Annotated in this window: 115 protein-coding genes, 1 tRNA gene and 12 pseudogenes (2 of these 128 only partly in view); 67 read left to right on the top strand and 61 right to left on the bottom strand. The window is 47.1% G+C overall.

Annotated elements, in window-relative coordinates:
* Together QUE23_RS08455 and QUE23_RS08450 are read left to right on the top strand one after the other, a co-directional pair.
* Nucleotides 1-808: the final stretch of an AAA family ATPase gene (locus tag QUE23_RS08455; protein ID WP_286348588.1), read on the top strand. Its footprint begins 872 nt before the window's first position; 808 of the gene's 1680 nt are visible here — the last part of the coding sequence; the start codon falls outside the window, past its left edge; its stop codon occupies nt 806-808.
* Entirely contained in the window at nt 787-1029 is a 243-nt protein-coding gene (locus tag QUE23_RS08450) for a hypothetical protein (protein ID WP_286348587.1), read from the top strand. The genes QUE23_RS08455 and QUE23_RS08450 overlap by 22 nt, the downstream gene beginning before the upstream one ends.
* A gap of 167 nt (nt 1030-1196) precedes the next feature.
* Here QUE23_RS08450 and QUE23_RS08445 read toward each other — a convergent pair whose 3' ends face one another.
* Entirely contained in the window at nt 1197-2402 is a 1206-nt protein-coding gene (locus QUE23_RS08445; protein ID WP_286348022.1) for a DUF2130 domain-containing protein, read from the bottom strand.
* 60 nt (nt 2403-2462) lie between these two features.
* Between QUE23_RS08445 and QUE23_RS08440 the strand changes: the two genes are divergently transcribed.
* Together QUE23_RS08440 and QUE23_RS08435 are read left to right on the top strand one after the other, a co-directional pair.
* Nucleotides 2463-3119, top strand: coding sequence for an AAA family ATPase (locus QUE23_RS08440; RefSeq protein ID WP_286348586.1), 657 nt, complete (start codon nt 2463-2465; stop codon nt 3117-3119).
* Between the two features lie 8 nt (nt 3120-3127).
* On the top strand, nt 3128-3409 hold the full coding sequence (locus QUE23_RS08435) for a hypothetical protein (protein ID WP_286348585.1): 282 nt from the start codon (nt 3128-3130) through the stop codon (nt 3407-3409).
* A 23-nt stretch (nt 3410-3432) separates the two neighbouring features.
* Here the strand turns inward: QUE23_RS08435 and QUE23_RS08430 are convergent, their stop codons facing one another.
* From QUE23_RS08430 to QUE23_RS08410, 5 genes and pseudogenes are all read right to left on the bottom strand, one after another.
* Nucleotides 3433-3990: a hypothetical protein gene (locus QUE23_RS08430; RefSeq protein ID WP_286348584.1), complete on the bottom strand. Its 558-nt coding sequence runs from the start codon at nt 3988-3990 to the stop codon at nt 3433-3435.
* Between the two features lie 59 nt (nt 3991-4049).
* Entirely contained in the window at nt 4050-5078 is a 1029-nt protein-coding gene (locus QUE23_RS08425) for a hypothetical protein (protein WP_286348583.1), read from the bottom strand.
* A 17-nt stretch (nt 5079-5095) separates the two neighbouring features.
* Complete coding sequence (locus QUE23_RS08420) at nt 5096-5539, bottom strand: 23S rRNA (pseudouridine(1915)-N(3))-methyltransferase RlmH (protein ID WP_286348582.1); 444 nt, start codon at nt 5537-5539, stop codon at nt 5096-5098.
* A complete protein-coding gene (accD, locus tag QUE23_RS08415) occupies nt 5536-6387 on the bottom strand; it encodes an acetyl-CoA carboxylase, carboxyltransferase subunit beta (protein ID WP_286348581.1) in 852 nt (283 codons plus the stop codon). Before accD ends, QUE23_RS08420 begins: the two co-directional genes overlap by 4 nt.
* 44 nt (nt 6388-6431) lie before the next feature.
* Nucleotides 6432-7570 (bottom strand): annotated as a pseudogene (locus QUE23_RS08410) (YbfB/YjiJ family MFS transporter).
* A gap of 131 nt (nt 7571-7701) precedes the next feature.
* On the opposite strand from QUE23_RS08410, the gene QUE23_RS08405 reads away from it, so the two are divergent.
* The 6 genes from QUE23_RS08405 (at nt 7702) to QUE23_RS08380 (ending at nt 13520) form a co-directional block, all read left to right on the top strand.
* Nucleotides 7702-7935: a hypothetical protein gene (locus QUE23_RS08405; RefSeq protein WP_286348580.1), complete on the top strand. Its 234-nt coding sequence runs from the start codon at nt 7702-7704 to the stop codon at nt 7933-7935.
* On the top strand, nt 7928-9277 hold the full coding sequence (gene fliK, locus QUE23_RS08400) for a flagellar hook-length control protein FliK (protein WP_286348579.1): 1350 nt from the start codon (nt 7928-7930) through the stop codon (nt 9275-9277). The genes QUE23_RS08405 and fliK overlap by 8 nt, the downstream gene beginning before the upstream one ends.
* A gap of 550 nt (nt 9278-9827) precedes the next feature.
* Nucleotides 9828-10556 (top strand): MBL fold metallo-hydrolase, encoded by a 729-nt coding sequence (locus QUE23_RS08395; protein ID WP_286348578.1) that lies wholly within the window; start codon nt 9828-9830, stop codon nt 10554-10556.
* A gap of 72 nt (nt 10557-10628) precedes the next feature.
* Complete coding sequence (locus tag QUE23_RS08390) at nt 10629-11279, top strand: IS607 family transposase (protein WP_286348488.1); 651 nt, start codon at nt 10629-10631, stop codon at nt 11277-11279.
* Nucleotides 11254-12537 carry an RNA-guided endonuclease InsQ/TnpB family protein gene (locus tag QUE23_RS08385; protein WP_104707269.1) on the top strand — a complete coding sequence of 428 codons (1284 nt, stop codon included), beginning with the start codon at nt 11254-11256 and terminating at the stop codon, nt 12535-12537. Before QUE23_RS08390 ends, QUE23_RS08385 begins: the two co-directional genes overlap by 26 nt.
* Nucleotides 12538-13031: 494 nt before the next feature.
* Nucleotides 13032-13520 carry a hypothetical protein gene (locus tag QUE23_RS08380; protein ID WP_286348577.1) on the top strand — a complete coding sequence of 163 codons (489 nt, stop codon included), beginning with the start codon at nt 13032-13034 and terminating at the stop codon, nt 13518-13520.
* Between the two features lie 865 nt (nt 13521-14385).
* Here the strand turns inward: QUE23_RS08380 and QUE23_RS08375 are convergent.
* The 5 genes from QUE23_RS08375 to QUE23_RS08355 all read right to left on the bottom strand — a co-directional run bounded on the left by QUE23_RS08375 (nt 14386) and on the right by QUE23_RS08355 (nt 19374).
* On the bottom strand, nt 14386-15027 hold the full coding sequence (locus QUE23_RS08375; protein ID WP_286348576.1) for a hypothetical protein: 642 nt from the start codon (nt 15025-15027) through the stop codon (nt 14386-14388).
* Between the two features lie 9 nt (nt 15028-15036).
* Nucleotides 15037-16410, bottom strand: a complete 1374-nt coding sequence (locus QUE23_RS08370) for an AAA family ATPase (protein ID WP_286348575.1) — start codon at nt 16408-16410, stop codon at nt 15037-15039.
* Between the two features lie 648 nt (nt 16411-17058).
* The gene (locus QUE23_RS08365) at nt 17059-17820 is read right to left on the bottom strand and encodes an SEL1-like repeat protein (protein WP_286348574.1); all 762 of its coding nucleotides are present in this window, start codon (nt 17818-17820) and stop codon (nt 17059-17061) included.
* On the bottom strand, nt 17807-18760 hold the full coding sequence (locus tag QUE23_RS08360; RefSeq protein WP_286348573.1) for an SEL1-like repeat protein: 954 nt from the start codon (nt 18758-18760) through the stop codon (nt 17807-17809). Before QUE23_RS08360 ends, QUE23_RS08365 begins: the two co-directional genes overlap by 14 nt.
* Nucleotides 18761-18792: 32 nt before the next feature.
* On the bottom strand, nt 18793-19374 hold the full coding sequence (locus QUE23_RS08355; protein ID WP_286348572.1) for a hypothetical protein: 582 nt from the start codon (nt 19372-19374) through the stop codon (nt 18793-18795).
* 240 nt (nt 19375-19614) lie between these two features.
* Here QUE23_RS08355 and flgD point away from each other — a divergent pair, with 240 nt between their 5' ends.
* Genes flgD through QUE23_RS08310 form a run of 9 tightly spaced genes read left to right on the top strand, consistent with a single transcriptional unit; the run spans nt 19615 to nt 28973 of the window.
* A complete protein-coding gene (gene flgD, locus QUE23_RS08350; RefSeq protein ID WP_286348571.1) occupies nt 19615-20538 on the top strand; it encodes a flagellar hook assembly protein FlgD in 924 nt (307 codons plus the stop codon).
* 1 nt (nt 20539) lies between these two features.
* A complete protein-coding gene (locus QUE23_RS08345; RefSeq protein ID WP_286348570.1) occupies nt 20540-21061 on the top strand; it encodes a hypothetical protein in 522 nt (173 codons plus the stop codon).
* Nucleotides 21058-22866, top strand: a complete 1809-nt coding sequence (locus QUE23_RS08340) for a flagellar hook-basal body complex protein (protein WP_286348569.1) — start codon at nt 21058-21060, stop codon at nt 22864-22866. Before QUE23_RS08345 ends, QUE23_RS08340 begins: the two co-directional genes overlap by 4 nt.
* A 3-nt stretch (nt 22867-22869) precedes the next feature.
* Nucleotides 22870-24591, top strand: coding sequence for a GmrSD restriction endonuclease domain-containing protein (locus tag QUE23_RS08335; RefSeq protein WP_286348568.1), 1722 nt, complete (start codon nt 22870-22872; stop codon nt 24589-24591).
* A complete protein-coding gene (locus QUE23_RS08330) occupies nt 24591-26579 on the top strand; it encodes an ATP-dependent helicase (RefSeq protein WP_286348567.1) in 1989 nt (662 codons plus the stop codon). Before QUE23_RS08335 ends, QUE23_RS08330 begins: the two co-directional genes overlap by 1 nt.
* Nucleotides 26580-26620: 41 nt before the next feature.
* Nucleotides 26621-27112, top strand: a complete 492-nt coding sequence (locus tag QUE23_RS08325; protein ID WP_286348566.1) for a PAS domain-containing protein — start codon at nt 26621-26623, stop codon at nt 27110-27112.
* Between the two features lie 8 nt (nt 27113-27120).
* The gene (locus QUE23_RS08320; RefSeq protein WP_286348565.1) at nt 27121-27492 is read left to right on the top strand and encodes a hypothetical protein; all 372 of its coding nucleotides are present in this window, start codon (nt 27121-27123) and stop codon (nt 27490-27492) included.
* Between the two features lie 8 nt (nt 27493-27500).
* Nucleotides 27501-28262 carry a methyl-accepting chemotaxis protein gene (locus QUE23_RS08315; RefSeq protein ID WP_353622227.1) on the top strand — a complete coding sequence of 254 codons (762 nt, stop codon included), beginning with the start codon at nt 27501-27503 and terminating at the stop codon, nt 28260-28262.
* 9 nt (nt 28263-28271) lie between these two features.
* The gene (locus QUE23_RS08310) at nt 28272-28973 is read left to right on the top strand and encodes a hypothetical protein (protein ID WP_286348564.1); all 702 of its coding nucleotides are present in this window, start codon (nt 28272-28274) and stop codon (nt 28971-28973) included.
* Here the strand turns inward: QUE23_RS08310 and QUE23_RS08305 are convergent.
* The 8 genes and pseudogenes from QUE23_RS08305 to rsmA all read right to left on the bottom strand — a co-directional run bounded on the left by QUE23_RS08305 (nt 28970) and on the right by rsmA (nt 36756).
* On the bottom strand, nt 28970-29821 hold the full coding sequence (locus QUE23_RS08305) for a glycosyltransferase family 25 protein (RefSeq protein WP_286348563.1): 852 nt from the start codon (nt 29819-29821) through the stop codon (nt 28970-28972). The genes QUE23_RS08310 and QUE23_RS08305 overlap by 4 nt on opposite strands.
* Nucleotides 29814-31625 (bottom strand): annotated as a pseudogene (gene glmS / locus QUE23_RS08300) (glutamine--fructose-6-phosphate transaminase (isomerizing)). Before glmS ends, QUE23_RS08305 begins: the two are co-directional and overlap by 8 nt.
* 9 nt (nt 31626-31634) lie before the next feature.
* Nucleotides 31635-31874 (bottom strand): DUF2443 family protein, encoded by a 240-nt coding sequence (locus QUE23_RS08295; RefSeq protein ID WP_286348562.1) that lies wholly within the window; start codon nt 31872-31874, stop codon nt 31635-31637.
* A gap of 1 nt (nt 31875) precedes the next feature.
* A complete protein-coding gene (locus QUE23_RS08290) occupies nt 31876-32838 on the bottom strand; it encodes a KpsF/GutQ family sugar-phosphate isomerase (RefSeq protein ID WP_286348561.1) in 963 nt (320 codons plus the stop codon).
* The gene (gene msrB, locus QUE23_RS08285) at nt 32838-33863 is read right to left on the bottom strand and encodes a peptide-methionine (R)-S-oxide reductase MsrB (protein WP_286348560.1); all 1026 of its coding nucleotides are present in this window, start codon (nt 33861-33863) and stop codon (nt 32838-32840) included. The genes QUE23_RS08290 and msrB overlap by 1 nt, the downstream gene beginning before the upstream one ends.
* On the bottom strand, nt 33863-35668 hold the full coding sequence (locus QUE23_RS08280) for a ribonuclease J (RefSeq protein WP_286348559.1): 1806 nt from the start codon (nt 35666-35668) through the stop codon (nt 33863-33865). The genes msrB and QUE23_RS08280 overlap by 1 nt, the downstream gene beginning before the upstream one ends.
* A gap of 74 nt (nt 35669-35742) precedes the next feature.
* Nucleotides 35743-35892: a hypothetical protein gene (locus QUE23_RS08275; protein WP_286348558.1), complete on the bottom strand. Its 150-nt coding sequence runs from the start codon at nt 35890-35892 to the stop codon at nt 35743-35745.
* A pseudogene (rsmA, locus tag QUE23_RS08270) lies at nt 35873-36756 on the bottom strand (16S rRNA (adenine(1518)-N(6)/adenine(1519)-N(6))-dimethyltransferase RsmA). Before rsmA ends, QUE23_RS08275 begins: the two are co-directional and overlap by 20 nt.
* 75 nt (nt 36757-36831) lie before the next feature.
* On the opposite strand from rsmA, the gene QUE23_RS10060 reads away from it, so the two are divergent.
* The 4 genes from QUE23_RS10060 to QUE23_RS08255 are packed head-to-tail and all read left to right on the top strand — an operon-like array spanning nt 36832 to nt 38713.
* Nucleotides 36832-37071, top strand: a complete 240-nt coding sequence (locus QUE23_RS10060) for a nucleoside phosphorylase-I family protein (RefSeq protein ID WP_353622226.1) — start codon at nt 36832-36834, stop codon at nt 37069-37071.
* 8 nt (nt 37072-37079) lie between these two features.
* Nucleotides 37080-37382 (top strand): hypothetical protein, encoded by a 303-nt coding sequence (locus tag QUE23_RS10055; protein ID WP_353622225.1) that lies wholly within the window; start codon nt 37080-37082, stop codon nt 37380-37382.
* The gene (locus QUE23_RS08260; protein WP_286348557.1) at nt 37375-37971 is read left to right on the top strand and encodes a Na+/H+ antiporter NhaC family protein; all 597 of its coding nucleotides are present in this window, start codon (nt 37375-37377) and stop codon (nt 37969-37971) included. The genes QUE23_RS10055 and QUE23_RS08260 overlap by 8 nt, the downstream gene beginning before the upstream one ends.
* On the top strand, nt 37886-38713 hold the full coding sequence (locus QUE23_RS08255; RefSeq protein ID WP_286348556.1) for a Na+/H+ antiporter NhaC family protein: 828 nt from the start codon (nt 37886-37888) through the stop codon (nt 38711-38713). Before QUE23_RS08260 ends, QUE23_RS08255 begins: the two co-directional genes overlap by 86 nt.
* Before the next feature lies 1 nt (nt 38714).
* Here the strand turns inward: QUE23_RS08255 and QUE23_RS08250 are convergent, their stop codons facing one another.
* Entirely contained in the window at nt 38715-39476 is a 762-nt protein-coding gene (locus QUE23_RS08250; protein WP_286348555.1) for a DsbA family protein, read from the bottom strand.
* Between the two features lie 93 nt (nt 39477-39569).
* Between QUE23_RS08250 and fliR the strand changes: the two genes are divergently transcribed.
* Together fliR and QUE23_RS08240 are read left to right on the top strand one after the other, a co-directional pair.
* Entirely contained in the window at nt 39570-40337 is a 768-nt protein-coding gene (gene fliR, locus QUE23_RS08245) for a flagellar biosynthetic protein FliR (protein ID WP_286348554.1), read from the top strand.
* Nucleotides 40338-40346: 9 nt separating this feature from the next.
* Entirely contained in the window at nt 40347-41510 is a 1164-nt protein-coding gene (locus QUE23_RS08240) for a molybdopterin molybdotransferase MoeA (RefSeq protein WP_286348553.1), read from the top strand.
* Here the strand turns inward: QUE23_RS08240 and QUE23_RS08235 are convergent.
* The 6 genes and pseudogenes from QUE23_RS08235 to QUE23_RS08210 form a co-directional block, all read right to left on the bottom strand.
* Nucleotides 41507-42865 (bottom strand): outer membrane family protein, encoded by a 1359-nt coding sequence (locus tag QUE23_RS08235; RefSeq protein WP_286349450.1) that lies wholly within the window; start codon nt 42863-42865, stop codon nt 41507-41509. The genes QUE23_RS08240 and QUE23_RS08235 overlap by 4 nt on opposite strands.
* Nucleotides 42866-43010: 145 nt before the next feature.
* Nucleotides 43011-44675 carry an outer membrane family protein gene (locus QUE23_RS08230; RefSeq protein WP_434802016.1) on the bottom strand — a complete coding sequence of 555 codons (1665 nt, stop codon included), beginning with the start codon at nt 44673-44675 and terminating at the stop codon, nt 43011-43013.
* 256 nt (nt 44676-44931) lie between these two features.
* Nucleotides 44932-46410, bottom strand: coding sequence for an outer membrane family protein (locus QUE23_RS08225; protein WP_286348551.1), 1479 nt, complete (start codon nt 46408-46410; stop codon nt 44932-44934).
* A 110-nt stretch (nt 46411-46520) separates the two neighbouring features.
* A complete protein-coding gene (locus tag QUE23_RS08220) occupies nt 46521-47867 on the bottom strand; it encodes an outer membrane family protein (RefSeq protein WP_286348550.1) in 1347 nt (448 codons plus the stop codon).
* A gap of 88 nt (nt 47868-47955) precedes the next feature.
* Nucleotides 47956-49486 (bottom strand): annotated as a pseudogene (locus QUE23_RS08215) (outer membrane family protein).
* A 340-nt stretch (nt 49487-49826) separates the two neighbouring features.
* Entirely contained in the window at nt 49827-51209 is a 1383-nt protein-coding gene (locus tag QUE23_RS08210) for an outer membrane family protein (RefSeq protein WP_286349449.1), read from the bottom strand.
* Nucleotides 51210-51563: 354 nt separating this feature from the next.
* Between QUE23_RS08210 and QUE23_RS08205 the strand changes: the two genes are divergently transcribed.
* From QUE23_RS08205 to QUE23_RS08190, 4 genes are all read left to right on the top strand, one after another.
* The gene (locus QUE23_RS08205) at nt 51564-52943 is read left to right on the top strand and encodes a S41 family peptidase (protein WP_286348549.1); all 1380 of its coding nucleotides are present in this window, start codon (nt 51564-51566) and stop codon (nt 52941-52943) included.
* A gap of 72 nt (nt 52944-53015) precedes the next feature.
* Nucleotides 53016-54041, top strand: coding sequence for a hypothetical protein (locus QUE23_RS08200; RefSeq protein ID WP_286348548.1), 1026 nt, complete (start codon nt 53016-53018; stop codon nt 54039-54041).
* A complete protein-coding gene (locus QUE23_RS08195; protein WP_286348547.1) occupies nt 54031-54726 on the top strand; it encodes a lysophospholipid acyltransferase family protein in 696 nt (231 codons plus the stop codon). Before QUE23_RS08200 ends, QUE23_RS08195 begins: the two co-directional genes overlap by 11 nt.
* Nucleotides 54727-54767: 41 nt before the next feature.
* Nucleotides 54768-54843 (top strand) — tRNA-Ala (locus QUE23_RS08190).
* Between the two features lie 24 nt (nt 54844-54867).
* Here QUE23_RS08190 and metK read toward each other — a convergent pair.
* The 4 genes from metK to QUE23_RS08170 form a co-directional block, all read right to left on the bottom strand.
* The gene (metK, locus tag QUE23_RS08185; protein ID WP_286348546.1) at nt 54868-56016 is read right to left on the bottom strand and encodes a methionine adenosyltransferase; all 1149 of its coding nucleotides are present in this window, start codon (nt 56014-56016) and stop codon (nt 54868-54870) included.
* 36 nt (nt 56017-56052) lie between these two features.
* Nucleotides 56053-57114, bottom strand: a complete 1062-nt coding sequence (gene tsf, locus QUE23_RS08180; protein WP_286348545.1) for a translation elongation factor Ts — start codon at nt 57112-57114, stop codon at nt 56053-56055.
* Nucleotides 57107-57889: a 30S ribosomal protein S2 gene (gene rpsB / locus QUE23_RS08175; RefSeq protein ID WP_286348544.1), complete on the bottom strand. Its 783-nt coding sequence runs from the start codon at nt 57887-57889 to the stop codon at nt 57107-57109. The genes tsf and rpsB overlap by 8 nt, the downstream gene beginning before the upstream one ends.
* Before the next feature lie 167 nt (nt 57890-58056).
* Nucleotides 58057-58920 carry a HugZ family heme oxygenase gene (locus QUE23_RS08170; protein ID WP_286348543.1) on the bottom strand — a complete coding sequence of 288 codons (864 nt, stop codon included), beginning with the start codon at nt 58918-58920 and terminating at the stop codon, nt 58057-58059.
* A gap of 304 nt (nt 58921-59224) precedes the next feature.
* On the opposite strand from QUE23_RS08170, the gene QUE23_RS08165 reads away from it, so the two are divergent.
* The 6 genes from QUE23_RS08165 (at nt 59225) to QUE23_RS08140 (ending at nt 61041) form a co-directional block, all read left to right on the top strand.
* The gene (locus QUE23_RS08165; RefSeq protein ID WP_286348542.1) at nt 59225-59464 is read left to right on the top strand and encodes a hypothetical protein; all 240 of its coding nucleotides are present in this window, start codon (nt 59225-59227) and stop codon (nt 59462-59464) included.
* Between the two features lie 5 nt (nt 59465-59469).
* Entirely contained in the window at nt 59470-59700 is a 231-nt protein-coding gene (locus QUE23_RS08160) for a hypothetical protein (protein ID WP_286348541.1), read from the top strand.
* 165 nt (nt 59701-59865) lie between these two features.
* A complete protein-coding gene (locus QUE23_RS08155) occupies nt 59866-60240 on the top strand; it encodes a hypothetical protein (RefSeq protein ID WP_286348540.1) in 375 nt (124 codons plus the stop codon).
* Nucleotides 60241-60252: 12 nt separating this feature from the next.
* Nucleotides 60253-60468, top strand: coding sequence for a hypothetical protein (locus QUE23_RS08150; protein ID WP_286348539.1), 216 nt, complete (start codon nt 60253-60255; stop codon nt 60466-60468).
* Between the two features lie 31 nt (nt 60469-60499).
* Complete coding sequence (locus tag QUE23_RS08145; RefSeq protein WP_286348538.1) at nt 60500-60835, top strand: hypothetical protein; 336 nt, start codon at nt 60500-60502, stop codon at nt 60833-60835.
* The gene (locus tag QUE23_RS08140; RefSeq protein WP_286348537.1) at nt 60829-61041 is read left to right on the top strand and encodes a hypothetical protein; all 213 of its coding nucleotides are present in this window, start codon (nt 60829-60831) and stop codon (nt 61039-61041) included. Before QUE23_RS08145 ends, QUE23_RS08140 begins: the two co-directional genes overlap by 7 nt.
* Here the strand turns inward: QUE23_RS08140 and QUE23_RS08135 are convergent.
* The gene (locus QUE23_RS08135; RefSeq protein WP_286348536.1) at nt 61038-61664 is read right to left on the bottom strand and encodes an outer membrane protein; all 627 of its coding nucleotides are present in this window, start codon (nt 61662-61664) and stop codon (nt 61038-61040) included. The two genes, QUE23_RS08140 and QUE23_RS08135, sit on opposite strands and share 4 nt — an antisense overlap.
* Nucleotides 61665-61693: 29 nt before the next feature.
* Nucleotides 61694-62095, bottom strand: a complete 402-nt coding sequence (locus QUE23_RS08130) for a hypothetical protein (protein WP_286348535.1) — start codon at nt 62093-62095, stop codon at nt 61694-61696.
* Between the two features lie 60 nt (nt 62096-62155).
* Here QUE23_RS08130 and recG point away from each other — a divergent pair, with 60 nt between their 5' ends.
* From recG to QUE23_RS08085, 9 genes and pseudogenes are all read left to right on the top strand, one after another.
* Entirely contained in the window at nt 62156-64036 is a 1881-nt protein-coding gene (gene recG / locus QUE23_RS08125; protein WP_286348534.1) for an ATP-dependent DNA helicase RecG, read from the top strand.
* Nucleotides 64037-64245: 209 nt separating this feature from the next.
* On the top strand, nt 64246-65655 hold the full coding sequence (gene ccoN, locus QUE23_RS08120; protein ID WP_286349448.1) for a cytochrome-c oxidase, cbb3-type subunit I: 1410 nt from the start codon (nt 64246-64248) through the stop codon (nt 65653-65655).
* A 9-nt stretch (nt 65656-65664) separates the two neighbouring features.
* Nucleotides 65665-66370, top strand: a pseudogene (gene ccoO / locus QUE23_RS08115) (cytochrome-c oxidase, cbb3-type subunit II).
* The gene (locus tag QUE23_RS08110; protein ID WP_286348533.1) at nt 66371-66574 is read left to right on the top strand and encodes a cytochrome c oxidase, cbb3-type, CcoQ subunit; all 204 of its coding nucleotides are present in this window, start codon (nt 66371-66373) and stop codon (nt 66572-66574) included.
* Between the two features lie 5 nt (nt 66575-66579).
* Complete coding sequence (gene ccoP, locus QUE23_RS08105) at nt 66580-67446, top strand: cytochrome-c oxidase, cbb3-type subunit III (protein WP_286348532.1); 867 nt, start codon at nt 66580-66582, stop codon at nt 67444-67446.
* Nucleotides 67443-67643, top strand: coding sequence for a DUF4006 family protein (locus tag QUE23_RS08100; RefSeq protein WP_015106180.1), 201 nt, complete (start codon nt 67443-67445; stop codon nt 67641-67643). Before ccoP ends, QUE23_RS08100 begins: the two co-directional genes overlap by 4 nt.
* Before the next feature lie 158 nt (nt 67644-67801).
* Nucleotides 67802-68338, top strand: a complete 537-nt coding sequence (locus QUE23_RS08095; RefSeq protein WP_286348531.1) for a hypothetical protein — start codon at nt 67802-67804, stop codon at nt 68336-68338.
* Nucleotides 68328-68633, top strand: coding sequence for a hypothetical protein (locus QUE23_RS08090; protein WP_286348530.1), 306 nt, complete (start codon nt 68328-68330; stop codon nt 68631-68633). Before QUE23_RS08095 ends, QUE23_RS08090 begins: the two co-directional genes overlap by 11 nt.
* A gap of 8 nt (nt 68634-68641) precedes the next feature.
* Complete coding sequence (locus QUE23_RS08085) at nt 68642-68872, top strand: hypothetical protein (protein ID WP_286348529.1); 231 nt, start codon at nt 68642-68644, stop codon at nt 68870-68872.
* Here QUE23_RS08085 and QUE23_RS08080 read toward each other — a convergent pair.
* Complete coding sequence (locus tag QUE23_RS08080; RefSeq protein ID WP_286348528.1) at nt 68869-69696, bottom strand: outer membrane protein; 828 nt, start codon at nt 69694-69696, stop codon at nt 68869-68871. The genes QUE23_RS08085 and QUE23_RS08080 overlap by 4 nt on opposite strands.
* A 177-nt stretch (nt 69697-69873) precedes the next feature.
* Between QUE23_RS08080 and QUE23_RS08075 the strand changes: the two genes are divergently transcribed.
* The 7 genes and pseudogenes from QUE23_RS08075 to QUE23_RS08045 all read left to right on the top strand — a co-directional run bounded on the left by QUE23_RS08075 (nt 69874) and on the right by QUE23_RS08045 (nt 78961).
* Complete coding sequence (locus QUE23_RS08075; protein WP_286348527.1) at nt 69874-71631, top strand: BspA family leucine-rich repeat surface protein; 1758 nt, start codon at nt 69874-69876, stop codon at nt 71629-71631.
* Between the two features lie 144 nt (nt 71632-71775).
* Complete coding sequence (locus tag QUE23_RS08070; RefSeq protein WP_286348526.1) at nt 71776-72330, top strand: DUF1104 domain-containing protein; 555 nt, start codon at nt 71776-71778, stop codon at nt 72328-72330.
* A gap of 74 nt (nt 72331-72404) precedes the next feature.
* Entirely contained in the window at nt 72405-72845 is a 441-nt protein-coding gene (locus QUE23_RS08065) for a DUF1104 domain-containing protein (RefSeq protein ID WP_286348525.1), read from the top strand.
* Between the two features lie 115 nt (nt 72846-72960).
* Nucleotides 72961-74421, top strand: a complete 1461-nt coding sequence (locus QUE23_RS08060) for a catalase (protein ID WP_286349447.1) — start codon at nt 72961-72963, stop codon at nt 74419-74421.
* Between the two features lie 74 nt (nt 74422-74495).
* Nucleotides 74496-74699: a hypothetical protein gene (locus tag QUE23_RS08055; RefSeq protein ID WP_286348524.1), complete on the top strand. Its 204-nt coding sequence runs from the start codon at nt 74496-74498 to the stop codon at nt 74697-74699.
* 79 nt (nt 74700-74778) lie between these two features.
* Complete coding sequence (gene typA, locus QUE23_RS08050; protein ID WP_286348523.1) at nt 74779-76578, top strand: translational GTPase TypA; 1800 nt, start codon at nt 74779-74781, stop codon at nt 76576-76578.
* A gap of 17 nt (nt 76579-76595) precedes the next feature.
* A pseudogene (locus tag QUE23_RS08045) lies at nt 76596-78961 on the top strand (ribonucleoside-diphosphate reductase subunit alpha).
* A 189-nt stretch (nt 78962-79150) separates the two neighbouring features.
* Here the strand turns inward: QUE23_RS08045 and QUE23_RS08040 are convergent.
* The 3 genes from QUE23_RS08040 to QUE23_RS08030 form a co-directional block, all read right to left on the bottom strand.
* Nucleotides 79151-79426, bottom strand: a complete 276-nt coding sequence (locus tag QUE23_RS08040; RefSeq protein WP_286348522.1) for a hypothetical protein — start codon at nt 79424-79426, stop codon at nt 79151-79153.
* Nucleotides 79427-79478: 52 nt separating this feature from the next.
* Nucleotides 79479-79631 carry a hypothetical protein gene (locus QUE23_RS08035; protein ID WP_286348521.1) on the bottom strand — a complete coding sequence of 51 codons (153 nt, stop codon included), beginning with the start codon at nt 79629-79631 and terminating at the stop codon, nt 79479-79481.
* 88 nt (nt 79632-79719) lie between these two features.
* Complete coding sequence (locus QUE23_RS08030) at nt 79720-79902, bottom strand: hypothetical protein (protein ID WP_286348520.1); 183 nt, start codon at nt 79900-79902, stop codon at nt 79720-79722.
* Nucleotides 79903-80946: 1044 nt separating this feature from the next.
* On the opposite strand from QUE23_RS08030, the gene QUE23_RS08025 reads away from it, so the two are divergent.
* Nucleotides 80947-81120, top strand: a complete 174-nt coding sequence (locus QUE23_RS08025) for a hypothetical protein (protein ID WP_286348519.1) — start codon at nt 80947-80949, stop codon at nt 81118-81120.
* Nucleotides 81121-81172: 52 nt separating this feature from the next.
* Here QUE23_RS08025 and QUE23_RS08020 read toward each other — a convergent pair whose 3' ends face one another.
* Both QUE23_RS08020 and QUE23_RS08015 read right to left on the bottom strand, forming a co-directional pair.
* Nucleotides 81173-81562: a thiamine-phosphate pyrophosphorylase gene (locus tag QUE23_RS08020; RefSeq protein ID WP_286348518.1), complete on the bottom strand. Its 390-nt coding sequence runs from the start codon at nt 81560-81562 to the stop codon at nt 81173-81175.
* A gap of 49 nt (nt 81563-81611) precedes the next feature.
* On the bottom strand, nt 81612-82304 hold the full coding sequence (locus QUE23_RS08015; protein ID WP_286348517.1) for a Bax inhibitor-1/YccA family protein: 693 nt from the start codon (nt 82302-82304) through the stop codon (nt 81612-81614).
* A gap of 220 nt (nt 82305-82524) precedes the next feature.
* On the opposite strand from QUE23_RS08015, the gene QUE23_RS08010 reads away from it, so the two are divergent.
* Nucleotides 82525-83535, top strand: a complete 1011-nt coding sequence (locus tag QUE23_RS08010; RefSeq protein WP_286348516.1) for a type I glyceraldehyde-3-phosphate dehydrogenase — start codon at nt 82525-82527, stop codon at nt 83533-83535.
* Between the two features lie 16 nt (nt 83536-83551).
* On the opposite strand, the gene QUE23_RS08005 is transcribed toward QUE23_RS08010, so the two are convergent.
* From QUE23_RS08005 to QUE23_RS07990, 4 genes are all read right to left on the bottom strand, one after another.
* The gene (locus QUE23_RS08005) at nt 83552-83836 is read right to left on the bottom strand and encodes an oxidoreductase dimerization domain-containing protein (protein ID WP_286349446.1); all 285 of its coding nucleotides are present in this window, start codon (nt 83834-83836) and stop codon (nt 83552-83554) included.
* Nucleotides 83749-84891, bottom strand: a complete 1143-nt coding sequence (locus QUE23_RS08000) for an FAD-dependent oxidoreductase (RefSeq protein ID WP_286348515.1) — start codon at nt 84889-84891, stop codon at nt 83749-83751. Before QUE23_RS08000 ends, QUE23_RS08005 begins: the two co-directional genes overlap by 88 nt.
* An 86-nt stretch (nt 84892-84977) precedes the next feature.
* A complete protein-coding gene (locus QUE23_RS07995) occupies nt 84978-85376 on the bottom strand; it encodes a hypothetical protein (protein ID WP_286348514.1) in 399 nt (132 codons plus the stop codon).
* 65 nt (nt 85377-85441) lie between these two features.
* On the bottom strand, nt 85442-86680 hold the full coding sequence (locus tag QUE23_RS07990; RefSeq protein ID WP_286348513.1) for a hypothetical protein: 1239 nt from the start codon (nt 86678-86680) through the stop codon (nt 85442-85444).
* A 72-nt stretch (nt 86681-86752) separates the two neighbouring features.
* Here QUE23_RS07990 and QUE23_RS07985 point away from each other — a divergent pair, with 72 nt between their 5' ends.
* Nucleotides 86753-86968 carry an HP1242/YdcH family protein gene (locus tag QUE23_RS07985; RefSeq protein WP_286349445.1) on the top strand — a complete coding sequence of 72 codons (216 nt, stop codon included), beginning with the start codon at nt 86753-86755 and terminating at the stop codon, nt 86966-86968.
* Here QUE23_RS07985 and QUE23_RS07980 read toward each other — a convergent pair whose 3' ends face one another.
* From QUE23_RS07980 to ggt, 10 genes and pseudogenes are all read right to left on the bottom strand, one after another.
* Nucleotides 86969-87802, bottom strand: coding sequence for a J domain-containing protein (locus QUE23_RS07980; protein ID WP_286348512.1), 834 nt, complete (start codon nt 87800-87802; stop codon nt 86969-86971).
* Nucleotides 87803-87839: 37 nt separating this feature from the next.
* A pseudogene (locus tag QUE23_RS07975) lies at nt 87840-89174 on the bottom strand (MATE family efflux transporter); the annotation flags it as partial.
* Nucleotides 89175-89195: 21 nt separating this feature from the next.
* Nucleotides 89196-89585: a 30S ribosomal protein S9 gene (gene rpsI, locus QUE23_RS07970; protein WP_053941165.1), complete on the bottom strand. Its 390-nt coding sequence runs from the start codon at nt 89583-89585 to the stop codon at nt 89196-89198.
* A 4-nt stretch (nt 89586-89589) separates the two neighbouring features.
* Entirely contained in the window at nt 89590-90018 is a 429-nt protein-coding gene (gene rplM, locus QUE23_RS07965) for a 50S ribosomal protein L13 (RefSeq protein WP_286348511.1), read from the bottom strand.
* 57 nt (nt 90019-90075) lie between these two features.
* Entirely contained in the window at nt 90076-90264 is a 189-nt protein-coding gene (locus tag QUE23_RS07960) for a hypothetical protein (protein ID WP_286348510.1), read from the bottom strand.
* A 63-nt stretch (nt 90265-90327) separates the two neighbouring features.
* Nucleotides 90328-90426 (bottom strand): HNH endonuclease, encoded by a 99-nt coding sequence (locus QUE23_RS07955; protein ID WP_286348509.1) that lies wholly within the window; start codon nt 90424-90426, stop codon nt 90328-90330.
* Nucleotides 90427-90573: 147 nt separating this feature from the next.
* A pseudogene (locus QUE23_RS07950) lies at nt 90574-91330 on the bottom strand (DNA-methyltransferase).
* Entirely contained in the window at nt 91327-91914 is a 588-nt protein-coding gene (gene coaE / locus QUE23_RS07945) for a dephospho-CoA kinase (RefSeq protein ID WP_286348508.1), read from the bottom strand. Before coaE ends, QUE23_RS07950 begins: the two are co-directional and overlap by 4 nt.
* Nucleotides 91911-92663: a spermine/spermidine synthase domain-containing protein gene (locus tag QUE23_RS07940; RefSeq protein WP_286348507.1), complete on the bottom strand. Its 753-nt coding sequence runs from the start codon at nt 92661-92663 to the stop codon at nt 91911-91913. Before QUE23_RS07940 ends, coaE begins: the two co-directional genes overlap by 4 nt.
* Entirely contained in the window at nt 92663-94324 is a 1662-nt protein-coding gene (gene ggt, locus QUE23_RS07935) for a gamma-glutamyltransferase (protein WP_286348506.1), read from the bottom strand. The genes QUE23_RS07940 and ggt overlap by 1 nt, the downstream gene beginning before the upstream one ends.
* Before the next feature lie 120 nt (nt 94325-94444).
* On the opposite strand from ggt, the gene QUE23_RS07930 reads away from it, so the two are divergent.
* The 6 genes and pseudogenes from QUE23_RS07930 (at nt 94445) to QUE23_RS07905 (ending at nt 99190) form a co-directional block, all read left to right on the top strand.
* Nucleotides 94445-95902 (top strand): DNA polymerase III subunit gamma/tau, encoded by a 1458-nt coding sequence (locus tag QUE23_RS07930; RefSeq protein ID WP_286348505.1) that lies wholly within the window; start codon nt 94445-94447, stop codon nt 95900-95902.
* Between the two features lies 1 nt (nt 95903).
* Entirely contained in the window at nt 95904-96323 is a 420-nt protein-coding gene (gene tsaE / locus QUE23_RS07925; RefSeq protein ID WP_286348504.1) for a tRNA (adenosine(37)-N6)-threonylcarbamoyltransferase complex ATPase subunit type 1 TsaE, read from the top strand.
* Entirely contained in the window at nt 96316-97038 is a 723-nt protein-coding gene (lptB, locus tag QUE23_RS07920) for an LPS export ABC transporter ATP-binding protein (RefSeq protein ID WP_286349444.1), read from the top strand. Before tsaE ends, lptB begins: the two co-directional genes overlap by 8 nt.
* A 1-nt stretch (nt 97039) precedes the next feature.
* Nucleotides 97040-98298: pseudogene (locus QUE23_RS07915) on the top strand (RNA polymerase factor sigma-54).
* Nucleotides 98299-98331: 33 nt separating this feature from the next.
* A complete protein-coding gene (locus QUE23_RS07910; protein ID WP_285757908.1) occupies nt 98332-98826 on the top strand; it encodes an SEL1-like repeat protein in 495 nt (164 codons plus the stop codon).
* Between the two features lie 22 nt (nt 98827-98848).
* A complete protein-coding gene (locus QUE23_RS07905; protein WP_286348503.1) occupies nt 98849-99190 on the top strand; it encodes an SEL1-like repeat protein in 342 nt (113 codons plus the stop codon).
* Here the strand turns inward: QUE23_RS07905 and QUE23_RS07900 are convergent.
* From QUE23_RS07900 to mltG, 9 genes and pseudogenes are all read right to left on the bottom strand, one after another.
* Nucleotides 99187-99570: a hypothetical protein gene (locus QUE23_RS07900; RefSeq protein ID WP_286348502.1), complete on the bottom strand. Its 384-nt coding sequence runs from the start codon at nt 99568-99570 to the stop codon at nt 99187-99189. The genes QUE23_RS07905 and QUE23_RS07900 overlap by 4 nt on opposite strands.
* Nucleotides 99571-99643: 73 nt before the next feature.
* Nucleotides 99644-100531, bottom strand: a complete 888-nt coding sequence (locus QUE23_RS07895; protein ID WP_286348501.1) for a DUF2156 domain-containing protein — start codon at nt 100529-100531, stop codon at nt 99644-99646.
* On the bottom strand, nt 100521-101249 hold the full coding sequence (locus tag QUE23_RS07890; RefSeq protein WP_286349443.1) for a chorismate mutase: 729 nt from the start codon (nt 101247-101249) through the stop codon (nt 100521-100523). Before QUE23_RS07890 ends, QUE23_RS07895 begins: the two co-directional genes overlap by 11 nt.
* Nucleotides 101232-102428: pseudogene (gene lysA, locus QUE23_RS07885) on the bottom strand (diaminopimelate decarboxylase); the annotation flags it as partial. The pseudogene lysA and the gene QUE23_RS07890, both read right to left, overlap by 18 nt.
* A gap of 17 nt (nt 102429-102445) precedes the next feature.
* Complete coding sequence (locus QUE23_RS07880; RefSeq protein ID WP_286348500.1) at nt 102446-103012, bottom strand: 2-oxoacid:acceptor oxidoreductase family protein; 567 nt, start codon at nt 103010-103012, stop codon at nt 102446-102448.
* A gap of 13 nt (nt 103013-103025) precedes the next feature.
* Nucleotides 103026-103844, bottom strand: a pseudogene (locus QUE23_RS07875) (2-oxoglutarate ferredoxin oxidoreductase subunit beta); the annotation flags it as partial.
* The gene (locus QUE23_RS07870; RefSeq protein ID WP_286348499.1) at nt 103844-104968 is read right to left on the bottom strand and encodes a 2-oxoglutarate synthase subunit alpha; all 1125 of its coding nucleotides are present in this window, start codon (nt 104966-104968) and stop codon (nt 103844-103846) included. The gene QUE23_RS07870 and the pseudogene QUE23_RS07875, both read right to left, overlap by 1 nt.
* A complete protein-coding gene (locus tag QUE23_RS07865) occupies nt 104965-105306 on the bottom strand; it encodes a 4Fe-4S binding protein (RefSeq protein WP_286348498.1) in 342 nt (113 codons plus the stop codon). Before QUE23_RS07865 ends, QUE23_RS07870 begins: the two co-directional genes overlap by 4 nt.
* 68 nt (nt 105307-105374) lie before the next feature.
* Nucleotides 105375-106367 (bottom strand): endolytic transglycosylase MltG, encoded by a 993-nt coding sequence (gene mltG / locus QUE23_RS07860; RefSeq protein ID WP_434801985.1) that lies wholly within the window; start codon nt 106365-106367, stop codon nt 105375-105377.
* On the opposite strand from mltG, the gene QUE23_RS07855 reads away from it, so the two are divergent.
* The 7 genes and pseudogenes from QUE23_RS07855 to pyrC all read left to right on the top strand — a co-directional run.
* The gene (locus QUE23_RS07855) at nt 106294-109278 is read left to right on the top strand and encodes a YhdP family protein (protein WP_286348496.1); all 2985 of its coding nucleotides are present in this window, start codon (nt 106294-106296) and stop codon (nt 109276-109278) included. The two genes, mltG and QUE23_RS07855, sit on opposite strands and share 74 nt — an antisense overlap.
* Nucleotides 109232-109459: a FeoA family protein gene (locus tag QUE23_RS07850; protein ID WP_286348495.1), complete on the top strand. Its 228-nt coding sequence runs from the start codon at nt 109232-109234 to the stop codon at nt 109457-109459. The genes QUE23_RS07855 and QUE23_RS07850 overlap by 47 nt, the downstream gene beginning before the upstream one ends.
* On the top strand, nt 109456-110082 hold the full coding sequence (gene nth, locus QUE23_RS07845) for an endonuclease III (RefSeq protein ID WP_286348494.1): 627 nt from the start codon (nt 109456-109458) through the stop codon (nt 110080-110082). Before QUE23_RS07850 ends, nth begins: the two co-directional genes overlap by 4 nt.
* 70 nt (nt 110083-110152) lie before the next feature.
* The gene (gene fliN / locus QUE23_RS07840) at nt 110153-110590 is read left to right on the top strand and encodes a flagellar motor switch protein FliN (RefSeq protein ID WP_286348493.1); all 438 of its coding nucleotides are present in this window, start codon (nt 110153-110155) and stop codon (nt 110588-110590) included.
* A gap of 2 nt (nt 110591-110592) precedes the next feature.
* Complete coding sequence (locus QUE23_RS07835; protein WP_286348492.1) at nt 110593-111393, top strand: hypothetical protein; 801 nt, start codon at nt 110593-110595, stop codon at nt 111391-111393.
* A pseudogene (locus QUE23_RS10050) lies at nt 111386-112336 on the top strand (energy transducer TonB). Before QUE23_RS07835 ends, QUE23_RS10050 begins: the two are co-directional and overlap by 8 nt.
* Before the next feature lie 8 nt (nt 112337-112344).
* Nucleotides 112345-112757, top strand: partial view of a dihydroorotase gene (gene pyrC, locus QUE23_RS07820; protein WP_286348489.1) — the start only. Its footprint extends 595 nt past the window's final position; the window shows 413 of its 1008 coding nt (coding positions 1-413); the start codon lies at nt 112345-112347; its stop codon lies off the right edge, out of view.

Raw genomic sequence — 112757 nt, 5'->3', positions numbered from 1 at the left:
AATGACGGCTATGGTGCATGGCGGGGCAATTGACATGGATTGCCAAGAGGAAGTGCCAGACACACAACCCTTGCTCTACACCCCAGAAACCCTCATGGGCTTTTTAAATGAAGTGAGCGGACAAGAAAAGGCAAAACATGCCCTATGTATCGCCATCAGCGAACACCACGCCCGTTCTTTGGGGCAATCCAGCCTAGAGAAAACCAACTTGCTTTTAATCGGGCCCTCGGGCAGTGGCAAGACCTTTATGACAACCACACTCTTAAAAAACCTAGACATCCCCCACTACATCGCAGACGCTTCAAGCTTAACCCCCACAGGGTGGCGGGGCGAAGAGGTGCAAAGCATTTTCATTGGGCTTTACATCAATGCGGACAAAGACATAGAAAAAGCCCAAAAAGGGGTGATTTTCTTAGATGAAGTGGATAAGTTGGGCTTAGAGGTGACCGACCAGCAATTTAAAAGTTTGGTGCAAACCGAACTTCTAAAACTCATGGAGGGGCACACCATCACCTTTGAGCACAATAAACAGAGCATCACCATGAAAACCGATGGAATTTTGTTTGTCTTTGCCGGGCATTTTAAGGACTTGTATGCCAACAACACAGGCAAAAATGCAGAGCAATCCCAAAACCCCATCGGCTTTACACAAAACCCCGCTCCCACTATGCCCTACAATAAAGCCCTAGAAGAGGTGAATAGCAAGGATTTACAACGCTGTGGGCTGTTTAGAGAGTTTGTCGGACGGATTGGCTTAAGGGTGGTTTTAGAACCCATAAACCCCAAATGCTCGCCGATGCCATCATAAACGAGCTAAAGCCCTTTCGCAAACATTTCCAAAGACATGGCAGTGATTTAGAGATAGACAATGGGGCTAGAGAAACTCTCATCGTCCAGGCCATGCAAGAGGAAACGGGCATGCGTGCCATCAAAACCCTTCTAGCCCAAACCATCCACTACCTAAGATTTGACATGAAGGCGTGGGAGGGGTTTGTGTGTGTTGTCACGGAAGAAACTATAATAAAATAAAAAAGAGCCCGAGAAAACCCCCTTCTAATGCACCTTAAGAAACATGGTTGATGTCTAGGTGTGTCAAAAATGGTAGAACGGGAGTTTTACAACTTTGCTAGGCCAAAACAAGGGACAAAGGAAAAAGATAAGGCACTAAAGCCTAACACACTCCAAAAAAGCCTAGCCTAAGCATCCTTTTCTTCTGTTGTATCATCCTCATCTACACCTAATTCTAAAATTTTCAAGGGGGCGATGGCGTTGCCAGCAATACCTTCAATACAGCCACGTGTGCGCGCCACAATGAAATGCAAGCCCTCTATTTGTTTCTCCCTTTTCGCCCATTGCTTCTCAAGCTTACCCATGTATTTCTTTGCTTCTTTTTTCTCTTCATTGAGGCTAGCTTGCATGGCTTGAAAAATCACAATGGCATCGTGCACTTCTCTTGCAAACTCTGCCCCCACCAAGTAATTATAGAGCTCGTGGACTTTACCGCCCTTGTTTTCTTGGCTTCTTTGCGCTAAGGCGACATGCAAAATCATCTCCCTTAAAATCCCACAAAGCCCCTTAAATTCTTGAAAAGTGCAGACATACACACCTTTATAAAGCCCCATGCGCTCCATCGTTTTAGGCAGGGCTTGTGTCACAAGCACCCCCAAATGCGCCCCGCATTCCCGTTTGTTTTGTGTGAGTTTTTCAATCCATTCTTCTTTGAAATGTTGGGCGCGCTTGCTTTCATAACAAATCATGCCACAATCTTGCCCCCTATCGTCCCGCACGATTTGTAAACAATCCGCTCCCCTTGTTCCTTTGGGGACTTCTTGAATGCCATCTAGTGGGAAATTATGGCGTAAATATTCCTCAATCACCAACTCTTGGACTTCTCCTTGTAATTGTTGCGAAATTGTGGGTTGTGCTTTTTTATGGGCTTCTTCTAGGGCTTTTTCTAACCGCTCTTTTTGCACCCTTTCTTCTTTGATTTTGAGCTCGTATTCTTCTTGCAACTTGAGCCTTAAAGTTTTTTCTATTACTTCTTGCTGTGCCTGCAATTGCATGGCATTTTGGGCTTGCAAGCGGGCTTGCTCTTGCTGTATTTGGGCTTGCATTTGGGCGCGTTCTTTCTCGAGAGCCTGTGCTATACCCTGTTGTACTTGCTGTGCCATTACTTGCTTTTGGGCTTCTAGCTGTTTTAGGGCTTCTTGGGTTTCTTGCTTGTTTTTAGCCATTTGTGTGTTTAAGCGGGCTTGCTCTTGGGATAAACGGGTTTTCTCTTGCTCTAAATTAGCCTTCTCTTGAGCCATTTTGTGTTCTAACTCTTTGGCAACTTGCTCAGATAGAATCTCGCCCACATTAAAGGTGTGCTGACAATTAGGGCATGTGATGCTGTCGTTCATGGTTGTCCTTTGTGTTTAATATATGTTATTTTAAAGCATTTTACATAAAAGAGTTGTGCCATGATCATCACCATCGCCAATGAAAAAGGGGGGAGCGGTAAAAGCACTTTATGCATCAACCTAGCCTTGCAGTTTTTAAAAGAGCAAAAAGACATCGTGGTGTTAGACACCGACCCACAACAAAGCGTAGAAGTCTTTGTCAATATCAGGGGCGAAACTAATTTGCCCACCTTCCCCCTTTTTAACAGAACGGGCAACATCACAGACACGCTCAAACAAATGATAGGTAAGTACCACACCATTGTCATAGACACCAAGGGCGAGCATTCTAAAGAGAGCCAACGGGCGATTTTACTCAGCGATCTTGTGCTGATTCCCACCACCCCAAGCCAGCTAGACACCGCTGTTTTGTTGGAAATGTTTGAGCGCATTGAAAACCTTCAAGCTCTCAACGAGAAACTAAAAGCCTTGATTCTCATCAACCGCATGCCCCCCATCCCCATCCTCAAAGAAAAACAAGCGTTGGTAAGCTTCATCAAGCAACACAACACCAACGACCGAGTTTTTTTGTTAGACAGCAGCCTATGTGAGCGCATCGCCTTTAAGCGCAGCATCGCCGAGGGCTTAGGAGTGATGGAGTACAACGACCCTAAAGCTAAGGCTGAGTGGGAACAATTCTTTGATGAGTTGAGCACCCACTTCTCTATCCCACATTAGGAGCACCAATGCAATTTAAAAACACCAAGAGAGGCACCAACATGGACGCAAACGAACTAGAAGTTCTAGACTCCAAATTCACCAACGAGCCAAACAAGGACACCAAGAAATACTACACCTTGTTTTTGTCTCAAGCCACGATGGCGAAACTAGAGACCTACCTTAAAGAGTTTGGGCGTTTCAAAGAGAACAAGAGCACTTTTATCCAAGAAGCCCTAGAAGAGCATTTAAAACGCAAAAAAGAGCAGATCAAACAAGAGTTGTCTCACAAGTTGGATAAGTTAGACTAGATAAAACCCTTGTCTAGCTGGTCTTATTTGCTTTGTAACGCTCGCTCTACCACCCTTTTAGCATCTTTTGCCCTTTGACAAATCACTTGGCTTAGGGTAGCAAGAAAACTTGCGGATGGGGTGTATTGAGGGTGTGCGATGAAGGCAAAGTCTTTGAGTTTGTCTAAAATTGCCAAATGTTTAGGCATGGCGTGCATTTTTACGAGCTTGTCAAAGCGGTGATTAAAATAACTTTTAAAAAACGGGGTTTTGCGCCCTAGCTTGAAGTGGTGGATGATTTGGGAGCTCTGCCCCCCTTTAATGAAATTGATGAACGCCCGCCCATTGTCAAAGATAGGAGCAGGTTTCATGAGTGTATTTGTGTCGTTGTCAATCAGCATCCCAAAATTACCTAAATGCCGATCCACATTGCCAATGATGGCATCAAAGAGCATGAGATCGCTTAGAGCCTGTTTACCCATCACAGATTCTATTGCCTCTTGTGCCCTTGCATCATCAAAACTGGTCTCTGCCCTCAACTCTATTGCGGTGTTAATGAAGCCTGGGCTTTTAAGTAAGCCCTCGTTTTCAAACCAAACCATCGTTTAACCTCTTAACCCTTTGGTTCTAGTTCAGTGCTTATTAAACCCTCAGCTTCAAATTAAACCTTCGGTTTAATTCCAAAAAATATATTCAACGGGTAGTTTTTGTCGGATTTTTTGAGTTCTAGGTAGGCCTTGATGATTAAAAATTCGTCTTGGGGGTGATTGCTTAGGCGCTCTTTGGCTTGTTCGATCATCTCTAAATCTAAGAGCACATACAAAAATGCCTTTTCGGCTTGCTCGTCCTTTTCGGCTAAGAGCTCAAAGAATTTATACCAATCATCGGGGGACAAAAAGGTCTTGGCATCCACCGCCATCTGCAAATACTCCTGCTTATTGCACCCCACCTGTACGCATAAGTTGCCGATTTCAACAAGCTCCATGCCCACCTTCTTGTCCCAAAACGCTCTTAAGAGCACCGCTAGCACGGATTTATCCAAAAGTTCGTCCGCCCCTTTTAACGCCTTAGGGATTTCTTTGAACGAACCCCGTTGAATCAAGTCGATCAGGGCTTGGCGTTTTAAGGCGGGGCTGTAGCCCTCTTTTTTAAGGATTTGCTGGGCTTGCTTGAGATCGTGATGGATTTTATTTTGCAAATTTTGGATATAAAAGGGGTTGCTGGGGTCTAAATTGTACTTGCGCCACTCCACATCCTCAGCCTGCGACACCCTTGCATACAAACTAAAGAGTTGATCGACTTTCTCGCACCCGCTCTCTTGGCTGTTTAAATCTGCTTCTAATTTAAAACGGGCTAGGATTTTAGAGAGAGTGGTGAAGTGGGGGTTGTGGTATTTCTCTAGGATAAAGTGTTCTTTCGTATTTTGGCTCACAATCTGCTCGATGAGTTTCTCAAAGTCGCGCTTTTGCTTGTAGCGTTGCCATAAGTTTGCCACGCTCCCACTCAGTACAAACAGCAAAGTGAAGATAAAAAACAACAACAGCACGCCCACGACCCAAAGGGCAATGGGGAGATTTAGGGTGTGGTTTGCCACATTCACGGGGAGCTTTTGCGGGTCAACGTTGTAGACATACCAACCCACGACAATCATAAACAACAAGGTAAAAGAGCCATAATAGCGTAATTTCATAGTGCCTCCATGGTAACCTATCTGTGGTAAGGGTGGTTGTTTAAAAGACTTAAGCCTCTAAAAATCTGTTCGCATAAAATGAGTTTTGCCAACACGTGGCTAAAGGTGAGCGGGCTTAAAGAGAGCGGGATACATTGCTTTAAAAACTCTTTGGCAAAGCCATACGCCCCCGCAATGAAAAATTGCACATGGGCATGGGTGTTTAAAATTTGGCTAAACTCTTGGCTGTTACAAAGCTTGCCCGCCGGGTGCAGGGCGTAGGCGGGGATGCTTGGTTTTAAATAGGGGCTTAGGGCTTTGGTGTAAAAGCTTCGCGCCTCTGCATCGCTTATTAGGGTTTTGGGCGCAATGTCTATAATCTCAAGCGTGGCTTTGAATTGTTGGCACGCCCTTTGTTGTTGCGCCAACAAGGGGGCAAATTCGGGGGTTTTCTTAGAAATGGCGTAAATGCTGCAAGTCATCTGTTTTTTGTTAACATCCCCACTAGGTCGCTCAAGGTCTTTTTTAAATCCTTACGCTGCACGATCATGTCAATCAAGCCATGTTCTAGCAAAAACTCCGCACTTTGAAAGCCCTCGGGCAACTCCGCTCCGATGGTCTGCTTAATCACCCGCGCGCCCGCAAAGCCCACCATTGCCCCCGGCTCGGCAATGATCAAGTCGCCCAAAAACGCAAAAGACGCACTCACCCCTCCAAAGGTCGGATCTGTGAGCAGAGAAATAAAAGGCAGCCTTGCCTCTGTAAGCCGATTTAAGGCCGCGCTGGTCTTTGCCATTTGCATGAGCGCGTAAGTGGACTCTTGCATCCTTGCTCCCCCACTTGCCGACACAATCAACAACGCCTGCTCTTTTTCTACCGCCCGATTGATCGCCCGCACGATTTTCTCCCCCTCCACTGAGCCCAAAGAGCCACCCATGAAGGCGAAGTCAAACACGACTATTTGCAAGCCAATGCCATTGATTTGCCCCTCCCCGCTGATGACGGAGCTAGGGCGGCCTGTCTTTGCCTCGTATTTTTTAATGCGCTGCTTGTAGCTTTCCTTATCCACGAAATTTAAGGGGTCAATGGGGCGCAGCTCGTTGTCATGCTCTGTAAATGTGTCCTCATCACACAAGAAGGCGAGCCGCTCACTTGCCCCCATCCTAAAATGGTAGTGGCACTTCAAGCACACATGGTTTTTGGCAAAGACCTCTTTGTAATACATCAAAGCGGTGCACTTGGGGCATTTGATCCAATGGCTTGGCATGTCCTGTTCGCTTGATTGCACCCTTGTTTTCTTAAGATTTTTCAAAAAATCTGCAAAACCCATGGACTTTATCCTTGCAAAACAAATAGCCTCTATTCTAGCATGGCTTAAGTGTTTTTAAAAGTGCTTGCGGGCACGGGCAACAACACCACAAAACTTAAAAACAAGGCCACCCCGCACCAAAGGAACATATAAAAGAAACTCACATGCCCCAAAGCCCAAGTGAAAATAAAGGAAAACACTGCTTGAAAAATCCCAAAGGCTAGAGTTACCAGGCTGGAGGCTTGCACGAAATGCTCTTTACCCATGATATGGTACGCCATCGTGCTTGTGAGCGTGAGGTTGCCCGTGGTCCCAAAGCCCATTAAAAAAATGGATAGATTGAGCCACGCTATGTCTGTGCTAAACATGGCAATCACACAAGAGGCGGTCTTCATTAAAATCACAATGTTTGAGGCGTGTTTCAGTCCTAGGCTTTTGGCAAGGGTTGCGCTTAAGATTGTGCCACACGCCGCCCCAAAGCCAAAGAACGCCCACGAAGCCCCCGCCACCCCCTTACTGAAGTTAAGAGAGCGCACTAAATAATCCACCCAAAAGAGCGTGTGGGGCAAGTAGCCAATGGCATTGAGCACCACAGACACCAAGAGTAGGGCAAAAAGGTTGAGATTTTAAAGGAGGCTTTGGCATGGGTGGCATCTTTAGGCGGGTGCAACGTCTTTAAAAACAAACAAGAGAGCACAAACGCCACCGCCCCCACCGCCCCTAAGAAAATCCACGCCATGTCTATGTCTTTGGCAAAGTGGGGCAGAATAAAGCCACTACACACCACCCCCACCCCAATCCCACTAAAGACAAAGCCACTCACATAGGGGCGGTGTTGCTCTTTGACTAAGCTCAAACACAGAGGGGCAGAGAGCACCATTAAACAAGAGGCGGCCACGCCGGCTAAAAAGCGCCAAAACCACGCCCACGCAAAGGGCAGGCGATCGAAATAGCATGCAAAGAAACTAAGAGAAATGACTAAAAAGCTGATTTTGGCAATGCTCTCTAAAGACAAACGCCTTTGCAAGAGGCTCAAGATAGCACTCCCAAAGATATAACCGACCATGATCGCAATGGCAAGTTGGATGCTTTGGTGTTCGCTCATTTTGCCCGCTAAAATGAGTAGGGGGATCAACACCACATACCCAAAACGTGCCACGCCATTAGCCATGAAAGTCGCCAAAAAGCACACAAATACACGCATGAACATGCAAAATGCTCCATGTGGGAATTGTAAAAAAACCCCATATTAGCCCAAAATTAACAATCTTGCCTTAAAACTAGGGGAACTGAATTTGCTTAAGTTGGCCTGATAAACCATCGCAAAGGACTCTTGTGGCGACCCACATTAAAGGCTTAGAGGCCCTAGACCCCAAGGGCAACCCCAAAACCCACACCAAGAAGCACACGCCTAAAGAGGACAAAGATGCCTTTAAATCCCTACTAGACCAAAAGAAAGCCCACTTAAACAGCAAGGACACAAAAGCCAAAAAAGAGGACAAGGGGGTAGACCACTCTAAAAATCCCCCCACATCGCCCCGGGCAGCCCCTAGCCCAACTCATGGATAAAAAGCTCACCCCCAAACAAGAAAAAGAGCTCAAAAAGGAATGGAAGGCAGAGGCGAAAGCTCAAGCCAAGTTGCAACACTCTAAGGGCAAATTAGACCCCTTTAGCCAAGCCATGGCGTTAAAAGAGGCAAAGAACGCCAAAGGCACAAACCCCCGCGCCAAACTCGGCGATATTAAAAACCTAGAACACGCCAAGGCGTTAAATTTAAGCAAGTTGCAACACGAAAGCAAGGGGGGCAAGCTCACACCCACAGACCTGGCTAAAGGTGCAGAGTCCGCCAAGGGCACGGCTAAAGCAGCAGACTTAGCCACTAAAGCCACGCCGGGTGCACCCAACCTAACTAAATCCCCACAAGGTGCACATGGGGCTAAGGGTGCAACACCAACCCCACAAGGTGCACAAGCCCCTGCCAAAATGTCTACCGCCGACTTGCTCGCTTTAAAAAACTCCAAAACCCCACCCACCCACACCACAGAACACAAAGGGAGCAAAGACAGCACTAAAACCTTCCTAAATGCCAAAGCCAACACGCCCTTAAACCAGCTGTTAAACAAGCCTAAACCCTTGCCCCATGTCAAAGACAGCCACGACAACGATAAAGAGATCAAACAGGCCTTTCAAGAGGCCTTTGACGGACCGCTTAAACCTAAACCCACTTTTATCCCCCTATCCTTTGACCCTAGCCGCATCCCTTTGCAAGGACCAGCCAAGCCCCCAAGTGCCAGCAAGGACGAGGACAACACCCGCACCAGTGCCATAGAAAGCCCCACGCACACCGCCCACACCACACATACCGAGCAAAAAACCAGCGTAGAAGCCCCCCAAATCAAGGAAACGATCAAAAATTTAGCCATGAATTTACGCCAAGAACTGCTAGACTTCAAGCCCCCCATCACCAAGCTGTCCATGGAGCTCAACCCGGATAAACTTGGCAAAGTGGAGGTGGTGATCCAACAAGTGGGGCAGAATTTGCAAGTGAGTTTAGCCTCCGCTGCACCGGTCAGTGCCCTGCTTGTGGCGCACCAAAGTGAGTTGCGCCAACATTTATCCCAAATGGGCTTTAACAATGTGGATTTACGCTTCAATGCCCAAAACAGCGAGAACACCGCCTATCAAGGCGGGGGCAACCACAACTTCAACCAACAACAGCACAACCCCCAACAACAAGGCCAACAACAACCACACCCAAGCCCCCAAGTCCAAAGCACGCAGAGCACCACCGCCCAAGCCCCCAACCCACCACCTATGCAAACCCAAGCGCAGGCCTTTAACCCCCCCACCACCCCCATCGCCAAAACCTCCTACACCAGTAACCCCTCCGGCTTACCCGACTACGCTTAATTGCGCTACAATAGCCCCTTAAAGGACTTTAATGCAAGCTTGGGTGCGTTTTGGGTTTATAGTTGCTTAGGTTGCAAACCAGAAGGGCTGTTCCTCCCAACTAGTAGGGCATAAACTAATTTTTTGGGTCTTTACAAAATGATCTTTTTGCATTTCTAAATTCCATTCTAACACTCCACATAAGCCCCTTTTTGGTTTTTCTATTAGACTAAAGGAGAATTTGAGAATAAAAACATAGTTTTAATAGCTCCTTGATAGTTGGTTTTGAGTTGCTATGCATTAGTACGCACACATTATCCATCCTTTGGGGTGATCTGCAGGATAAAAGTAGCCACCCAAATACGGTATGTGTTATTGTGCGTTTCTTGTTGCTTGTAAGCTCTAGTAAAGAGCTTAATCCTAGTGAGTCTGCATATAAAGTAGATACTTTGAAAACAGTTTTATGTTAGACTCATCACGGTCGAAGTCAGAATCTCCTAGTTTTAGCTATGGAGAATAAGCCAAATTAAAGTTAAGAAAGGAAGATATACAGTATCGCTATGAGATAGACTTGCTGCCCGTAGGCAAAGGTAGTAGTGGAGATGCAATTGCGTTGAGATGGTGGATCGATGGTTTTAGTCCAAAAAAGCAAAAGGTTATGATCATCGATGGTGGCACAAAGGAATCCGGGCAGGCTTTAATAGAACATATCGACAAGTACTATAAAACAAATCGTGTGGATTATGTCATCAATACCCATCCAGACAAAGATCATGCCTCTGGCTTAACTGAAGTGTTAAAGGAAAAAACATTAAATGTAGGTGAGTTATGGATACATAGACCATGGGAGCATGTTAGCGAGATCGTTGCCCATGTTAAGAATTGCGATGATCTTAATATGGACGGAAGAACAACAGAAGATTGCATGCAAGAGAGGTTTGCGCATGGGTATTACAAATATGCCAAGAAATTAGAAGAACATGCCAAAGATCGAGGCATTGCCATAAAAGAACCTTATCAGGGCAAACAGATAGGTATGTTTCAAGTTCTATCTCCAAGTAAAGATTGGTATTTGTATGACCTGATACCCAATTCTGATAAGACATGGGAAGTTTCATCGAAAGGCAAGGAGGACAAGAGCGTTGGCGAATTATCTGCACAAAAATTGAAAAAAGAGGTGGCATGCGATGTGGACGAGTCCTTGTACGATGAGACATTGCAAGAAGATGGCATGACAAGTAGAGAAAATGAGAGCAGTGTTGTCCTTTATGCAAATTTAGGGTTAGAAACAGCAAGATAAACCCTATAAAATCCTATAATTCTCTGTAAATTTTTTATATGTTTTTAAGTTTCTAGGTGTTACCATGTTGGCATGAGTAATTTACTATCCATAGGTCAAGCAAGCAAGGTTTTAGGTGTCAGTATCCAAACCCTAAGAAATTGGGAGAAAAAAGGCTTACTTAAACCCGATAACTACACAAAAGGCGGTGAGCGCAGATACAAGCTAGAGAGCCTTAAAAATATCAACAAAAACATTGTTTTTCATAACGATAACCGCAAGACTATTGCCTATGCCCGTGTTTCTAGTGCCGACCAAAAAGAGGATTTAATCCGCCAAGTGCAGGTTTTGGAGCTGTATTGTTCGAAACTGGGCTTTAATTACGAAGTGATACAGGACTTAGGCTCTGGGATGAATTATTACAAAAAGGGCTTAACCAAACTTCTTAACCTTATCCTAGAGAGCCAAGTCAAAAGGCTTGTTTTGACCCATAAAGACCGCTTATTGCGTTTTGGTGCGGAGCTGGTGTTTGCCATTTGTGAGGCTAAAGGTGTGGAGGTGATTATCATTAATCAAGGCGATGAGAATATCCGCTTCGAGGAGGAGTTAGCTAAAGATGTGTTGGAAATTATCACAGTATTCTCAGCTAGACTTTATGGAGCTCGTTCCAAGAAAAACAAACAGCTTTTAGAACAAATGCAGGCGGTGGTAGAGGACAATGTTACAACTGACCCACAAGATTGAATTAAACCCTAACAACAAGGCAAAGACCCATTTTAAAAAAGCCTTTGGGTGTGCTCGATTAGCCTATAATTGGGGACTAGCCAAGTGGAAGGAAAACTACGAAAAGGGCATTAAATCTAACCACCTTGCCCTAAAGAAAGAGTTTAACGCTCTTAAAAAAACGAATTATCCCTTTGTCTATGAGGTTACAAAATATGCCACCGCACAGCCTTTTACGCATTTAAACCTAGCGTTTCAAAAGTTCTTTAGAGATTTAAAGTTAGGGAAGGTGAGCTATCCTAGATTTAAACGCAAAAGAGAATATCAAGGGAGCTTTTATATTGGGGGCGACCAAATAAAAATTATTCAAGGTGGCACAAAAGACTATCTCAAAATCCCCAATTTGCCTAAAATCAAAATGACCGAAAGGCTAAGATTACAAGGCAAAATCAATGGAGCGACCATTAGCCAAAAAGGCGACAAATTCTATGTTTCAATCCAAACAGACATTACACAAGAGGAGTTTAACCGCACACATAAACCCATAGCAAACAACCACACTCTAGGCATAGATACAGGGATAAAGGCTTTTGCTAGTCTATCTAATGGCTTACAGATACAAGCACCCAAGCCCTTAAATAGGCTGACAAGACGGCTCAAAAGACTTAGCAGACAACTTAGCAAAAAACGGCATTCGAAAACCAAGAATGACGGAGTTAAGAAGTCGCGCAATTATCTTAAAGCCAGCTTGCGGCTGAATCGATTGCATACCCGTATAGCCAACACCCGTAATAACTTTTTACACAAACTCAGCACCGCCCTAGTCAGGCACGCTAAAACCCTTTGTATGGAGAGTTTGAAAGTGTCTAACATGCTCAAAAACTCTAAACTAGCCAAAGCCCTTAGCGATGTCAGTATATCTGCCTTTAACACGCTCTTAGAGTATAAGGCAAAGTATTATGGGCGGAAAATTTTAAGAGCCGATGCCTTTTACCCGAGCTCTAAAACTTGCTCTAGCTGTGGCAGTGTCAAAAAAGACTTAACGCTTAGTGATAGGGTGTATCGGTGCGATGTGTGCGGTGTGGCGGTGGATAGAGATTTTAACGCAAGCGTCAATCTTGTAAAGCATTTAGTAAGTGGAGTTCCCACTGAATTTACGCCTGCGGACATGACGGCTCTATTGGTTGATTTGTCAAAAAGTCAGCTAATAACCAGCATGGTGGAAACAGGAATACAGCAAAAACCGCTAAAAATTTTTTCTATTGATAGAATTTTATAGAATTTTATGCGGTTTTATAGGTTTGTAGGAACGGCATGGGGCATACTTTTAACAGGAGACGCTGGAAATGAAGCGTTATGTAGAGCTTATAGGTTTGCTGTGAGACAAAAGGTTGATATTGCTAGCGATTTAAATTTTATCCAAGTTCCACACCATGGAAGCAGGAGAAATGTGAGTCCAAGTACACTGAACCTTCTCATAGGCAGAATATGCAAAAAACCTTTATCCTCAATCACCGCCTTTGTTTCGGCAGGGAAGGGGGATAAGAAACATCCAAGAAATATTGTGTGTAATGCTTTTATGCGCAGAGGTTGCAAGGTGATCGTCACAAAAGGAAGCACGATATGTCATCATGGAGGAAAAATTCTATCGCGAGACTGGGTGTCTGCTACACCGCTAGATTTTTTTGAGAAAGTTGAGAGGTATGACTGATTTTAAACAACTGCTAGATGCTTATATCCTCTGTGCGAGGTTTGCACCGGGGTTTTTGTTTATTGTTGCCGTATTTTTTAAACGGCAATCAAAGCACACTATTTCAAAGCAATAATGTGCTTTTAATCACTCTAGTTGTCATTTTATCTGGTGTTCTTGGATTTATTTCAGCTGTGTTGAGCAAGCAGGTTGAACAAGTCCTATGGAAACGCCATGGCAACCCCATCATTAACTATCTCAAGAAAAAGGAGTCGGAGTTGTATGCACGGCTATGTGAAGAATATACAGAAAAAGACATTGTCGTCCACATCAAGGGCGTTACAAGGGGAGATGAGAGGCTGTTGTGGAAAAATATAGCTTATGGATTTTTTAGAAATTCCATCCTTTTATCTCTGGTCTCTTTGTGGTTCTCATGGGCAAGCGGATATTTTTATATTAATCTCATTGTTGTTGTTGTCCTCATGGGCGTAACATATAGTTGTTTCCATTACTACGCCCAGCAAGCCATTGAAAGTTATAAGGAGAAAGGAATTAAGAAAACTGAAGAATAAATCTCGACAACGATTTGTTATTTTTTCTCGATACTTTCTTAAAAATCATCTTGTCGGTAATAGGGATTTTGGAGTGTTGCTGATAAATGTAAGACTTTAGTGAATCGCTCCCTTGCTAAAGATTAATGCATCATTCATCATTTTTAAAATGGTTAAAATCCGTGCGCATAGACACGTTTTCAGGAACTTAAATCAACCCAAATCATCTCAAATTTTTGCAAGAAATCTTAAGAAAAAATTTTTACCATTTAGATGAGAATTTATTTTACAAGCGAAGCTTGTCTTTTATGTTTATAAAGATTCTTCCTTAGGTGCAAATCCAAATTTCCTATCAATGCTTAAGAAGTAAAACAATAACACTAAATGGCATCAGAGTGGTTATAGATCAGAAATGTGTGTGAGGAGCTCAGACAAGAAGAGATTTGAATGTTTAAGAGCGCTAATTTCATTTCTAAACAACCCCTCTACCTCTAATCTCACATGCGCCAGTTGTCAAAATGAGTAACCCGAGCACTAGCAATTCTCGGACCGATTCGAAAGCACCTCTTTTTAGACGGCAACAAGCAGATAGCTCTTGCTCTTGGGGCCTGGTTTTTAATGGGGCATGGCGTGGATTTAAAGAATTTTGAAGAAGTGTTTGAAGACATTATGGTGGGGGTTGCTGTGGGTAGCATAGACAAAGACGGGCTAGAAATGGCGATTACAGAGCATATCCACAGCCACTAGCCCTTCTTAACCGCTCCATTGCTCATGCATTATAGCCTTTAAGCTACACAAATCGCCTAATAGCACATTCTTGAGCTAGTGGTAATTGTGGTTTTGTGTGGGGTGTTATTGCGTAGGGAAATTTAAAAATTTCGAGAGCTTAACAACCTAATATCTCTTTTGCAGAAATATTGACGCACCCGTTCTCGGAGACTTCTGTGGGTTTAAAGATCATCTTGATTTCGTCGTGCAGATTGCCTCTCGATGTTTTGAATCTTTTAGGAGCAGAGCTTGGATAGAGGTAAATGTAGTGGAAATTATGCATACTTACAGATATATTTTTGTGATAATAACTATTGCAACATTCTATAAAATATTTAACAAAGCATGTAGAAGCCTTAAATTGTCGTCGGGCTGTTTTGACGGATTCTTGACAATAGCTTGATTTGATCTCGCAGAGATAGATAGAAATGTCACCTTTCTTTTGGTTAAACCTAAAAATGATGTAATCACAAGAACAATCCGTTGTGTAGTCTGTTTTACAGCTCTCTCTTTTAGGTTTAGCATGCTTTTTCTTATCTATCCATTCATCTGTCCCTTCATCTTTAAAGAATTTAATCGTGTGTTTTTGTTCATTCTGCCTCAAGATAAAAAAGACATCATTGGGCTTAAAACACACATTTATTTGTTTCATTAAGCTTCTTTTGTCCTTTTCGTGCATCACAAAACAATGTTTATTTGGTTCCTCTTTCAACTCTGCATGGATAACTTCTGCTATCTTTTGGAACTCATTAGGATTCATAAGAGGTTCTCATGATTTTAGAGCAATATTCTCAACAATCAGGCTTTGGTTTTCGCCCTGTGTTTCAATAGGGGCATCAAAGGTTTTCATGAAAATGCCCTGCAGTTGTGTGATTTTTACAGGCACTAGGGTGTTTTGTTTCTTGATGGTCTTTGCAACATAGGCTCTAACACGACTAGAATCCAAACTATATTCTTGAGTATATCCCTGTTTTCTAAGGTTGTCTATCTGTGTGGTTTTGAGATTTTTGAGCATGATACAATTGCTCAATTCACGCACAATGTAATCGCTATGTGTGGTGATGAACACTTTGATCCCCGCATTCACTAAGAGGGCTAACAAACGCCCCATGAGGATTTGGTTATTGGGGTGGAGGTTGAGCTCCGGCTCATCGATCATTAAAATGTCGTTTTTTTGCGCTACATGCAAAATATAATAATTCAGTATGAGCAAAGAGCGCACAGAGCTAGAGGCGATCTCAAGGGGGTAGGCAGACCTAGAACCTTTGGGTTGGAAGAACAAGCCTAGATCCATCGCCTTATATTTGCCCCCCACGAGCTTGCCCAAGAGGTCTAGGATTGCTTTGTATTTTTCCTTTTCTTGTTTAAACATACTACTTTGCCTACAGATTCGCTTGGCATCTCGAATAAAACTAATATTGTCTCTCACGGGTTTGGGGTAAATCTGTGATCTCTGATTTGCCTGTTGGTGGATTTCAAACAACTCTAAGAAGTCAGGCTTTTCATGCTTTTTATCCTGAAGCAGTTGCCTAGCTATTTCAAATTTATTGATCTTGGCAAAATCCAATTCTCCTTGAAAAATAGAAGCCCCTGTTCTTTCTACACTAAGGATAAATGGTCTAGGCATCATGGTTGTGAGAAGAACATCAAAAAAAATATGTAAATAGTCTGCATTGGGAGGGGTTGTGAAGGTCAAGCGATCATTGTGGAGAGTGTAATGTAGTGTAAAGTATTTGCGTAGTTGTGTATTTTCCAAGTATGCTTGAAGAGCATCTTTAACTTGTACTGAAGAAATGGACAACTCTAATCTAAAGTCTGTGTCTAAAAAATCCTCATCTTTGCCTGCCATGAAGTTACAAAGTATGTCCTTGGCATAAAGTTGCAATTTCTCATCTAAATAAGATTTTAAGTCTTTTTCAAGTTGCCGATAGGTATAACCTCGCGACCCATCCTCTAAATGAAAATCCGCCGTCTTTATCTTTAAAAAGCTGTCTTCTGCTGAGTGCATGAATTTCAAATACCCATAGAAACTATAGGCAGCATAGGTTTTCCCCATGTTGTTTTCTCCACAAATCAAGGTCAGATCCCCCACTTCAAACTCTGCTTCATGGAGAATCCCCATATTTTTAAGTGCGATTTTCATTGCAATCTCCCTAGCGTCTATGATTATTATTGTACTTCAATGACTTTAGGATCAAACCCCTTAGATTTTACTAGACTTTGGCATTTTACTAGACTTTGGCAAAATCCATTATTGTCCTCGTTTGTTGTTGTTAAGGATTACTACCTGACTATCCAGCACCTCATAAGCCTTCACCGATTCGATTTTCATATTTTTCCTTGTCTTAAATCTTGCATTTGAAAATAAACATGTTAGCAGAATATGGGAAGTTTTGCGAGGCAAAACTTAAAGCGAGGCAAAACTTAAAGCGAAGCAAAACCCACAGCAAGGCTTCAATTTAGGCAAATCTAACGCCCTTGTTAAATATCTTTGACAGATAGAGCGGCGGTGCAAGGGCAAGGCTTAAGGGCACTAAATCACATGCGTGTTAAAGGGCATGGACGCTCTACGCCCAATAAATAGGCTTTTAAAGAGTTGCCCCTATACACTTGGGGATAGCCCCACTTTTGGGTATCCCCTTATATCCCCCCTTTCTCATACCCCCCCATTTTTTAAGGTTAGGATTGTGGGGGAGAGATTGCCCCCATTTTTGGCTTTGGGGGGCGGTTTTAGGGGCGATCAACGCTGGGCAAAGACGAGCCCTATTTGTGGGGGCGTTGGGGGTTAGCGTTATAAGTCTTCGGCTCTTAAACCCGATTCAACTTCCCCTTCAGCATTTATTCTTGTATAACCCCTATCATAGGGTTTTGCAAACACTCTAAGACTTGTGTAATACGCAAAAGCGTCAAAACGCCATTGGTTTCGCCCTAAACTTTTTGCAAACCATGCATTGGGATAAGATAAGGCATCAACAATATCATCAATTTCAAGCTTTAACAAGGGTCGATAACGCTTAACATTGTATAAGCCGATACGCTCATTGATTGCCTCTGCTAAACTGAGGTTTTCCAATAGTCTTAAAAACACTCTGTGGTGTCGGCAGTGCAAAGCGACAAATTTTTGGATTTTAAGACACTCCATGAGTCTATCCATGAACTCTACGGCTTGCTGGGCTGCTAGCTTAAAATTGTCTAAATCATCTCTGCCTTCATAGGGTAGATTGTCGGTTGAAGGGCGTAAAAATTCAGCACATTTGCCACTGCCTAACCTAGCCCCTTGTTTGCGGTAATCATCTGCTCGTTTATAGTCCAAATTTGCCAAATGGTCGTAAGCATCTACATAGCCCAAATCAATGGCTTTTTGGAAAAGTTGCATGGCTTCTTGCTTGCCACGATAACCACTAACCTCTTTTAAAGCCTCGCCCCACAGAGCGTAAGCCTCCCCATCGCCTTTTTCGGCTTGAGATTTTAAAGACTGCATGGCTTGGGTGTAATAGGTTTTTGCCATTTCATCATCATCCTTATAATACCGAAACATCTCAGCTAACCCCACATACCCCCCCCTCCCCTAAGCCCACCGCTTTTTCAAAAAACTCTTTGGCTTTTTCTTGGCAATTTGTGAGCGTTTTGTCTTTAAAAACTTGACAATGTTGAAAAATTGTTAAATAATCCTCGCTCTCTGGGTCGTCTTTTAGGGGGCTTAAGGCATTGAGCACCTCCTGCCCACTGATCACCTCTCCGCTCCCATACTCTAACACTTGGGTGTCCCCATTCTCCATATACACCTTACCCAGCTCCACCATCGCTTGCACGGAGCCTAATTCTATGGCTTTTTCAAAACAACGCATGGCTGTGTTGTTATCTGGGTATAACACAATCCCCTCATACGCCATTTTACCCAGCTCTAGCCAAGCCCCAGCACTGCCCGTATCTTTGGCTTGCATGTAATCTTTAAAGGCTTGTAAGGTGTTCGCCCCATATTGCCATAGGGGTTTGACTTCTGCGGCTGTTGTGCTTGGGGAAGGACGCAACGCGTCCGCATTTGTGGCTTGTGTGGGGTTTTGGCTAGAGTTTGTACCTTGTAATAAATCTGTGTGGCTTTCTTGCAAGGCAGTTAACAAGACTTCTAAATCCTCTAGGGATTTGGCGAGGTTGTTAGCTTGCTCTAAAGCTTGGGGGCTTGCTGTGGCGTTTATGAGAGCGTTTAAGTGGGTGGCTGTTTTCACTTTGCATTTTTTAAATTGTGCTAAAGCGTTTTCTAATTCTGTGTCGTCCTCTGTGCTTTGGTTGTAGGCGTTTTCTAAAGCCTTGCTAAAAGTGCCGAGCGTGTCTAAAAGCTGGGTGAATTTTGCGCTTAAATCCTCTAGCTCCTCTTTAAAGGGGGTTAAATCACCCCCCCCCCCCCCCATATCCTCCAACACCGATAAAAACAATCTGTGGGCGCGTTTTGTGGCTTTTAACTCTTGGCTTAGATGATTGTATGCTTGTTGCATGCTTGTCCTTTTGTTTGGAATAAAAATTTATTCTAGCACAAAATCCAAGACTTAAACCCCCCATTTTGCAAGAGTTTAAAAATGTGCGCCTTGCCAATGTGGCGGCAGCCATTTGTAGCGAGTGAGCTGTATTGACACCAATTGGCGTTTAAAAAGAGTGTGTCTAGTTTGTCTTTAGGGGCGTTTTCGTGGTAGGTGATGGCGATTTCGCTTTGGTGATTCACTTGCCAAAACTTAGGCACGACGGCGGTTTGTTTAAAAAAGGTGCTGGAGAGATAAAAATTTGCTTTTTTCTCAAAAATCCACGCCTTGCCACATTCTCTATTTTTGGCTAGAGACACCGTGACAACCTTAAGTAAATGGCTAAAGGGTTCGCCTTTCTTGTGGCGGTACCAACTAAACTCGCTCTTGAGGTTCTTGTGATTCTTGCTCCAAATTTGAAACACGCAGCTAATATCCTTTTCTTTGCCATTGGCTAGGTTTTCGTATTGGGCAATGAACTCTTGAGTGGTGTTCAACAGCTCTTTGGCGATGGCGGGTTTGGTGTAGTAAGCGTCTAGGCGGTTTTTAGCATTTGCTTTCATCACCCCGCCATTGACATATTTTAAGGGCATAGACAACCTTTTGTGTTTGCCAAGATTTTAACGAAAGTTGGGGGGTATGGCAGTTAAAGTATGGCTTTAAGATACAAAAGCTCCACATTTTCATAGGGGTTTGACTTCGGGGGTTATGGGGTGGATCAAGGAAAGGGATTATCGCATGGATATATGGATAAAATTCTCCTTTTATAGGGATAAGGTTTAGGGTTTGTGGTGTATAATGGGGGCTAAAATCCTTAAATTTGGGAGGATGGCATGCCCATTGATTTAGCCGAAGTTACGGGGCAAAAGGCAGCGATGGAGAAAAAGAAACACGAGCCTAAGATCGCAAATGGGTTAGACAAAGACGCTTTTATGAAGCTTTTCTTAGAGCAACTCAAGAACCAAGACCCGACCGCTCCGATGGAAACGGATAAGATCATCAGCCAAACCGCCCAGCTCTCGCAAGTAGAAATGCAAGAGGAAAACAAAAAGGCGATGAAGGAAGTCGCCGATGCGATGCAATCTACTAGGGACACAAACAAATCCTTAAAAGACTTTCAGGGCAAGCTCAAAGAGACTTTAGATCACTTAGATCAGGGCGTGGATAATACCTTAAAAAGCAATTTAGCGATGACACAAGCGAGCGGTTTAAACAGCGTGTCGATGATCGGAAAAATCGCCGAAACCGATGTCAAGGGAATCAATGTTACAAAGGGCAAGGTGGAGTTTTCGCTCTACTTTGACGAGCCCATTAAAAACAGCGAGGGGAATACGGGGGTGCAAATCTTTGATAAGAACAAGCAATTAGTCCGCACCCTTTCGCTCAAAAGCAAGGAAGGGCAAGGGGGGTATGTGCGCTTTGAGTGGGATGGCTTGAATGATCAGGGCAAGCCCGTGGTCCCGGGCACTTACGAAGTCTTTGCTGAATACAATTTAGACCCCAAGAGTAACAAGTATTTACACACGCGTATAGGCAGAGGCGAGGTGCAAAGCGTGGTGTTTGAAAAAGGCAAGCCGATGCTACGCATGGGTGAAATGATTTTGCCGATGGACAGCGCACTCGAGTTTTACGACAGAAACACCACAAGACAAGAGAAAGAGCAAAGAGAAAACGCCGTGCATTTTGTGCCCGAAAAATCCTCCCCCAAACCCCAGAAATACCCCCACACAGGCGACCAAGCCTACAAATTTAAATAATATGCCCAGCCTTGCCAAGACCCCCAAAGCCAGCCAAGCCACCCCAAGCACCGCCCAAGCCTTAAACCCACAAACCCCGCTCAAAAAGCTCCTTGGCGCACAACAACCCCACAGCCCAAGCACACAACGCGCCCTTAAACACCCCCAGTCATACAAATCCCCTAAATGCCCCACACACCGCGCAGACAAGCGCATTAAACCAAACACCCAGCCACGCCCCCAAAGCCCGCATGTGCCCCACACACAAAGCCCCCTAAACACCCCACACACCGCCCAAAATAGCGGGCTAAACCAAGCCAGCAGCCACAGTCCTTTGAGTGCAGTGCAACACAGCACCAACAACCACGGCCCGCTCAATGCACCTAGCCCCTTAAACACCACAGCCCACACTGCACAGGGCACGCGCCCCAATCAAGGCTTTAACCACGCCAGCACCACCAGCACAGCACCGCACACACACCGCCTAAATCCCCTAGAACAAGCTAGCACGCACAGCAACCCCACTTCTAAGAGTTTTGCATGAACGACACCTTACTCAACGCTTATTCGGGCATTAAGACCCACCAGTTTGGCATCGACAGCTTGTCTAACAACATCGCCAACATCAACACCGTGGGTTATCGGGAGAACATCCCTGAGTTTAAATCCCTTTTTTCCGCCCATTTAGACACTTTGGGGGCGACTAATGTCACCGCCGATGATCGTAACTTTGGGGTTACTAAGGGGAGCAACGCCATTTCCGATCGCGATGGCGAGTATATGCCTAGCGATGCTGAGTTCAACATGGCCTATCAGGGGAGTGGCTGGTTCATTGTGGGCCCGAATAAAAACGGGAGCATGGAGATCAACAAGGACGGCTACAAGCAAGCGCAGGAGAATTTTTTCACGAGGGATGGCAACTTTTTAAGGGACGCGGATGGTTACATTGTCAACACGCATGGCTATTATGTCTATGGCGTGGATTTGCATAAGATCAAAAATGGGGTGTTGACAGCAGGCAACCCAAATGAAGAAGCCAAGATTTTAAAAAGCGGGAAGCTTAGCACTTTATACCTGCCCCGAGATGTGCAATACCAGCCTGTGCTAACCACTAAGGTGGACATGAGCATCAATTTAAACGCCAAAAAGCATGTGCGCCCCGCTGAAGAGTATTTTTTAAATAAAGATGGCGAGATCATCAATGAGCGGTTTTTAAACCAAGATGCCAACGCCCTAGCTAATGACGACAACGAGCCACTAGATTTAGCCATGCACCGCAATTTAGAGATCATGATGGTGAAGGGCGACATGGCGCAGGATTTGACTTTTAAATACGGCACGGGCGGACCTGAGAAAAACGAGTTCCACACTTTGGGAGATTTAAAAAATCTCTTAAAAACCAAAGCCCATTTAGACTTGACGATCGCTAAGAGCAAACCCGATCAGCTCAAATCTCCTTTAATGTTGCAAATCAAAAACCCCACAGACCCCGAAGCTACACTCTTTATCGGCGGACCTATGGCAGAAAAGCTGGGTTGGACGGCTAGTGGGATGATTCTCAAAAAAGGCGAAACCCGCGACTCTGTGGGGATCAGAATCCCCTTTTACAGCACCACGGCCGAGATTTACGACAAGGGTGGGGATAAATACTTGCTCAAGAGCGATTTTTTTATGACAAATTCCAAAGACCCCATGGCAAATCCGCCCACGACGGAAAAATGGGATGTGGAAAGCTCCATTTTAGAAATGCGCTCCAAGCTCCCCATCACCCTACAAGGTGTGCGCCAAACGATCACCTTTGACAAAGATGGCAAAATGCAAGCCAAGCCCATTACCTTAAATTTTAAGGGCAACCCTTTAACTTACAATCTTGCCAAGAGCGATGACTACCAGTCCAGCGATGTCCCCTATGAAGACTCCAAGATTTACCAAATCTCGCAAGATGGCAAGCCCAAGGGAATCTTGCAAAACATGCGCATAGACGATGACGGGGTGATCCACTTAGCTTTTAGCAATGGAGCGATTGAAACGATGGGGCGGGTAGGCATTGCCGCCTTTACCAACGATCAGGGTTTGCGTAAAGTGGGGAGCAATCTTTTTGACATCACCAATGCGACAAGGGATGGACGCACCGCCCCCTTAAGCGGGAATCCCATTTTAGGTTGGGATCGCGATGACGGCAAATTGAAATTTGGCAAGATCATGCACAAATACCTAGAGACAAGCAATGTCAACGCTGGGCGGTCTTTAACGAATTTAATTTTAATGCAGAGGGGCTACTCCATGAACGCCAAGGCCTTCACCACGGGCGATGATTTAGTCAAAGAGGCGATCAATTTAAAGAAGTAGGGCATGCTAAATTGTGAAGATTTTTTTTGCAACTACAGCGAAAAAGATTGCCACGAATTGATCCATTGTTTGCTTGAGGGGGAGTACCAAATCCCCCATTTCCAAAGGGATTTTGTGTGGAGCAAAGAGCAAGTTGCCAAATTCATAGATAGTTTGGTGCGGGGCTTTCCTACGGGCAGTTTTGTGTTGTGGCGGACAAAAGAGAGGTTACAGGCTAACCGCAAGATCGGCAATGTGGATATTAGAGAACCCAAAGCAGAGGAGCACATTTCTTATGTCCTAGACGGGCAACAGCGCATGACCGCCCTTTTTGTCGTTTATAAGGGCTTGCAAATTGAAAGGGGGCGTAAGAAAGAACACCACCAAGAGAAAAACACCAAAAAGGACAATCCTAAAGCCAAGCCCCAAAAAATAGACGACTACCAAGAGATCATGTTAAGGCTGGAGGCAGACGAGGATAAAGACTTTTGCTTTGTGCGCGACCCTAAAGCTGAAACTAGCGAAGTGGCGGTGAGTGTCTATGATCTCATCACCCAAAGCATTTTAGAGATACAAGAAAAATACAATTTAAGCCTACAAGAAGCCAAACGCTTTGAGGAGTTTAAAAAGCACATAGAAAAATACCGCTTCCCCATTGTCTCCATCGACAACGCCCCTTTAGAACAAATTGTAGAAATCTTTGCACGGATCAACACGGGGGGGACGAAACTCACCCCTTTTGAGGTGATGTGTGCCAAGTTTTACAGCCCCACAAAAACCGACCCAAACCAAAACATCATAAAACAAGGTTTTGATTTGCAAGAGTGCTTTGAGAATCTCACCGATGATCTGGGGCGTTTGGATTATGCCTTTAACCAGCCTATGGCGGTGTTGCAACTCATTTCGTATTTATTGCGTTCAAATATCCAAGAAAATTTAACTAAAAAAATCTCCATTCCCACCATCTTAAAATTAGAGCCTGAGAAGGTGCAAGAAAAATGGGAGTTTGTCGCTTCTTGTTTTGCCCACGCCGCCCATTTACTCAAACACGATTTAAAAATCCCTTCTTTTGACTTTCTGCCTTCTGTGGGCTCGCTCATGCTCATGGCATATTTTTATGCCCTAAGTAAGCACAAAAGCCCCAATGACAACCAAATCACTAATTTAAAGCGACTTTTCTTTAGAAGTGCCTTTTTTAGCACTAAAACAGATGGGGACACTTTGCTAAAGCAATTAGGTTTAGTGGAGCAGATTTATGAAGAAAAGCCCATTGATTTTAAAAAAGAATTGCCCTTTTACACCATCACCAAAGAGCTTTTAGTCGAAGAAAAAATCAATATTAAGAGCTATTTGCATCGGGGGATTTTATGCGTACTCGCCACTTTAGAGCCTAGAGATTTTGACAATAATACTAAAGTGGTGCTAGACAATCTCTTTTTACAAAACGCCCACAAACGCAACCTGCACCACTTCTTCCCTAAGAAGCATTTAGAAGACATTGCCCCCGAGTGTAACCGCGATGCGATCGCCAACATCACCTTTTTGAGTGCTAAGCTCAACCAAGAGATCAAAGACAAACCCCCAAAAATCTATATCCCCGAGTTTCAAGCCAAGAACCCCCACTTGCAAGACAGTCTCAAAACCCATTTAATCGACATAAGCGACCCTAAAGTACTGGAGAGTTACCAAGACTTCTTAAAGCTACGCGCTACAGCAATTTTAGACAAAATCAAAGAGCTGACTTAGTGGGTTTAAACGCAGAGCAACTGCAAGCCACCAAAGCCCCCCTAGGGGCGAATTTAGTCATCGCCTCGGCGGGCACGGGCAAGACTTCCACCATTGTGGGGCGGATTTTACATTTGCTTGAAAGCGGCGTTGATCCTAAGCAAATCCTCTTACTCACCTTCACCAACAAAGCCAGCCAAGAGATGAAGGCCAGACTTGCTAAGCACACCAGCAAAGCCGCAGACATTGAAGCCGGGACTTTCCATGCCGTCGCTTACCGCTACTTAAAAGCCACTGACCCCACCTTATGCCTCAAGCAACCTAGAGAAATGCAAACTCTGCTCAAAAGCATTTTAGAGCAGGACCACAAAATCAAAGAAGACGATGCCTATGGAGCAAACCATTTATACGACCTGCATTCTTATTACATCAACGCCCAAAGTCAAGAGAGTTTTGCCCAGTGGCTGACACAGCGCAACGCCAAACAAGCCGACTACATTGAGCGTTACGAATGCGCCCTAGAGCTTTTTAACGAACTCAAGCGCGAACAAAACTACCTAGATTACAACGACTTGTTGTTGCGCTACAAGGACACGATGGCAAACAAGCCGCCCGCCTTTATAGAGGTGCTGTGCGATGAGTACCAAGACACTAACCCTTTACAAGATGCGGTTTTAGATGCTTTGCGCCCCCAAAGCTTATTTTGTGTGGGCGATTACGATCAAAGCATTTACGCCTTCAATGGGGCGGACATCTCCATCATCAGCAACTTCGCCACCAAGTACAAACAGGCGCGGGTTTTTACCTTGCAAAAAAACTACCGCTCCAGCCGGGCGATTTTAAGCCTTGCCAATAAAGTGATCGCGAACAATCCGCGTATTTACCCCAAGCAATTAGAAGTGGTGAAGGCCACCAACCCCTCCACCCCCACTTTATTGCAATATAGCGAGCTGTTTGCGCAATACAAGGGCATCGCGGCGCACATCGCCAAGCGCGGAGGGTTTGAAGATGTGGCGATTTTGTTTAGAAACAACTCCAGTGCTGAGGGGTGTGAAGCGGCTTTAAGAGAGCTAGGTGTGCCCTCAAGGCGCAAGGGGGGCGTGGGGTTTTTTGACACCAAAGAAGTGAATTTGCTCTTAGACATCTGCGCTTTTTTAAGTTACTCTAAAGACATGATGGCGACCATGCAGGTTTTAAGTTATGGCAGTGGGATTGGCAGTGCCTTGGCTAAAGACTTGTATTTGGCCCTGCAAACTTTAGGCGATGGGCACAGCGTGCAAGGGCTGTTAAAACCCAACCGTAAAAACCCCTACCCGCAGGTCAAACGCCCCCAAATGGGCTTGTTTGAAGCGATTGTGCCCTTAGCCACGCCCACCCACCAAGTGAGCGATGCCTTTAAAGATCACCCCCTTTTAACCCACCCCAAACTCACCCAAGCGGGCGCTACCTTTTTAGACCAACTCCACACCCTTTGCAAGACTTATCACCCTAGTTTGCCCGCCCAAAACCTAGATCACATTGCCAAATCGGTGTGGTTTACACAAATCGCGCAAAACCTAGCTAGAGAGCGCGCAAAAACCAGGGACGGGCGCATGGATGAGAATTTGTATGAGAGTGCCCTAGCCAAGATCAAGCAAAGAGTTGTTTTGCTCATGCAACTTGCCACAAGTTATAAAAATTTGCGCGACTTTTTGCATGCGATGGTGCTCGGCTCTAAAGAGATGGCAAGTGGCAACGGGGTGCAGCTTTTAAGCGTGCATGCGAGCAAGGGGCTAGAGTTTGGCACGGTGTATGTGATCGACCTGATGGAGGGGCGCTTTCCTAACACCAAACTTGCCAAACAGAGCGGGAGCTTAGAAGAAGAGCGGCGGCTGTTTTATGTGGCCGTTACAAGGGCCAAAGACCACCTTTACCTCTCCTACGCCAAAGAGGATAAAATGAAGAAGATCGTCTATGAGCCTTCGCGGTTTTTGATGGAGGGGGGGCTGTTAAACTCTAAAAATCGTTAAATTTTGGGTAGAATTGGAAGGTCAAATGCTAGGAGAGTTGCATGGAAAAGTTTGTCGATCCGAATTTTTTTATTGTTACCAAAACGAACACCAAGGGAGTGATCACCTATGCAAATAAATACTTTCTCGACATTGTAGCCTGTTCTGAAAGGGAGGTCCTACACAAACCGCACAACATTGTCCGCCACCCTGATATGCCCCGCATTATCTTCAAACTCTTGTGGGACACTATCTCCAAACAGCAAGAAATGTTTGCTTATGTCAAAAATAAAACCTTCGATGAGTGTTTTTATTGGGTTTTTGCTGATGTTACCGCCTCCGTTGATGAACAAGGCAACACCATCGGCTATTATTCCGTGCGGCGCACCCCTAATCGAAAAGCCCTAGACGAGATCATCATCCCCCTTTATGCCCGTTTGCGTGAAGCTGAGAAAGGGGGAGGGATGGATGCGAGCAGACGGCTTTTAGAAGAGACATTGGCCGCACGAAATTGCAGTTACGACAAGTGGGTCAACCAGCTCCAGCGCCTGTAAGGATCAACATGTTGAAATGGTTTGACACGAGCCCGGATGCCTCCTTAGACAAGTTTAAGGAATTTGCCGCTCAGATTCGAAATGGCAATTTGGAGTGCCGCTTAATGGACATTGACGAAGAAAACCCTTATAGCCAAGTCATGCACGATCTAAACGACTTCTTGGATCAAGTCGAAGCGGTGTTTAGAGAAATGGACGCAGGTGTGCAGGCAGCTAAGGAGGGCAAGGATTACCGCAATATCCTTGAAGAGGGCTATCGGGGGGTTTTTAAGCGATATGTCGCCCATATCAAGTCCCATGTAGATGGAATTATTGAGGCGAATAATAGGGAAATCGTGCTGCGTTTGGTCGAGATGGGCGGGGGGCTAAGGGCATTTTAGAGGTGTTGATGGAGGTTGCTAATCGGGTCAAGCAATGCTCAGAGAATAAAGAGCTTGCCCAAAACATTGGACAAAGTTCTTTAAAAAGCCAAAAGGAAATGCAGAGCGTACACGCCGATCTAGACAGATTCAACGCCAATTGTGAAAACACAAATGTGGCGATGGACGGGCTTAAAAGCAATATGGACTTTGTCATGCAGGTGACAAATGTCATCAGCGACATTGCCGATCAGACAAATTTACTTTCTTTAAACGCGGCCATTGAAGCGGCTAGAAGTGGCGAACACGGGCGGGGCTTTGCGGTGGTGGCCGATGAAATCCGTAAATTGGCCGAAAGGGTAGCCAAAGAGGTAAACAGCATCAAAAGCAGCTTTAGCGGATTTGAAGAAGAGATCAATAAACTCGCCGCCGCCTTCGTCGAAGTTACCCGTTTGAGCGCAGGCATCAGCGCGCATTTTGAGGAATTTTTAAAGGTATTGGAGACATTTGTCAACAATAGCCATAAAAGCGTAGACAATAACCAGGGGCTGGAAGTGGGCTTAAACCAAGTGATGCGCCGCATCGAGTGGATTGTGATGAAAATGCATGTTTACCGCAGCGTTTTAACCAACAAGACAGACAACATCGACCTAAATAAAATCCCCCAACAAAATTTAGACCTTGTCAAAGAAGTGATCGAGCACATCAAAGACCACTACGACCCAGAGGAAGTGGACAAAATGGCCGCACGGCTCAAAACTTTAGATGAAGCCCCAATCCCTCAAAAGTAAAGGAATCAGATGAGATATGTTAAAAGTGTGTTAGTGGTTGTGGTGTTTCTAGGAGTTTTTATGGGGGGTTTGAGCTTTGAACGCTTCATTCTAGGCCAACACCATAAAAGAGCAGAGAGCAGCATTAGTTTACAAATTAGAAGCACGCAAACCCTAACCCCTAAGGCTTACAGCGCGCACTTTGTCTTTGGGGCGAGCCAGGCACTTTTAAAAAGCCAAACCCTAAGCCCCGAGCAGGATAAAGCGATCAAAGAGGGCTTTAAAGACATCAACGAGCTCGCCCAAAAGAGTCATTTATGCCAACAAGCCACTTACAGCGTGCACCCCTACTACGCCTTTGGGTCTAAGCAAGAGATCAGTGGGTATAGCTTGCAAGGCGTGATGGATTGCAAAATCCCCGCAGATAAGCTCAAAGCTTACGAGGATCTTAACGATAAAATCTCTCAAGTGGCGATCAAAAATGGGCTTATTTTACCCAGCACCCCTGCCCTTTACCCCCAAATTGAAGAGATCGACTGGAGCGCCTTGCGCCAAGACTTGATTAAAAAAGCCCAAGAACAAGTGAGCTGGATAGGCAAACAACTTAAGCAACAATGCCACATCCAGCACTTAGACTTCTACCCAAACGACACCTCCAACCGTTTTAAAACGCAAGGCACGCCCGCAAAAGAGGATTTTATCTTGACGGCTCGTTTGGCGATCGGGTGTTAGGCTTTGCGGGCTAAAAATGAAAAGAGCAAGTGCTGCACGAAGAGCCGACACTTGAGTGCATAATTACACGCCCGCATGAGATAAGAGAAAGCCTTGAGTTTGCCCTTAAAATAGTCTGTGCTGGCGTGTTGGATTTGTGAAACAAGCTCGTCTACAAACAAGGCGGGGGTTTTCAAAGTTAAGCAAGAAACTTTGTGGGTGTAGTAAGCGTCTATGTAGGTGTCTACGGGCAAGATCCACTGCTCGGGGCAGTTTTCTAAGAGTTTTTGCGCCCCAAGCGGGCTTAAGAGATAGCCTTGAGTCCCCATGCCCCCCATAGGGCTAAAGAGCTGATCAAAGTGGTGTCCCATAGACTTTGTCAAGCGGTGGCGTTTGAAGTAAAGGGCAAAGAGCCGCACCATTTGGGCTTTGTTGCTATAAAGACTCTCCAAACCCAACGCGCATTTTTCAAAGAAGTCAAAGGTGGGGAGCACATCGTCTTCAAGCACAATGATGGGTTTTTGCAATTTCACGCACTCTTGCCACAATAAATAATGGCTGGCAAAGCACCCCAGCTGCCCAAAACTTTGGAAGTTCACACGGCTTTTTAGAGCTAGACGCATGAAGCTTAGGCCCTCTTGAAAATTAGGCAAATGGGGGCTAAAGTCGTTGAATACGGGATGTGTGTGGGCGTGGGTGATGCCCTTATTTTGGTAGTCTGTATGTCCGTGGATCGCGTGAAACACCTCAATGTCAAAGCCCTTGTGTGGGGTCTTTTCTAAGAGATAATTTAAATGCCACAGCAGGGGGGCAATGTCTCTTGCACAGTTTTCTAAATGGATGATGTAAATGGGGATGTTTTCACTCAACGGTCACACTTTTAGCTAAATTGCGGGGCTTATCTACATCAAGCCCCTTAAGTTGCGCCATCTCTAGAGCAAAAAGCTGCAAGAGCACAAGCATGTAAAAAAACTCGTTCATGTAATGCGGGTAGGGGGGTTCTTAAATAAAAAGTGGCGGGTGCGACCTCTAGGGGGCTTAGGGCAAAGATGAGCGAATCGCGGGCACTGAGCTCTTCTACATTGCTTAAGTTCTTAGCAAAGAGCAAGTTTTTAGGCAGCAAGATTGTGCTTAAAAGGGTGCTGTCGGCTAAGGCAATGGGCCCGTGTTTCATTTCTGCGCTTGCGTAGCCTTGCGCGTGCACATAGGCGATCTCTTTAAGCTTGAGCGCGCCTTCTAACACAAGGGGGTAAAACACCCCCCGCCCCATGAAAAAATACCCCTTTAAATCCCGTTTAGCGATCTGTGCGCTCAATTCTTTAATCTGCGGGTGTGCTTTTAGGGCTTCTTGCATGGTTTCTAGGCTAGTGCTTAGGGCTTGTAGGTGGGCTTGTTCCTCTTTGGGCTCTAAAGCCCCCTTAAATGGGCGAGCTCTAAAGCTAAAAGCCACAGCACCAAAACTTGGCTGGCAAAGGCTTTCGTTGAAGCTACGGATCGCTCTAAACCTGCGTGGGTTAAGAGCATGGCATCGACGAGCGCGCCCATGCTCGAGCTTTGGGTGTTGCAAATGCCTAGCGTCTTTAAGCCTAAAGCTTTGGCAAGTTTTAGAGCCTCCAAAGTGTCCGCACTCTCGCCGCTTTGCGAGATCGCCACGAATAACTCGCCCTTTTGGGTGGCAGGGTTGGCATAGCGGTATTCGCTGGCTAACTCCACGTGCACTTTGAGCCCAGTTAAACCCTCAATCAAGTATTTACCCACAAGCCCGGCGTGATAACTTGTCCCGCACGCGCTGATGCTTAGGCTTCCCACGCCCTCTAAGAACCCTTCGGGCAACTCTAAAGCAACGCCTTTGGGGCTTAAACGCCCCAGCAAGGTTAGAACTCTGCCCTGCTCGTAAATTTCCTTTTCCATGAAGGTTTGAAAACCCTCTTTGTCGCCTTGCTGGCTGTTTGTGGGGACTTTGTCTAATTTGCCTAAGTTCTCTAGTTTTAGGGGTTTGTTTGCCTCCAAAACGCCGATTGCCCCATCGGCAAGGCGCACCATGTGGCTAGCCCTACCCACTAAAGCACTGGGCGCGCTGGCTAAATAAATTCCGCTTTCTGCCTGTGCGATGAGTAAGGGGGAGCGTTCTTTGGCATAAAAAATACAAGTGGGGAGTTTGGCGCAAATGAGTAAGATCGCATACGCCCCCTCTAGTTGGGCAATGGTGCTTTTAAAGGCTTTTAGAGCGGTTTTAACGCTGATCGTTGTCTCAAGGCTTAGCGCATCCTCAAATAAATGGGCGATGACCTCACTATCTGTTTGGCTTGAGAACACATGCCCCTTTTTTTGTAGCTGGGTTTTTAAAAGGGCAAAGTTTTCTATGATGCCATTGTGCACCACAGCACTAGAGTGGTAGACATGCGGGTGGGCGTTGGCCTCTGTGGGCTTGCCATGGGTCGCCCAGCGGGTGTGGGCGATCCCCACGCCTAAACCTATAGATTTAAAATGTTGTGCCTTTGCTTGCAAAGCCTGCACCTTGCCGCTCACCTTAAATAAGTGCAAATGGGGGTCATTAGCTTCAAGCACGGCCAGCCCCGCGCTGTCATAGCCTCTGTATTCTAACTCCTCTAGGCCGTGGAGCAACAATGCTTTTTTCTCATTGGGCCCCAAATAGCCCACAATTCCACACATAATCTTCCTTTAAAAAACCAGCATTTCTCTTTTGTATTTGTTTAGGGCGTTGATGGCTTCCTTCAATTCCTCCACCCTTTCGCTAATTTGCGTGTAAAACGCCATGTCTAAAGTGGGCGGGATGTCTAAACTCCCCCGTTTCATTAAAATAAAATCCCCCAAACTCAAATGGGCAATTCTAAGCAACAACTCCACTTCCTCTTTAGCGTTCTCAATGTCTTTAATGATGAGTTCCAAGCGTTCAAACATGCTAACCCCCTAAGCCCAAACTTAACAAGGTGTGTAAATGCAAAACCCCCAAAACCTTATTGTGGGTATCGCACACCACTAAGAGCGAAATTTGGGTTTGCTCGATGAGTTCTAACGCCTCCACCACGAGCATGTCTAAATCTGTCGTGGTTTTGGGGTGCAAGGTGGCGTAGTTTTTGGCCGGGGCGTTTAAATCAAAGTCCTTAGGCTGCAAGAGCGCACGGCGGATGTCGCCATCGCTTAAGACCCCCACCAAATGCCCCCCACTATCTACTAAGAGTGCATTGCCTAGCCCCTTAGCAGTCGCCTCTAGCAGTGCCTCGTGCAAGCAACATTGCGAATCCACTAAAGGTAAATTTGTGGTGCGGTAAATGTCTTTCACCCTTAGGTGCATTTTTTTACCGAGTAAGCCCCCCGGGTGGTTCTTGGCAAAATCCTCTTTTTTAAAGTTTTTATACGCCATCAAGCACACCGCCAAAATGTCGCCCAAAGCTAGGCTTAGGGTGGTTGAAGTCGTGGGGACTAAATTAAACCCGCAAGCTTCTTTGCCAATCTTAAGCTCTAGGTGAAAAGTAGCCCTTTTGGCAAGTGAGCTGTTTTTATGCTTGCTGAGCGCCACCACCCCCGCGCATTGGATGTAACGCAGGGCTTCTAACAGCTCCACACTTTCGCCCCCATAGCTAATGGCTAGAATCGCGTCTTTGGTGCCGACAATCCCCATGTCCCCGTGCACCGCCTCTGTGGGGTGTAAAAACACCGCCTTTGTGCCGGTGCTGGTGAGTGTGGCGGCGATTTTGCGCCCGATATGTGCGCTCTTACCCACGCCCATCACGACCACAAGGGGGGCGTTGCCTAAAAGTTCTACTATGGGTTTTAGGGTGTCTTGGCTTAGGGTGTTCTTGGCGTTTTCTAGGGCTTCAATGGCTAAATCTAGGCTTTGGGTGGCTAGGCGCGCGTAGTCCATTATTGACGCACCTCTTTTTTAAGAAGGGCTTTTTGTAGCACGGGGATTAAAGCCCCATAGCCCTCTTTTTCCATGTCCTCTAGGGGGATAAACCTCAAGGCGGCACTGTTGATACAATAGCGTAGTCCCCCAAGCTCGGCCGGTCCATCCTCAAAGACATGCCCTAAGTGGGCTTTGCCTACGCGGCTTTTCACCTCGGTGCGTAGCATTTGATGGCTCGTGTCCTTAGCATAGCCTACGACTTCTTTATTGATGGGCTTAGAAAAGGCGGGCCACCCACAACCGCTGTCAAACTTATCGGTGGAGAGAAATAAAGGCTCGCCGGTCGTGATGTCCACATAAATGCCCGGCTTGTCTAATTTGTCGTAAGCGTTGTCAAAGGGGCGTTCGGTGTAGCTCTCTTGAGTAACCTTATATTGTAGGTCGGTGAGTTTCTTTTTAAGTTGCTCTTGTGTGGGTTTGTGGTAGTCGTTGGGGTCGATGATCACCTCATCGGCTTTTTTAAGGTCAATGTGGCAATAGCCCCCGGGGTTTTTCTTCAAATAATCTTGGTGGTAGTCCTCCGCCACCACGAAGTTTTTTAAAGGTTCTAGCTCGATTCGCACCTTGTCTTTGTAGTGGCTTTGCAAATGGGCTAGGGCTTTGGCAATGATGGGCTCATCGGCTTTATCGGTGTAGTAAATGCCCGTGCGGTATTGCCGCCCTCTGTCATTGCCCTGTTGGTTTAAACTCGTGGGATCGACCACCTTAAAATAGTAGAGCAAAAGTTTATCTAGGCTGATTTTAGACGGGTCAAACTCCACCTTCACCGTTTCGGCGTGGTCGGTGTTGTGTAGCTCATGGTAGTTTGTTTGATCGCTCTTGCCATTGGCGTAGCCCACTAGAGCGTCCTTCACCCCATAAATGCGCTTGACATACGCCTCTAAGCCCCAAAAGCACCCCCCCGCTAAGTAAATCGTGTGCATTTTAACCTCCACAGCACCCAAAGCCCCCACCAATGCTAAGCCTAAAACCCACGCACGCATCAGCTCACAAACACATGGCTCACAATGGCCGGGTATTTTTTGGTGTGCTTAAACAAGGCTTTTCTTAAGAAGTTGCGGACATTTTCATCAAGGTATTTGTGATTGCCTAAAATGTCTTGGCGTAAAGCTTTGATGTGGAGGCTGAGCGAGCCGTGCAACTCTTTTAAAAACGCCCTTTCTTCTTGCATATTGACAATGCCTAAACTGGTGAGCTTGGAGCTTGGCATTAAATCCTGCCCCTCTTTGGAGATGAACAACACCGCGCTTAAAAGCCCTGCACTGGCGATTTCTTGGCGTTCTTGCACGATCTTTTCCTCAATGCTAGTGTTGTTCGTGTTATCCACGTAGCTTTTGCCGCTCTTAATGCTCTTGGTCTTACGCATAAAATTTGGATTGACCTCCACTTGGTCGCCATCTTCCATTAAGTAAATGTTCTTTTCGGGGATTCCGCAAGAGATCGCCGTCTCCTTGTGCCTAGCGACATGGTTATACTCGCCATGCACGGGTAAAAAGAATTTGGGCTTGATCAAGCGCAGCATGAGCTTTTGTTCCTCTTGGGCGGCGTGTCCGCTCACATGCACATCAAAGGCGTGGTGCACGACTTGCGCGTCCTTTTTCATTAAGAGATTTAAAATGCTAGACACGCTCGCTTCATTGCCCGGGATCGCCTTAGCGGAGATGATGATGAGGTCGCTAGGCTTAATGCTGATGTGGCGGTGCTCGTCTGTGGCCATGCGATAAAGCGCGCTCATGGTCTCACCCTGTGAGCCGGTCGTTACAATAAACACCTCATGGTCGGGGTGCTTTTCCACTTCGTGCGCCTCAATGAAGGTTTTGGAAGGCAAATGGATATAGCCTAGTTCTCTGGCGATGTCTAGGTTTTTCTCCATAGAACGGCCGATCACGGCGACCTTGCGGTTGTGGTTGAGCGCATGCTGGATCGCTTGATACACGCGGTGGATATTTGAAGAGAAGGTGCTCATGATCACCCGCCCTTTGGCGTTTTTAAAGAGATTTTCAAACACGGGCCCCACACTGTTTTCGCTGGGCGTGATCCCGGACTTGTAAGAGTTGGTGCTATCGCTTAAAAGCAGCATCACTCCCTGCTCGCCGTAGTGGGCGAGGCGGTAAAGGTCGGTGGGGATATTATCCACGGGGGTGTGGTCGATCTTAAAATCGCCCGTGTGGATGATCGTGCCGACTTTGGTTTGGATCGCCAACGCGCTTGCATCTATGATGGAGTGTGTGATGTGTATCCACTCCACGACAAACTCCCCGATTTGGATCGGCTGGCGTTTTTGCACGATTTTAAAAAAGCTCTTAAATTTTTTTAGGCCATGTTCGTCAAATTTATTGCCAATCATGCCAAGGCTTAAGGGCGTGCCATAAAGGGGGAATTGCAATTCTTTAAAGAGATAGGGCACGGCCCCGATGTGGTCCTCGTGGGCGTGGGTGATCAAAACACCCACGATTTTATCTTTAATGCTGTGTAGGTAGCTAAAATCGGGGATCAAGATGTCTACGCCATACATGTCCTCGCTAGGAAAGCTCATGCCCACATCGATGATGATGGCTTGGTGCATGGTTTCAATCACCATCATATTCCCCCCGATCTCGCCCAAACCGCCCAAAGGGGTGATTTTCACCCGTGCCTTGACATTCAAATCTAATTTATAGTGGGGGTTGAGGTGGTTGATGTGGATTTTATGGTTGGCCTCCACGCCCTGTTTTAATTCCTTGTGAAAGCCTAAATTCCCCCGCTCATTGACCTTAGTGATGTTCTTCACCCCGTTTTGCTCTTGCATGTGGGGGTGGTTGTTGTTAAGTGCACCTCTGCCCTGCTTAATGCGGTTATTGAAGCGGTTTTTATGGGGCTTTTTTAGAGGGGGTTGTCGCCCTGGGGAGTTTCGTTAGGCTCGTGGTTGTTTTGGGTTTCTTGGGTTTCCTTGGGGGAGGTGTGGTTTTCGTGGTGTTGGTGGTTCTCGTGATTGCCCTCTACGGGGTTGTCTTTAAAGGGATTGTTGTCCATGTGTTGTCCTGTGTGTGAAATCGTGAAAGAATTGCGCCAAACTGACATAGTGAGCTAAAGCCACTTGGTGGGGGCGGGCAGAGAGTCCAAGCCCGCTTTGGGTGAAAAACTCTTGGATTTGCGCTGGAGGGTAGACTTTTTTAAGGTTGTTAAAAAGGGTTTTGCGGTTTGCCTGAAAACAGGTTTTCAGCATGTTTTCTAAAAAATCAAGCGGCATTAAATCCCCTTTAGGCTCGCTGATGGGGGCTTTGAGTAGGCGCATCACGGCAGATTGCACCTTTGGAGGGGGGTTGAAGGCTTTTGGGGGACATCAAAGAGCAAGGAACGCTCAGTGCAGACACTGGAGCTCAAAACGCTCAAAGCTCCGTAGTCGCTGGCATTTGTAGTCGCACAAAATTTCAACGCCACTTCCTTTTGCACCATCACCACCATCCCCACGCACAAGGCATCTCTAAGGCATTTTGTGAGGATGGGCGTGGCGATGTAGTAGGGCAAGTTGGAAACCAAAAAATAGGGCTTTGGGTGTAAAAAAGCGCATTGAGAAACCTCAAGCCCCCTAATTTGTTTCTTTTCTCCATTTTCAAACCCTTTGTTTTGCATCACATCGCCTACAACCAAATCCAAACGCCCCGCCAACACCCCTAAAACCGGCTTCAGCCGTTGGGCTAAATGGGTGTCTACCTCGTAGGCTAACAAACTTTTGGGTGGCTCTAACCTGCTAAGCAGTCGGCTTGTCAAATCTCCCAAGCCAACCCCTATTTCCACGATTTGCACGGCATCGGCAAAGTGGGCGTGGGGGATGGATTGCAAGATCTGCTCCAAATAGTGCGGGTCGTGCAGAAAATGCTGCCCCAAAAGTGCCATAATTTCACTTTAAAAACTTTTGGCTATTTTAACATGGGCTAGCTTAAGCACTAAACTTTGCGACAAGGGGTTTTTATGTTTGTGTGTGCGGGCAACACGGAGAGTTTTAGTTGGGCAAAAAGTGTGGGCGTGGGTTTGGTGCAAAGCGCTCTAAATTTAAGCCGTCTATGCCTGCTTGATAAGCCTAAAGAGCTTGTTTTTGTGGGCACAGCTGGCAGCTATGATCTAAAAACCCCCCTTTTAAGCCTATTTGTAAGCTCTAAGGCCACGCAGATAGAGGAGAGTTTTATCCTGGGGCACAGCTACACCCCCTAGACAATGGCGTGCAGTCTCAAAGACCGACACCCTTAGACCTGCCAAGCGTGGTCGTTAACAGCAGTCATTACATACACACAGACAGCGGCTTTTCTCATGCCATGTGCCACGCGGGCATTTTGTTAGAGAACATGGAGTTTTTTAGCGTGCTTAGTGTGGCTCAAGCTTACCAAATCCCTAGTTTTGGGGTGTTTTGTATCACCAACTACACAAACGCCCGCGCCCATAAGGATTTTTGCACCAACCACGAGCGCGCCAAAGAGCGTTTAGAGGTGTTGATCAACCAATTTAAAAAGGAACAAAATGACTAACGAGTCGGAAAACACGCCGCATTTTCACGCCCTGATCCCCTTTGGGATCTTTATTGGGATTTACCTAGGCACGGGGTTTTATTTAGAGCTTAGTGGGGTGAAAATGGGCTTTTACCAACTGCCCGGGCCTGTGGCGGCGATGGTGGGGGTGGCGGCCGCCTTTGCGCTCTTCAAGGGGAGCTTGGAGCAGAAATTCAACACCTTTTTGACAGGCTGCGGGGATAAAAATATCATGACCATGTGTGTGATTTATCTACTTGCCGGGGCGTTTGCCGTGGTGAGCAAGGCGATGGGGGGTGTGGATGCTACTGTGAATTTGGGGCTCACCTACATACCCGCGCAATACCTAGCCGCCGGGATTTTTGCCATGTCTGCCTTTATATCTTTGGCGATCGGCACGAGCGTGGGAGCGATTGTGGCCTTAGGCCCCATTGCCGTGGGGTTGGCTGAAGAAGGGCATTTGTCTTTGGCATTAGTTTTGGTACCGCGCTTATGGGGGGGCGATGTTTGGGGACAATTTGTCTATCATTTCAGACACCACGATTGCCAGCACCCGCACGCAAGATGTCAATATGCAAGACAAATTTAAAATCAACCTTTACATTGCCCTGCCTGCGAGTGTTTTGACCCTAATCTTGTTCTTGATTTGGGGGCAACCCACGCACCCCACCCCCGTGCACGCCCATAGCTATGAGATCGTTAAAACCCTGCCCTATATTTTTGTGCTGCTTTTGGCACTTGCCGGGATCAATGTCTTTTTGGTGCTTTTTAGTGGGATCGCGCTTTCAGGCGGGATTGGGCTGTATGAGGGGCATTTTACTTGGCTTTCTTTGGGGCAGGAAGTTTATAAGGGCTTTTCGAGCATGCAAGAGATTTTTTTACTCTCTTTGCTGACGGGCGGGCTTGCTTACATGGTGGATAAAGAGGGTGGGGTGGCGTGGATCATCTCTAAGATTGAGGGCTGCATTAAGGGCGCAAAGAGTGCAAAAGTGGGCATTGCGGCGTTGGTGAGCCTTGTGGATTTGGCGGTGGCTAACAACACGGTGGCGATTGTGATTGTAGGCGAGATCAGCAAGAAAATCAGTTTAAAATTTGGGGTGGATCGGCGTGAAAGTGCGGTGATTTTGGATATTTTCTCATGCGTTTTTCAAGGGATCATCCCTTATGGGGCGCAAATGTTGATTTTGCTCAACTTCACTAAAGATCAAGTCGGGTTTTTAGAGGTGTTGGGCTTCTTGTGGTATCAAGGCTTGCTTGGGGTTTTCACGTTGGTTTATATTTTTTGGGGGGTGTATAGCCGAGCCGTCTTAAACAGACTGCCCGAAAAGTAGGTTACTTTTTGTTCACTTTGTGGTATTCGTAGATGAAGGGCACGCCCTTGATCAACTTGGTGTCGAGGATCGTTTTGGTCACTTTCTCCACTTCTTGGATTTTGTCATCGGGGGCATCAGCGGGTTTGTAGGCAGTGGCATAGACTTTTTGCAGCAAGTCTACTTTATCCCTTGTGTTGCGGGCTTTTTTAACTTGCTTTAAAATGTCGGCGGCTTTGAGCGTGGATTCATGCCCTAAAAAGCCCACCAACACCATGTGCACATTGGCCTCTTTAAGGCGTTTGTCGATCTGCTCCAATTCGTGGTGGCAGTGCGGGCACATGGGATCGGAGATGATGTAGAGGTTCTTTTTCATCCCGGGGGTGGTGGATTTTAAATCGATGGCGTAACCCTGGGGCAAGCCTTCAAACAACGCATTCAATGCGGCACTATTTTGCTGGGTGAAGTTGTAACTTTGGGTGTTGTGGTAGAGTTCTTGCACAAATTCGGTGTCTTGTTTGTTCTTGCTAAAAAAGATGTTGGTAAGCCCGATCACCAAATCCCCGTTTTTATTCACCAACAAGGGGATTTTATACCTCGTGTCGGGGTCTTCGACCACCACCACCTGAAAGTCTTTATTAGACTTTAAGGATTTCACCTCTAGAACATTGACTTTTTTATGGATTTGGCTGTCAATGAGATCCGCAACCGCTTTTCCGACTTGACTTTCAACAGCCCCCACAAGCCCCACACACAAACTCAAAGCACAGAACAATCTACGCATAACCATCCTTCTTTTCTCTATCAACTAAAATTTAAAGCCCCCATTTTAGCATTAAAAGCCTAATAAAAATCTTGCTGCGCTATAATGCCGCCTATGTTGGATTGGTTGGCCTATATAAGCGATCGCCATGTGCAGGGCTTTTTGCTGCTCTTTTTGCGTCTAAGCGGGGTGGTCGCACTCTTTCCCTTTTTTGACAATAATTTGATTCCCATATCCGTGCGCGGGGCTTTGAGCTTTTTCTTGACTTTGGTCTTTTACCCCTTAATACCCCACATGCGCGTGTTTTTGGGGGCTGAGGATTTTTTGATCGCCTGTTTGGCTGAAGTGTTTTTGGGCTTGTGTGCATCTTTCTTTTTGCATGTCATCTTCCACGCCATCGCTTTTGCCACCGACACGATCAGCTTTTCTATGGGGCTAACCATGGCGAGTGCCTACGATCCGATCTCTGGGGCGCAAAAGGCGGTGGTGGGGCAAGTGGTCTTGCTTTTGGCGATTTTAACCATGCTCCAAACCTCCATGCACCATTTGGTGATCTTATGGGTGCAACACAGCCTAGAAAAAGTCCCTTTAGGGGGGTTTGTGCTTTCTAACCACATCGTCAAAGCGAGCGTGCAAGCTTTAGGGCATTTGTTCGTTGTGGGCTTTAGCATGGCCTTTCCCGTGCTGGCGGTGGTGATGTTTAGCGACATTGTCTTTGGCATGATCATGAAAACCCACCCCCAGTTTAACCTGCTCGCTGTGGGTTTTCCGCTTAAAATCGCAATCGCTCTAGTTGGCTTGATCTTGGTTTTAGGCGCGATCATGCACCGCTTTAAAGACGAATTGTTGCAGGCGTTTAACGCCATCTCTACATTATTTTAAAGGCAGAACATGGATTTAATCGCATTTTCACAGGCGTTAGAAATTGGGTTAAACTTGCCCCAAATGGACTTAGAAGTGCAAGAAGTGCGCTTGCAAGAAGCGCACGGGCGCATTTTAGCGCAGGATATTTACGCCAAAGACCCCCTGCCAAAGGCCACAAACTCGGCGATGGACGGCTTTGGTTTTAGGCTAGAGGATTTGGGTAAAACCCTACCCATTGCTAAAACCCTTTATGCGGGCGCGCCGCTAGACACTTTGCCCCCCAGTGCTTGTGTCAAAATCATGACCGGCGCACTCGTGCCTAGTGGGGTAGATGTCATCGTGCCCTTAGAGCAAATGCAAGAATATAGCCACACCCACGCCACAGCCCCCCTAGGTTTTAAAAAGGGCGCAAATATCCGCTATGAGGGAGAAAATTTTAAGGCGGGGGATTTGCTCTTAAAACAAGGCACGCGCTTAAAAATCGGGGACATCGCTCTGCTCGCCTCACAAGGGTGCGCCACTTTAAGCGTGTTTAGAAAATTGAAGGTGGGGGTTTTTAGCAGTGGGGACGAAGTCGTGGGGTTAGAAAGCATGGCTGATCAACACCAAGTGTATGACACGAATGGGGTTGTTTTAGTGGCCATGCTACAAAACTTAGGCTTTGAAGCCACGCATTTAGGGCATTTGCAAGACGACTTGCAAGCACAAGTGACTCGCCTGAAAAACGCCTTAGCTTACGATGTGCTCATCAGCAGTGCCGGGGTGAGTGTGGGGGATAAGGATCACTTTAAAGAGGCATTGGCGCAAATGGGCGCAAAAATCCACTACCACGGGGTCAATGTCAAGCCGGGCAAGCCCATTTTGTGCGCGAGCGTAGGAGGGAAGCTCATCTTTGGCATGCCGGGCAACCCCTTAAGTTGTGTGCTGACCTTTTTAGCCCTTGTGTGCCCCGCCCTGCTTAAACAAGCCGGCAGTGCCATACAAATGCCCCTCATTCAAGCACACCTAAAAAGCCCCCTAAAACTCAAAGGACAACGCACACATTTGGTTTTGGGGCAGCTAGAAAATGGTATTTTCACGCCCTACAAAGACAACGCCTACGGAGCGGGGGCGATCGACGCTCTAAGCCACTCTAACGCCATGGCGTATTCTAATGGGGGGCAAGAAGTTTTGGTGTGTTTCTTGCCTTAGAGCAACTGGAAACCATAGGTCAAGGTAAACATCAAATGGCTGCGGCCTGAATCCACATTATGGGGCAAGCGGGGGGCGAAGTTGTTGATCGCAGGGTCCCATGATCCGCAAGTGTTGGGCGTGGGACCATAGCCAAAACCAAGGCAATAGCCCTTTTTAGTGATGTTGTTGTAATACTCCAGTTTCAAATCAAACTTTAAGTTGTAGCGGCTCAAAAAATAGCTTAAAAAAAGTGCCACGCTCTGCTCGTTGGCCCGAGGCGAGCCGGTTAAGCGCCCCAAGACCTTCCAAGTAAAGCCGTGGAAGTGCGAGCCAAAGTATAAAAACCCGTTGAGCGCATCTTTACCGACGATGTTGTTGATCTCTGCATCGTAAATGCTGTTGGTCCAGATGTTGTAACCTAGAGGGTCGCCATAAATGCCGATGTCGCCATTGGCGTTGCCAATGTTTTTATAAATGCTGCCCCCAAAAATCCACTTGTTGTAATAAAAACGGGAGCGGAAAAAGAGGGTTTGTCCGTCCTTGCCCATTTTTTCTTGCCCAAACAAGATCATGTCATAGCCCCGGCCAGAGGGGGGAAAGAAGGGGAAGAATCCTACAAAAGTGCCCACCCAGCGAAAACCCTTGTCTCTAAAATGGGGGTTGGTGTCGTAGGTGATGTTGATCCCCGGAGCGTTCATGCGCCCAAAGATGGAGTAAAAATAGGGGTTGACTTTCCAGTGGTTTTTTTGGTATCGAAACTCAGCGATCATTAAGGGTTTGCCGCTGGTGTAGTAACGCCCATAGGGCCAAAACCAGTCGCTAGATGCAGAAGCCCTAGCGTCCGAGTAGAGCACGCGTAATTTATAGTCCTTGTACTTAACATACCCTTCCACGCCTTGGCTAAAAGAAGTGAACCAATCGTAATCCGAGAGTTCATAACGCCCGCCCTTGATGCCAAAAATGCCCTTGTAGTTGTAACTGATGTAAGCGTTGTGCACCATCGCATAGCGGGGTTGTTGCACATGCAAACCGCTATGACCCGCATACCAACCAATATATTCCCAAAATATCCCGCCATCGTGGTTATAGAAATCCCCCGGACCGCCCGGCTGCCCCGGTTGGATGTCGTTGCCTTGATAGGCGGTGGAGTCGTAAGGCAGGGCAGAGAGCATGCCGCCCACTTCGGCGTGCAAGCCCTTGTAAAGGTCCATGCTCACATTCATCTCGGCTAAAAGCGAGGTGTAACTGCCTGTCGGGTAGATGAACTTTGAGGGGTCGTAGCGTTTGTTGTTGAAGCCATACAGTGTGTAACTGCTCAGCTTCCCGCTGATGCTCATGTCAAAGGCTAAAACGCGCTCTAAAACAAGGAGCATGCAAACAAGCCACTTATGGGTGGTGTGATTCCCTCTAAATTGTACTTGCATGGCGACCTGCTTAAAGATGGACTTAGGAAAAATCTAAACGGGGTATTATAGCAAGAATACCTTAAGGAGAGAACCCTTAAGGTAACAACAAAGGCTAGAAACTGTAGCTGATGTGAGTCATCAAGTGGCTACGATCTTGCACGACTGTGTGTGCAATGCCCCCGGTATTTTGGGGACCTTGTGCAAAGCCCGCGGCTGAGAACACACCCGTATTCAAGCTCAAAGGTTGCCCCTCATAGCTTAGGAAGCCCACACCTGGGTTATAGCCCGCACGGATGACTTGTAAGAACCATTCAAGTTTGATCCCGGCTTTGATGTGTTTGCCAAACTGGTAGTCAAGATAGAGGGCTAGAGCCTGACCGTCCGCACGAGGAGCTGTGGTGTACCTTTCGGCCAACTCCCAGTCAAACTTGCCATACACCGCGCCGGTTTTCGCATAAACTGTGAAAGCATCGGCGTCGGTGATGTTGTTGATAGACGCAAACCCTAGTGAGTAGATACCACCGGTCCATTGTTCGACGCCATCGATCGCCACTGGGTTACCATAAGTACCGATGTTCGGGTTTGGGTTACCGATGTTGTCGTAGATACCAAAGCCCACATTGTAGTTGTTGAAGTCTAGGCGTTCTTTGATCAAGATGGTCGCCCCACCTGGACCTTGTAGGCCGCGCCATTTACCGCCGTCTAAGAAAGGATCCCAGGTGTTATACCTTGCGGGGGCGTAACGACCATACATGGCGTTGTTCCATTGGTAAACATACATGCCGTAGAAAGTGGTTTGTGAGCGGAAACCTCTACCACTAAACTCGGGATTAGTGTCGTAATACATTTTAACTTCAGGAGCGGTGAAGACTTCGGGAGAGAACCACACATGCGGGTGGATGGAGAAGTGCTTGTTCACTTGGTAGATCACCCCGATTTTATGTTCACCCCAAGGTTTTTCCCGGTAGATGGGGAACATCCACTGACCGTCAGCAATACCACGGCCCCAGGAGCTGAACACTTGGAAGGTCAGCTTGTTGGTGAGTTTAAACATCCCATAAAAACCTTGGGTCAATTGGTAGAACCAGTCGATGTCTTTGACCTGTGTGGTGTCATAGCGCCCAGCGATGATCCAAATTTTATCGCTTTTGTACTGGACATTCGCCTTGTAGATTTCATACCTGCGCGATTGCCCGGGGGTGTAGGCACTGGCGGGGTAGTAGTTGGGGAACAAACCGTTCCACTCCCCCATAAACATATAGCCAATCCCACGCGGGTCGGCTACACCCCCATGTTGCTCCGCCCATTGGTAAGAGCCATATACGGGGTTCTTAGTGTTCGGGTCATCGAAAGGCACACAGAAGCCGTTTGCGCTGTCTGGACCGGTGTAATTAGCTCCACAACCATTTGCCCAAGCCTTCGGTATTTTAATGTCGCTAGCGTATTTGTCGTAACGGGTGTTGTCATAGGGCATGCCCCCTAGCGCCCCGCCTAAACTCACACTCCAGCCCTTGCCTAAATGCACGGTGCTTTCTAATTTACCCGTCAACTCCACAAAGGTACCGGTTGGGTAAAGCCCCTTGATTGGGTTAATGGGGGAGTTGTTGAACCCCACTTTTGAGAAGTTGATCAGATCCCCATGCACTTCGTAGGTGATCGCGTCCAAACCGCAAACCCCCAAAGAAGAGGAAGCCAGCAGGGCAGGTGTGAGCGTGTTGCGCAGTTTACGCACCCCCTTTACCAGCTTACCCCATTTGGTGTCTTTGATCTTTTTCATGCCTCGTAACCTTTTTTGTTGTTTTTCTTCATTCATTGGTGTCGCCTTCAATATCGCAGGTATCTAGTAACCCTAAAGTGTTAGAGAACTACACAGAACACGTCCGTAAAACTCTAGCCGAGCCATGCCCGAGACCATGATTGTGTAGGCGCATTTTAATATAGTTTGTGTATTTTTTTCTTAAACAGACACAATTTAGCTTAAATTTTTGGGTAATACATAGAATGTTATTACAAATATTTTATTCACACTAAGTCTAAAATTTTAAAGTGATGTTGGTCATGATGTGGCTGCGGTCTTGATAATTTGCCCTAAAGTCGGGGTTGTTAAATTGGGGGGCGCCAAAGTAGCCCACTTGGTAGCCCTGATGCATTTGCACTCCGTAGTATTCGATCTTGAAGTGCAAGAACACCGAACGGGTGAAGGCGTAGTCTAAACTTAGGGCTGCGGAGTATTCGTTGCTGCGCCCGATGTGCCCTTGAGCGTTGTGGTTGGCGTTGCTCACGCGTCCAAAGATGTGCCATGCGAATTTTTTATAAATGCTGCCCACGGAGCCGTAGACGGTCGTGGTGTTGGCGTTGGTGACGGCATCAGCCAGCCCGTCATAAGCCGTGTTGTCCCAAAAGTCAAAGCCGATGATGCTCGAGCTGACATAGTCGTTGACATAGGAGGTGTTGTTCCCCATGGGCATGGTGTGGCTTCCTAGGTAGGCATCTGGGTTGCCAAAGGTGTTGTAAAGCCCTAAGATGATGGCTAGGCGGTTCCACCAAAAGGCTTGGCGGATATTCAAAGTTACGCCGTATTTACCCACCAACGAGCCATGTTGGGCAGCGTCCCAAATGCTATAAGTCTTTGTGAGTGGGTTATACCAGCCCGAGTCGTAAACAGGAACTGTCACCATTAAAAGAGTTTGGGACCGAAAGCCCACCAATTCAAAATTCTTATTCGTGTCGTAGATGAGCTTAAAACCCGGAGCGTTGTAGGTTTTGGGCGAAAAATAAAAGAAAGCCTGTGCGCTCAATTTTTTATAGTCATAAGTGGCGGTGATGCCGTGCCAGCCGTAGTTGATCATCTGCCCATTTGGCTTTTCATAGGCGGTTGAAGCGTAGAACTGATAAATCCACGAGTTAAACGCCAAGCCCCGCCCATAAGAGCTCCACCACCAAAGTTTGAGGTTTTTGATGGGTCGGTAGTAGAACTCAAAGCCCTGGTTTGACCCGCTCATGAAGTCAATGTTGGCCTCATAGCGTCCGATCTTAAAGCCAAACTTGTGTTTGTAATCGTATTGCAAAAAAGCGGTGTCGAGCACATAGGGGCGGGCGTGGTAAGCTCCGGATAATTGGGTGAGGTATTTGTTAAAAAAATACCCATGCCAACCCCCGATGAAGTTGTGCACCACAGAGCCATAAACTTGCCCGTCTTGGTCCCTCAAATATTTGGTGGAATCGTAGGGGATGCCCGCCATCGCCCCGCCTAAACTGAAGCTGAGTTCGTGATCTGTGGTGTGTTTGGGCAGTAGCCCCACTTTCATTTGGGCAAAGCCCACGATATCCACAAAGCTCTCTGTGGGGAAAATGCCATACTTGGTGTTGATCTTGGAATTGTTAAAACCTATTTTAGAGAAGTTGTCTAGCCGTCCGGAGAATTTAATGTCAAAGGCTTTGAGGGGATTTGTGAGCAAAGCCAAAAAAGAGAGGAGATGGCTTAATTTGCGTGTAGTCAAGCGTGTAGTCAAGGCAACCCTTTAGATTTAGTCTCTCAAGCTTTTAGCGCAGCTTTGAGCGATGTCACACCCATTTTTAGACAGAGTGTGCAGAGTATCTTTATAAATGTTACAAATTTTCACTAAAATTGCGCTTTAATGGCGGTCATTAAGTAACTGCGGTCTTGGTGCGTGGCTGGCGTGCTCGGATCTCTTGTGTACCAGTCGGCGATGTTGTAGCCCTTATGGGTGTCGACTTCATTGTATTCCAGCTTAATGTTAGTAGAAAAGTAACGATTCCACTTGATTCCCAAGTTCCACGCCACGCTTTGCTCATTCGCCCTAGGCGAGAAGGTCAAGCGCCCCACGAGCCCCCAAAAGAGCTTTTTATACACCCCCCCCATAAAGACAAAACCCGTCACCGCATTGGGTGAAATCATGTTATCCATGAGCCCACCGTAAACGCTGTTGTCGCGGTAGTCGATGCCAATCGGGCTACCATACCAGTTGATTCGAGCATTGGCGTTACCAATATTTTGGAAATACCCTGCGCCAAAGTTATACTGGTTATAGTCAAAGCGTTGGCGGATATAAATGCTCGTCCCTCCCTTGCCAAGCATTGAGCCCCGATACCAAGCGTCGTATAAATGGGCGCTATACACAGGGAAAATCACGGTCATTTCAGTGAGGGATTTAAAACCTAGTCCCTGAAAGGATGGATTGCTGTTGTAGTGGAGCTTGACCCCGGGGGTGGTGTAGGTGTTGGGGGAGAAGTAGACAAAACCCACCGCTGAAAAATGCTTTGTGTCGTAGTTTAACCCCACAGCGTGGATGCCTAAATCCACCACTTGACCTTTCTTGTTGGTGGTGGTGATGGGGGCATACCACGGACGGATAAACTCCCCCACCGCCAAAGCCCTGCCAAAGGAGCTAAACCAGCGCAATCTAAAGTAATGGCGGAATTTATAGGACGCTTCAAACCCCTCGGTGTACCCGCTCAAAAAAATCGTTTTAGACAGATAGCGCCCGACAATGATGGTTAGGGCGTGGTTATAGTCATAACGCAAATAGGCGTTGTAGAGCACATAGGGACGGGCTTGTTGCGTGGATTCAATATTAGACTTTTTCCACGGGGCGTTGCCCAAAAACCCCCACCAACGCCCAAAGTAAAAATATATTTTAGAGCCATAGAGTTGCCCCGTGCTCTGATCCACTAAAGTTTTGGTCGAGTCGTAAGCCAATCCGCCGATCCCTCCGCCAATCCCTGCACTGATTTTATTCTTGTCGTTCTCCCACAAGCTCGCGTCCACTTGAGCCTTGAGTGTGAGAATCATGAAACTTTCTGTAGGGAAGATGCCCTCTTTAGAGTTGATGGGGGAGTGGTTAAAGCCGATTTTAGCGACCGATTCGCTTGTCCCACTGAATTTATAATCAAAAGCCCCCAAAGAACCCACACAACACGCACAAACAAGTAAGCCTCTATGGCTCATCTATGGCTCATCTATTTTATACCTCTACTAGGTCAAAACTTCACAAGACCAAGCCCATTTTGACAAAATTAAAGTTCTACTTTATGGATCAAAGTTTTACTTTAATTTCGGTAAAAATATGGCTTCTATCTTGGTCGGTGGCGGGCTGATCGGGCAAGAAAGGTCCGTTCCAACCAATTTTATAACCTCGATGCATGATTTGGTTATAGTATTCTATTTTAATGTCGGCATAAAAATGCTTAGAAAACTCGTAACCGAGGTTAAACGCAAAAACCTGTTCATCCGCACGGGGACCATAGGTCAAACGGCCGATCAAACCCCAAAGCCATTTTTTATACACACCCCCGCCAAAGAGAAAAGCCGTGAAGGCGTTGGAGTCCATCATGTAGGAGAGGGAGTTGATGGTGTTGGCATAGACGGTGTTGTCCCAAAAGTCAAACCCTAAGCGGCTCCCGTGGTAGCCGATCATCCAGTTGGCGTTGCCAAAGTTTTGGTAAATTCCGCCCCCAAAGTTGTAGTTGTTGTAATCAAAACGCTGTTTAATCATCAAGCTGTGGGCGTTTCTATGCGAGATCATGCCAAACTGGTAGGTGTCCCAAAAGCGTTTGGCGTAAAAGGGGTTTAACACCGTGATGTCGGTTTGCGAGCGCCAGCCTATCCCTTTAAATTTGGGGTTGCTGTCATACATCAAAGTAAAGCATGGGCTGTATTCGTTGTTGGGCGAAAAATAGACAAAGGGCACCACACTAAAGCCCTTATACTCCCAAGTGATGTAAAAGGCGTGCACCCCGGGGTTGATCTTCTTGCCATCGGCTAGGGTGTAGGTTTTGGGAGAGTAGAAGTTATACAGCCACTCGTTGTAAGCAAAGCCCCGTCCAAAGCAGCTAAACCACCAAAACTTAAAATGGTTTAAATTTAAGGTCATGTCTAGCCCTTGGGTGTAACCACTCATGTAGTCAGCTGGCGATTCATAACGCCCACCTCTAAATCTAAAAATGTTCTTGTAAGAATAGTCAATGTAGGCGTTGTAGATCACATAATTACGGGTGTTGTGGGCATACCCCTGGATACAATCGGCCGTATTAACCCCTCCAATGCTTGTGGCATCCGACATGGCTTGTAACTGGGCTGCGCTTTTACCTGCATAGGATGCCTGGCTTCCTCCCCTAGTACCCATACCAGCACTGCGCCCAAGGTTTTTGCCCCACGAGCCCGCCCCAGTAACCAAAGTAGTTCCAAGCCATATCCCCATAGGGCTTGCCCGTAACTTGGTTGATGGTGTACTTTGTCCCATCGTATATAAGGCCCCCACCAAACCCCCCTAGACTCCCTGACATATGGTGGCCATTAGCCGTTGCGCTTTTAGGCAAGAGCTCGGGAAAGTCTAGCTGGAGATAAGCCACAACGGTGACAAAAGTCTCTGTGGGGTAAAGACCCTTATTGGTGTTGATGGGCTTGTTGTTGAATCCGATTTTAGAGAAAGACTCTGCCCCCGCTTTAAATTTGGCAAAAGACTCCAAATTGCGCAAATCTAGATGCTTCCAATCTAGGGCGGAAGTTTGGGACACAAGACCCAAACAAGTGGCTAAACTCTTAGTGAGCGACACAATTTTTTTCATTACCATCCTTTTGTTGTCATCGTGTAATTCTCGGGCAGAGCAGACCCAAGAACCCCTGTTGTAGAAACTTGAAACCAAAGCAGTGGGGTTATTGTGTTACCCTTAAGGTACGCCTCGCGCAAAGGGGCATTGCGCGCATCATCCTCCTTCCGTAAAAAATAATCATCATGATCAGAGAAGAAAGGCTTTGTGGGGATTTTATTAAAATTGCTGTCATTTTATCCATCAATTCTCCTCAAATCTAAAAATTAAAGACAAACATCCGAGGATATTTACTTTTATGCGCTAAGGATAACAAAGATTTGCTTAAATCCCCCCGATTTCTTTGTTTGGTTTGACCCTAAAAGGCAGCCGAGATGTTTGTGTAAAGAGCACTCCTATCCTGATAGCCTCCGCCACAATAAGTAACACAAACTTGGTCGTTTAAGCCCGCCTGGTAGCCCTTATTGGTGTGGACTCCATAGTAGGCCAAATCGATCGTGGCCTTTAAGTATTGATTGAAGTTGTAACCCAAAGTGAGCATGTAGCGTCCTTCCCACGCCACGGGTGCACTCGTCCACTGCCATTGCATCCGCCACAAGAACTTTTTATTAAAGTGTGTGCCCCCATAGGCGATCGCCCCGGTCACGGCATCCGCTTTTAAAGCCGTGCCCGCTGTGCCCACATAAACGCTATTGCCCCCCAAAAGCACACCTGCGGGATTACCCATGTTGCCCACATAGGTGTTGGGGTTGCCAAAGTTCTTATAGAAAGTCCCCACAAGGTAGTAGTTGTTGTAATCAAAGCGCTGGCGCAAAATGAGGCTTTGGCCAGTTTGGGTGATGGGTGTGCCGTATTTATACTTCAGTGCCCCCGTTGAACCAAAGACCATCCAAGGCTCATACACGGGGAAGATCGCAGTGATGTGGGTGTCTGATTTAAAACCCTTGCCGTCAAAATTAGGGTTGGTGTCCCAGCCGAGTGTAAAACCTGGGGCGTTGAAAGTCTTAGGCGAGAAGTAGTAGAAGAATTCAGCCAAGATTTTATGTTGGTTGTAAATGAGTCTTGCTGCGTGTGTGCCATAAGAGAGTTTGTAACCCACAGGTGTCCAGCCCCCCTGGGCGTTTCTCACATAACCCCCGCTGTAAGAGGTCCTAGGGGCGTACCAATTGATCAAGAACCCGCTGCTGGCAATCGCGCGCCCAAAGGAGCTAAACCACACCAAGCGGGCGTGTTTGTACTGCCCAAACACTTCAAAGCCTTGTGTTTTCCCGCTGCGATAGGGCATGGTAGAGGTGTAGCGCCCGCCCTTGATCCCAAAGTAATTCTTATATTGGTATTCCAAGAAGGCATCGCTCCAAATATAGGTACGGGCCAGCGACCTTTTAAAGCTGTCTTTTAGGTTGTCATCGCCTGTGGCGATGGAGTTGGAGGCTCCGCCTAAATACCCATTGTAGTAACCAAAGTAGTTGAAGATTTGGCTGCCCCGATCGAGGTTTTTAGTGCTGTCGTAGAAAATACCCCCGACCATGCCGCCGATCCCGCCTTTGAGACTATGGGCGGATTTTTTAGGGAGTAAACTAAAGCTCAAATCCAAATACCCCGACACAGTGGCGTATTGTTGCATGGGGTAAAGCCCTCTTCTGCGATCCATGGTCCGCTCGTTAAACCCAATTTGCGAGGTTTGTTCGGCGCGCCCGCCAAACTTATACTCGAAAGCGTCCATAGAGGTCGCAAATAACATCAATGGTCCACAGACATAGGTGAGAACGGAGAAGTTCGATCGAATGCCCAAATCTTGTTCTTGTTGCAGTTCGTGTCTATCTTGCATGTTGCCTCCTTGGCCGATTCGCATAGACCGAGTAAAACCTTCTTCTAGCCCCGCTAGAAGTGCTCTACCTTTGAGATTATAGTTGGAAACTCTGTTAGAGTTGTACCAAGCCCGCTCTTAAGCACTAGAGAACAAGGCAACGCTACACAAAGTAACTAAGCCACTTTGGATCAACCGTGGATTTAGGGTTTGTGTGGACTCATTGTAAAATTACTGAGTTTTGGGTACAATGGCGTCTTTCATGTGAATTGAACGATAAGGGGCATGATGAATAGATACTTCATAACGGGGCTTGTATCGTCTATTTTGAGCGTGTGGTTGGTGGCGCATAATTTGCCACAGGACGAAGTGGCGCAAAACACCACCCACAACAAAACCTTTAAAAAGAGCAGCAAACCCACGACCCAAGAGCGGCTCAACGCCTTAAAAAAATTCTCCAATGTGGTGGAGGAAATCGAGCGCTACTATGTAGATGAAGTCAGCATCAACGATATTGTGGATAAAGCCATTGATGGGCTGATGACAAATTTAGATGCGCACTCGTCCTACTTAACGCCTAAGAAATTTAGGGATTTTAAAGCCCAAACAGAGGGCGAATTTGGCGGGCTAGGCATCACGGTGGGTATTCGCGATGGCGCGCTCACGGTGATCGCCCCCTTAGATGACACCCCCGCCTTTAGAGCCGGGATCAAGGCCGGGGATGTGATCTTGAAGATCAATCAAGAGAGCACTCTCAACATGAGCATTGACAACGCTGTCAATCTCATGCGTGGCAAGCCAAAAACCCCCATTGAGCTCACTTTGGTGCGTAAAAACGAATCCAAGCCCATTGTGGTGAAAATGTTACGCGATATCATTAAAATCAAATCCGTGCATGCTAAAAAAATCGAGGGCACACACTTCTTATATGTGCGAGTCAATTCCTTTGATCGCAATGTGGTCAAGGGGGTGCTCACAGAGTTGAGCAAGGCTAAAAACCTACAAGGCATTGTGCTTGACCTGCGCTCCAATCCAGGAGGACTCTTAAACCAGGCCATTGATTTGTCTAATCTCTTCATCAAGCACGGCATCATTGTGTCGCAAAAAGGGCGAGTCAAATCCGAGGACATTGAATACCGCGCCAATGGCAAAGCCCCCTACCCCGATCTACCCATAGCCGTGTTGGTGAACGCCGGCACCGCTAGTGCGAGCGAGATCGTCTCAGGGGCTTTGCAAGATCACAAACGCGCGGTCATCATCGGGGAGAGCACCTTTGGCAAGGGCAGTGTGCAAACCACTTTCCCCGTGGGTAGGGACGAGGCGATCAAAATCACCATCGCCCGCTACTACTTACCCAGCGGGCGCACGATTCAAGCCGTGGGGATCAAGCCCGACATTGTGGTGTACCCCGGCAGCGTCCCCCAAGATGAAAGCAAGTTTAGCATTAAAGAGGCGGATTTAAAACACCACTTGCAACAGGAATTGCAGTCGCTAAATGCCAAAGGCGAGCATAAAAAACTAGAACATGGCAAAAAGGTTGAGGACAAAGAGAGCAAACCCATCACCCAAAAGGACATCAACGCCGACATCCAGCTAAAAACCGCCATAGACACCCTGAAAGTTTGGGACATCCTAACCGCCCCCAACAAAGAGAGTGCGCATAAGTAGGCACTTGTGAGGGCCTGGCTAGCTTGCCTTTTATACTTCTTGCTTTGCTTAGTTGGTTTGCAAGGCGAGGAGGTGCGGGCCAAGGTCGTGTATGTCAAGGTGGTGAATCTTCAAGATTTAGCCAACAAGCCCGTGTATGTAGGGCAGAAAATCAGTGTGCAATACAATATAATGCTCTTCTCCCAGGCCAAATTTTTGGGGGCAGAGCTCGTAAACCTGCCAGACCCTAAAAAGCTCAAACGCCTAAACTTCACCCCAAATTGGGTCGCTTCGGGCACAGACAGCTACAACGCCACTTACAATTACAAGGTCTTAGGTACGAGGGCGGTGATCCCCGCCCTTCAAGTGAGTGCCTTCGTGCAGGATCAAGGCTATTTGGATAAATCCAGCACACCCCCCATCCCCTTGCAAGTAGTGGACCTCTCAGCCCACCCAGATTATGCGGGTGTGGTGGCCACAGACTTTAGCGTTACCGGCTATAAGGTCAAAGAATATGACAATGCAAACAATATTTTAGTCGTTGAGTTGCAAACAAAGGGGGCAAATTTAGAAGATTTTAAAATCCCCGGCGGATTCAAACAAGGCTTTGAAAGCAGCCATTTTGGCACAGACGATGCCAGTGGAGTTTATTACTGCATTCTGCCAAAGAGCATGCAAAACATCTCCTTTAACTATTTTTCTTTAGTAGAGGCGCAGTTTAAAGAAGTGCATTTTTCGCTCATTCCCATTGAAGAGAGTGTCAGCACACAGAGCAACCTAAAGCCTAAGAATAATCTGCTGCTTTTCTCCAACATCTTTTTAATGGTTTTATTGCTCATGGCGGTGCTGTGCTATTTTTTCACCCGCTACAAAAACACCGCCTTAGTTGTATCTGTTTTGTTTTTAGGGATTTTGTTATGGAATATCCTTTCCACCTACCGCACAGGGATGTTAAGGGCAAGAGCAGCGATCAAAATCTTACCTACGCAAAACTCCACTTTGCTCGCCATCCCTAAAGAAGCCTTGCATGTTAAAATCATAGGCGAACACGCCAAATACTACAAAATCATGACAGATGATGAAAAAATCGGTTGGGTGAGGAAGGAAGATGTGGAATAAGATTCGGGGCATTTATGCGCTCCTAGTTGTGGGCTTGGGGCTGGGGTTCATCATTTTAATGAACTTCTTAACCCGCAAACACAACAATTCTAGGCAGACTCGTAAATGGTGCCGCTCCTTCTTCACACTCATGGGCTCTCCTCTAGAGAAAGTCGGGGAGTTTGATTTGAGCGCAAATTTAATTGTCTTAAACCACCAAAGCATCATCGACATCATTTGCCTAGAAGCCTACCACCCCCGCAACATCTGCTGGGTCGCCAAGAAGGAGTTGGGCGACATCCCCTACTACGGCTATGCGCTTAAAACCCCCGAAATGATTCTCATCGACAGAGAGGATCGGCGTGGGCTTGCTTCCCTGCTCAAAATTGCCAAAGAAAAGCTCGAGCAAGATCGCCCTTTGGTGATCTTTCCCGAGGGCACTAGGAGTCGGGGGCTAGAAAAATTCTTGCCCTTTAAGCCGGGGGCTAAGGTTTTGGCAGAGAAATTGCATTTAAAAATCCAGCCCATTGTGTTGCTCAACACCCGTAGGATTTTTAACACGAAACCCATCGAATCGCATGCCACACACTTACGCATGGTGCTTTTAGAGGCGTTTGAGCCCGATTTAAATACAGATTGGTACAAGGATTTAGAGGAGCGCATGCAAGCTGAATATAGCAAACATTATAAAGAACTCAATAGCTAGACTTGCATTTTTATAAAAGTTGTGCTAAAATGTCCGCTTTTGGGGTGTTAGCTCAGCTGGGAGAGCGCAACGCTGGCAGCGTTGAGGTCAGGGGTTCGATCCCCCTACACTCCACCATTCCCTAAAATCTAAAAACTTTAATTATTTGCTTAAGAAGTCAGCGATCGCTGTGGCTTTGTCGGTTTGCTCCCAACTAAATCCTTCCCGTCCAAAGTGTCCGTAAGTCGCTGTTTGGCGGTAAATGGGGCGCAGTAGGTCCAAACTCTCAATGATCCCCTTTGGGGTGAGTTTAAAGAGCGCACGCACGCAGGCTTCAAGCTCTTGAGGGTCATAAATGCTGGTGTGGTGGGTGTTGATGTAGACAGACACAGGGTCCACAATGCCGATCGCATAGGCTAACTGCACAGTCGCGCGCTTACACACCCCACTAGCCACCAAGTTTTTAGCGATGTAACGCGCCATGTAGGCTGCGCTACGATCCACCTTTGATGGGTCTTTGCCGCTAAACGCCCCACCCCCATGCGGGCAAGAGCCCCCATAGGTGTCTACGATGATTTTGCGCCCCGTAAGCCCTGCATCGCCCTGTGGTCCGCCGATAACAAACTTACCCGTGGGATTGATGTGGTATTTGATGTTGTCGTCTAAAAACTCTTTAGGTAAAACTTTATACACCACTTCCTCAATCACCGCTTCGCGTAAGTGTTTTTGGTCGATCTCGGGGGAGTGTTGGGTGGACACCACGATCGTGTCGATGCCTACGGGCTCATAGCCCTCGTAGCGGATCGTGACCTGCGCCTTGCCATCGGGGCGTAAAAAGGGCAGAATTGCGCTTTTTCTAGCATCGGCCAGCCCCAAAGTGATGGCGTGCGCCAGGCTAATGGCTAAGGGCATGCACTGTGGGGTTTCATTGCAGGCATAGCCAAACATGAGCCCCTGATCGCCCGCCCCCACTTCACCATCTTCACGGTCCACGCCCTGATTGATGTCGGGGCTTTGTTCGCCGATCCCATTAAGCACCGCGGCACTGCGGTAGTCAAAGCCATAGAGCGCATCCGTGTAGCCGATGTCTTTGACCACGCCTCTTGCGATCTCTTGCATGGGGGCGTAGATGTTGGTTTTCAGCTCGCCCGTGATGACACAAAACCCATTGGCAAGCAAAGTTTCACACGCTACACGGGCGTTTTTGTCCCGCTCAATGATGTAATCTAAAACGGCATCGCTGATTTGATCCGCCATTTTATCCGGATGCCCTTCTGTTACCGACTCTGAGGTGAAAAGATAAGAGCTCATGAGCCCTCCTTATTATTTTTTATTGCATGGCTTGCGTTATTTCATTTGTGCTGCCACTTCGGCTGCAAAGTCCTCACTTTTCTTTTCAATCCCCTCGCCCACTTCAAAGCGGATGTATTCCACAATGTGGATTGTGTCGCCTAGTTGTGCGCTTCTTTCATCCAAAACTTGTTGGATGGTTTTTTTGTCGTCCATCACGAAGAATTGTCCGAGCAAAGTGAGTCGTTGATCTAAAAGCGTGTTGTCGGCGATGAAGCGCTCCATTTTGCCGGGAATGATTTTGTCAAAGATTTTTTCAGGCTTACCTTGATCCCTTAGCTCTTGTTTATAGACTTCCTCTTGCTTGGCTAAAATATCTGCGCTAAGTTCGGCACGGCTCACATAGGTGGGGATGTGCTTTAAGGGTTTGCCTAGTCTTTTTGCCTCTTCGTTTTCCTTTTCAATCTCTGCCACTAGGGCTAATTTTTCCTTAGCGATGAAGTCAGGGCTAAAGGCTTTGTAGTCTAAAACCACGGGCTTCATGGCAGCGGCATGCATGGCGATGTGGCGGGCAAGTTCGCGCAATTTATCGGCGTTAGCGGGGTGATTGTGGGCGATTTTGATGATCGCACCTACGCGGTGGTTGGCGTGTAGATAGCCATTTAACACCTCGTTTTGCCCCGCTTGCACGCAAGCTAGGCGGCGCACCACGATGTTTTCCCCGATTTTAGCCACTGCGGCGTGCAAATAGGACTCGTAAGCCTGCCCCTCAATTTGGAGTTGGTATAACTCTTTGGTGTCTTTGGGTTGTTTGTCTTTGGCAAGCTCTAAAGATTTTGCCACTAAGGCTTTAAAGTGGTCGTTTTTTGCCACAAAATCGGTTTCGCTGTTGATCTCTAGCATGGTCGCGCTGCTAGCCTCCACGGCCAAAGCCACCACACCCTCGCTCGCCACACGGTCGGCCTTTTTGATCGCTTTGCTCAAGCCCTTTTCTCTTAAATACTCCACAGCTTTTTCGAGATTTCCATCGCACTCTACAAGGGCTTTTTTGCAATCCATTATGGGTGCATCTGTCATTTCCCTTAATTGTTTGACTTGTGTGGCACTGACACTACTCATGTTCAACCCCCTCTTCTTGGGCGATTTCCTCTAAGACTTCCTCTTTTTCAGCTTCGCTAGCTGCTTGTACTTCCTCCACCATTTCCTCATTTTTACCCACAAGCTCGCGTCCCTCAGTGATCGCCTCTGCCATTTCCTTACAGAAAAGACCGATCGAGCGGATCGCATCGTCATTGCCGGGGATGGGGTAATCCACCAAATCGGGGTCGCAATTCGTGTCTAGGGGCGCGATGATGGGGATACCCAAACGGCGCGCCTCAGCCACGGCGATTTTTTCCTTCACTACATCCACGATAAACATCATGTCGGGCATTTTTTTCATGTGGCGCACCCCACCTAGATACTTCTCAAGCTTTCCTTTTTTGCGTAAAATCATGAGTTTTTCTTTCTTGGTGAGCAAGTCGATCTGCCCGCTGCTCTCCATTTCCTCCATGATTTCCAGCTTACGCACAGATTTTCTAATGGTGCTAAAATTCGTCAGCATGCCACCCAGCCAGCGGTAATTGACATAGGGGACATTCACCTGCATGGCATACTCTTTGAGCGCGTCGCTGGCTTGTTTTTTTGTGCCCACAAACATGATCGTTTTGCCCTCTGCGCTCGCATCGCGAACAATATTGTATGTGTAGCGGAAGTAACGCAAAGTTTTTTGCAAATCGATGATGTGGATGTTCTTACGCACACCAAAGATAAAGCGGGCTGTTTTGGGGTTCCAACGCCGTGTTTGGTGGCCAAAATGCACCCCGCACTCTAGTAAATCCTTCATTGTGATCATACTTGACTCCTTAAAGTTTTGCCGCCACGCTCCCTAAAAACACTTTAAGGTGGGGCGTGTGTGATTTTGCATAAAGCAAGCGTTCATCTTAGCGTAAAAAGAATAAAGGCAAAATTAAGCCACGCACCGCAAGGTGCGCTCGTGGACTTTAACCCCAAATGTGGATTTTAGGCGTGGGGGTGTTCGTGGGGGTGTGCGCTGTGGGGATGAGCACCATGTGGATGCGCTCCGTGGGGATGTCCGCCATGTGGGTTGCCCTTTGTGTGGGGGTTGCCCTTGGCTCCCACATAAGAGATGTGCCCGTGTGCATCAATGTCGTAAGCCTGCCCAAAACCTTTGACAAACCGCCCTTTGACAAACTCTAACTTGATCAAATGGAAGTCTTGCATGTGGCGGATGGTTTCTAAGCCCCGCCCTTTGCCATGCTTTGCCAAGAAATTATCATACACTCTGTCAAATTCTTCACCTCTTTCAATGAAGTGCAATTTTGTTCTGTAACGCAAGCGTTTGCGTAAAATAGGTGATTTTGCACTCGCCTCGTCTTCTAAAAACATGACTTCGACATTGTTTGGGTGGGCTTTTAGGCTTTTGAAGTGCTCGGCGACCTCGCTCACATAGATGTAAAAATGCTTGTGGTCGTGGTGTTCATCAAAGAGCAATGCGCTGTAAGAGCAAATCACTTCGTTTTCAGGGCTAAGGCTGGCGATACACACACTGCTAAAGCTGTCTCTAAATTGCTCTAAATCCTCTTTCACGCCCTGCATGTCTGTGGTTTGTGGGATGGACTTACACAAATCAATGATGGCATCTTTGATGTCTTTCATCTCGGTCACCCTAGCGGGGTAGTCGATTTTTTGGATTTGTTCTTGTGCCCCCTCTTTGATTTTATAGGCAATCTCAATAAACTCTGTTGTGGCATTTTTTAAATGCACATCGACTGCGTTCTTAATTTGCCCGAATTTGGCGAGTAGGGCTTCCATGTCTTTCACATGGTGTTCGTTCATGTGCTTTAGGATAAACTGAAGATCCATATAAAACTCCTTGTTGTTGTTAAAATGCGTACCATTATAACACTCTAAAGTTAATGAAATCTTGTTTTTGGTTAATAATGAGAAAATAAGGGGAGTTTTAGGCATTTTAGTAACTTTTTACACCACATACAAGCACAAGCACTGTGCTTGTGCTTGCCTAAGCTGGCTAGCAATCCTTAAATTTTAAAGAGAACATGGGGCATAAACCCATGGGGGTGTGTTGGTTTATCGTTAAAACCATTAGCTTAGCCCCCCCCTATTTTCTTAGGACATGTGCTCCTAATGGCACAAAAGAGGGGTTAGCATGCCGCTGCTCTACACCATTGCTGCCCTCGTGGTTGGCGCAGCTGTGTGGACTCACAACAAATACAAAAATGAACCCAAACCCACTCCACAAAAACCTAAGCCCATCTATTTGCTCTATGGCATGCCTTATGCAGGTAAGAGCACATTAGTCTATGTTTTGGTTGAAAACAAATTTGTAGAAAGCCCCGTAAAGCTACAGCTACAATCTAGCCTGAAAAATACGAAATATGGGATTTAATCCTTGTGGATTGCGCGGGTGCTAATCCAAAGCTCAACAATGATTACACAGATCAAGAGTTAGCCAAACCCAATGTAGGTGAAAAACACTTGGTCTATGTTTTTAGCGCAGTGCAATACAGCCAAAACCCCGAGTTTGCCAAAAAAGTCCAAACAGACCTTGAAGTTTATAACGATTTTGCTAAGGACAAGTGGAGCATCCACGAAATTTTTGCTTTAGGCACGCACAGCCCATGAGGTGAAGACGACTCGAGTCCACCACAGCCCGCACAGTCCACACGTATAGACACAAGGCGTCTCATTGACGAGCTTAGCCCCCTAGCAAGTGTGGGAATCTTTGAGCTTAAAGATGTGCCTAGCCTAGAAATCCGCGCATTTTTAGGAGTTTCACAATGAGTGTCTATGCCTATATGCAAGTGGCAAGTGGGGCAACGCCTTAAAGTGGTGCAAGATGGTGTTTTACAAGATGATGGCCAAGCTTTAGACACCATTAACCAGCACATCTTGGCCCTTAATGCCGACCTTAGCCACGATGCGCTCTATAGCATTAGGGGCAAACGCTTGGCATGCCTAAAACACCCACAATTGGATCACATTGGGCGGATGAATCATGCCATTTTTCTCTACGATGAGGACGAGAATCTAAACGCCGTTGCTAAAAGTGCTGAGGTTTTAGGCTTTGATTTGACAAAAACCCTAAACAAACTCAAATGGATGAGGTTTTTTATGCCGTGGTGGGCGCTTTTAGCGTGGTTTCGTAAAAAATTTAAAAACTAAAAAAGGACAAACATGGACAAACGGATTTTATTAGACCAGGCTCAAGAGGATAAATTTAACCGTGCAAAGGAACTTTTTCCTACAGACATGCAAAAACTGAAAGAGCATCCAATTCAAACGGGTGCGCTTAAAAATATTAAACCATTTACCCCAGCATTTTTATCCTCTAGAAGACTACCAAGAGGAGTACCACAAAGGTTTGGCGCAGTTCTTAAGTACACTCTTTAGCAAAATTGGTAAAAAATCGTTCGATTTCAAAATGAGCCGAAGCCAAAATGAGTTCCTCAAGCTAGAAGAGGGCATCAAACTGCATGCAGGTACAGGAGCCATTGTGGCAGACTTTGAAGCAGAGGGGGAGGTGGAAAATACAGAACAAAGTAGCAAACAGGTGAAAAGCACCCTAAAACACATAGCCGGAGATTATGGAGGCAAGTGTAGCCCCAAAGAATTGCAAGAGTGGTTAGGTGAACAAGGCATAGATATGCACATTTTAGGCAAGTTAGGCGTGACTGACATTGTGGAAACATTCATAAGAGAGGGGCAGATTAGGGGCAGATTAAAGAAGGGGCAATTCTCAAACGTCATTACATGCTAGAGAGAATTTTTCAAGAAGCCCATCAAGAACAAAGAGATTTTTACGCTCTTTTAGAAAATAAGGGGGTTAGCCGCCTCTTTGCCAAAGGGTTTATCAAGAAATTATTGGGGCTAAACCTGAGCGCACAAGCGGATGGGGCAGACAAAGTGCAAAAACAGACAAAGAGCTATGAAAAATATGCGCTGTTCTACACCGTTGTATTTTAAAAATACCAGGTATGGGATATGAAAATGCTGTAATTACGCACGAATCGAGAGCCCAACTCGGTGTCAAAGGGGAATTTAATCCCAAATTCAAAAGACACATCATGGTAGAGAATGACGGTCTGAAAGCGGACACCCACTTGCCCTAAGAGTCTGAAGTAAGTCCCCTTAAAGGAAAAACTTGTGAAAGAGCGGTAATTTTCCACAAAGAAATTTTGTGAAAATTCAGAAGTTGTCCACGTGTTGCCCGCCACCATCATCCCATAAAAGAGTCCCCACACATTGAGCGGGTTTTTGTTGTACTCAATCAGCAAATCTGCCCCTGCCCCATAGGTGAACATGTTCGTTTCAACATTGCTTTTGGGGTCTAACATCACATACCCATAATCTAAAAAGGCGTAGTAGCGGGTGTAAAACCAACGATCTAATGGGTTAAATTCGTAGCCATAGACAATGCTTGCCCCTTCAATGGTGCGGACATTTTTCACGGGGGTGCCATTTTGGTAGGTGTAAAATTGCATTTGGCCGACTTGGTACTGGCTTAGCAAAAACGTGCGGCTCTTGGCGGCTTGCAAGGGGGGCAATAAAATACAGACGGCACCCGCCACAAGGGCAAGCTTACGCATCAGATGGAAAATGGGGGGTCCTTCTACCGTTAGTAGTTATGATTTAAGGGCGAAGCTAAGTTGTCCTCGTGATTGGTCCAGTTTTGGAGGATATTGCTGTTTTGAGGGGTGTAGAGCGGACCTGCGCCTTGCGTGGCCTGTTGGACGGCGTTCTCTTCATCCACAATGCGATCAATCCTTTCGGTGGTTTTGGCATCGTCAATCCTATGGTCCAAGCCTGATTCGATGTTATTGTCCTTGTTGGATTTTACCAAGGTCATTTTATTGAGCGTCTTAGGGTCGGCATCTTTGGTCCGATTGACAACTTTTGTATCGGCGGGTTTCGCTTGCTGACTAGAGGTTTTGCTTGTGTCTTTGCACGCTTGCAAGCCAAAAGCCCCCGTTGCGGCTAAAATTGAAAATCCTAAAAAACGTAAGAGTTTGGAGTTCATCCACTTCCTTTTTGGGCTATAATAACCATGCTTTATTAAATCTAAGTTAAAGATTTGACCATGTTGCCAACAAAAGTGGGAGGGATTCACCCTAATTTGGATTTGGGTGTGGGTTTGCCCTTGGCCCATTTTTTAGAGATCATTTTAAACCCCCCTAAAGTCTACACCCCCTACAACTTGCTAGACGTTTTAGAATCGGGGACTGTGGGCTGCGTAGAGGTAGAATATGTAGACATACGCGCAGGTAGGATTTTAAAAATCCAAACCCAAGTCAAAACAACGGGCAGAGGGCTCGAACTGCTCTTTTTTAACCACTCCCCCTATCACCTTAAAAATTTTACCAAAAAGCGTTATTTCATTTATGGCAAATTAAGCACCAATCCCTACACCAACGCCCCACAAATGGTTAACCCAAAGATCATTGCCGCTCCCAACACCGTTGCCATGCGTTTTGACAAGGATTGCAAGAAACTCGCTGCCTTTTTAAAGCAAGATCAATACAAAACCTACCTTGACTTTTGCCTAGCCACCCTCACACCCCAAAATTTAGAAAAGCTCATGAGTCTGGGCGTGCCTAAGCAGGTGGTGCAACACATCAGCGAGATTTTCCACCCCAGCATGGATTTTGCCCTAGCCTACAACACCCACAAGGGTTTTTGCCCGCCCCACCTACAAGCCTTAAAGTATATAGAAGCTTTGGCGTATATGTGTGCCCTAAGCTCTAAGACTTTTGATTTTCCCGCCAAGTTTGGCCAGCACGCCAACACACAGGCTTTAGCTGATTTTGTTAACAACTTGCCCTTTGCACTCACCAACGACCAACAAAGGGCGGTTGAGAGCATTAAGCACGACATGCAAGGTTTGAAAGCCACAAAACGTCTCGTGATGGGTGATGTGGGTTGTGGCAAAACAATGGTGATTTTAGCCAGCGTGGCGTTATGCGCCCCCTATAAAAGCCTATTAATGGCCCCCACGAGCATTTTAGCCAAACAAATTTACACCGAAGCCGTGAAATACTTGCCTAAAAGCATCAAACCCCTATTACTCTTAGGCGGGACAGCCAACAAGCAAAAAGAGGCCTTTAATGAGGCGGATTTCATTGTCGGCACCACCGCTCTGCTCTACGCCCCCCTAGACACTTCTAAGGTCGCCCTAGTCATCAGCGATGAGCAACACCGCTTTGGCACAAAACAGCGCCACACCCTGCAAACCCTAGCCACGCAAGCGGGCAGCAAACCCCACTATCTGCAATTTTCCGCCACACCCATCCCTAGGACTTTAGCGATGATGGGGGCTAAATTCATCGCCACGAGCTTTTTAAAGGACAAGCCCTACACAAAGGACATACAAACCCGTATCGTGGATAAACCCCAATTCAACGCTCTTTTAACCCACATCAAAGCCGAGATCGGAGCGGATAAACAAGTGGCGGTCATTTACCCTTTGGTGGAAGAAAGCGAAACCATGGATTATCTCTCTTTAAAGGAGGGCGCGCCCTATTGGCAAAAACGCTTTGAAAAGGTCTTTGTGGTGAGCGGTAAGGACAAGGATAAGGAAGACATCATGGAGATCTTTGCCAAAGAGGGGCAACTTTTACTCGCCACAACTTTGATTGAAGTGGGGATCAGTCTGCCTAAACTCTCCACCATCGTGGTGGTGGGGCCTGAGCGCTTGGGACTTGCGACCTTGCACCAATTAAGGGGGCGGGTGGCAAGGCTTGGGGGCAGGGGCTATTGCTATCTTTTTACCCACCAACCCACCAACCGCCGTTTGCACGACTTTAGCCAAACTTTGGACGGCTTTGAGATTGCCAACTTAGATTTAAAATACCGCAATTCGGGCGACTTACTTCAAGGCACGCAGCAGAGTGGAGATGCCTTTAATTTCTTGGATTTAAGTCAAGATGCGTCCATTATTGAGAAAGTACGCACTCTTTTCTAAATTTAGACGTTTAAAAACCAAAAAGGACATTAAATTAAACGCTACTAATGCAATCTGTGCTATAATTGGGGCTTATGTGATATTTTTATGAAGGAGAACGCATGGATGTAGGCATCCAACAGGGCTATGCGCGTAGTGCTTCAGTGTCAACTACGGCTAAAACTTCCACCGAATACGATTATTCAATCGCCCGATTATTCATCATTGCCATGATCGCCTTTGGGGTCATTGGGATGTTGATCGGGGTGATTTTAGCGTTTCAGCTAGCCTTTCCCAAGCTTAACTATATTCTAGGCGAATACAGCATTTTTGGGCGTTTGCGGCCCGTACACACCAATGGCGTGATTTATGGCTTCACTTTGGGTGGGATTTGGGCGAGTTGGTATTATTTTGGACAAAGAGTCTTAAAAATTACCTACCACGACTATCCATTTTTAAAAATGGTGGGCTATCTACATTTTTGGATTTGGATTTTAACCTTAATCTTGGGTGTGGTGAGCCTACTAGGTGGAATCACCCAAAGCAAAGAATACGCTGAATTGGCATGGCCTTTAGACATTTTGGTCGTGGTGGTGTGGGTGCTTTGGGGCATTAGCATGTTTGGGAGCATGGGGGTTAGACGCGAAAACACGATCTATGTTTCGCTTTGGTATTACATTGCAACCTATGTAGGCATCGCTGTGCTTTACATCTTCAATAACCTTTCCATCCCCACTTACCTAGTTGCCCACACCGGCAGCCTTTGGCACTCCATTTCTATGTATGCCGGTAGCAACGATGCCCTCGTGCAATGGTGGTGGGGGCACAATGCGGTGGCATTTGTGTTCACGAGTGGGGTGATCGGCACGATTTATTACTTCTTACCTAAAGAGAGCGGACAACCCATTTTCTCTTACAAGCTCACTTTATTTTCCTTTTGGAGCTTGATGTTTGTCTACATTTGGGCGGGTGGACACCACTTGATTTACTCCACAGTGCCCGATTGGGTGCAAACCTTGTCTTCTGTCTTCTCTGTGATTCTCATCATCCCTTCTTGGGGAACGGCGATCAACATGCTCTTGACTTTAAGAGGGCAATGGCACCAACTCAAAGAATCACCCCTCATTAAATTCTTGGTTTTAGCAAGCACCTTTTACATGCTCTCCACTTTAGAAGGCTCTATTCAGGCCATCCGCTCCGTCAATGCCCTAGCGCACTTCACCGATTGGATCATCGGGCATGTGCACGATGGCGTGCTAGGATGGGTGGGCTTTACACTCATTGCAGCGGTTTATCACATGGTGCCCCGTGTGTTTAAACGAGAAATTTATTCCGGCAAACTCATGGATGTGCAGTTTTGGCTCATGACTTTAGGCATCGTGCTTTACTTCTCCTCCATGTGGATTGCGGGGATCACACAAGGGATGATGTGGCGCGATGTGGATCAATACGGTAATCTGGTGTACCAATTCATTGACACCGTGCGGGTCTTGTTCCCCTACTATTTGATCCGTGGCTTTGGTGGCAGTTTGTATCTCATCGGGTTCTTTATCTTCCTTTATAATGTGTTGATGACGATCCAAAAAGGGCGCGTTTTGGAAAAAGAACCTGCCTACGCCACGCCCATGGGCATGCAATAAGGAGCGCAGATGTTTACTTTCTTAGAAAAAAACCCATTCTTTTTCACGCTCGCCTTTGTAGTCGCCTTTGCGGTGGCAGGTGTGGTGGAGATTTTGCCTAACTTCTTTAAATCCGCCCGCCCCATTGAGGGGCTAAAGCCTTACACGATTTTAGAAACCGCCGGGCGGCAGGTGTATATCAATGAGGGGTGCTACAACTGCCACTCCCAACTCATCCGCCCCTTTCAAGCTGAAGTGCAACGCTATGGGGCTTATAGCCTAAGTGGAGAATACGCCTACGATCGCCCTTTCTTGTGGGGGTCTCGGCGCATTGGTCCTGATTTGCACCGCGTGGGCGATGTGCGCACCACTGCGTGGCATGAAAAACACATGCTAGATCCCACCAGCGTGGTGCCCGGTAGCATCATGCCCGCTTATAAGCACCTCTTTAAAAAGGATGCCGACTTTAACACTGCCTTTGCTGAAGCTTACACCCAAAGAAGTCTTTAATGTGCCTTACGACAAACCCGGTGGCGTGCAACTAGGCGGCATGCAAGAGGCGAAAAAGCTTTTCTTAGAGGAGGCTAAGGGCATTGTAGATCACATGCAAGACCCCGAGATCAAAGCCGCTTTAAAAGAGGGGCGTGTCAAAGAAATCGTGGCGTTGATCGCCTATTTAAACAGCTTGGGGCAAGGACGCATTGAGGCCCCAAAAGTGAGTGCAAAAGGACAATAAATGGACATTGACACTTTAAGAGGCTTTGCCTACGCCTTTTTCACGGTTTTGTTCACCCTCTTTTTATACTTTTACATCGCGTCCATGTATATCAAGGACAAAAAGGGGATCACCGATTACGAACGCTACAGCCAACTCGCTCTGCAAGACGAGCTAAACGACACACCCATTGAGCCCCGGCACTCATCCCATAAGAAAGGCTAAAAAAGATGGATATTTTAAAGGATCACATTAATTTATTTGCGCTAGGGGCAGCCCTTGTGATTTTGGTCGCCACGCTTAGCATGAGTTCCTCTCTCTTCAAAGCAATGCGCGAGAGCAAGGCAGATGGCGAGCTTTATGGGGGCAAGGACCACAGCTATGATGGCATCGGGGAGTTTCTTAACAACATCCCCATGGGTTGGATGATCAGCTTTTTAGTTTTCATTGTGTGGGGGCTTTGGTATATCTTTATGGGTTATCCCATGTCTAGTTATTCACAAATCGGGGAGTATAACAAAGAACTCGCCGCTTATAATAAAAACTTTGAAGCCAAATGGCAGAATCTCAAGGAAAAGGACCTAGAACAAATGGGGCAGGGCATTTTCCTGGTGCAATGTTCGCAATGCCATGGCTTAGAAGCCACAGGGCTTAACAACACTGCTAGAAATCTCGCCAAATGGGGTAAAGAGACGGGGATTGAGGAAGTGATCAATCAGGGCTCAGTGGGACTAGGTTATCAAGCGGGCGAGATGCCCCCTATGGGCTTAGGTGCTGAGGATGCTAAAGCGGTGGCTAGCTATGTCATGGCAGACATCTCAGCCGTGCACCACACAAAATACCCCCAATTGGTCCAAAAAGGGCAGGCCATTTTCCAAAGCACTTGTGCGAGTTGCCACGGGGCTGATGGCAAGGGACAAGGGGGCATGGCAGCGGATTTAACCCACTATGGCACCCCCGCCTTTTTACAAGAAGTGCTAGAAAAGGGCAAAAAGGGGCACATCGGTGAAATGCCTAGCTTTGCTTACCGCCACTTTAGCCCCACACAAGTGAAAGCGTTGGCGACTTATATCCAATCCTTGCAAGGAGATGAATGATGAACGGGTTATTTGGCTTAAACGGGATTTTAGGCAATCTCATCGTGGTGGTGGTGCTGTTGGTGGCAGTTGTGTTCTTTGGTTTAAAAGCCGTGCATATCCAACAAGAAGAGTCCACACATTACTACAAGCTAGACACCAAAAGCTTGCAGATGTTTGGCAACAAACACGAATTTTATCAAGTACACAAGGAGTAGTGCATGTTTACAGGGATGGAGAAACTGCTTGGGTTGTTCTTAATCATTTTATTCGTCATCACGGTTGTGCTGTTCTTTGCCCGCCCCTTTCTCTTTGCCGTGTGAAACTCTTTAGAGCTTGCCTGCTCTTTTCCGGCTTTTTGCACGCTCAAAGTTTCGTGCTGGACAACGAAGCGGGGCATTTGGTCGCCAAGAGTGCGGGGCTCGTGCAAAAGGTGTCTAGCGAATTGTTTGACAAAACGGGAGTTTCTTTTGTATTGTTTTTAAAAGACAGCCCCGACACTCTAGATAAGGCTGGGCGTTTAGCCTACCAGCAAGTTAAGTTAAAAGCTCTGCACCCCCCCTTTGTCGCCCTTTTTGCCCACTTTAGGGCACAAAAAATCGACATTGTGTCTAATCCCAAGGATTTAATCCCCACAGACCAGATTTTTTTTGAGCGCATCGCCCCTTTTTTACCCAAAGAGTGGGGCAAGGACATGGCTAAAAACAACGCCCGTTTTTCCTTTGCCCTGCTGAATGGCTACACCTACATGGCAGATGCCATCGCCCGCAAACACCACATCACCCTAGCAAACAACATCAAAGAAGAGTACGCCAACAGCGTGACAAAGACCACGCTCTACATTCTCTTATGCTCGCTCTTGGCCCTCTTCTTTTATGGTTACTTCTTTGGAGTAAGAAAACATGGAAACTGAAGAAAAAAATTATTGGCCCCTAGGGATTTTGTCTATTTTGCTCATCGGTTTAAGCCTAGTTGTGGCCCTAGTGGTTGTGGCGATCAAATACACCCCACAAAGCGACAATTCCTACTTGCACCAGCACACCTACACTGATAGCCATATCAATGGCATGCTTTCCACTTACAACGCCTTTAGGCAGACCTATAGCCTTGAGCTAGTGAATGGCAACCAAAAACTCGAACCGCTCTTTCCTTTTTACATCAACCAAAACACCCCCTGCTTTGGCTCTCCAATTGGCACAACACTCTAAGCCTACAAGTGCAATACAAAGACCCCAAAGCTCTAGCCCCCACTTTTAGCGTGGCGGTGCTAAGGACAAAACAAAAAACCTTAGACCTTGGTAAAATCCCATGCGCCACACAAGAGAAAGAGAGCATTTGCCAGCTCCCCCCCTTTAATCTCCCCCTAAAGGGGCACTACCAAATCATGATAAAAGTGAACTTCCAGGGTGCAGAACTCCCCCTAATCCAACCCGCCTATGTGCGCTAAAAGGTGAAAGCGTAATTGACATACCAGGAGTAGAGCCGGCGCAAGTAGATCGTGCCATCGTTCTTGGTTTGCAAGAAAGGATTGCTACGCATCATGGGGAATTTGATGCCCGCTTCAATGCTGCTGTGCTTTAAGATTCGCAAGCGCCCACCCACATTGAAGAGGAATTGAAACCCAGTGGCTTTTTTGCTGACATCAAAGTAGCGCAGCGCCACATCGGTGATGTCAGGCGTGGCTAAAATCCACGAGTTGCCCGCAAATTGTATCCCGCCGATCACCCCTAGGGCCATCATTTTATTGCTGATGACATTGACGATCATATCTGCGCCTGCGCCATAGGTGAGCATGTTGGGCTGTATGGGTTTGTTGCTCCCCACGACTTGTTGCAAAATCCCCATGACATTGATCGAACATTGGGGCATGCCTCCAGCGGGCAAGCCTCCGCCGGGGACAGCACCAGCATGTCCGGGAACACCCCCGGGAATTGGTACCCCAGCTGGCAAGCCATTGGGCATTTGACAATTGATGGGGTTGCCCCCTGAAGCGTTGTTATTGGCAAATTCAATGCCCTGTGTGTGGGCGTAGTCGAAGAAGCCATAGAACTTAAAGCCAAGGTATTTGTTGGCAAACATTTGGTAACCGATTTGCAAGCCAAAGCCTTTTAAATTAGCGGTTACGGCATCTTTACCATTTTTGCTCGTGCTGTATTGCGCCTTACCTTGTTGGTAGCCGCCCTCAAGAAAAATGCCGCTTTCTTCAGCATTGGCGTTTGAAAACCCGAGCAAAGCGGGCAAGATCATCAGTGAGTATTTAGAGAAACGCATGCTAACTCCTTCCATACGGTGCTTTATATCGGCTATCGGCCTTTAAACTAAAGTGCAAGCTTAGCAAGGCGATCTTAAAGGGGCAAAAACCCAGAGTTTAGATTTGTTTAACGCTTTTTGTGCTAGCATTTGGGGGACTTTTTTGTTTGCTCTCTGTAATTTTTTGTGGGAGTGTTTATGTTTGGTCGTCTATCTGCTTTCTTGTGTTTATTTGTGTTGGTGGGGTCTTTAAAGGCGCAAATTTTCACACCCAAAGACAAAGCCGCTTTGCAAAATCTTTTAAGAAACCCCAACATTCTGCTCAGCCAAATCAACACCCACAACATCAAAGACATGAGCTATTTATTTTGTTTGCAAGCCCCTTTAACTAAAAAAGGTGTATGCACGCCCTATCGGGAGGACTTTAGCGGCATTGACAAGTGGGATGTGAGTCATGTGGAGAACATGGAGGGCATGTTCATGAATCAAATGCACTTCAACGAACCCTTGCGCCATTGGAACACCGCGCGGGTAAGAAATTTTAGCTATATGTTTGCCAATGCCACCCGCTTTAACCAGCCGATCAACAATTGGAACACCTCTAGCGGGGTGGATTTTAGTTATATGTTTGCCAATGCCACCCGCTTTAACCAGCCGATCAACAATTGGAACACCTCTAGCGGGGTGGATTTTAGTTATATGTTCTACCACGCTAAGGTTTTTAACCAACCCTTATCCCGTTGGAATCGCAGCACCGCCACCGCCCCCAAAAACTTCAGCTACATGTTTGCCAACGCCACGCACTTTAAGCAGGACATCAGCCAATGGAACTTTGACAAAGCCAACACACAGGGGATTTTCTTAGGCACGCCCCTAGAGGGCACAAAAATCCAAACCATAGAAACACAAAGCGCACAAGCACAAAACGATAATCCAAGCGGAGCAGCACAAAGCAAAACACAACATGTTTCTCCTCCGAATGTCCTAAAATATCTGCACTACCCACAGACCAAAGCTGAGCTCATCGCCCTCATCAACGATCCCAAGATCTCTTTAGCCAGCATAGATACGAGCCTCATTGAGGACATGAGTTATTTATTTTGCGATAAGGGCAACACGTACACGCGCTTAAAGCAACTCCCCATTAAAAACGGCACACTGTGGGCAAAACAAGACAAGGAGTACAGCCAAATCCTAAGTCTGTTTGACAGTTGCCAAACGAGCACCAGCCGTGCTAATTTAGAGGGCATTGAAACTTGGAATGTGAGCCATGTGAAGAACATGGAGGCGATGTTTATGGGGCGGGTTGTGAGTGTGCCCTTAAGCGGTTGGGACACCAGTGGAGCCACCAACATGAAAGGCATGTTCGCCTTTGCATCCTTTAACCAGCCCCTTGATGATTGGGAAATGCAGAGGGTGCAAGACACCAGCTTTATGTTTTATGCGTGTCGGGAGTTTAACCAAAATCTCAACCACTGGGATGTGGAATCTGTGCGCAACATGAGTTACATGTTTAGCCTCACTTACGACTTCAATGGGAACATCACCCGCTGGAAGCTTGCCAGTGCCACGAATTTACAAGGCATGTTTAAATACGCCACCGCCTTCAACCAGCCTATTGAAACTTGGGATGTGAGTCATGTAGAGAACATGGCCTATCTCTTTTACGGGGCTTTTAGTTTTAACCAACCTTTAAATGCGTGGAACACAAGCCACGTTATAGACATGCGTAAAATGTTCTTTTACGCTAAGAGTTTTAACTACCCCTTAAATCATTGGGACACCCACCATGTACGCAACATGTACCAAATGTTTGCCTACGCCAAAAGCTTTAACCAAGATTTGAGCGACTGGCATTTACACAATGTCGACACTCGGTGCATGTTTTTCCATGCTGCCAAAATGCGCTCCCCCTCCCCTAAAATTTTTTTTAAAGATGTTGGCAGCTGTGGTTAACTTAAGCCACAATCTACGCAGAAAATTGCTTTTAAGGCGCGCTATTAAGCTAGAATTTAACTAAGAGTAGATAGACTCTAGCTTGTTTTAATTCTACAAATTCCACAAAGGTAGTTTATGCGTCAATTTGCAAGAATTTTCGTAATGGGTTTATTAGCTTTAGGTGTTGCGCATGCGGCAGAGGATTTTTCTAAACTCAGCAATAAGCAGTTTGTCCTAAAAGCGGGTACTATGCACGATGCTGAAGATGTGATTCAATACCGCTTAGAGGTGGCTAAACGCGTAAAAGCGATGAAATCTCCCAAAGCTAAGGCAGAGTTCAAACACCAAGTGAAGAAAGCCGAAAAAGCCAACTTCGCTAAAATGAGTGCTGCGGATTTTGATAAATTGCGCGAAGAAGTCGCTGAGGAACTTAGCAAAATGAAACAAGAGCACAAACCCCAAGAATTGAAAGCGATGGGCTTGGCTAATGTTGAAGTTTGTAAAGGAGAAGAGCATAAAATGTGGTGCCACCCCAAACATGCTAAAAAAGGCGAACACCACAAAGGCGAACACCACGCCCATAAAAAAGAGCATAAAGGTGAGCATAAAGAGCACGAAGAACATGGCAGCAAGGCTGAACACGCTCCCGCTAAGGCCGAACACGCTGAACACGCTGAACATCCCGCTGGCGCAAAACCCGCAGCCACTCACGAATAGTCTTTATGGAGGATTGGCCCTTTTGGGCTGGTCTTACTGACTGCTTTGAGCTAAATTTCTAATAGAGGATTTTCATGACAAAAGCGAGATTAAAACTAGGTTTGGCTGCTTTAGTGTTGTCCGGGCTTTGCAGCAGCTTGTTTGCCGCACAGGGGCCTTTTGAGAGCGAAAGCGATAAAGAGCTCATTGACATGGCGGGCAAAGTTGCGCCCGAACAAGTGCCCGACTACCGTATGGAGATTTATAAACGCACCAAGCACATGAGTCCCGTCCAACGCAAAAAGTTTTACGAAAAAGTCATGGCTTCAGCGGATAAAAACACCGCTAACATGACAATGGAAGACTTTGGCAAACGTATGGAGGCGATCCACGCTGCCATGAAAGCTAGGGTCGCCAAGATGACTAGAGCGCAGTTTAAGCAAAGCGGATTGTTCTTTGGGGGTCTTGGTATGGGTATGGGGCCCTCTGGTTGCCATTGTGGCGAGCACCACAAACCCCCAAAACCCAGCCATTAGTTACAAGCTGTAACGCTTTTTAGGGGCTTTTTAGCCCCACTTGCCTTTTTCAATCCCCAGCTCCCCTTTTTATACTACAATCCTTGCCATGGGTACTCCCAAATCTATGTAAAGGATTTTGATGAAAGATGTTACGCTCACCAACGCCGTAGGCACCCCCATTGGAGCTAACCAAGATGTTTTAACCGCCGGACCTAGGGGACCGGTTTTACTCCAAAATACTTGGTTTTTAGAAAAACTTGCCCACTTTGATCGCGAGCGTATCCCTGAGCGAGTCGTGCACGCTAAGGGCAGTGGGGCTTATGGGATTTTAACAATCACCAGCACTGAAGTTACCAAATACAGCAAAGCCAAGCTTTTTAGTGAGGTGGGTAAACAAACCCCCTGCTTTTTGCGCTTCTCTACTGTGGCGGGCGAAAAAGGCTCTGCTGATGCTGAGCGCGATCCCAGGGGTTTTGCGCTCAAGCTCTACACCGAGGAGGGCAACTGGGACATTGTAGGCAACAACACCCCCGTATTTTTCATCCGCGACCCCCTAAAATTCCCTGACTTTATCCACACCCAAAAACGCCACCCCAAAACCAACCTCAAAGATGCAACCATGGTTTGGGATTTTTGGAGTCTCACACCTGAGAGCCTGCACCAAGTTACAATCCTCATGAGCGATCGAGGCATCCCTAAAAGCTACCGCCACATGAACGGCTATGGCAGCCACACCTTTAGTTTGATTAACGAGAAAAACGAACGCTTTTGGGTGAAATTCCACTTTAAAACTCTGCAGGGGATTAAAAATTTAACCAGTCAAGAGGCGGCAAAGATCCGCATGCGCGATATGGACTCGCACCAAAGAGATTTATTTGAAGCCATTGAAAATAAAGACTTCCCCAAGTGGCGTTTTTGCGTACAAATCATGCCCGAAAGCGATGCCAAAAACTACAAATTCCACCCCTTTGATGTTACAAAGGTGTGGAGTCATAAGGACTATCCCCTTATTGAAGTGGGGATTTTGGAGCTGAATAAAAACCCTGAAAACTACTTTGCCGAAGTGGAACAAGCCGCTTTCAACCCCGCCCATGTGATCCCCGGCGTGGGTTATAGCCCCGATCGCATGTTGCAAGGACGGCTCTTTGCCTATGGCGACACGCAGCGCTACCGATTAGGCATCAACCACAGCCAACTGCCCGTCAATGCTCCCAAATGCCCCTTTGCGACCACTTCCAGGGATGGCTTTATGACTAACGGGCATTATGGGGCGTTTCCTAACTATGAGCCTAGCAACTTGCCTGGCTACAAAGAATCCCCACATGCTAGAGAGCCCAAGCTAGAACTGGCTAAACTTGCCGATGAAATGGCGGTTTATGCCTACAACTTCCGCGATTACGACAACGACTACTACACCCAAGCGGGTGATCTCTTTAGATTGATGCCCAAAGACGAGCAAGAACGCACTTGTCAAAATATCGCCGATGCCATGCAGGGCGTGCCTAACGACATCCTCAGCCGCCAACTAGAGCACTTCAAAAAGGCGGATGTACACTACGCCCAGCATATCCAAGAATTGTTGCAAAAACACTAAATTTTGAGGGGAGGGGGTGGCCGATCATACACCTAATTTTGCTATCCTCTTGTAAATTTATTTTGGGAGAGATCATGAAATTTTTCGAAGGGTATAAGAGCCGCTTGTTTTTCATTTATTGGGTGCGTTGGATGGTTTCGGCAGTGGTGATGTTGCCCTTCATGCTCTTGTTTGAGTGGATGCACACCCCCCTTTGGCTCAATCTCTTCATCGGACAAACCATCGGCGCAATTATATTCTTTAAAATCGATAAATTCATTTTCCGCAACAAAGACTAAAATTTTCGTGGGGGTTTGCCCTAAGTAAAGTTTGGCTATACTAGCCCACTCAAAAATCTATCACAATCAAGAGGCTTAGATGCAAAAGATTAGAAATATCGCTGTCATCGCGCATGTCGACCATGGCAAAACGACTTTGGTGGATGGTTTGTTGACTCAATCGGGAACTTTTGGCGAACACGACAAAGTTGATGAGCGCATGATGGACAGCAATGATTTAGAAAGGGAAAGGGGGATCACGATCCTTTCTAAAAACACCGCAATCCACTATAAGGACACCAAAATCAACATCATAGACACCCCCGGACACGCCGACTTTGGGGGCGAAGTGGAGCGGGTTTTAAAAATGGTCGATGGCGTGTTGCTCTTAGTGGATGCGCAAGAGGGCGTGATGCCCCAAACCAAGTTTGTGGTGAAAAAGGCCCTAAGCTTTGGCATTTGCCCCATTGTGGTGGTGAATAAGATCGACAAGCCTGCCGCCGAGCCCGATCGAGTCGTGGATGAAGTCTTTGATTTGTTCGTGGCAATGGGGGCTAGCGATGCGCAATTAGACTTCCCCGTGGTCTATGCCGCTGCGCGCGATGGCTACGCCATTAAAGACTTAAACGATGAAAAGAAAAATTTAGAACCGCTGTTTGAAACGATCGTATCGCATGTGAGCGCGCCCAGCGGAGAGGCAAACAACCCCCTACAAATGCAAATTTTCACTTTAGATTACGACAATTATGTCGGAAAAATCGGCATTGTGCGGGTGTTTAACGGGCAGATCAAAAAAGGGGACATGGTCGCCCTTTGTAAGAGCGATGGAAGCAAGGAAACGGGGCGCATTACAAAATTGATCGGCTTTTTAGGCTTAGCCCGCATGGAGATCGAGCAAGCACAAGCGGGCGATATTGTCGCCATTGCCGGCTTTAACGCGATGGATGTGGGCGATAGCGTGGTCGATCCTAACAACCCCCAACCGCTCGATCCCATGCACCTTGAAGAGCCCACCATGAGCGTGGTGTTTGCGATCAACGACTCCCCACTGGCTGGCACTGAGGGCAAGCATGTAACCGCGAACAAACTCAAAGACCGCTTGCTAAAAGAAATGCAAACGAATATCGCCATGAAGTGCGAGGAAATGGGCGAGGGCAAGTTTAAAGTGAGCGGGCGGGGAGAATTGCAAATCACCATTTTAGCCGAGAACTTGCGCCGTGAAGGTTTTGAGTTTAGCATATCCCGCCCTGAGGTGATCGTCAAAGTCCAAGACGGGGTGAAATTAGAGCCCTTTGAGCATTTGGTGATCGACACCCCCCAGGATTTTAGCGGGGCGATCATTGAAAGGCTTGGGCGGCGTAAGGCAGAAATGAAGGCGATGAACCCTATGAACGATGGTTACAGTCGTTTAGAGTTTGAAATCCCCGCAAGGGGGCTGATCGGCTATCGCAGTGAGTTTTTGACCGACACCAAGGGCGAGGGCGTGATGAATCACTCCTTTTTGGAGTTTCGCCCCTTTAGCGGAGGCGTGGAGTCGCGCAAAAACGGGGCTTTAGTCAGCATGGAAAATGGCGATGCTACGGCGTTTTCTCTCTTTAATATCCAAGAGAGAGGGGTGCTCTTCATCAACCCCCAAACGAAAGTCTATATCGGCATGGTGATCGGCGAACACAGCCGCGACAACGATTTAGAGGTCAATCCCATCAAATCCAAACACTTAACCAACATGCGCGCCAGTGGGAGCGATGATGCGATCAAGCTCACCCCCCCAAGGCTGATGGCACTTGAGAGGGCTTTAGAGTGGATCGAGGAAGACGAACTTTTAGAGATCACCCCCTTAAACTTGCGTATCCGCAAAAAGGTACTAGACCCTACTGCACGCCGCCGTGTGAAAAAATGATCGATTAAAGGCAGTTTATGGAAATGACAGCAACCAAGCACAACGAGCGCACCGACTCGATAGATGTGGACATGGATAAGATACGCCACAGCATTCAAGAAGCCACCAAGGACATAGAGGGAATCGATGCGGGCGAGTTAGAAGTACAAGCAGAGCTTTACTTCAAAGACAGCCTTAGCATGCAAGATGCCACTCAGACCTTAATCCGCATGGCGGTGGATAAAATTGACATTGATGCACCTAATTGGAGCTTTGTCGCCGCTAGGCTCTTTTTAGAGGATTTATACGAAAAGGTCAGCGGGTTTCAGGGCTACTTGCCCCTAAAAAAATACTTGGAGCTAGGCGAGAGTAAGGGGCGCATTGTGCGCGGCTTTAAAGAAAAATTTGATTTAGATCTGTTAGATAAAGCGATCGAGCGCAAGCGCGACTTGCAATTCAACTACTTGGGTATTAAGACCCTATATGACCGCTATTTGCTCAAAGACGAATACAACCACCCAATCGAATTGCCCCAGCACATGTTCATGGCAATCGCCATGTTTTTGGCGCAAAATGAGGCCAAACCCAATGAAAAAGCCCTGGAATTTTACGGGGTGTTAAGCCGCTTTGAGATGATGTGCGCCACGCCCACGCTCTCAAACGCCCGTACCCCCAACCACCAACTCAGCTCTTGCTATGTGGGCTCGACCCCGGACAACATCGAGGGGATTTTTGACAGCTATAAGGACATGGCTTTGCTCTCAAAATATGGCGGGGGTATTGGGTGGGACTTTAGTCAAGTGCGCTGTTTAGGCAGCTACATTGATGGACACAAGAGCGCGAGCGCGGGGTGATCCCTTTTTTAAAGATTGTCAATGATGTGGCGATTGCGGTGGATCAACTTGGCACCCGCAAGGGCGCGATCGCCGTGTATTTAGAAATTTGGCACATGGATGTTTTAGAGTTCATCGATTTACGCAAAAATAGCGGAGATGAACGCCGCCGTGCGCACGATCTCTTCCCAGCCCTATGGATTTGCGATTTATTCATGGAGCGGGTGGAAAAGGACGAAACATGGACGCTCTTTGACCCCTATGCGTGCAAAGATTTAACCGAGTGCTATGGGGACAAGTTTAAAGAAAAATACCTCACCTACGAGCAAAATCCCCATATCAGCAAAGAGAAAATCAGTGCACGCACGCTGTGGAAGCGCATTTTAACCAACTATTTTGAAAGCGGTTTGCCCTTTTTAGGCTTTAAGGACAACGCCAACCACGCCAACCCCAACGCCCATGTAGGGATGATCCGCTCCTCTAACCTTTGCACCGAGATTTACCAAAATACCAAATCCAGCCACTACAAAATGCAGGTGGATTTTATCGATGGCGCGCGGACGTATTTTGAGGAAGAGGTCATTGTTTGCACTGATGCGGGCATCAGCAAAAAGGCGAACAAACTCACCAGCAACGACTCCTTAAACGGGCAAAAAATCTTCATGGCGACCAAAGTCCCCGATGAAGGGACGCTCGCCGTGTGTAATTTAGCCAGCCTGAATTTAAGCAAAATCCACACCCCGGAGGATATTGAGCGGGTCGTGCCCATTGCTGTGCGCATGTTAGACAATGTGATCGATTTAAACTTCTACCCCACCGCCAAGGCCAAGAATACCAACCTAAAAAGCCGTGCCATCGGGCTTGGTGTGATGGGCGAGGCGCAAATGCTCGCCCAAGCCCAAATTGCGTGGGGGAGCAGTGAACACGCTGCTAAAATAGACGCTTTAATGGAGAAAATTAGCTACGAAACGATCAAAGCGAGCAGTGCGCTAGCCAAAGAGCGTGGATCTTATGCAAACTTTAAAGACTCGGCGTGGAGCAAGGGCATTTTCCCCATTGACAAGGCCAAACAAGAAGCCCTAGAGTTGAGCCCCCACAAGAGTGCTTGCGATTGGGCGAGCTTGAAGGCACAGGTGCAAGAGCAGGGCTTGAGAAATGGCTATTTAATGGCGGTTGCGCCCACCAGCTCGATCTCCATTCTAGTGGGCACGACCCAAACCATTGAGCCCATTTATCAAAAGAAATGGTTTGAAGAGAACTTAAGCGGGATGATCCCCGTGGTCGTGCCTAACTTGAGCCTTGATACCTGGAACTACTACACCTCGGCTTACGACATTAACCCTAAGGACATTGTGCGCCTTGCTGCCGTGCGCCAAAAGTGGATCGATCAAGGCCAAAGCCTCAATCTCTTTTTGCGTCCCGATAAAGCCAATGGTAAACTCTTGCACGAAATCTACCACCTAGCGTGGAAACTTGGACTCAAATCCACCTACTACCTACGCACCCAAAGCCCCCACCTAGAGGAGAAAAGCGTCTTTGACCGCTCCATTGAATGCCACCATTGCCAGTAAATCCGTGGGAACAGTCTAAAAAGATTTGCTCTAAGAAATGCCATAAAAACCTTTCAGGGTTTTTCTAAAAATCCCGTGTAGTATCTTGTCCATCCTGGGGGGGGGGGCTTTATGGTTTGCACCTCTTTAAGGCTCCCTCTTTACTCTTCTTGTGTGCGTTGTTCTTCATCTGTTGTCATGCTTAACTCCTCACTTTAGATTAAAGATTTGTTCGGGGCTGACTAGAATGTCTAAACTTTGGCTAGCCGATCCACTAGCCCCCTGAGAATGAAAACTGACCCGGTAAGTACCCGGGCTAGATTGTTTAAAAAGCATGAAATTGCCCTCAAAAACCTGCCCATTGCAAGTAGAGCTATTGTGGGCACCGCTGATCGTGCTTGTGCCCACACCCTTATAGGATTCTGGGCTTTGGGCGTAGATTTGCACCTCTAGGCTTTGGCTGCTAAAGTGGGCTAGGCTTTGCAATTCTTATAGTCTAGTTTGACCAATTCGCCCTCTAGGGGGCTTGCTCTATCGTCTAGGCCGATGCGGTTGATAGTGCGGATATGTTGCTCGCACGCACGGCGATCGCGCTCTTATTCGTGGCATTGCCTACAACTTGTAAAAAGCTCACATAGGCATTGACTCTATTGATAGCCGCATTGTCTTTCAGTGACCTTAGCGTGCTCACACTGGATGAGCGTGTTTAACATTTGGGCTTTAGTGACTTCTGGCTGGTGTTTGGCATCGGTGGCATTTATTTTTAGTTTGGTCTTTAACTAGGCTTGCTCTAGGCCTAATTTGGCCTGCTCTAAGTTCACCTGCAACTCTCGCAAATACAGCTTTTCGTACTCGATAGCCCCTTGCATGCATAGATTGTTTAATTCTTTGATGCTGAAGTTTTGCGTTTGCAAGGCTTCTCTTAGGTCTAGGAAGTTTCTTATAAAGCGGTTAAAGTTCATGCCCCCCACCCAAAGATATTATAATGCGGGCACTGGATACCGTATGGGCTACCTCTTGGGTACTTAGCGTATGGCAAGGCTTGAGTTTTGTTTCATGGAAAAACGCAGCGCGTTTTTTTGGGAAAGAAGTGGGTAACTCCCTAGAAAGGAGAAACCCATATGAGATCGTTAATAATCCTCGCGGGGACAAACACGTAGCATTTGATAAAGCGGTTTTTGTACCCACTCCGCTATATCAACCCACTTTAAGGGGGTTCGCCCGCAAGGGCGGACCTACCACGGGGGTTGTTGTATCCAACTTTCTTAAAATCTAAAATTAATCTACACACGTATGACTCGGCTTTGGTGATTTTGTGCTCTAGAGTCAAAAGTTCTTATCTTGGTGTTTAATGCATTGGTGGCAATGGTGTTTAATTTTGTGTAAGGCGGTGTTTACGCCTTTGCCGTTCTTATTTTGGTGGGTAAGAGCATTCGCATCACATTGGTAAAAATTGGCAAAACTGACATCGAGACTATAAACTACCTCTACTCTTTGTAACGAGTCTGCCATTACATTCGGTGTTAGTGCTGCCTAAAATCTGCAAGGCATCTAGTGCATCGTTACTCACGCTATAACCACTCTTGTTCTATGTGGTCAAGGGGTGCCAACAACATATCAATGTTAACAACATATCAATATTGTAGAGATTGCCCGCTAGACCTGTTGCTTGCGCACTGACTCTATTGAAAGCATTGGGTAGTTTGTTGCCCATATTTTTTAGAGTGGCGAGGATTTTTAGTGATTCTAAAAGTTCTATGATGCTAAAGTCAACACCAGTTGATGTCGAATCAACGAGTAATGAAGTATTATAGAGATTATTTAAGCCTGATTGGTTTTCTAGAGCTGTATGCTTTGTTGAATGTCTTAACTGCTTAGATTGGTTACAGGTTCTGGAGTGGAAGCCTAGTAAAAAACCACACATCCGTTAATAAAAAACGAGAGAAAGACTCCATCAAGCAAGGGTAATAATGCACCCCGGCAGGTGCCGGGGATGGGGGCTATTCTTGGTGATCGTCCCCGTGATGATGATGGTGGTGGTGATCACCGCCATGGTGGTGATGGTGGTGATGGTGATGTCCACCGTAGTAATGATGGTGGTGATGGTGGTGATGGTGTTCGCCGTGCCCTTCGTGATCGTGGCAACAACCTTCGCTGTGGTCGTGACAGCATTCTTCTGACATAAAAACCTCCAAAAGTAAATTTTACACTAGATCGCTCTAGTTAGGCTCATTATACACTAGAAAAGCCACTCTTTGGCAAATCGTTTAACAAAGCCATGCACTCTTTTTCAAGGGTGTAGAGTGCGTAACGCAGAGTTTTAAAGTTTGGGGCGTTGGGGTTGGGGGAGATCAAATATTTGAAGCACTCTTCAAGTACCCGTGCGCTCTCTTGTGCTCGCTTAAAGTTGGCTTGCAACATGCCAAGGCTGGAGGATTCCTTTGGGGGGTTGTCGTGGGCTTTTAAGACATCGTTTTGGCTGTCGCGCTCAGCGCAAAGCCATAAAAAATCGATGTTGTATTGGATAAAGATTTCAGTGGCTTGATGGCGGATTTGTCTTAGGCTAAGAGCTAAATCTTTATGGTTATAGAGATAACGCAAGGCATCCTCCACAACCCGCACCCCCTCCTTGAAGCGGTTTAAATTCGCGTCTAAAAGACGCCCAATAGGCTCAGTCGTTGCGCCCCCCCATGATACCTAAAATTTGCAAGAGGGACACAAAGATATTCAAGAAGTCCACATATAACGCCACTGCCGCCTCTACGGGACTTTCGTAGAGTCCGCGGATGATGTTTTGGGTGTCGTAGGCCACAAAGAGGCTAAAAAGCACCACACTCACGCCCGCAATCGCCACTTGCATCATAGGCGAACCTAAGAAAAGGTTGATCAAAGAGGCAACCATCACCACAATCACGGCGATGAAAAGCATTTTGCCCATGTTGGCAAGGTCGCTCCTGGTTTTAATGGCGTAAATGCTCATCACACCAAAGACAATGGTTGTCATGCCAAGGGCTTGCCAGATGGCATTCGCTCCTGAACGGGCGATGACAAAGCCTAGCAGCGGCACAAGGGTGATGCCCGATAAAAAGGCGAAGGCAAAGAGCATGAGTAGGTTCACCGTAGGCATTTTGCGGGTGAACATGAGTCCAAAGAAAGCAGCGATTTCACCGATAAAAAACGCCCATTTATATTGCACGACCACCTGAAAGTGCATCATGCCAATCAGCGCACCGATGGTGGCTAAGAGCAGGCTAGCGGCAAAGAATTTATAAGTGGTTTTGACAAAATTGACTAAAGCGGTGTCGTTTTGCTCGGCGTAAGAGGACGACACGCTCTCGTGCACTTGTCTATCATACAAAGCCATGTAAATCTCCTTTTGTAAAAAGTGGCGAAATTCTAGCCAAATCCCCTTAATACCTTGCTTAAAACGCCCCTTGTGGGCTATGCTCAGTGGGGAATTTGGCAAACTTGGGGTTTTAGAGGGGTGGCTTTCTTAAAATATATTAAAAATTGCTAAAATAGTGGCTGTTTTGACTAGCCCTGGCGGACAAAGTGGGGCTTTAACTTGCTAAAAGGGGCTTGTTTTGGTGGTTGCGATCAATGGGTTTGGGCGGATTGGACGGTGTGTGGCGCGCATTTTATGCGACAAGCACCATGGGGTGTTGGCACTCATCAACGACCCCGCAAACTTAGACACTTTAGCCTATTTGTTCCAGCATGACAGCGTGCACGGACTTTACCCACAAAAAGTGCAAAGCCAAGAGGGGCAGCTTGTCGTGGGCTCTTGCAAAATCCTTTTTAAAGCGTGTAAAGACCCTAAAGATTTAAACCTAGCGGGTGTGGATGTACTTTTAGAAACTTCGGGACATTTTTGCGCCCCAGAGGCTTTAGAGGTGTTTATTAAACAAGGAGCGAAAAAGGTCATTTTAGGGGCACCCTTTGATCCACACACTGCCCCACTAGCGCGTCAAGCAACTTTTGTTTTGGGTGTGAATCATAAAAACTACACAAATCAACCCATCATTTCCAACGCTTCTTGTACCACAAATGCCCTTGCACCTGTATGCATGCTCTTAGACAAGCGTTTTGGCATTGAAAGTGCGTTGCTCACAACCATACACAGCTACACCAAGGGGCAGGCTTTGGTGGATGGTGCGCTGAGTGTCGATAAACGCCGCAGCCGCGCCGCCCACAACATTGTCCCCACGACCACGAGGGCGGCCAAGGCACTTTACCTTGTTTTGCCAAACCTAAAGAGCAGAATGCATGGGCGGAGTGTGCGCGTGCCAACTATGGATGTGTCTATGGTGGATTTGAGTGTGCGGTTAAACAAATCCGCAAGCACAGAGGATCTCGTAGCCCTTTTTAAAGAGGCGAGTCAAGCGGATCTAAAGGGTATCTTGGAAGTGGATAGCACTTATAAAGTGAGCAGCGACATTGTCGGCAATGCGGCAAGCTGTGTGGTGGTGGAGGACATGCTTTTTAGCTTAGGTAAACATGCCAAAATCATGGCGTGGTACGACAACGAGTGGGCGTACGCCCAACGCCTGGTGGACATGGCATTTTATGTTTGTGGCGCAAGTCTTGCAAAGTGACTTACGCTTGATCGGGCTAGAAGGTGTTTAGGCTCTCCATCATGGAAGGGTGGGTGTAGATCATGTCTTTAAGGGTAGAAAAGCTCAAATTTTGGTTCATGGCGAGGCTAAAGAGGTTGATGTACTCGTAAGAGAGGGGGCAGTGCAAACTCGCGCCCAAAATGCGCTCTGTGTGTTCTTCAACCAAGACTTGTAATAGTCCTGTGGTGTCTTCTAGAATGCGCGCCCCGGGAATGGCCGCTGTGTTGAGGCTGTATGTACGCACAGCTTCGTCTTTAATTTCACTTGCCCGCAAACCCACATGGCTGTAGGGGGTTTCAATGTAAAGCACTTCGGGCAACACATCGCGGTTCTTGGTGGAACGCCTTTTGCGCCGTAAAGGTGGTCGTAAACGATGCGGTAGTCGTCTAAACTGGCGTAAGTGGTGAGCATTGCACCACCTTTGACATCGCCGATGGCGTAAATGTTGCCTTCATCTTCGGGGTTTGCCACTAAAAATTCGTTGGTTAAAATTTCTTGTTGTGCGCCCAGTTCAATGCCCGCCCGCTCAAGTTGTAAAGAGGTGGTGTTAGGTGCACGCCCTATGGCGAGTAAAATTGCATCGGCTTTTAGGGTTTTTTCTTGGTTGTCTTGGGTGTAGTGGATGCAATCGCCCTCAATTGCTTTTAGATCGGCACCACAGAGGATTTTAATCCCCTTTTGACTCAAGGATTCGTAAATGCTTTCTCTAAACACGGGGTCTTCTTTAGGTAAAAAGGTTGTCCCGCGCACGAGCACGCTCACTTCGGTGGCGTGTTTGCCAGAGGTGCGCCCAAACAAATTAAACATGCTGGCAAATTCTAAACCGATATAACCCCCCCCTACAACGACTAAATGCGCAGGCAAGGTGTTTAACTGCATCAAAGAGGTGCTGTCGTAAATTTGGTTTGAGTGGATAGGTACCTTAGGGGTGATGGGGATTGAGCCTGTATTGATGACAATATGATTTGCGCTGATTTCTTGGCAACTGTCGTCGTGGTAGAGCATTAAGGTGTGGTTGTCCTTAAAGCTTGCTGTGCCGTCAATCACTTGCACCTTAGCGTCTAGCAGGGCTTCGTAATTCTTTTGGCGCAAAAGGACTACCATTTTATTTTTGGCTTCTATGGCTTCTTTATAGCCAGCCGCCCCCTTTTTGTGGGTAGCTAAATGCAAAAGGGCTTTAGAGGGGATGCACCCGATGTTGATGCAAGTGCCCCCGTACATCTCTTTGCTAGCTTCAATGAGAGCAACTTTTTTGCCTAGCTTTGCAGCCGCAGCGGCTAGAGTCTTGCCCCCCTTGCCAAATCCGATCACAACCAAATCATACGCAAATTGCATCAAAGATCCTTTGTTTTTATAATGCTAGCATGCTTGTTATAACCGCTAGGTTTTCGCTCGTCCTATTTCTATATTATTAAAAACCCTTAAATTGTAATATCTAGCGCATGTGGGTCTACAAGCTGCTCGAGCTCTTCGGTGTTTTCCACCGCCCGCTCTAGCTCGCTGTCGCTGTAGTAATGTCCCTGGTAGCAATGTTCTTTATCCTTGTCCCTTTGGCAACGGGCATCGGCGTTTTCTTGGGGGAGACTTTGCTCTTGTGACTCCTGATCTTGTTTGGGAGACTTGTTGGGGGTCTCTTCTTTGTCGGGACTGACGGCTTTGTTTTCTTCAAGGGCGCGGGTGGCTTCCACTTTTTGTAGGCGTTCTAAAAAGACTTGCTGGTCGATTTGGGAGATTTTAGGCAAAGCGTTTTGGTTGACAATGGAGCTGTAAGGGGCGTTCTGGTTGATGTAGGTTAAATTACCGGGGATGGATACGGGCATGCAAACTCCTTTAACTAGGTCAAGCCTAGTTTGGCTAACGCCTAGCTTTATATCGGCAGTTTGCTTTAGCGGTGGACTTTGCGTAAAATAAAGTTGAGTAAATCATAGCTGTCTAGAGACACGGTGAAGTAGACTTGATAAGAGGATTGCGTGGTGTGGTAGTCGCTCATGGTGTTGTAGACAAACTGGGTTTTGATGCTGGCAAAGGAGCTTCTAAATTCGTAGTAAATGTCAAGGCGGTTGTAAAGCGGGGCTTGGAAAAAGGCGACTCCGCGGTAAATGGGTGTGGGGCAATAATTTTTAAAAGCCATGCAAATGTTGTCTATGTAGGTGTTGTTGTAAATACGCTCATAGGCATTCTGTCCATGTTTGCTTGCAAAAAAGAGATCGCTGATCCCAAAACCCTTGAATTGCATGTTGGCTTGGGCAAAAAAACCATTACTCACCCTAAAATTGCTACTCATCCCCATTTTACGCAACCGCTCCAAACTCGCAAGCACCCCTAGAGAAAAATCTAATTTATCCATGAAGGGGACAGCGTTTAATAAGTCACTCTTGGCGTAGGCTTGGTAGTAGAGGCGATCGAGCAAGTAGTGTTCACCGTAGGAAATGTTGCCTGAAGTGTTGGGCCAGTTGAGTAAAAATTGATCTTCCACATGGAAGTACTCAGCATTACCCCCTAAGATCAAAAACCCCTTTAAGGTCTTCAACTCGCTATAGCCCATAAAACTAAAGCGGTCCATGCCATTGCCTAAAGCATTGTGCCCAAATTTGCAGGTGTAGCAGTTGCCTCCAAACCAATCGAGCATAAACTCGGCTTCTAGGTGGGTGGATTTGTAAGGATTTGTGGGAGGGCGGTATTGCAATAAAAAACCCCGTGCATTGGGGTCTATAAACCAGTAATAAGGCGTAAAGACATTTAAGGGGTAGTGTCCGTTGAGGTATTTTCTAGGGAAAATCCCCCCATAGAAGTTAAAAGAATGTCCCCTTGCTTGGTAATAAAGTGTCGGTCCCCATTTGGAGGGGAAGTTCATTTGGTAAGTGTGGATGTTTTGGAAAAAGAATGCCCCCACCATGAGCTTTTGCTCCACGCCCTTTGTGTTGAAGGCAAAACCAAATTCGGGGGTCAGGCGGGTGTTAAGTGTGGTATTGGTGTTAGGCCAATAAGTTGTGGAACCCTCGTGATCCATGATGAAGAGGTTGAAACCTAAATTGTAGCGCAAATGCTGGGCGAGAGTGGAGGCGGACAGATGTAAAAAACACAGATAAAAAAACCAAAGAAAACGGAATTTAAGGGAGGGCATAGCAATCCTTTAAGCCGATAAAAGACACATTATACTATAATGATTGACTTTATTATTAGAAAGGAGAAAGAGATGTTCCACGAATATAGGGAAGAAATCAAGGAGCTCAGCAACAAAAATCCCCACTTCCATAAGATTTTTGAGGAACACAACGCCCTGGATGATGAGATCACCACTTTGGAGGCGCACAACACCGATGAACTCAAAGTCGCCGCTCTTAAAAAGAAAAAGTTGCATTTGAAAGACCAAATCTACCGCATGATCCAAGAACACAAGGGCACAAACTAGCTAGAGATTCTTTAGGATTTTGTAGGCTTCCATCACTTCCAAAAAGCGTTGCTTGCGGATGCTGTGGTGGGGCTTTTTGGAGGGGGCGGTGTCTGGGTGGTAGAGTTTGGCTAACTCCAAGTAGCGGTGCTTGATCTCTTCTTTGGAATGCATCACCCCCAGGCCTAGCGTACGCAAGGCTTTTAAAATCAATTCTTCTTGTTTCGTTAGAAAAAGCTTTTGTGTGGGGTAGATGAATTGTATGTAAGCGTACCTGAAGTGCGGATTTTTCAGAGACATGAGCACCTGTAAAGCGTCCAAATGGGCGTGGGTTTCGTGCAAGAAATCCCTTTTATTGCTCTTGTCCTTGAAGGGGGTTTCAAGCAAAATAAAGGGAGCAAACAAGCTGTGTAAAAACTCCCGAGCCAAAAAATGGGTGTAGTAAAATACCAATCTAGAGTGCATATAAATGGCTTGAATCTCCACCTTTGGCACGAGGGCCAAGAGGGGTTTAGTCCTGATTTTAGGGGTGTAACTCTCTTTAAACACCACAGGCAAGTGGGCGTTGCTTAAAATTTTTTCTAGCAAGAGATTAAACATCTCGGGGGAGTTAAAGGGGTGTAGGGCATATTTGGCGTAAAGCAGACGGTTTAACAGATAGGCCTTTTTGAGGCTAGTCTTTTCAAGCAAGATCAAGGTGTGCTTGAATTTGACATGCTCGGGGAAGTGTTTTTTTAGATATAGGCTTGTTTTGGCGTATAAAGAAGGATCTAGGCACACTTCAATGAACTGGTTGGCAATGGGGCTTTTTTGCGGGGTGGGGAGGGTTTTGGTGGCTTTGGTTTTGATTTGCATGGCGTATTATAACATATTTTTTGATGATGTTTTCGTGAAATGTCCCCCGCCTGATCTCATAACGCACCACAAACGCCACCACAATCAAGGCTAAAAATTGTGAAAGCGGGTAGGCGACCCAAATCCCCCTAAGTCCGTAAAAATGGCTCAAAACCGGTAACAAGAGCGCGATGAACACAATCGTTTCGCAAATGGTGATGAGAAACGAGCTCTTGGTGCGCTGTATGGACTGAAAAAAGATCGCAGAAAAGAGGTTGATCCCTAAGAAAATATGCCCAAAATAATAAATATCCATGGCATGTTTGCTATCCGCCAAAAAAGCGGGGTCTTCTAAGAGGCGTTTTTGATCCACATACAACTTAAGGAGATAGCTATCAAAAAAGTAGAACATAATATAAAGCACCACGCCCACACACAAAGCCACCTTAAGCCCAAAGTTAAAGCTCGCGCGCACGCGATCTAAGCACCCCGCCCCATAGCTAAAGCTTGCAATCGGCTGTATCCCCTGCCCTATGGAAAGCAGAGTCGTCCAAAACACGATCCCATTGTACATAATAATGGCGTAAATCGACACCCCCCGCTCGCCCACGGTGCGCATGATCGTCCAGTTAAAAAGCAACATCACCACAGCGGCACTAAGCTCGGACACGCTTTGGGGCACGCCGCTTTTGGCTGAAGAAATCACACTCGCCCAGTTGAAACGGCGCACAAAATATAATTGCCCCTTTTTCAAAAGAAAATGCGAAAATAAGACAAAGAACCCCACCGCATGCCCTAGCACCGTAGCGATCGCGCTCCCGTGTATGCCCACTTCAAAGACATAGAGCAAGAGGTAATTAAACAGAACGTTCGTAAGAGAGCCGATCAACATGGCAACCATCGCCAAAATGGGGCGTTTGTCATTCACCACAAAGACATCAGCTAGGGGGTGCAAAACCATAAAAACCGCCCCCATCAAAATCACCTTAAGATAAATGGACACCATCGGCAAGAGCAAATCCGAGCTGCCTAGCATTTTGGCGATACGATCGCTAAAAGGCACAAGCACCCAGCTAATGACAACAATGCTGATCGCAACAAAATAAAAGACCGAACTAAAAACCAAGCGGGCACATTTAATGTGGTTTTTGCCTAAGAAATACGAGGCGATCGAGGCTGCCCCTAAACCAAAGAGCAACTCATAGGCAATCAAAGTGGGGAAGATGGGCCAACACACCCCAATCGCGGCTAGGGCATTCTTACCCAGCTTGTTGCCCACAAACATGCCATCGATCATGGAGTAAGTGGAGAGCGAAATCATAGAAAAGGCGAGGGGGATAAAATAGTAGAAAAAAAGCCTAGGAATCGGCGTGGTCTTTAGATCAACAGCCACACGCCCCCCCTTGTGCGCTCCCTAACGTTTAGAGAATTGTGGGCTGCGGCGCGCCTTGCGTTTGCCATATTTTTTCCGCTCCACCACGCGAGAATCCCTGGTTAAAAGCCCTTTGGGTTTTAAAATCGCCCTAAAGGCACTGTCGTAGAGATTCAAGGCTTTAGAAATGCCATGCCTTAGGGCTTCGGCTTGTGCGCTGTAACCACCCCCAAAGACCACCGCCTTCACACTCACCAAGCCTTCTTGTTTGGTGAGCACCAAGGGTTGCATGACTTTCATTTTAATGGACTCATGCCCGCCTAGCCACGTGTTTAAGTCCATGCCATTGATGTCTAATTGCCCGTCCCCATGCGTGAGCCAAACCTTGGCAATCGCACTTTTTCTTTTGCCTGTGGCGTAAATTTTTGTCATCTACTTAATCCTTCTTGCCCACTTGAGCTGTGTGGGGGTGTTTTTCATCTTTATAGACTTTCAGCTTTTTAATCATCGCGCGCCCGAGCTTCGTCTTAGGCAACATGCCCCGCACCGCGAGATAAAAGAGCTTTTCGGGAGTTTTTTCTAGCATTTCTTCTAGGGTTTTGCTCTTGGTGCTGCCAAAATAGCCCGAGTGGGTGAAGTATTCTTTATCTTTAAGCTTATTTAAGCTTGAAAACTTCACATGGCTGGCGTTGACAACCACCACAAAATCCCCACAATCCACATTAGGGGTGAAGTAGGGGCGGTGTTTGCCCCTGAGCAAAGTCGCTGCCCGTGTAACCAAACGCCCAAAAACCTGATCTTTTGCATCCAGCACGACCCAATCGCGCTTGATGTCTGTAACTTTCATTGATTGCGTAGTATTCATACATTTCCTTTTTAAGAAACGGCTATTCTAGCGCAAAAAGCTGATATTTTGCTTAATTTAAGCGAGATTAAAGTTGTGCCACCGCCCAAGTGAAACATGGTAGTTTCTGTGCCCTGATTTGGCTTTTTTCCACAAGACATGTCCATTAATGCCGTGCTGATCATAGATGCTTAAGACTTCCCCCAAAAAGGCGACTAGCTCCAGCTCTCCCGCCTCTTGTGCGCTCTCTAAAAAGCATCGAAACATCTTTTTACCCGTTTCGGTCTGATTAAAATTCTTTTTTAAGAAATTGTGTTTAGCACAGAGAGTCTATCCGTTTTCTAAAGTGGCTTTGCCCCCTAAGTCTTTGGGCTTGATGTGATCGACATGCAACTCCACCCCCTCTTTTTCTCCAGCTCCACAGATCACGCATTTATAGCCACCTCGTTTTAGGATTTGCTTTTTTAAAGCCGGGCTAAAATCCTCTAAATTTGAGGGTCGTGACGATACACGCCCTTAGAAACTTTGATGAGTTTGCCCTGTTGGTGCAATGAGCGAATCCCTCTATCCGAATCCCTAAACACCTTTCACTTCTCTTAAAAACCGCTCTTTGGCTAGGGCACAATAGGTTTTATCTAGCTCTAAACTCACAAAGGCGCGTTTATTAGGTGGGCTTTGGCATGGTTGTCCCGCTCCCCCTAAGGGGTCGCAAATGGTGTTGCCCACAAAGGAAAAGAGTTTGAGGCAACGACGGGGCAATTCTCTAGGGAAGGGGCGGGGTGTCCTATGCGCTTTTTAGACTCCCCGTTAAAGCTCCAAATCCCATTGGTCCAAGCCATAAATTCCTCTTTAGAAATGTCGCTCTCCCCCTGTGTGCCTTGCGCCATGTCCGTTTATACAAAATGACGATGAGCTCGACTAGGGCGATGACATAGGGGGCGGGGGCACTAAGCCAGCTGCCCCACGCCGTGCGTCTAGAAATATTGCCCTCATTCCAAACAATGGTGCTGTGATAAAGTCAGCCCACTTTTTTAGCCAAAGTGATCAAATCCGCCCCCACGCTCTGTCGCCCGCCCTTGTTTTTATCTAGGGGGATATTCAAGCACAGCCTCCCACTATCCTTAGCCCACAAATAGGCGTTTTGTAGCTATGTAGTGCTGAAGTCCAAATATTCCAAATAACTTTGGCCATCCTCATTGGCGTTGTAGGCAATGCCGACATTGTAGGGCGGGGAGGTGATGGTGCAATCGAGACTCTCTTTTTCTAAAGCCATAGGGTCTAGGGCACTGGCGTGGTGTAAAGAGATGTTGTTATGGGTGAAATAAAGGCTCATAGGCTGTTTAAAAAGGCTTCTACCTGTGTTTGCAGGTGTTTTAAATCCTTGGAGTTGTCTAAGATATAGGGGCTTAGGGTGCGCTTAAGCTCAATGTCTATTTGGGCGTTTAGGCGTGCTAGGATTTGTGCTTGGCTCAAGTTATCCCTTTGAGCGACTCTTTGTATCTGCACCTCTCTTGGAGCATAGACTAAGATGATTTGCGCAATGCCATAACTCTTTTGCCCCTCGATCTCAAAATACAGCGGAATGTCTAAAAAATAGGGTTTCTTAGCGGTTTCAAGGGCGTGGGCTTGTTGCAATAAATCTAGGCGGATTTTAGGGTGTAAAAACGCCTCAAGGGTTGCCCTTTTAGCCGGGTCGCCAAAGACAAGTGTCCCTAGTTTTTTACGTACAATTTGCCCGTTTTGGCTAATGCCCTCACCAAAGATTTTAATCAACTCTGCCGCGTGTTTTTCTAATAAGGCGTGTGCGCTCTTATCGGCATCTAAAATAGAGTAGCCATGCAGCTTAAGTAGGTTGGCTGCCGTGCTCTTGCCCGTGCCAATCCCCCCGGTGAGCACAAAAGCGTTTTTTAGGCTCAATTTTTAAACAGCCCTAAATGGTCTTGGTGTAAGCGTTGGGGCTGAGCGAAAGCAGCGGTGTGGATTTCCTCGTTGTAGTGGCGTAAACCCTCGAGCATATCCACCCTTTGCAAGATTAAATCTGCTAAGGGGTGGGCTGCTTTAGACGCAAAGAGATAGTGCATGCTAAGGGGGGCATAGGGGCTAGAAAAGGGCATCAGCACGCTAAAATGGGGGGCAAGCTCTTGCACGCTTTGTTTAAAGGCTTGTGGCTCTAAAAGCGGACTGGGGGTGGTGGCAATTAAAATCCCCTCAGTCCCTAGCATGCGCTGCAGGCCATCAATTTGGTGGGCGTTTGGCGTGTTTAAAGAGAAAATCAAATCATATTTTTTCACCTCTAAATCTAGGATTTTGGGGTATTGCTTAAAGTGTGGGTGGGTTTGTAAAACGGATAAGTGGGGCAAGAAGTCTTTTAAACCCTCCAGCAAAGCCCCCTCTTCTTGCACGAAATCCACTTTTAGGTTTTCATGGCGTAACAGTTCAAAGGCGATTTCTGTGTTAAAACCCCCTAAGATCAACGCCTCTTGTGGCTTAGGGTGCGTGCAAGCGGCGATGTGGGCTAAAAGCTCGGCCTCTAAATGGGGGAAGTCTTGCAAGAGTAGGCCCCCTTGTTGCCCCGTGATTTGGGCGATTTGCCCCATTTTTGAACTGTAAAGCGTAACGCCACACGCCACGCCCTCTAGAGTTTTTATCAACTGAAAACCAAACATTAGAATTCCTTGCGGGGGTCGTGTGCGCCATACATCATATGGCTTTTGGGGTTGATGACGATTGCATTGACATCGCCCATCACGGGTTTGACCACAATGTGATAGCCCATTTTTTCTAGGTTCTCTTGCACGTCTTTTACCATGCCAAAAGGTTCTGTGCGGATTTCATCGGGCAGCCATTGCATGTGAAAGCGTGGCGCGCTCACAGCCTGCGCAATGTCCATTTTGTGGTCGATCACATTGCTGATGACTTCTAGCACCGTGGTGATGATGCGCGCCCCCCCGGGGCTGCCCACCACCATAAAGACCTTATTGTTTTTAAGCACGATGGTGGGCGACATGGAGCTTAAGGGGCGCTTGTTGGGTTCAATGGCGTTGGCTTCCCCGCCCACAAGCCCGTAAAGGTTGGGTGTGCCCGGTTTTATGGAGAAGTCGTCCATTTCATCGTTGAGCAAAAAGCCCGCTCCATTGACAGCAGCCGCGCTGCCGTAGTAGTTGTTGATGGTGTAGGTGATGCTCACAGCATTGCCCCATTTATCGGCAACAGAATAGTGCGTGGTGTTCTTGCCCTCGTGCAACTGCCCTAACCCGGGGTTGATTTGGCTGCTTGGGGTGGCTTTGTCGGGCTGGATATGTGCGTAAATCTCTTTGGCGTAGGCCTTGCTGGTGAGTTTTTCTAGGGGGATGGTGATGAAGTCTGGATCGCCCATATACACGGAGCGGTCAGCATAAGCTTGGCGCATCGCCTCGGCCATGATGTGGATGGTTTTGCTAGAGCCAAAGCCCAAATTGTGGATATTGGCATTTTCCATGGTGTTTAAAATCTCGATCACATGCGCCCCACCTGAGCTGGGTGGCCCCATTGAGATGATTTTATAGCCCCTGTAAGTGCCGACCACAGGTTTACGCCAAACGACATTATAGCTGGCTAAGTCTTTCTTGGTGATGATCCCCCCATTTTTGCGCATGTCTTCCACGATCAAATCCGCGATTTTGCCCTTATAAAAGGCACTAGGGCCTTGGTTTTTGATGAGAGTTAAGGTTTTGGCTAGGTCTTTTTGCACAAACAAATCCCCTTCTTGATAAGCCACCATGCCCCTTCTTAAAAAGTATTTGCGACTGCTTGCATATTTGGCAAAGCGGGGTTTGGCATCCAACATCGTTTCGCCTTGTCTTTGGGTGAGTCTAAAGCCGTGTTGGGCTAAATCGATGGCAGGTTGGATTAAAGTTGCAAGTTTGCGTGTACCGTATTTGTCTAAGAGTGCGCTAAGACCGGCCACGGTGCCGGGCACCCCGGCGGCCAAGTAGCCGTCTGTACTCAAATTAGGGATGACTTTGCCCTTTTTATCCAAATACATGTTTTTCGTGGCCTTTAGGGGGGCCTTTTCCCTAAAGTCTAGGGTAACATTCTCCCCATTGGCTAAATGCACCACGGCAAACCCGCCCCCGCCCAAATTGCCCGAAGACGGATGCACTACAGCTAAAGCATAACCAATAGCCACCGCTGCATCGATGGCGTTGCCTCCCTCATCTAACACTTTCTGCGCTACTTTGTCGGCCAAAGCATGGCTAGAGAGAGCCAATGCCCGGCCCTTAATGGGCGGGTAGGATGCTCCAAAAACCAAACTCACATTGACAACAACCATTGCGCATAAACGCATCAATACATGCACATTTGCCTCCAAAAATTAAAATAAATCTTGCATTCTAGCATGGATTACTTGAGCCAAGCCCTCATGCAAATTAGGCTATAATGTTGCATTCACTTTAAAGGATGCCCTTTGAGTCTTGCGCTGAAATACCGTCCCAAACACTTTAACGAGTTGGTGGGGCAAGAGAGTGTCGCCAAAACCTTGAGCCTTGCTCTAGAGAGTGGCCGTTTAGCGCACGCCTATTTGTTTAGCGGGCTTAGGGGCAGCGGCAAAACGAGCAGTGCGCGCATTTTTGCAAGGGCACTGCAGTGTGAAAAAGGCATTACAAGCGCGCCCTGCGATGCCTGCCCTTCATGTGTAGAGAGTTTGCAAGGATCGCATTTAGACACCATCGAAATGGACGGCGCGTCTAATCGGCGGATTGAAGATGTGCGCGGAATCATCGAACAGAGCAAGTACAAGCCTTCTTTGGGGAGGTTTAAAATTTTCATCATCGACGAAGTCCATATGCTGACGAAGGAAGCCTTTAACGCCTTGTTAAAAACTTTAGAAGAACCCCCCGCCCATGTCAAATTCATTTTAGCCACCACAGACCCCTTTAAACTCCCGGCCACAATCCTAAGCCGCACGCAACAGTTCCACTTTAAAAAAATCCCGCCTAAGGCGGTTGTGGCGCATTTAAAGTTTATCTTTGAAAAAGAAGGTGTCAGTTTTGAAGAGCCCGCCTTAGAAATGCTGGCTAGAAGTGGAGGGGGGAGTTTACGCGACACCTTGACCTTAGCCGAGCAAGCCATCAGCTATGGCGATCAGAGCGTGAGTGCCCTAGCCACAAGCCAAATGTTAGGGCTTGTAGATAGCAGAGTTTTAGAAGAGTTTTTTAACGCCCTAGTGGCTGGCGCAAGCGTGGAAAACTTTTTACACACCCTAACCGAGTACGATACCGCTATGGTGCTAGAAGAAATGGCGCGCTTTTTAAGGGATGCCATGTTTAGCCAAAAGCTGCCCATAAGCGTGCTTGAGCCTTTCATGAACGCCATCGCACAGGCGCAACCCTTGTTGAACTATGGGGCAGATGGAGACTTTGTGCTCGCTTTAAGCACACTTAAAATGCAAGCGCATTTGCAGCAGTCCGTCCAAAGCACCACATCTAAACCCACCCCCGCCACGCAAGCTGCACCCCAAGCCACACAGCCCCCCCATCAAGCCCCCACGCCACAGCCACAACAAGCCGCCCTAGACTCCCAAGTCCAACCAAAAGAATTATTCCAGCAATTCATTGCCAAGATTGAAAGTGCTAATGCCGAACTAGGCAGGGTGTTTAGGAAGGTTTTGGCGTTTCAGTCTTTTGACAATGGGGTTTTATTGCTACACTCTAGTGCTGATGAGAGCGCAAATGTGCTTTTGCGCCAACATTATAAGGCCTTGATTGTGCCATGTTTAAAAGAAGTCTTTGGAGCGCATGCCCGCATAGAAACCGATAAATCAAAGCCCAGGCCCTTAGAGCAGTTTAAAGAAAACAACCCGTCCTTAATGCGGGCCATGCAAGACAAGCTCGGTACGACCGATGGCAAGGTGGAGGATTGCTAAAATGCTAGACATGCATGCCACCCTCGCCCAAATCCCCCAAGTGGTGCAAGCCGTGCAAGCGCATTTAAGCACGCATAGTCTGATTTTCTTGCAAGGGGATTTAGGCAGCGGGAAAACCACTTTCGTGCAACACTTTTGCCAAGAGTTAAACGCCCCCCCCGCCACTTCGCCCACTTTTAGCCTGCTACATATTTACAAGACCCCCAAGATTTGTATTTACCACTATGATTTTTACCTAAAGGGCTTTGAAGAGCTGCACGCTTTAGGGGTGTTGGAGAACTTAGAGCGACCGGGGGTGCACTTCATCGAGTGGGGGGATTGTCATTTGCTCTCATGGCTTAAATCCTGTGGCTTCAGCCCTCTAGTCTTGAGCCTTGAGCGGGGTCATGAAACTTGCCATTATCGGCTGCAACATGGATAAACTCAAAGCCGAAAACCTCAGCAAACAAATCAAAAAGACAAAAATCGTACACGATGTATCGCTAGAGGTGGAGAGTGGGCAGGTGGTGGGCTTGCTTGGGCCTAATGGGGCAGGCAAAACCACGACCTTTTATATGATTTGTGGGCTCTTGCAACCCAGTGGGGGCAGGGTGTATTTAAACGATATTGATTTGTCTAGCTACCCTTTGCACCAACGCTCCAACATGGGGATTGGCTATCTGCCCCAAGAGTCGAGCATTTTTAAGGATTTGAGCGTGCAGGACAATTTAATGCTCGCCGCCCAAACGACTTTTAAGAGCAATAAGGAAGCGTTAGAGCGCATTGAAGAGATGTTAAACGCCTTTAATATCCAAGCCATTAGAGAGCGCAAGGGCATGTCTTTAAGCGGAGGGGAGCGCAGAAGGGTGGAGATTGCGAGGGCGTTGGTGAAAAACCCCAAATTCATTTTGCTAGACGAGCCCTTTGCCGGAGTCGATCCCATCGCCGTTTTAGACATACAAAAAATCATAGAGCATTTGGTGGAGATGAATATCGGGGTGCTGATCACCGACCACAATGTGCGCGAAACTTTGAGTGTGTGCCACAGGGCGTATGTGATTAAAAGCGGGACTTTGCTCGCTAGCGGGAGTGCGGCGCAAATTTACGACAACCCTTTGGTGCGTAAATATTACTTAGGGGAGAATTTTAAGGCTTAAAATGCTGCGTGCCCGCCCCAATCTCAAAAACAAACTCTCGGCGACCTTGAAAAGTTGGCTGCCTATTTTACAAAGCGACCCTTTGGAGATTGAAGAAACCTTGTTAAATTGCGCCAAAGATAACCCCTTTGTGCGGGTGCAAAGTGGCATGCGCACAGACTTTAGCTCCCAAAAATTTTATAAACCGCCCAAAAACGCTCTAGGCGATCAGATCGAACGCCTAAGTGTGCGTCCCAAAACCTTGCACCAAACTTTAAGCGAGCAACTCTTACCCCCTCTATTCCCCACAGAAATCTCTCTTAAAATCGCCGCCGACATTATAGATAATTTAAGTCCGGAGGGGTATTTTGAAGGCGACACACAAACGCAAGCTTTAGACTTGGGAGTGGAAGCTAGCGATTATGAAAAAGTGCGCCAACGCTTTGCTTATTTAGACCCCCCGGGTGTGGGAGCGCGCGATCTCTTGGAGAGTTTTACTTTTCAGCTAGCCCAGCACGAAGAACTAGACACACCCACCTATGAGCTGTGCGCCAAAATTCTCAAAGATTTAGAGCAGCACCAAAAACACCGCCACAACCCCCTATACTCCAAAGCCATGCAAGTCATCACCTCCTTTAAAAACCCCCCGCCTTAGATTTTGCCGAGAGTCTGCCCCCCATCATCCCGGATATTTTGGTGTTTGAAGAGGATGGGGACATTAGCGTGCAGCTCAATGAGGGCTATTACCCGAAAGTCGTGCTGGAGCAAGACAAGATCGTTGCAGACAATGGGTATTTAAAGGAGAAATTAAGAGAAGCTAGGGACTTGGTGGATGCCCTGCAAATGCGCCATCAGACTATCCAAAAAATCGGGTTAATGCTCGTGGAGTACCAGTACGATTTTTTCAAGGGCGGGGCGATTAAACCCATGCGTTTAGTGGACCTTGCCGAAGAGTTTGGCTATGCAGCTAGCACCATTTCACGAGCGATCTCTAACAAGTATCTAGCATGCAATCGGGGAGTGTTTGCGATCAAAAGCTTTTTTACCACCGCTTTAGAGGGCGATGTGTCCAACGCCGCCATTAAAGAGTTCTTGCTAGAGCTCATCAGCAAGGAGGACAAACAGCACCCCATGAGCGATTTAAAGATTTTGGAGCTCGTGGAAAAGCAATTTGGGCTTAAAATGGTGCGCCGCACCATCACCAAATACCGCAAACTCTTAAACATCGCCAGCTCCACAGAGCGCAAAAAACTCTATGGCATGGCGTTGGATTTAACATAGCATGCTAGAATCACCACCTGCAAAAGGAGTTGCATGTCCGCTGAATTGGGTTTGAATTTGAGTGATGCCGCCTTGTTGGAGTTGTTTAACGCCTACAATGGATGTGGCAAAAGGCAGGCAGTGGGGCTTGCGAGCGTGCGCTTTTGCCCCCACAGTGTGCAAGACTACTTGAGGGCGTTTAGCTTGTATAAACAAATTGTGCTCGGGCATTGCCGCAACGGACAGGTGTTCCACCGCCTAGCCCAAATGTATGAAAAGGGACAGGGCGTGGCTAAGGACATGCAAAAAGCCTTGTCTTGCTATCAAGGCGTGGTGCAGGTGGGGGTGAAGACGCAGTGGATTTACATCCACGCCTTGACGAAACTCATTGCGGCATATGAGATGGGCGATGGCGTGGATCAAGACACACAAAAAGCCCTGCACTACCAAAGCAAGTTGAGCGAGGCGAAGTTGGAGGTTACCAAGTCCTATTTGCGCCTTTATCTTAAAAAGCCCAACCCTAGAGCAAAACGCAGACTCTCTTTTTAATTAATTTGAAACAAGGATGCCCATGCTAGAGGATTTATCCCATTTGTCTTTGCACCTGAGTGATGACGCTTTATTGGATTTGTTTAACCAATACAATGGGGAATTGTGCGGCGCGCCCCACATGGTGCAAGACTACCTAAATGCCTTTGAGCACTTTTGCAAAATCGCCCGCAAAGAAAACGACTTCGGCTACGAGTTTTATGCTCTAGGCAAGATGTACGAGCTAGGGCGCGGCGTGGCGCAAGACACTGAAAAAGCAAAGGGGCTCTACACAGAGGCGATCAAACACTACCAAACCTATGAAGATGGTGCACCTGAAAACAAGCACACCCAAGCTATACAAGACTTAGAGCAATGGCTTTAAATATCTAGCCCAAACCCGGAGTCGGAGTCTCTGTCGCTATGGCGTAGGGGGCGTTCGGTGAATTTATCGGCATGGTGCGTGCGCCCACAGCCGAGTTTGTGGTGATCGTGGCGGTGTTTTTGTGTGTTTAGCGCATCTTGGCAACGCCTAGAATAAGTCTTTTGGACTTCTTTTTTCTCGCGGTTTACAGTTGCCACAAACGCCCCATCCACAAGGGGCATATTCACCTCAATGGGGTCGTCTGACAATTTTTGCAAAACTGCAGGTTTGGGGGAAGTTTTAATGTCGGGTAAAATGGTGATGCTCGCCCCAAATTTAGCCACAAGTTGTTGGAACTCTTGTAGGTCTTCGTGTTTCAATTGTCGTATTAGCAAATCCATGAGATACTCCTTCTAGTAGAATGTCCCATTTTAGGATACTAAAACTAATCGATGGTAATTTTAGTCTAAAGTTTTAGACCAAGCGGGCGTGGTGTTTCTCCACCAAAAACACGGGGTTGTAACCCATTTTGGCTTGGCGTAAGCCCTCAATGCCTAAGTCTTCTTCTCTATTCACATGCACACAGTCAGCAAAGGCGTGTGTTAAGAGTTGCTGGTTGATCATTTGGTAAGCCCCCCGCACACTCGGGTCTGCTTTTTCAATGTGAATCAGTGCCATATCGGGGTTGATTTTCTCCCCAAAACTCATCGCCACAATGCGCCCCTCAATTTTAATCACCCCTCCTAGCAAGGGCAGCTTTTCGTAAATGTCTAGGGTGTTTAAAATCCCTAGATATTCGTGCTCTAGTCCTAAATCCTGTGGGTCGTCTAGCTTGTGCCACTCTTTGAGGGAAAGTTTCAGATCGGAGATATTTAGCCGACTAATGGGCTCGTAGGTGTAGTGGGGGTAAGCTTTTAAAAAGGCATTTAAGTGGTTTTTCTTCTTATGGAATTTCTTACCGCTTAGAGCGATGAGCTCGGCTACACTATAAACATAGTCAAAGCGATCCCTCTTAGCTTCAAAGCTAAAGGCATTGGGGTAAAACCGCTCCAACTCGTCCTTATGCGTGCTTTGCAAGGCGCGAAACTCTAAAACTTCCTTTTGTGCCCTAGTGTGGCTCATGAGTTGCTCGAGCACCGCTTTTTTATCCCCTGAGCCTATGGGGTAAAAATAAAAGGGGGACTCGTTAGGGTAGGCGGTTTTGATCACCACACAACCCTCCACAAAGGCTAGGCTAATCTCTCTAGCGTTTTGCCACAGATACAAGTTTGTAAAACTGACATCGCCCACGATAAAATTGTCTGCCTTTAGGGCGGAATCTAGGGCGTTTCTTTGCGCCAAATGAAGGGGGCTAAACTCCACATGCTCTCCGTGTGTTGGAATAAGTGCCTAAAACGACAGGTTGCAAATGGGCAGGCAGTTCTAGTGCCATATCTACTTCTAGCAAGCAGCCAAATTTTGTAGCAGCAAAATAGGGGTTCATGGAAGAGTTTAGCAGAGTCTGCACTTCTTGCGCCTGTGCGGGCTCAAACCACAATGCCTTGCGTGTGGGGTTGGTTTGTGCCAAAAAGCCAAAACGCCCAATGAGTAAACACCACGCCCTCCCGATTTTAAAGCTATGCGCGATTTCTAAATCCTGTCTAGCGACATGGCCCACTAACACCTTTAGCCCTTCAGCATAGGCGCAGGTTTTGCGCACTTCTAAGAGCCCATAATCCACGCCCTTAAGCAAGATAGAATCAAAGAGTTTTAGGGGGTTAAAAAGGTTTAATTTAAACTTCTGCCCCAAAAGCCTTCTTGCCGTGTTTGTGCTGCCACTCACCCCCACTTTTTCAGGGTCAATAAGCCCCCTAGACACACCCAAAATCTCAGTATAAACACTCTCCAAACGCCCCCCCACTTTGGCAAAAATCTCGGCTTCTCTTAGGGGATTATAGACGCTAAGCCCTATTTGGTGCTTGTCCTTGGCAATTTGTGTGCTTAAGGCAAAGCGTTCGTTTAAGAGTTTAACTAGGCTTTGGTCGATTTGGTCTATTTGTACCCGTTTAGACGCAATGCCCTCCCCCTTTAAATGCCCCATTTCATGCTTAATCAAGTCAAAAAAGTCCTCTCGCTCTCTAAGCGTGCGGATCGCACCACCTTCAAATCCTAGCTCTAAGAGATTGGGGCGGCTGTTGTAGTGGCTTGCCATGCTCGCCCCATACGCCCCCACTTTTTCAAAGACAAGTAAATCCCCTCGCTCTAGCTTTGGCAAATGAACGCCCTTTACAAAGCAATCTGCGCTCTCACAAATAGGTCCGACCAAATCGTAAGCCACCGGTGCGGTGTCTTTGGGGGTCAGTAGGCGCACGGGATGGGTGGCTTGGTAAAGGGCGGGGCGCATGAAGTCGTTCATGCCCACATCCACAATGGCAAAGTGTTTGTGGGCGTTGGACTTCGTGTATTGCACCTTGGTAACCAACACCCCATGCTCTGCTACAATGCGCCGCCCCGGCTCGCAAATGATGGTTAAATCTAACCCTTTTGTGGCTTTAAAAAGGGCGGTGGCGTAGCTCTGTAAGGCGATGGGTTCTTGTGTGGGATGATAAGCCACGCCTAGCCCTCCACCCACATCAAAGAACTTAAGCTCCACCCCACTCGCGATTAAAAAGCGGGCAAAGCTTGCCATTTTTTCAAAGGCTTGTTCTAGAGGAGCAAGTTGCAAGAGTTGCGAGCCTATGTGAAAATGCAAGGCGATGGGGTCTAAATGGGCGGATTGCTTGGCAAACATAAACATTTGCACCGCCTCTTTTTCTTCCACCCCAAATTTATTCTCCCACAGCCCGGTAGAGATATAAGGGTGCGTGGCGGGGTCAATGTTGGGGTTGACTCTGACACTAATGCGGGCTTTGGTGTTGTGCTCTTTTGCGATCTGCTCTATGAGCCTTAGCTCCTCAAAGGACTCCACATTTAAAAACAAGATCCCCTGCTCTAGGGCCTCTTGAATCTCACTCTCAAGTTTACCCACCCCGCTAAAAATGATTTTATAAGGCGCAATGCCGGCTAAGAGCGCACGGTGGACTTCATAGATCGACACGCAATCTGCCCCCGCCCCCGCCTTGGCTAAAACCTCCAAGAGAGCTAGATTAGAATTGGCCTTAAGAGCGTAGCAAATGAGCGATTTGTGCCCCCTAAAGACTTCTTTAAAGTCTAAGAAAGCCCCCCTAATGCCGTCTAAATCGTAGAGATAAAAAGGGGTCCTATCCGCCAAAGCGGCGATTTGTGCGGGGTCTAACACTAAGAGATTTTTCTTGCCGCCAGTGCTTTTAGGGCGTGGGCTTCGCCGACTTCAAAGGCTTTTTTATTCAATTCTACCACCTTAGCAGGGACTTTAGAAACCATGGTTTTTAGCACCTGCTCTTTATCCACACAGCCCGTCAACACCACTGTAACCGCCAAAGCCACCACCGATTGCGTAACGATATTGCCGACTTCCTCTTTAGCAATGGTGATGATAGGGAGTTTATAAAGCTGAAACTTCGCCTCGTCCTCGGGTGTGGGTTGGACTAAATTAGGGTCCACCACCACGACCCCCCCCTCTTTGACATCGTTTTTAAAGAGTTGGTAGCTGCTTTGTGCCACAGAGAGCATAAAATCAATCTCACCTTCTTTGGCGTAGGGGTAGATGATTTCATGAGGGCTTAAGATAATATCCACTTTTGTGGGCCCGCCCCTCACTTGGCTTGTGTAAGAAGAGGTTTTCGTGCCAAAGCCCCCGGCGGCGATCTGTGCCTCGGCCAAGATTTCGCCCGCCAAAAGCACACCCTGACCGCCCACACCTGTAAATCGTAATTGTGTCTGCATCAATGTCCTTAGGCTTTTTTGCTTGGGCTTTATCAATCACGCCCTGATACGCTTGGCAATACTCCACTTTAGAAGTGTCTTGTTTCAACACGCCCGTGGGGAATTTGCCCACCCGCTCTTCAGGGGTCATCTCTTCATACTTGCGGCGGCTCACTAGGCGCGACTCGATCCATTTTAAAGTTTGCGCTGCTTCGCCCATTTTGTTCTTGCGTCCCAAGTTGATGTGGCAGTTGCTGTGCACATCCACAAAGCTAAAGCCCTTGTGGCTAAAGGCATCGGCAAGGGTGCGCTCTAATTTTTTAGGCTCTAGCACGCTCTCACGCCCCACAAAACTTGCCCCCGCTGCCATCGCAATTTCGCAGGGGTCAAAGCTGTTGTCAATGTTGCCGGTTTGGGCGGTGACGGTCCACATGCCATTGGGGGTGGTGGGGGAGGTTTGCGAATTTGTGAGGCCGTAGATAAAGTTATCCACCAACACCAAGTTTAAATCAATGTTGCGCCTGCACGCATGGATGGTGTGGTTGCCCCCGATGGCAAAGCTATCTCCATCACCGGACACCACAATGACATGCTTATTTGGGTTAGCCATTTTAATGCCCGTGGCGTAAGCTAAAGCCCGCCCATGGGTCGTGTGCACGGTGTTGCAATTGACATACGAACTCATGCGCCCACTGCAGCCGATCCCACTCACAAAGCACACATCGTCCATGTCCCAGCCTAGGGTGTCAATGGCGCGGATAATGGATTTTAAAATCACGCCATCCCCACAGCCCCAGCACCACAAAGTGGGGGTTTTATCCACGCGTAAATAAGTGTCGTAATCAAACGCCATCAAAACTCCTTGATTTTAGCCATGATTTGTTTGGGCGAGAAGGGGCGGCCATTGGCCTGCAGCAAGGCGGGAACTTTGCGCCCTAAAATGTGCTCCACTTCTTGCAGATACTGCCCCTTGTTGAGCTCCACCATAAGGATATTTTTAAACTGCTTACCCAGCTCCTCGAGGCGTTTTTTGGGGCTGGGCCACAGGGTTAAAGGCCTAAAGAAGCCCACTTTTTTAGGATAATTTTGGGCCTTTAGCTCTCTTAGGGCTTCTTTGATCGCTAGGGAACTTGAGCCATAAGCAACCACCAATAAATCTGCCCCCTCAATGTCTATCTCTTCATTCAAGCACACCTCATCAAGCCGTGAATCGATTTTATTAAAGAGCCGATCCATCAGCACTCCCGCCACTTTGGGATCTTCACTAGGAAAGCCGATAGGCCCGTGGTGCAAGCCTGTGATGTGGTAGCGGTAGCCCTTAAAGAAGGGGTTTAAAATGGCGGGTTCATCGCTTGCCACGCCATAGGGTTGGTAGTCTTTGGGATCGCCCCCAAACACCCGCCGATTGATGATTTTTAAATCTTGCAAATCGGGTAGGGACACCTTGCCATACATGTGCCCCACGGTTTCATCCAGCAGCAAGAAAACGGGGGTCATCAACTTCTCTGCTAAGTTGAACGCCCGAATCGTCTCCGTGTAGGCTTCCTCTAAACTCCCCGGGGCCAGAGCGACAGATTTAAAATCCCCATGCGTGGGGTGCTTTAAAAAATTGACATCGCCTTGTGCCACCCTTGTGGGCATCCCCGTAGAAGGGCCTGAACGCATCACGTCCACAATCACAAGAGGGGTTTCTGTCATGAAAGCATAGCCCATTTGCTCCACCTTGAGCGAAATCCCCGGCCCTGAGCTAGCTGTCATTGCTTTCACGCCGCTCATGCTTGCCCCTAGTGCCACACAAATGCCCCCGATTTCATCCTCCATTTGGATAAAATGCCCCCCATTTGCCGGCAGCAGCCCGCTCATCGCATGCATGATGTCCGAACTTGGCGTGATGGGATAACCCCCAAAGAAGCGACACCCTGCCTCAATCGCCGCCTTAGCGACCAATTCATTGCCATCTGAAATCACCTCTCTCATTTGCCCCTCCCCTCCTTGATGCTGTCTTCTAAGAGCATGTAATTGTTTGCCCGCACTCTAGCCCCCCTCTCTTCAGCTTCTTTAGACACTTTTGCAAATTTAAATTCCTTTTTTTCTGCGACATAAATGGCAAAATCGGGGCAACCCAGCTCACACTTATAGCACCCGATACAACTCTCAGGGTAAGCCACTTTGGCAACCTTGCCAAGGATATGCGTGGGCTTAAAACCCATCCCTAAAACCCCAGCCGGACACACCGACACACATAAATCGCACCCCTTACAACGGGCTTCATTGACCCAAACAGGCACGCCCTCTGGGGCTTGCATCTTAGCCATTTAATCTCCTTGAGCCTCAAATAAAAACGCCCAGAATACTAGCATTAAATATCTAAAGCCAAACTAAGCTAAGGCGAGAACTTGTGGATCGCACGGACATGTTCTTTGTAGTTTGCACTGAATTTATGCGCCCCCTCTTTGGTCTTGACAAAGTATAAAAACGGCGTTTTAGCAGGAAACAGGGCGGCTTTAATCGCCTCTAGCCCCGCACTGCCCACCGGCTCTTTAGGCAGCCCTTTATGTTTGTAGGTGTTGTAGGGACTGTTGTCTGTGGCAATTCTTTCATGCGTGACTTTGGCGTGGGAGTATTTGCCATAATTGAGCGCTCCGTCCATTTGTAAGGGCATGTGTTTTTTCAAGCGGTTGTAAATCACCCCCGCAATAAGGGGCATTTCTGCGGCATTTGCCGCCTCTTTTTGGATAATGGAGGCAATGATTAGGGTTTGTTGCCACTTTTTGGGGTCGTAACTGCCTAGCAGTTGCTCGCTTAATTTTTGGTAGTGCTTTTGGCTGTGTTTTAAAAGATGATCCATGAGATTTTGCGCCGAAATGCCTAAAGTGAATTTATAAGTGTTGGGGGCAATCGCCCCATCAGCCCAAAGGGCTTTGGCGTTGTAGGCTTGCTCTAAATCCTCCACCTTCAAATGAAACACCTTAGCCAAGTGCCGTATAAAAAAATATAAAGTTTCACCCGGGATCAAGGTCGCGTTTTGATAAACTGCCTTAGACAAGCTTAAGGCGTGCAAGAAGTCCCCCTTTGTGGTGGTGCGGCTAATAGGGATGGCGATATAGCCTCTTTTGGGGGTGTGCCACAGGTGCAAGGCGGCCATCAGGCGTAAAATCCACAAATCCAGGGCATTTGTTTTGGGGGTGGGGGTTTCGGGCGTGCTTAAGTGGTTTAAAGCGGTTTTAAGCGCACCCCTAGGTATGTAAACAATCGCGTAAGATTTTATGGGTATACTTAGGTAAAACAGCAATGAAAGCGCAATGATAAAAGCCATCTCCAAGAGAATATTACGGCCTTTTTTCTCTATCGGGCTCGTGTGCGTTCTTTTTGCCATTCTGTTTATTGTGTTGAAAAACGGAATTTACATCTCCTCCATGCGCTTTGGCGGACTGAAAATTGAGCGATTTTATCTAAAACTGAATAATAAATTCTTGCTAAGGGTGGGGCAGTTAGACATCATCGCATTAGTCAAGCATAAACCCAATAGAAGACCCCCCACCATCGCCGCCATTGTGCGCTACATCCAATACGGCATGTGGGCTATGGACTACTTTGAAAAAATCAATATCCAAGAAATTGACATCAAGCCCAACATCAAAGCCCATGTATTTTTTGACGGATACCGCTACGAATTTGCCTTTCCTAATCTTGTGAACGGGCAGTTTGACCTACAAGAGAAAGAGCGCCGAGAATTGCGCCTAAACATTAATTATTTGGACTCTGCCCCCTATCATATACATCTTGTAGGGCAGGCAACCTATGCTAAACGCACACAACAATTAAACTTTAGCCTGCAAGTTTCCCCCATCCACACCCCAAATATTAGACCATCTAAGTTAAAAATTTTCGTGCAAGGCTTAACCGACTTTAAATCCGTGGCTCTAAGGCTCAACTCCAACAACATCAAGCACATAGACTTTTTAAAGCCCTACTTTAAACCCGACAAAAACCAAGCTTTGCAAAAATGGCTCTTTACAAACATTGCCTTTTCTGGCTTTGCTATCAAGGAAGCCAAACTTTCCTTAAACTTCAAAGACAAGCACATCCTAAAGACCCTGCAAGATAACTTGAGCGTGCAGGCTATGGTGCAAAATGCCCGTGTGATCTACAACCCCAAACTCCCCCCCATTTTGGCTAAAGAAGTGGGGTTAGAGTTTGCCAATGGACAATTAACCATCACGCCTAAGTACATCAACTACCAACACATGCGCCTAGAAGGCTCGCAGGTGGTCATGAGCCATTTTGGACCCTCATCTAGACTAGTGGCGAGCATTAAAAACGCCCCAAGCCCCGCTTTTGCTCCCATAAGAGAGATCTTAAAAGCTTATGGTATCAATTTGCCCTTAAGCCAATTCAAGCCCACCATCGGGGCGGACATTTTGCTCACCGTGCAATTTGTCCCCCATGCCAAGTCCCTCTTGTTCGTGCAAGGCAGCGTAGACATCGCGGCGGGGGGCTTTGCGCTTTATAACATTCCCTTTAGCAACCAAAGCGCGCAGGTGTTTTTAGACATCAGCCCCACAAGCAAAATTATCTACATCAACACCACCCACACCCGCTATAAAAACATGGCCGACACCGACAACCGCGTAACTTTAGACTTCACCCACAAGAACTTAATCAGCCAAGTCGCCATCCATAAAATCCAAGTCAACACCAACCCCGCCATCAACAACAGCCCCTTTGACACAAGGCGCACCAGCTTACCCAAAGCCGCCTCTACCCTGCGCCTAAGCACTCTGCCGAATTTGATCGCTAAGGGCGTGGATACCCGGGCCTTTAAAGACAAACTACGCCAAATCATCCAAGCCCAAAACGCCGCAGTCTTTAGCCAAGACATCATCTATGCCACCCAGGATAATTTACCGAGCTTAAGCTTTGATGTAGACTTTTCTAAAGATGCACAAACCACTTTTAAAATCAAGGAATTGGAGATAGAAGGAGCAATTTCTCGGGGCTATAGCCTGCATTTAAAGAACATCGCTAAACTTGTCCCCATTTCGCCTTTAGCGCACTACTTTGCCATTAAGGGGGGTGCGCTCAAAATCACCACGAAGGGCTTAAAGAGCTTTGAGTTCTTTGGGACAAATTTAGACATTGAATTGCCCTTGTACCGCAATGATGGACGGCGTTTTAACGCGTTTACACTCTTAGGGACTTTTGGGGACCTAGGGTTGGAGTTTTTCACCCCTGATAAGGCGATCATGGGACGTATTCGGGGTAAGGAGAAAATCATCTTTATCAACGACATCAACTTTAATGTGGATGAATTTTTAAAGGCAAAAATGCCCGCCATTAAAGAGCTGTTAGCCCCCAGTGGCAAACGCCCCACAAAAGAACAACTGAAAGACGAAACAATTTTCATCCAAGCGAAACAACGCTACGAGAAAGAGCACAAAATCCCTCCAAACCGCCTCATCATCCAAGCCAAAAACGCCGTCATCACCTTTAAAGGCTTTCCCTTTGCGTTAGACAATATTTTAGCCACCATGCGCGATGGACGTTTTAGAGCAGATGCGAGCTACCACCATGCTTCGCTTGCTTTTGACATGGAGCATGGGCAACTCACACTCAAGGCGAACAACTTCAGTGGGGATTATTTAAACATGGTGCTGCAATCCGTTACCACGCAAAATCTCATACAGGGCGGGCTGTATAGCTTGATCGGCGGGTATAAAAACAATGTCTTTAGCGGAGAGCTGCGGCTACAAAACACCACGATTAAAAACTTTAAACTCTTGCAAAATGTAATCAATCTCATCAACACCATCCCCTCGCTCATCGTGTTTAGAAACCCCCGCCTAGGGGCAAATGGCTATGAGATTTCTAGGGGCAAGGTGGTCTTTGGAATCAACACCGACTACTTAGGACTAGAGCATATCCAGCTCACGGGCACGACTTTAGATGTGGATGGAAGTGGGATTGTGGAGCTTGCTAAGCGCAAGATCGACATGTCCTTAAACATCGCCACTATTAAGGGCTTTGCCAATGTGATCAATAAAATCCCCATTCTAAGCTATTTGATTTTAGGCGGAGATGGTAAAATCTCCACGCATGTGAATTTGAGCGGGAGCTTAGACAACCCTAAAGCCAATGTGACTTTGGCAAAGGACATTTTCCAAGCTCCCTTTAGGATTTTAAGGCGGATTTTCACGCCCATTGACATCATCATTGAAGAAATTAGAAAAGGAATGAAAGATGAGCCTACTCGAGTGCCAAAAAAACAAACGCTACACCATCCTTGACATCACCACCTCCGATCTACAGCTAAAAGAGCGTCTCATGTCCTTTGGCATCAGTGCAGGGGTGGAGTTTGAGCTGTTGCAACACTCTTTAAGAAAAGCCACCTTTAGCATCGCCATTGAGCGTGCCCAAATCGCCCTGCGCTCTAGCGAAGCCAAGCACATTTTAGTGCGCCCCCTATGAGTGCAAGCGTCATTAAAGCAAGGCTCTTAGCGCATTTTGTTAGCCCCACCACTGAGCTAGATTATCAAAACCCCTATGAACTCATCGTGGCGGTGCTGTTGTCGGCGCAGTGCACGGACAAGCGGGTGAATGCCACCACCCCCGCTTTTTTCGCCAAGTATCCAAATATTGCAAGTCTAGCCAAAGCCCACCTGCACGAAGTGCAAGAGTGCATTAAAAGCATTTCTTACCCCAATGCCAAAGCCAAGCATTTAATCAAAATGGCTCATCAAGTGCTAGAGCATTTTCAAGGGCAAATCCCCCAAACCCAAAAAGAGCTCAAAAGCCTAGCAGGCATCGGGCAAAAGAGCGCAAATGTGGTGCTCTCAGTTGCCTTTGGGGCTAATCTCTTAGCTGTAGACACGCATGTTTTTAGAGTGGCGCATCGCTTGGGCTTAAGCACAGCCAAGAGCGCAGAGCAGACAGAGGCAGATTTAAGTGCGCTTTTTGTGAGCGACTTAGGCCAACTACACCACGCCTTGATTCTCTTTGGACGGCGTATTTGCACCGCTCTTAAGCCCAAATGCCACAGCTGTTTTTTGCAAGAATTTTGCGTGAGCCGGGCGAATTTTAAACCGCGCTAATGTAAATCTAGTATAATGTCATATTTTCTTTTGTGGGTTTTAAGTTGAGCGTGAGAAAGCGAGATTTGTAATGGATAACCAAGGTAACAACACGAACACGAACAAAGAAGGGGGCAATGGAGTCAATATCCAATCCAACCCCACTCTAGCCAACTTGCCTTCTGTCAATCCTAAGCTCAAAAAGCAACCCACTCTAAATCCTAGGGAGTTGGAGCTCACAACCTACTTAGAAGAGTTGATTAACGACTATAAGGGCTTGTTAGACATGGAGGTTACCTTCATGGCAGAGCTAGGCTCTACACAAATCCCACTTAGGGAAGTCTTGCGCTTTGAAAGGGGATCGGTGATTGATTTACAAAAGCCTGCGGGCGAGAGCGTGGATACCTTTGTCAATGGGCGGGTGATTGGCAAGGGCGAAGTCATGGTGTATGAAAAGAACCTAGCCATCCGCTTAAACGAAGTGCTAGACTCGAATGCCATTGTCTACTACATTGCAAAGGATATGTAAGCTTGAGAGCCATTGCGTGTATCTTTTTCATCGTGGGCGTGTTGTGGGGGGCCTTGCCTAACCAACTCACCCACATCCAAGTTGCGCCCACCTCCGATCACCAGGGCGTGCTCTTAGAACTGCTCTTTAAAGAAGCCCTAAACCAAGTGCCTAAAATCTCTCCCACGCAGACCATCACCCTAGAGAACGTCGCCTCCTTTCCCCCGCGCTCAGAACACTTCAGTGCTGCCATTTTGAGTCAATTAGAAGTGCATAACCAAAACAACACCCTTTACATCATCCCAAAGAGCAATGCCCTTTTTAAGGTGAACGCCAAACTCTCGCAAGACAGACGCTTTTTGCGCCTAGAGTTTGTGCCCTTATTTGCCGACTTAAACCCAACCCCCCTTGCCACACAGCCCCAGCCCCAAGTCCAAGCCCCTGCCAAGCCCCTACCCATTGTCAACAAACTCCCCGACTTTGAGTGGGAATACCTATGGAAAGTGGGCGTGGTACTTGTGGGCTTGTTGTTGGTTTTGTGGTTGCTCAAACGCAAGGGCACGCAGAAGTTTTTGTTCCCCAAAGTGGGGTTAGAGCCCAGCGTAACTTACATCAAGCCTCTAGACTCCACGCATAAACTCATCACCATTGAAGTGCGTAACCAGCTGTACTTAATTTTGCTAAACTCGCACCAAAGCCTTATTTTAGACAAAATCACTCTAGATTTCCCTAAAAAAGACCCATCCTTGCGCCAAAAAGAAGCCCTCGTTGAAGAAACTAAAAAACACCTACGACAATCAAAACTCAAGAGTTCGTATGTCTAGGGCGCGCATACTCGACAAAGAGCTAGAAGACAGACGCTCGGATCGCAACTTCTACATCTCTTTAATCTTGTCGTGCTTGTTGCACTTGTTGGTGTGGTGGCTTGTGGAGTACAGCCATAAGTTTTTCCACAGACCCAAGTTGGTCAAAATCAACCCGAGCAATTTATTGGTGTTAAAACGGGGGCGATCGCTGGATCCCACCAAGCACACACAGGGCGCACTAAGACCCACTAGAGCCGCTCCCAAAACCACGCCCCAGCCCGTTGTCGCCCAAACCCCACCCCAGCCCCCAAGCCCCCCCACTCCCCCACGCCAAGGGTAAAACCCAAACCCCAATCGCAGTACTAAGCGCACCACACACCGCCCTCAAGAGCGCCACGCCCACAGACGCAAACGCACAGAAGTGGCACGCCACGAGAGCAAGCACAAAGCCCTATTCCAAGAAGAGCGTGAAGAGAAAAAACCAATCAAGAAAGAGCAGGACAACAATTTTAATCCTAATAATTTGTCTTTCTTGCCCTCAGAAGAAGATGCCACGCCCCCACCCCGCCCTAGAAGCGACAAGAGTTATGAGAACGACAAGGGCATGGACAGCCAAACCCGCAAGGACATTGACGAACTCTATGGCGAAGAGTTTGGGGACTTAGGCACGGCGGAAAAAGACTTCATTAGAAGCAATCTCAGCGAAATCGGGCGCATCACGCAAAAATACCTAGAATACCCCAGTGCCGCGGGTTACTTAGGCCAAGATGGCGTGGACGCTGTGGAGTTTTACCTGCACCCCAATGGCGACATCACGGGCTTAAAAATCATTGAAGCGTCCGGCTACAAGCTCTTAGACAACAACACCCTAAAGACCATCACCATCGCTTACAAAGACTACCCCCGCCCCACGACCACGACTTTAATCCGCATCCGTGTGCGCTACTTCATCTACCGCTAGGAATGCCTATGCAAATCACTTTACACAACCCCCTAGACATGCACCTTCACTTAAGAGAAGGCGACTTATTAAAAGCTATCCTGCCCTTTAGCGCCACCTCCTTTAGTGCCGCAGTGGTCATGCCCAATTTAAGCACACCTTTAAGCACCCCCGCCCTAGCCCTAGAGTATCAAGTCCAAATCCACACCCTAGCCCCCCACTTCAAGCCTTTAGTGGCGCTGTATTTCAACGACCGGCTAGACAAGGCTAGCCTACAAGAAGCCAAAGACCAGGGGCTATTTTTACTCAAACTCTACCCCAAGAACGCCACCACCAACTCCGCTCAAGGGGTGAGCGACATCCTAAGCCCCAAAATATTAGAGATTTTGCAGAGTGCTGAGGATTTGGGCTTTATCCTCTGCCTCCATGCCGAAAGTGCGGG

It is taken from the genome of Helicobacter felistomachi, from assembly GCF_030296895.1.
Lineage (GTDB): Bacteria > Campylobacterota > Campylobacteria > Campylobacterales > Helicobacteraceae > Helicobacter > Helicobacter felistomachi.
The sequence above is the reverse complement of the archived record's forward strand: the minus strand, read 5'-3'. Positions and strand labels throughout refer to the sequence as shown.

What these genes read in the sequence shown, in the direction of transcription:
- QUE23_RS08140 (WP_286348537.1), top strand. Translation starts at nt 60,829, where the DNA reads ATGCTAGAGAGAATTTTTCAAGAAGCCCATCAAGAACAAAGAGATTTT.
- QUE23_RS08295 (WP_286348562.1), bottom strand. Translation starts at nt 31,874, where the DNA reads ATGTTTGAACGCTTGGAACTCATCATTAAAGACATTGAGAACGCTAAA.
- fliK (WP_286348579.1), top strand. Translation starts at nt 7,928, where the DNA reads ATGGATAAAAAGCTCACCCCCAAACAAGAAAAAGAGCTCAAAAAGGAA.
- QUE23_RS07855 (WP_286348496.1), top strand. Translation starts at nt 106,294, where the DNA reads ATGATAAAAGCCATCTCCAAGAGAATATTACGGCCTTTTTTCTCTATC.
- QUE23_RS07940 (WP_286348507.1), bottom strand. Translation starts at nt 92,663, where the DNA reads ATGTTTGGTTTTCAGTTGATAAAAACTCTAGAGGGCGTGGCGTGTGGC.
- QUE23_RS08445 (WP_286348022.1), bottom strand. Translation starts at nt 2,402, where the DNA reads ATGAACGACAGCATCACATGCCCTAATTGTCAGCACACCTTTAATGTG.
- QUE23_RS08080 (WP_286348528.1), bottom strand. Translation starts at nt 69,696, where the DNA reads ATGCGTTTCTCTAAATACTCACTGATGATCTTGCCCGCTTTGCTCGGG.
- lptB (WP_286349444.1), top strand. Translation starts at nt 96,316, where the DNA reads ATGGATAAACTCAAAGCCGAAAACCTCAGCAAACAAATCAAAAAGACA.
- QUE23_RS08210 (WP_286349449.1), bottom strand. Translation starts at nt 51,209, where the DNA reads ATGTTATTTGCGACCTCTATGGACGCTTTCGAGTATAAGTTTGGCGGG.
- rplM (WP_286348511.1), bottom strand. Translation starts at nt 90,018, where the DNA reads ATGAATACTACGCAATCAATGAAAGTTACAGACATCAAGCGCGATTGG.
- QUE23_RS07880 (WP_286348500.1), bottom strand. Translation starts at nt 103,012, where the DNA reads ATGCAGACACAATTACGATTTACAGGTGTGGGCGGTCAGGGTGTGCTT.
- QUE23_RS08425 (WP_286348583.1), bottom strand. Translation starts at nt 5,078, where the DNA reads ATGAAATTACGCTATTATGGCTCTTTTACCTTGTTGTTTATGATTGTC.
- QUE23_RS08230 (WP_434802016.1), bottom strand. Translation starts at nt 44,675, where the DNA reads ATGAAAAAGATCAAAGACACCAAATGGGGTAAGCTGGTAAAGGGGGTG.
- msrB (WP_286348560.1), bottom strand. Translation starts at nt 33,863, where the DNA reads ATGCGTGCGTGGGTTTTAGGCTTAGCATTGGTGGGGGCTTTGGGTGCT.
- QUE23_RS08130 (WP_286348535.1), bottom strand. Translation starts at nt 62,095, where the DNA reads ATGAACTCCAAACTCTTACGTTTTTTAGGATTTTCAATTTTAGCCGCA.
- QUE23_RS08345 (WP_286348570.1), top strand. Translation starts at nt 20,540, where the DNA reads ATGCCCAGCCTTGCCAAGACCCCCAAAGCCAGCCAAGCCACCCCAAGC.
- QUE23_RS07990 (WP_286348513.1), bottom strand. Translation starts at nt 86,680, where the DNA reads ATGCCCTCCCTTAAATTCCGTTTTCTTTGGTTTTTTTATCTGTGTTTT.
- QUE23_RS08375 (WP_286348576.1), bottom strand. Translation starts at nt 15,027, where the DNA reads ATGAATCCTAATGAGTTCCAAAAGATAGCAGAAGTTATCCATGCAGAG.
- QUE23_RS07865 (WP_286348498.1), bottom strand. Translation starts at nt 105,306, where the DNA reads ATGGCTAAGATGCAAGCCCCAGAGGGCGTGCCTGTTTGGGTCAATGAA.
- QUE23_RS08000 (WP_286348515.1), bottom strand. Translation starts at nt 84,891, where the DNA reads ATGCAATTTGCGTATGATTTGGTTGTGATCGGATTTGGCAAGGGGGGC.
- QUE23_RS08195 (WP_286348547.1), top strand. Translation starts at nt 54,031, where the DNA reads ATGTGGAATAAGATTCGGGGCATTTATGCGCTCCTAGTTGTGGGCTTG.
- QUE23_RS08235 (WP_286349450.1), bottom strand. Translation starts at nt 42,865, where the DNA reads ATGCTCCTTGTTTTAGAGCGCGTTTTAGCCTTTGACATGAGCATCAGC.
- metK (WP_286348546.1), bottom strand. Translation starts at nt 56,016, where the DNA reads ATGAGCTCTTATCTTTTCACCTCAGAGTCGGTAACAGAAGGGCATCCG.
- QUE23_RS08090 (WP_286348530.1), top strand. Translation starts at nt 68,328, where the DNA reads ATGGAAACTGAAGAAAAAAATTATTGGCCCCTAGGGATTTTGTCTATT.
- QUE23_RS07985 (WP_286349445.1), top strand. Translation starts at nt 86,753, where the DNA reads ATGTTCCACGAATATAGGGAAGAAATCAAGGAGCTCAGCAACAAAAAT.
- QUE23_RS08260 (WP_286348557.1), top strand. Translation starts at nt 37,375, where the DNA reads ATGACTAACGAGTCGGAAAACACGCCGCATTTTCACGCCCTGATCCCC.
- QUE23_RS07900 (WP_286348502.1), bottom strand. Translation starts at nt 99,570, where the DNA reads ATGGATTTGCTAATACGACAATTGAAACACGAAGACCTACAAGAGTTC.
- QUE23_RS08155 (WP_286348540.1), top strand. Translation starts at nt 59,866, where the DNA reads ATGCCTATATGCAAGTGGCAAGTGGGGCAACGCCTTAAAGTGGTGCAA.
- QUE23_RS08135 (WP_286348536.1), bottom strand. Translation starts at nt 61,664, where the DNA reads ATGCGTAAGCTTGCCCTTGTGGCGGGTGCCGTCTGTATTTTATTGCCC.
- mltG (WP_434801985.1), bottom strand. Translation starts at nt 106,367, where the DNA reads ATGGCAAAAAGAACGCACACGAGCCCGATAGAGAAAAAAGGCCGTAAT.
- QUE23_RS08385 (WP_104707269.1), top strand. Translation starts at nt 11,254, where the DNA reads ATGTTACAACTGACCCACAAGATTGAATTAAACCCTAACAACAAGGCA.
- recG (WP_286348534.1), top strand. Translation starts at nt 62,156, where the DNA reads ATGTTGCCAACAAAAGTGGGAGGGATTCACCCTAATTTGGATTTGGGT.
- QUE23_RS07910 (WP_285757908.1), top strand. Translation starts at nt 98,332, where the DNA reads ATGTCCGCTGAATTGGGTTTGAATTTGAGTGATGCCGCCTTGTTGGAG.
- rpsI (WP_053941165.1), bottom strand. Translation starts at nt 89,585, where the DNA reads ATGACAAAAATTTACGCCACAGGCAAAAGAAAAAGTGCGATTGCCAAG.
- ccoN (WP_286349448.1), top strand. Translation starts at nt 64,246, where the DNA reads ATGATCGCCTTTGGGGTCATTGGGATGTTGATCGGGGTGATTTTAGCG.
- QUE23_RS08390 (WP_286348488.1), top strand. Translation starts at nt 10,629, where the DNA reads ATGAGTAATTTACTATCCATAGGTCAAGCAAGCAAGGTTTTAGGTGTC.
- tsf (WP_286348545.1), bottom strand. Translation starts at nt 57,114, where the DNA reads ATGAGTAGTGTCAGTGCCACACAAGTCAAACAATTAAGGGAAATGACA.
- QUE23_RS08335 (WP_286348568.1), top strand. Translation starts at nt 22,870, where the DNA reads ATGCTAAATTGTGAAGATTTTTTTTGCAACTACAGCGAAAAAGATTGC.
- typA (WP_286348523.1), top strand. Translation starts at nt 74,779, where the DNA reads ATGCAAAAGATTAGAAATATCGCTGTCATCGCGCATGTCGACCATGGC.
- accD (WP_286348581.1), bottom strand. Translation starts at nt 6,387, where the DNA reads ATGGGTTTTGCAGATTTTTTGAAAAATCTTAAGAAAACAAGGGTGCAA.
- QUE23_RS08290 (WP_286348561.1), bottom strand. Translation starts at nt 32,838, where the DNA reads ATGGACTACGCGCGCCTAGCCACCCAAAGCCTAGATTTAGCCATTGAA.
- fliN (WP_286348493.1), top strand. Translation starts at nt 110,153, where the DNA reads ATGGATAACCAAGGTAACAACACGAACACGAACAAAGAAGGGGGCAAT.
- QUE23_RS08325 (WP_286348566.1), top strand. Translation starts at nt 26,621, where the DNA reads ATGGAAAAGTTTGTCGATCCGAATTTTTTTATTGTTACCAAAACGAAC.
- QUE23_RS08070 (WP_286348526.1), top strand. Translation starts at nt 71,776, where the DNA reads ATGGGTTTATTAGCTTTAGGTGTTGCGCATGCGGCAGAGGATTTTTCT.
- QUE23_RS08030 (WP_286348520.1), bottom strand. Translation starts at nt 79,902, where the DNA reads ATGAACTTTAACCGCTTTATAAGAAACTTCCTAGACCTAAGAGAAGCC.
- ggt (WP_286348506.1), bottom strand. Translation starts at nt 94,324, where the DNA reads ATGCGTTTATGCGCAATGGTTGTTGTCAATGTGAGTTTGGTTTTTGGA.
- QUE23_RS08450 (WP_286348587.1), top strand. Translation starts at nt 787, where the DNA reads ATGCTCGCCGATGCCATCATAAACGAGCTAAAGCCCTTTCGCAAACAT.
- QUE23_RS07870 (WP_286348499.1), bottom strand. Translation starts at nt 104,968, where the DNA reads ATGAGAGAGGTGATTTCAGATGGCAATGAATTGGTCGCTAAGGCGGCG.
- QUE23_RS07980 (WP_286348512.1), bottom strand. Translation starts at nt 87,802, where the DNA reads ATGCAAATCAAAACCAAAGCCACCAAAACCCTCCCCACCCCGCAAAAA.
- QUE23_RS07995 (WP_286348514.1), bottom strand. Translation starts at nt 85,376, where the DNA reads ATGCCCGTATCCATCCCCGGTAATTTAACCTACATCAACCAGAACGCC.
- QUE23_RS08240 (WP_286348553.1), top strand. Translation starts at nt 40,347, where the DNA reads ATGGATTTAATCGCATTTTCACAGGCGTTAGAAATTGGGTTAAACTTG.
- QUE23_RS07850 (WP_286348495.1), top strand. Translation starts at nt 109,232, where the DNA reads ATGAGCCTACTCGAGTGCCAAAAAAACAAACGCTACACCATCCTTGAC.
- QUE23_RS08280 (WP_286348559.1), bottom strand. Translation starts at nt 35,668, where the DNA reads ATGCAAGAGCAAAACGGGGTGAAGAACATCACTAAGGTCAATGAGCGG.
- QUE23_RS08430 (WP_286348584.1), bottom strand. Translation starts at nt 3,990, where the DNA reads ATGGTTTGGTTTGAAAACGAGGGCTTACTTAAAAGCCCAGGCTTCATT.
- QUE23_RS08100 (WP_015106180.1), top strand. Translation starts at nt 67,443, where the DNA reads ATGATGAACGGGTTATTTGGCTTAAACGGGATTTTAGGCAATCTCATC.
- QUE23_RS08420 (WP_286348582.1), bottom strand. Translation starts at nt 5,539, where the DNA reads ATGACTTGCAGCATTTACGCCATTTCTAAGAAAACCCCCGAATTTGCC.
- QUE23_RS08165 (WP_286348542.1), top strand. Translation starts at nt 59,225, where the DNA reads ATGCCGCTGCTCTACACCATTGCTGCCCTCGTGGTTGGCGCAGCTGTG.
- QUE23_RS08440 (WP_286348586.1), top strand. Translation starts at nt 2,463, where the DNA reads ATGATCATCACCATCGCCAATGAAAAAGGGGGGAGCGGTAAAAGCACT.
- QUE23_RS08065 (WP_286348525.1), top strand. Translation starts at nt 72,405, where the DNA reads ATGACAAAAGCGAGATTAAAACTAGGTTTGGCTGCTTTAGTGTTGTCC.
- tsaE (WP_286348504.1), top strand. Translation starts at nt 95,904, where the DNA reads ATGCTAGACATGCATGCCACCCTCGCCCAAATCCCCCAAGTGGTGCAA.
- QUE23_RS08355 (WP_286348572.1), bottom strand. Translation starts at nt 19,374, where the DNA reads ATGCCCTTAAAATATGTCAATGGCGGGGTGATGAAAGCAAATGCTAAA.
- ccoP (WP_286348532.1), top strand. Translation starts at nt 66,580, where the DNA reads ATGGATATTTTAAAGGATCACATTAATTTATTTGCGCTAGGGGCAGCC.
- flgD (WP_286348571.1), top strand. Translation starts at nt 19,615, where the DNA reads ATGCCCATTGATTTAGCCGAAGTTACGGGGCAAAAGGCAGCGATGGAG.
- QUE23_RS08150 (WP_286348539.1), top strand. Translation starts at nt 60,253, where the DNA reads ATGGACAAACGGATTTTATTAGACCAGGCTCAAGAGGATAAATTTAAC.
- QUE23_RS08315 (WP_353622227.1), top strand. Translation starts at nt 27,501, where the DNA reads ATGGAGGTTGCTAATCGGGTCAAGCAATGCTCAGAGAATAAAGAGCTT.
- nth (WP_286348494.1), top strand. Translation starts at nt 109,456, where the DNA reads ATGAGTGCAAGCGTCATTAAAGCAAGGCTCTTAGCGCATTTTGTTAGC.
- QUE23_RS08255 (WP_286348556.1), top strand. Translation starts at nt 37,886, where the DNA reads ATGTTTGGGGACAATTTGTCTATCATTTCAGACACCACGATTGCCAGC.
- QUE23_RS08015 (WP_286348517.1), bottom strand. Translation starts at nt 82,304, where the DNA reads ATGGCTTTGTATGATAGACAAGTGCACGAGAGCGTGTCGTCCTCTTAC.
- QUE23_RS08310 (WP_286348564.1), top strand. Translation starts at nt 28,272, where the DNA reads ATGAGATATGTTAAAAGTGTGTTAGTGGTTGTGGTGTTTCTAGGAGTT.
- QUE23_RS08075 (WP_286348527.1), top strand. Translation starts at nt 69,874, where the DNA reads ATGTTTGGTCGTCTATCTGCTTTCTTGTGTTTATTTGTGTTGGTGGGG.
- QUE23_RS08250 (WP_286348555.1), bottom strand. Translation starts at nt 39,476, where the DNA reads ATGCGTAGATTGTTCTGTGCTTTGAGTTTGTGTGTGGGGCTTGTGGGG.
- QUE23_RS08435 (WP_286348585.1), top strand. Translation starts at nt 3,128, where the DNA reads ATGCAATTTAAAAACACCAAGAGAGGCACCAACATGGACGCAAACGAA.
- rpsB (WP_286348544.1), bottom strand. Translation starts at nt 57,889, where the DNA reads ATGATCACAATGAAGGATTTACTAGAGTGCGGGGTGCATTTTGGCCAC.
- QUE23_RS08055 (WP_286348524.1), top strand. Translation starts at nt 74,496, where the DNA reads ATGAAATTTTTCGAAGGGTATAAGAGCCGCTTGTTTTTCATTTATTGG.
- QUE23_RS08145 (WP_286348538.1), top strand. Translation starts at nt 60,500, where the DNA reads ATGAGCCGAAGCCAAAATGAGTTCCTCAAGCTAGAAGAGGGCATCAAA.
- QUE23_RS07890 (WP_286349443.1), bottom strand. Translation starts at nt 101,249, where the DNA reads ATGGGGCATTTAAAGGGGGAGGGCATTGCGTCTAAACGGGTACAAATA.
- QUE23_RS07960 (WP_286348510.1), bottom strand. Translation starts at nt 90,264, where the DNA reads ATGTTTCGATGCTTTTTAGAGAGCGCACAAGAGGCGGGAGAGCTGGAG.
- QUE23_RS08110 (WP_286348533.1), top strand. Translation starts at nt 66,371, where the DNA reads ATGGACATTGACACTTTAAGAGGCTTTGCCTACGCCTTTTTCACGGTT.
- QUE23_RS08340 (WP_286348569.1), top strand. Translation starts at nt 21,058, where the DNA reads ATGAACGACACCTTACTCAACGCTTATTCGGGCATTAAGACCCACCAG.
- QUE23_RS08170 (WP_286348543.1), bottom strand. Translation starts at nt 58,920, where the DNA reads ATGGATCTTCAGTTTATCCTAAAGCACATGAACGAACACCATGTGAAA.
- QUE23_RS08370 (WP_286348575.1), bottom strand. Translation starts at nt 16,410, where the DNA reads ATGAAAATCGCACTTAAAAATATGGGGATTCTCCATGAAGCAGAGTTT.
- QUE23_RS08275 (WP_286348558.1), bottom strand. Translation starts at nt 35,892, where the DNA reads ATGGACAACAATCCCTTTAAAGACAACCCCGTAGAGGGCAATCACGAG.
- QUE23_RS08205 (WP_286348549.1), top strand. Translation starts at nt 51,564, where the DNA reads ATGAATAGATACTTCATAACGGGGCTTGTATCGTCTATTTTGAGCGTG.
- QUE23_RS07905 (WP_286348503.1), top strand. Translation starts at nt 98,849, where the DNA reads ATGCTAGAGGATTTATCCCATTTGTCTTTGCACCTGAGTGATGACGCT.
- QUE23_RS08220 (WP_286348550.1), bottom strand. Translation starts at nt 47,867, where the DNA reads ATGAGCCATAGAGGCTTACTTGTTTGTGCGTGTTGTGTGGGTTCTTTG.
- fliR (WP_286348554.1), top strand. Translation starts at nt 39,570, where the DNA reads ATGTTGGATTGGTTGGCCTATATAAGCGATCGCCATGTGCAGGGCTTT.
- QUE23_RS08360 (WP_286348573.1), bottom strand. Translation starts at nt 18,760, where the DNA reads ATGCAACAAGCATACAATCATCTAAGCCAAGAGTTAAAAGCCACAAAA.
- QUE23_RS10060 (WP_353622226.1), top strand. Translation starts at nt 36,832, where the DNA reads ATGTTTGTGTGTGCGGGCAACACGGAGAGTTTTAGTTGGGCAAAAAGT.
- QUE23_RS08320 (WP_286348565.1), top strand. Translation starts at nt 27,121, where the DNA reads ATGTTGAAATGGTTTGACACGAGCCCGGATGCCTCCTTAGACAAGTTT.